Here is a 115343-nt window from a genome sequence, read left to right as displayed (position 1 = left end):
AGGGTGACTGATATAGGTTTTACCGGAATTTTAAGGGTTTCAAATGTGGATTTTTAAGGTTTTCGTAAAAGATGGCAGTTTTTCAGTCAGTATAGTCAACTTAAAAATAGGGAATTTGCAAACGATTGCAAAATAAAAGAAACAACACTTATTTAACCCAATTGTTAAAAAATCCTCCCGACCTTTGCCTCTCAGGAAATCTAAACCAACATGAAACACATTTCCCTGGCGATGCTGATCACGCTATCAACGAATTTCGCTTTTGCACAGGACACTACCCAGCATATTGTTCAAGGACGCACCAACAGCAAAGAGCAGGAAGCCAAACCTTATGTCATCATGATCTCTATCGATGGCTTCAGGTATGATTATGCAGAAAAATACCAGGCAAAGAATTTACTGGAGTTGTCCGGCGAAGGCGTGAAAGCCACTGCCATGCAGCCTTCTTATCCAAGTTTGACCTTTCCTAACCACTATACACTGATCACAGGTTTGTATCCCGCCCATCATGGACTGGTAGACAATTCCTTCTATGACAGGAATCGCAAACAGTCCTATGAAATGAAGAACCGCGACGCCGTGGAAGATGGTACCTGGTACGGCGGAACTCCGCTCTGGGTACTGGCTGAAAAGCAACATATGGTAAGCGCCAGTTATTTCTGGGTAGGTTCGGAAAGTCCTATTCAAAATACACGCCCTACCTACTCATACCGTTACCAGGAAAAGACAGGTATCGACAACCGTATTCAGTCTGTCGTAAACTGGCTGAAATTGCCGGCAGCTCAACGGCCTCACCTGATCACCTTCTACTTCCCTGAAGTAGATCATGCGGGACACAGCTATGGTCCTGAGTCAGAACAGGTAAAACAAAAGGTACAGTTTGTCGATGAAAGCATCGGTAAAATGGTGAAAGCAGTGAGTGCATTGAACCTGCCTGTGAACTACATCATAGTATCAGATCATGGCATGAGTACTGTAGATACAATGAACCTTATACAACTGAAAGATATGGGATTAAAAATGTCGTGGGGTGGTGAGAAAGCAATGTTTTACAGTGATGATACAGCAAAGGTAAACGAAGCATATGCATATTATAAATCTCACGAAGACCACTTCAGGGCTTATAGGAAAAATGAAATGCCTGCAAGATGGCATTATGGAACAGAAGATAAATACAACCGTATCGGTGACATCATAATAGTACCTGATGCGTATTATATTTTCGCGCAGCCTAAACGGGGCGAACAACATATCGGTCATCATGGATTTGATAATAATCTCACGGATATGAATGCCGTATTCATGGCGTGGGGCCCTGCATTTAAAGCGCACCAGCGGATTGGTACATTTGCCAATATACACGTGTATCCGCTGGTAGCTGAAATATTGGGTCTGCAAATCACAGAACCGGTCGATGGCCGGCCCGAAGTATTACAACCGATATTAAAGGGCAGATAAAACTCTTTTTATCACTTCATCCATTGCTTTGTACTCTATCCATCTCGTCACGACCACTAAGTCATGCTCCGGATCTACATAAATGAGGTTGCTCCCATTCCCTACATGTACAAAAGCACTTGCCGGTGCACTGGGCAGCATTTTTTTGTCTGTATTCAGGAACCAGTTCATATAGCCATAACCTGTATTCGCAGTCGTCGGTGTCAATGCCTGTTTTACCCATTGCGCTGACAATAACTGTTGGCCGTTCCAGTTACCCCTATGCAAAGTGAGCAATCCAAATCTAGCCATATCATATGCACTGATAAACATGCCGCCACCCCAGTGACCACCGCCGCTTACTGACTGAACAGGCGCGCCATCCAGCACGATCCAGGAATTACGATAGCCAAACCATCTCCAGGTATTCGAAGCACCAATGGGATCCATGATCTGTGCTTTCAACACCTGTGGCAATGGTTGCCGCCATACACAGGTAGTAGCCAGCGCCAGCGCATTCACCCGTACATCATTGTATTTCCATACACTACCGGGTGTATGTCTCGGTCTTTTCATCCATTCGGTATAGTTACCCTCTGGCCTGTCTGCCCAATCTGGTTTTCCCCAGAGGGTACCTTCCCAGTCACTCGTCTGGCGCAGCATTACATCCCAGGTAAGGGAGCGGTTATGTTCCGTGGCAAAAGGGTATATTAATTCCCCTGATCCATATACTTCGATAGGTGGTACGTATCTGGCCACGGTATCATTCACACTACGGATGAGCCCTTTATCTACAGCTACACCTATGACGGCATTCAGAAAACTCTTGGTTACGCTATGTGTCATGTCCACCCTGTCAGGATCTCCCCAGGTCTTTACGATATATCCTTTGTATACGATGATACCTGTGGGTGCACCTCTTTCAGCAAAAGGTCCGATACCGGCACTGAAAGGTTCTTTGCCAAAGGAAATTGCCTGTGCAAGTTCCATATCTCTGGGTGCTTTGGATTCATTCTGTATTGCATAGGCAATAGCTGAATCGAGTTTAACGGGGTCAAGTCCCATGGTTTTAGGCACCTTTTGTTGCCATTCGCCCCTGGGAGGAAAGTACCCCTGTTTGGATTGAGCGATGCTGTGCCATGAAATGCTAACGAGCAGGAAAAGAAGGATAGGTGATTTCATACTTGCAAGATAAGAAGAATTGAATGGTTGGTGTTAAATTTGCTATACGTATACAGGTTTTTGCTATCTTCAATTACCAATGGAAAAAATAATACAGGAGTTATCGGGGATTGAGGTATCCAGCATGGATCTGGATGCCACCATATCATTCCAACCGTTTATCAATCGTCTCCGTGACAGGATCAGGAACGAGCAAACGGCAAAGAAAGCTTTGTATGAGCAGGTGCTGGCCACCTACGAAGCCTACAGCCTGTCGCAGGAGGAAATTGCATTAACAGATATCGACAAATACGAGGCCCTTCTGGACCTGATGTATGCTTGTCTTTCGCCTGCCATGACGGACGAAAGGGAGCTGGCATGGGCCATGAACATGCCTTTTCAGCCAATTATTTTCTACGGTACCACCCTGTTTTATGAACTGATGCGCAATCGTCGGGATGATCACGATATTTATGTGACTACGAAGAACGCTGACGACTATCATCGTAATCGTCTAAAATCATTATATTCCTTTGTACTGCAGAAGCTGTATAACTTCCAGGCACCTACGCAACTGCCGGATGTACATGCAGGTATCAACTTATCTACAGGTTTGTTGCAGTACTATGCCATGCAGATCAATATGGATTACATTGAAGTCACTGCCAAAGGCCCATTGCCTGAGCTGGATTTCAGTGAACTCTATATGCGTATGAGTGAAGGCGAGGGGTATGACATCCTGCTTGAAATGCTGCCATTGTCTCTCTTCAAAATTAGAGGGGTCTGTATCCTGAATCTCACAGACGTCACCGCTGAAAAAGCCATTGATAACATAGAGCGGATACGCCTGAACCGTACACCTGACAAGGAAGAAGAGAACTACAGGTATGTGATCAAATCACTGAAGACACTGGTTAAAAATAACCAGATTGAGTTTGATCTCTTCCCGTTTGTCAGGGTGAACAATGAACCTGTATACGGCTATGTAAAAGGCGGTACCGGTATCCTTTCCGAAGTATGGGGAGAAGGTCGTGTATCCCCCGAAGTGTTCCGCCGGCAGGCAAAAGGATATTTCTCCAATCCAAATTTCTTCTTCTCCCCTGATATATTTTCAGAAAAACAGCAGCAGCAGGACTACCTGGATCACTTCCGCAAACTGGGTGTGCGCTCACTGGCACTGATGCCGGTATTTCACAATCTTACACCGGTAGGAGTATTGGCAATCCATACCTGGGAAAACGCTTCTTTTGATGAGAAGGTTATTGTATTGCTGCAACCAGCCATGGCAGCCATCGGCCGTTTGTTACAGATCTATATTGATGAGTTCAACTATGAAATAGAAGGCATCATCAAAGAAAAATTTACCTCCATCCATCCAGCCAGCCGTGCAATGGAAGTTCAACGAAGTGGCCTGGCAATACCTGCATGATAAAAAACGCCATTTAGCTGATAAGGAATTCAATATTCACTTTGACAATGTTTATCCATTATATGGTGCGGTAGATATCCGCAACTCTACTATAGAACGGAACAAAGCCATTGTAGCCGACCTGGATACTCACCTGTCATTACTGGGTGGTATCCTGAATACCTTACAGGAACGCTATCCATCTTCCCTGCTGGAAGAGATGATTTACAAGTGCTGCAAGTGGCAGGAAATACTGGGATCAGACCAGCTGTATGCCAATGACGAGGATAAGCTGAATGGTTTCTTAAGAAAAGAAACAACACCATTCCTCTCGCATCTGGCTGTGCGACACCCGGAAAGCAAACCATTGGTAGATGAATACCTGAAAGTGCTGGAAGCTTTTAACAGCAGTACGACCGGTGAGAAATATTCACTGGAAGTATCTATGCAGCAGATCAATGAAGCAGTGAACGAATATTTCGAAATTGAGAAGATCCAGTTACAAAGCCTGTACCCCTGTTACTTTGAAAAGTTCAGAACGGATGGGGTAGAGTACGATGCATATATCGGACAGTCCATTGCACCTCAGCATCCTTTCGATCATTTTCATCTGAAGAATTTACGCCTCTGGCAACTATCCAGTATGGCAGCGATTGCACGCATTACGCGTGCTTTACTACCGAACATGCCTAAGGTGTTACGCACTACCCAACTCATCTTTGTACACAACCACACTATCGATATCAGTTTCAGGGCAGATGAAAGACGCTTTGATGTGGAAGGCGCTTACAACATCCGTTACCAGATGATCAAGAAGCGCATTGACAAAGTGCGCGTCAAGGATACAGAAGAGCGCCTTACCCAACCGGATAAGATCGTGCTGATCTATTTCGATGATAAGGATGTGGATGATTACCTGCCATTTATCGAATATCTACAGGAGAAGGACACCCTTTGCAGGGACCTGGAATACCTGTTGCTGGAAGATCTGCAGGGCTTAAGCGGTCTCAAGGCATTGCGTGTAGGTGTGGTGTACGAATCTTCACTGAACGATTAGTTTCTTCGTTTCTTTAATGCCTTTAGAAGTCAGTCGCACGAGGTACATGCCAGCCTCCAGGTCACTGATGCCCACATTCAGGCGGGTGGTACCTTCCTGCAATCCACCCAGGAAAGATTTCACCAAAGCACCCCGGCTATTGTAAAATTCAATTAATACTTCAGCAGCGGTTTGCAATTCATACTTAATATTGACATTGCCGGATGCGGGATTGGGAAAGACTTTCAGATCGGCGGAGGCTGTTTTCTCTTCCTGTGAGGAGACAGACACGGCGCTCCATGTAAAGGTCGTACCGGTATTGATCTCTTTCGCATTGCAGTTCAGGCTCAGCAGGTTGCTCTCCATAAAAACAAATTCTCCTTTTAAGTTTTGCAATGCAACGGTATTGTTGCTCAGGCCTACCCATTTAAAACGGGAGTTGTGATCAATCATCGTACTGGTACATCGCATTGGACTGGTAGATGTAACATAACGACCGTTACTACCCTGTAGGGCGATGGTGCTGTCGCCGGCATCGACAATTATAAATTGTTCGGAGGCGCTGATGGAGGTATGATCACATTTCATAGGGCCATACCTGTCAGCAGCAGACATGAGCCAGACATCGTTGAGCAGGTAAATAGTGCTGCCTACAGGAGCAGGGGGAATGGTATCCTGTGCTTGTACAGACAGGATAGCCATCAGCAACGATATGCAGCACAGTAAGTAAAGTTTCATGGATAGGTTTTAATATCAATATCAGATATGGAATACGGCTACTACATAACGTAATAAAAAATATTTTATTATAAAACTAATTGTGCATGTAAGCGCTGCAATGTTCCGGACAGGTCCCCACACAGTCCCGGATGTACTTTAGATGATTGAATAATAGTACTTCTTGTCGCAGTTAGCCAGCGAAAACGGGAAGGTTGGTCCAATTTGGCAATCGGTCCCGCGTCACGATTCCCTGCGGCAATCTGTTCAAAGGCAACCAGGTATGCGTTAAGTTCCTCCATATCGATATCCGGCGCCAGGCTCCTGATCTTTTCCTCGTTCAGGGTATAAATGGTTTGCAGATACCGCTGTTGTTTACAATACAGGATCACACCTATATTGAGAAACTCTTCGCGTACCACACTGGGAACTACGCGAATGACAGCATACTCATATAAGTGCTTCTCTTGCATGTTGTGCTTCTTTTACAAATATTTCAGACACGGCGAGGCGTGTAGTTAAGAAATTATAATATACCTGTCTTACATCATCCGGCGATTCGCCGGTAGGCCATACCTGCAACCATACGTCAGGGATCAGGTGCACGATTTCCCTGATCTTTCCAGGTGTCAGTATTGCTTTCAGTTGCGTATCTGCTTCCGCGATCATACTGGCCTGTGGCAGCAGTACATGGTCTTTGACCTGTACAAACGGCTTTTTGGCAGATTCCTCCCAATTATTCCAGGAGTGGTGAAAGTACAGGGACGCGCCATGATCTATCAGCCAAAGCTCTCGGTGCCACATAAGCATATTGGTATTGCGGGGGGTACGGTCTACATTGGTGAGCAGGCAGTCCATCCATACAATACGCGATGCCAGTTCAGGATCTATTTTAGTCACCACCGGATCGTAGGTAACAGCACCTGACAGGTAATGGACACCCAGGTTCAGTCCAACACTTGCCTTCAGGAGGTCCTGTATTTCCTCATCGGGTTCCGTACGGCCAAAGGCACTATCCAGGTTGGCAAACACGATTTCCGGCATTTTCAACCCTAATGTGCGGGCTATTTCTCCTCCTATCAGTTCGGCTATCAGGGCTTTGATACCCTGGCCGGCACCCCGGAATTTCAGTACATACAGGAAACCGTCATCCGCTTCAGCGATGGCGGGTAGGGAGCCGCCTTCCCGAAGCGGCGTGACATATCTTGTTACGCTAACGGTTCTAAGCTCAGGTTGTTGATTCATACCCGCAAGTTAGGTAAAAGAGGTAATAACCTTCATACACTCAGGGAGATAACCCGCCTATAACCCGCCTATAAGCCGCCCATAACCCGTAGATAACCCGCATCTATATAAAGGCGGGTTATCTACGGGTTACCTGCGATTTATATATGGTTTACTCTTATTTCTTACCCCTTTTCGATGTATCTTGCACCATAATTCTGCATTTTTCATTTGACGGATCAATTCACAACATGGATAAGAGAATCGGCGGACGGCAATCAGCTGGCATATGGTTATTTATATACCCATCATTACCCCCGTCTGCAGGTTGCCATTACCTTTATTACCCAGGATAAGGTCGAAACCGAAGAGATCCTGCAGGAGACTTTCCTCCGTATCTGGAAAACAAAAGAGAAGTTATTACTGGTCCGGTCATTTGAAGACTACGCCTTCCGGGTAGCCAAAAACCTCCTGTTTGACCACCTCCGGCGCAAAAAGGTGCACCTGAAAGCCATCGACACCATCTTCCGGCATCAGGACGATGCTACTACCGGTGGCGACCATCAGCTGGTATATAAAGAATACCATGAAATTGCCACCCGAGCCATCGATACCCTCGATCCTCAGAAAAAGGAGATTTTCCTGCTACGCACACAGGAAGGACTCAGTTTTGAAGAAATTGCCGACAAATGCGGGATCGCTGTAGTCACCGTCAAAAAACATTTTTACGCAGCCTTTCATACCCTCAAAAAGCTTCTGAATGAGCATGGTGGCGTATTTACCTTCCTCCTCATCGTCTGGTCCAGGGGGCATTAGCATTTTTTTTTCAAAACAGCGTATACGAATCTTTCACGAGTTCGTCTCTAGTATATGAGCGACGAACAGATCATCCATTTAATTCATAAATACAGGAGCGGTACACTGACCGAAGCGGAGGAGCTGGCTTTTTTTAGCTGGTATGCTGAAGTGGAGGCCGATGCGTTCCATCGTATCCTGCAACAGGCAGGAGAAGTGGATTATGTGCCAGCGTCGCCTGCGTTTCTGTCTTCACTGGAGGAGCGCTTACAAAATAAAGAAGGGGTAGTCAGGAGAATGCCACTCCTGCGCCGCGCTGCTGCTGCAGCGGCCATCATTATACTGGGCGCCTCCGCCTGGTATGTTTTCAAACCACAACGCAGACCTATACCACCAATGGAAGTCGCAACGGTGAATGATGTACAACCCGGTAAAAGCGGTGCCGTGCTCACCCTTGCCAACGGTCAGGTCATAGCCCTGGATAGTACCGGCAATGGGGTGATTGCCAACCAGAATGGAACCACGGTGACATTAAAGAATGGTAGTCTGAGCTACAATGCAGACAAAGCAGCCTCCGTGAGCTACAACATGATCCATACGCCGAATGCCAGACAGTTCAAACTGGTATTGCCGGATGGTACCACTGTATGGCTCAATGCAGGTAGTTCCCTCAAATATCCCACCGCCTTTACAGGTAGTGAGAGAACCGTTACTATTACGGGGGAAGCCTTCTTCGATGTAGCGAAAGATGCAGTACATCCTTTTGTAGTAGAAGTAGCCAATCAAATGATAATACAGGTACTGGGTACACAGTTCAATATCAATGCCTATACCGACGAGCAGCAAATCAAAGCGACCCTGATACAGGGCAGTATCAGGGTGAACAATGGTGCCGCAACGGTTGTATTGCAACCGGGCCAGCAGGCGCAGGTGAACGACGGCATCACCGTGAATAGTCACATAAACACAGTACAGGTAACAGCCTGGAAAGATGGGGTCTTCAACTTTGATGATTTGGGAGTAGAGGCGGTTATGCATCAACTGGCCAGATGGTATGATATCGAGGTGGTTTATGAACAGGGAGTTCCAACCAGCCGATTCTATGGCGAAATAGGTCGTAACCTAAGCCTGGCGCAGGTACTGGAAGGCTTAAAACTGTCAGGGGTACATTTTAGAATTGAAGGTAAACGGTTGATCGTATTACCGTAAGCACCACAACCATGTGAATTGTTTTTCAATATAAGTTCGTCTAAACGAAAAACCGCCCAGAGGTAGGATTCTGAGCGGCTAAGGTCCGGATGCACTGAATAGACAATTATTTAGGGACAACTGAATTTTTCAATCAACCAAACCAAATGCAAGGTATGCAAAAAATTGCTTTTTGTGACCGGGCCGACCGTGTCATGCCTTTTTACCGGCTCTATGGAAGCCGGTTGTCAGCCAAAATCATGTTAGTTATGAAGCTAACCATCGTATTAATGACCATTGCATTCATGGGGGTATATGCAAATGGCCGATCTCAATCAGTGACAATGTCCGGCAATAATATTTCGCTGGAAAAAACATTTTCTACTATTCGTACGCAAACAGGATATCTCGTATTCTGTGACCGTGAATTATTGTCTGAAGCTGCCCCGGTTTCTGTAGCAGCGACTAACATGCCGCTGAACCAGTTCCTGGAACTTATCTTCAAAAATCAATCCCTGCAATACCTGATCCGCGAGCAGACGATCTTCGTGAGTAAGAAGATAAAACTGCCGGGTGTACCTGAAGTGATCAGTACTGTACCTGTAGAAGGTATCGTGCACGAGGCCGGTGGATACCCGCTGGAAGGTGCGACTGTGAAGGTGAAGAACGGCCCCGTGTCCGTAATCACCAATTCAAAAGGGTATTTTGACCTGAATGCGAAAGTGGGTGATGTGCTGGTAATTACTTTCGTAGGGTTTGAGCCACAGGAGATAAAAATCACCAACAGCACAACACTGGATATTGCTTTGAAAAGACAGGTGGTGAATGTAGATGAAGTTACAGTGAGTGTGAGCACCGGCTACCAGACGATTTCCAAAGAAAGAGCGACGGGGTCTTATGGTGTGATCACTGCAAAAGAAATTGCAGCTACACCTACTATTGATATCATGCAAAGACTGGAAGGTAAGGTACCTGGTGTGAAAATAGATGTGAACACCGGTATTGTACAGATCAGAAGTACAAATACTTATTCAACTACTTCAGAGCCATTGGTCGTAATTGACGGGTTCCCCATGATCGCTGTCGGTGATAACCAAAGACTAACCTCCATTGGTAATTCCCAGATGGCCAACAATACTGTGCTGTCTAAGATCAACCCTGAAGATATTGACCAGATCACTTTCCTCAAGGATGCGGTAGCCACTTCTGTATGGGGGGCAAAAGGTGCGAATGGTGTGATCGTGATCACTACTAAACACGGTAAGAAAGGGTTACCTACGTTGAACTTTTCGTCTACCTTTGGTGTGGCGTCTGCGCCTAAATTCTCCAAAATGCACTGGATGAGCACTGCTCAGTATGTAGACCTGGAAAAAGACCTGGTGAACAAGGGATTCATTACCGATGCCAAACAGAGTAGTTACTACAATCCTTTGTATGCTAGCAATCCGAGTGAAGTGCAGGAATGGCTCTTCAAAGTACAGCGTGGCGAAGCGACACAGGCAGAAGCGGATGCTGCCATCGATGAAATTTCTAAACGCAATAATGAAGGACAGATCAGGCAATACCTGCTGCGCAAAGCAATTTCCCAACAGTACAACCTGTCTATTTCCGGTGGTAATGATGTCAATTCTTATTACATCTCCGCTAACCATAACAGGGATAATCCAATTTATAGAAGTAACAATGCTGACAATACTAACCTGACAGCCAACCTCTCCAATAAACTGTGGAACAACAGGGTGACGATCAGCACAGGTTTTAGCTACCAGATTGCTAATACAAAATCGAACCAGGCCGCAGTTGATGCATTGGGTGCTACTACCACCTCTCTTCGTCCTTACGATATGCTGGTAAACAGCGATGGTAGCCTGATACAACGTTCTATTAAATTCCGTCCGGAATTTGCAGACAGTCTGACGAACCTTGGTTATCTTCCCTTTACATATAACGCTATTCAGGAGTTAAACTACAGCAATAACAAGAGTACGTCCAATACTGCCCGTTTCAATTCTGGTATCAATGTTAAGATCATGCCATGGCTGACTGCAGATGTAAGTGGTCAGTATCAGCGTTATAACTATTACCTGAGCACGATCAATGAAATAGATAGCTATGTGGGCCGTATGAATATGAATACTTTCACTACTATATCCTCTACTACGGGCAGACCAGTGTATAGTATTCCTTACGGCGGTACTTATTATATCCAGCAGTCTATGAACAGTGAATATGCACTGCGCGGACAACTGAATTTCAATAAAACCATTCACAGTTATCACCATATTACAGCGCTGGCAGGTTCTGAAATCCGCCAGACGTATACAAAAGGTGATGCGAGTACCCGTTATGGATATGATCAGGATGCCAATACCTTTGGTTCCATCAATCCCACTACCTACTACAATACGATGTATGGGTACACCCAGCAGATTGGTAATAACCTGAGTGCGATCACAGAGCAAAGGAACCGTTACCTGTCTTACTTTGGTAATGTGGCTTACAATTACAAAGCGAAGTATGACCTGTCTGGTAGTGTTCGCTTTGATGATTATACCCTGTTGGGTATTGCTCGTAGCAAACGTGCAAAACCTTTCTGGTCTGTAGGTGGTAAATGGAACATTCAGCAGGAAAACTTTATGCAGTCATATAGCTGGCTGAGTAACCTGAGTGCACGGCTGACTTACGGTACAGGTGGTTCCGTTCCGTTGGCTGGTTATAATAAAGCCATTATTTCCCTTGGTTCAACTGATGATAATACACAGTTGCCAACAGGTACTATCAGCAATCCGGCTAATCAGCAGCTGCAATGGGAAACTACCCGCACCCTGAATGGTGGCCTGGATATCGGCGTGTTCAACAACCGCCTCACAGCCAGCATCGATGTATATCATAAATGGAGCAGTGGTATTGTGGTGTACCAGCCGTACAACTCTACTTATGGATGGTCTTACGTGTACTTCAACTCAGGAAAACTCCAGAGCCATGGTATTGATCTGGGGCTGACTGCCACCTGGATGGATACAAAAGATATGACCATCAGCTCTACAATCAACTTTGCTTACAGCAATAATAGGGTAACAGACAGCCGTTACAGCAACGTCACCGTGAGTTCTCTAGTAGGCGGTGCACAGACGTTGGATGGTTATCCAATCGGAGCTCAGTTTGTATACCGTTCTGCAGGCCTGGATGAAACTGGTCAGACGCAGATCTACGATAAGAATAATAAGATCATCAAAAGTACAGAAGCGATTCCGACCACTTTTGGTAAAGATGATCTGAAATATGTAGGTGTGAAAGCTGCTCCTTACTTCGGTGGATTCCTGAACAACTTCAGGTATAAGAATTTTGACCTGCAGGTACAGATTACTTATTACATGGGTGGTAAGTTTATGAAACCATCAGTGAATGGTTATCCTCAGTACTCTTCTTTCTATGGTGTATTGGGTCGCCAGGAAGATTTTGCAAAGAGATGGCGTGAAGCAGGCGACGAGGCGACTACTATCGTACCGGGTCTCGATAACATTAACTACAATAGCTTCCAGCGTTATCAATTCTCAGATAAGCTGTTAAGAAGTGGCGACAATATCCGTCTGCAGCAGATTTCACTGGGTTATCATTTCCCACAAAGCATGCTGCCTAAGAAGGTGATCAAGAGTCTTTCCATCAGTGGCAATGTGCGTAACCTGGGTATGATCTGGGCAGCGAACAAGGAGAAATATGATCCGCAGTACCTGAATGTCAGCAGCAGTTTTTACAGTGCGCCTCCGGTGACCAGCTATTTGTTTAACATTAATGCATCATTCTAATGAAAAAAGTAATTTTCTATATAGCGGTTGCACTGTTAGCAACAGGTTGCCGCAAATACGTGGAGATCGATCAGATAGGACAGCGGGTGCTGACCTATACCAGTGATTACAGAGCGCTGATGGATAACTCCAGCGAAATGGAGAACTGTTTTGGTCTGGCTACCTATTCCAACGATGATACCCGGTTCCTGGATACGAACAAACAGATCCAGATGACTGATATTTATTACAATGCTTATCAATGGAAATCTCAATACTGGGCAGATGCACAATCTGATGCTGACTGGGATAAAATGTATAAAACCATTTACAACTGTAACCTGACGCTGGAAGGTGTGCTGAACAGTGAAAAAGGTACAGATGCCGATAAAAAGCAGATCTATGCTGAAGCATTGGTACATCGTGCATATACCTTTTGGGTACTTGTAAATCTATATGGTAAACAGTATGACAGTACAACAGCTTCTACTGACCTGGGTATCCCCATGGTTGTATCTACTGATTTGTACGCCAGTTTGAAGAGGGCTTCTGTACAGACTGTATACAACCAGATCCTGAATGACCTGTTGTCATCTTTAGATGCATTGCCATCTTTGCCGGACTACAATACCCGTCCATCCAAAGCAGGTGTATATGCAGTACTGGCAAGGGTATACCTGTGCATAAGACAGTTTGACAAAGCGCGTAGTTATGCAGAACAGGCACTGGCATTGCAGAATGGTTTGCTTGACCTGCGTAATTACCAGACCAGCACTACCAGCTTTCCACAGCGTCTGAAAGATCCAGAAGTGATCTTCTCTAAGGTCAGCAATGGGTATTACGAGGGTATGCAGCTGGATACAGCGTTGCTCACATTGCTGGGTACGAAGGATCTGCGTTATAAACTGTTCGTAAGACCAGGTAGTAATTTCTATCCTACATTTAATGGTTATGGCTACTCCCGTTATATGTATACAAGTGAGTACTATCCGCTCTACCAGGGGCCAAACGTGCCTGAAATGATGCTGATCATAGCCGAAGCAGCAGCCCGCTCAAATGATGCCAGCACTGCTGTGAGTATGATCAACTCCATCCGTGAAAAACGTTTTGCTACTACCGACTACGTCGCTGTAGATGCGACCACCGGTGCAGACGCGATGCAACTCGTGATTGCCGAAAGAAGAAGAGAATTCTTCGGTACAGGTCTCAGATGGTTTGACCAGAAACGCCTGAACAAAGATGCGGCCTACCAGGTAACAGTATCCCGTACTTTTAAAGGTGTCACCACTACATTATTGCCAAACAGCAATCGCTATGTTTTCCCGATTGGCAACAAGTATATCCTGTTAAATCCGGAGATCGAACAAAATCCAGAATAACAAAAACCAACCATAATGAGGTGTTGGGGGAGAGTGTCACAGCTCTCTCCCGTACGCCTTGCAAACAACCCAACAATGAAGTATACATGGATCAGTGCGCTGGCTATGATGCTGGCAGTGCCAGGTGTTGGCTTTAGCCAGACAGATAGCAGCAGGTTACAAAAAAGTGGTGTGCCCGTAGCAGGCGATACGTTGACCATTCATTACAATCCCGCTGGCGGTCCGCTGGCAGGAAAGGAGCATATCCGTGGAATGGTATATACCTTTCGCAACTACAGATGGGGATTGGATGATGTGAACCTGCAGTTGCACAATGGCAGCTATGATGCAAAATATTTAGTGCCGGATAACTGTGCATTGGTAGCATTCAAATTCTATGTAGAACAGGATGGTCAGATCGCCGCTTATGATAACAATAGTGATTATGGTTTTGTAGAAACCACTATTAATAAACAGGGTGTAGCACTGCCTGGTGGTGCACTGGCATGGGGTTTATTCCGTAAACCTTCCTTCGGTCATGCGCCGCAGGGATACTTCGAAAAATTCAATATCAGTGATGAAGCGCTGGAAATGTGGATACGTAAGGAAATTAAATATTACCCTCAGTACATGCCACGTTATTTCGGTGAGTACCTGGCTATGCTGAAAATGAGCCTGGGTGATGAATACAATGAAAAGGTGGAGAGGAACCTCGTTCGCCTGGCAGGTTTACCAGATATCGATGAATCTAACTATTACCAGATCTTTAGCACTTATCAGTTTGAACTGAAAGATACCCACAAAGGGGATTCAGTAAAAGCAATATTATTAGCTAAATACCCACATGGTCGTCAGGCACGTCATCAGGCATATATTGCAGCTTACAATAGTGAGCAGAACGATGCTAAGCTGGGTAAGATGGAAAAATTTTTGAAAGACTTCCCGGTTGCAGAAATGCGCAAAGATTCCGGTGCTGAACAGCAGTACATGTATTACAGCATCTACAGGGAACTGGCAGTTGGCTATGTGGCAACAGGACAATCAGATAAACTGATTGCATTGCTGCCACAAATGGACTTCGCTTCCCTGGTAGAAATTTATCGCTGGAATGTAGAACGTCATTTTATGACGAACAGTATGCCGCTGGATAGTATATATCCTTTAGGAAATGCCATGATGAAAGAGCTGATCAGCAAGGTACATGATGGCTCTTACAATGAAAACCTGCGCTTTACTCCCAATCAGGCAGATGAATTTGCGATGAGTCAGCTGGATAAAAAACTGGCGGTACAGGTACGCATGCTGGACAAAATGGGCCGCTATGCAGAGGCGATGCCTTACCTGCGTATGATCTCTCCAACCTTTATATACACCAATGCAAAACTGAATGATGCACATATCGACATCCTGGAGCATACAGGCAATGCAGCACAGGCAGCGGCAGTACTGGAGACAGGTGTAAGTAATAATGCAGCTACGCAGGGTATGATTGAGAAACTGAAGAAGGAGTATGTAGCAAAGAATGGGAAGGAAGATGGTTTTGATGTTTATATGGAAAGTCTGAAGCCTGCTGCAGATGTAGAGAAGTTAAGAGCTGAAATTAGGTCCCACCTGATCAGTGAAAAATATACTCCATTTAAATTAGAAGATTTAAATGGCAGGACGGTTAGCAGTGCTACAGATTTTAAAGATAAAATAGTAGTGATAGATTTCTGGGCCTTGTGGTGTACGCCTTGTAAATCAGCATTCCCCGGTATGCAGATGGTGGTAGACAAATATGCGAAAGATAAGCATGTCGCATTATATTTTATTGCTACGCAGGCAGCCAATAAAAACTATAAAGAGGAAATCAAGAGCTATATTAGCAAATCAGGTTACCGCTTCAATGTATTGTTGGATGAAATTACAAGCAAAGGTGCACAGAACCAGGTATTCAGATCTATGGTACCGGTGTTCAGGTCATCTGGTATTCCTCGCAAGGTGGTGCTGAAGAATGGTGTGATCCGCTGGACATCAGAAGGATATGGTGGTAGTGCGAGCAAACTGGTGGATGAACTGAGCTATGTAATTGACCTGTTAAAAAATGAGAATTGATGAAAGGGAAATTAATGCTGGTGGCACTGCTGGGAATGCAGGTTGCAGTGGCTCAGAAAAAAATAATTGATACGACTGCATATAAGGAGTGGAAAAGGATCGGTACGCCATCTCTATCCTACGATGGTCAGTGGATGTTGTACCGCTATAGCGAAAATGAGCAGGGCTTGCAATACCTGGTAAATACTTCCACTGGCAAAGCGACCACCTTTAGTAATATGAACAGTCCTGAATTTATAGGCAGGGGGAAGTGGATAAAGTTCACCAGGAATGATTCCACCGTGCTGAGACGCTTGAAAGACGGACATGAAGAATACTGGACCAGGAGTAGCTATTTTATTGGTAATGACAATAGTACGACCTTGAGTTACAGCGCCTCCGGCAAACAGGTAGTCGTAGATATAAATACCGGCGACAGCACTGTACTGAATGGTGCAGGCAGGTGTAGTTTCTATGACGGCGGGGTTGTTTACATCAAGGGAAACCAGTTGCTGGCAGGTCCGTTAAAGGGAAAGCAGGCAGTGTTGTTTACAGGGCCGATTGATGATTTAAACTTTAACATGCGCAGGAAAGAGGGGACGGTCTTATCTGACAAAAAGGTATATTATTTTTCTATAAAAAGTGGAAAGACTTCCTTCGTGTTTGATTACAGGGACATAAAAGCCCCTGCCGGTTATAAAGTAAACGAACAGGCGCCGCCTGTTACCGCGGGAACCAAACAGTTTGTACTTGATGTAATGCGTACAGCGGAACCAGTTATGCGTCCGCAACCACAGAATACCGGTTTTCAACTGGAACTGTGGACATGGAATGAGCCGGTAACACAGCGTTTGCAACGCAAGGGTGTGTACGACAAAAACATGATGAACCAGGCGAAGTTTGTTTATAACATAGATACAAAGACAGTGGTAGAAGTAGCACCTGAAATGTCTGGTCAGCTGGTAACACCCTCCAGCGAAACATTTGAGTATGTGCTTGCATTGGACCCAGCTCCTTATAAGGTGGATATCGATTACCGCTATAATAGCAATGTGGACATTTACCTGGTAAATGTACATACAGGAGAAAAAAGACTGATTGCAAAAGATAGTTATGAAACGCCAGTTTGGAGCCCGAATGGTAAATTTGCTATTTACTATGATACACAGAAAAAGATATGGGAAAAGATTGATCTGAGTACGGGTAATTTTATAAACATCTCTGATCAGATTGGTTTTCCTGTGAATGATGAGGAGTGGGACCAACCGGGTCGTAATCCTGCTTATGGGCTGGCAGGCTACCTGGATGGTGGAAATACGGTGGTGTTTTACGACAGGTATGATATGTGGGCGGTAGACCTGACAGGTCAGCGCAAACCTTATTCACTGACAGGTCAGTATGGCCGTCAGCATAAAGTGATGCTGCGTCTGAACGGAATGGAATATATGGAACAGATGGATCTGAGTAAGCCTTTATTGCTGCGTAGTTTCAATGAAAATACAAAGTCACGGGGAGTGTACAAATTGCAATCTGTGGGGAGAGTAGAAAGCGTAGCAGATAATCCTGGTTTTAATTTGAAGATTGGTTCTATATCAGGTGATGGCCGTTCCTGCATCTTTACAAAGGAAAGTTACCAGGTCAACCCGGATATATGGTATGGTGATATTGATTTTAAGAAAACAAGGCAACTGACTGATTTTAATCCGCAACAGAAAGATTACAAATGGGGGACTGCGAAGGTAGTAAGTTGGAAAACTTTTGATGGCAGGGATGATGAAGGTTTGTTGTACCTGCCGGAAGGTTATGATTCTACAAAAGTTTATCCGATGATTGTAGATTTCTATGAGACACATACGCAGGATCTGCATGAATATATTGTACCTGAGTACAGCACAAGTACGATCAATATTAGTACCTATGTGAGCAATGGGTACCTGGTATTCCGTCCGGATGTACATTACGTCATTGGTAAGCCGGGTGAGAGTGTGTATAATTGTGTGGTGAGTGGGGTGAAATCTCTGATTGATAAAAAAATAGCTGATAAAGATGCAGTAGGTTTACAGGGGCATAGCTTTGGTGGTTATGAAGCTGCTTACCTCGTGACTAGAACGGATGTATTTAAATGTGCGAATATTGGTGCGGGTGTGGTGAATATGACTTACAATTATACGGCGATACGGCAGAATGGTGCGCCATGTCTGTTTAAGTTTGAATCAGAGCAGTATAGAATGGGGAAGAGCCTGTGGGAAGATAAGGAAGGGTATATTAGCAATTCTGCTATTTTTAATGCTGATAAGATTCATACACCATTGATGATCTTTCATAACGATAAAGATGGAGCAGTACCGTTTACACATGGACTGGATCTGTTCCTGAGTATGCGTAGGCTGCAGCGTCCGGCGTGGTTACTGAATTATAAAGGTGGTAATCATACGTTGGAAGATTTGCCGGCACAGAAGGATTTTACTATTCGTATGCAGGGTTTCTTTGATCATTATTTGAAGAAGACGGCTATGCCGAGATGGATGAGTGAGGGGATAAGTGTGGATGAGAGAAATGTAGATCAGAAATATTAAGAGAGGGGAAATGATTGATCTGCCGGAAAAGGAATTATACAGATAAGTGAAAGTTTCATTTTATTATGCGTTTAGATAGGTAAGTGGATAATTCATTTTGATAGCAGATTAATTTTAAATATTTGATTTTGATTTTGGTTGATAAAATGATCCGCCGCTACCTTTCAAGGTAGTGGCTTTTTTTATGTGCGCTCAGCATGTTCATTAACTCTACGGTGCAAGTCCGGAACGAGCGGGGTAGTACGAATCGTTAGCTTAAGGCAAGGCTGTCCATCGCGAGGTGGAATCTGAAGGAAGCCGGCGGCAAACTTCCGACCTTACGAACAGAAACCGTTTCAGGCCAAAGCGGCTGGATAATGCAGCATATTGTGCAGAAGTCCCAAACTACCCGGAAGCTAGCATGGTAAATACGGAAGGTACATGGAAGGAAAGTGAATGAACTTACCCGAGGAGATCTGCCAGCGAATCCCCGCTATGGAGCAGAAGTCATATTAGGTTTCAGGAATCGAGCCGTTGGAAAGAACGGAGGTCTCACGAGCAACTGAAGGACTGAATGTCAGAACAGGGGTTTAAATTTCATGATTTACTATTATGTGTTGAAAGCCGAAACACGTTAGAGAACTCCGGGATTGAGAAGGATGCCGGCAGCAGAATTCCATGTCGGAGGAACTTAGCATAATAAAACAACGGAGATGGAAACCGCAATGCAAGTTTACAATGTATTATCATGTTGGAGGAAATTCTAAGCAGAAGGAATGTTGAGAAAGCGCTTGAACAGGTAGAAGGGAATAAAGGAGCCGGAGGTATCGACGGGATGAAATGGAATGAACTGCGAACCTTTATTACCCTCCACTGGCAAGAATTTCGGCAATCCATTTTAAAAGAGACCTACCGCCCCACAGCGGTAAGATAGGTAGAAATAGAGAAACCCGGAGGAAAGAACTCGCAAAACGCGGACAATCTTTTATTCGGTATGCTGACGATATCAGCATATACGTGAAAAGTGAACGCGGGGAAGCGGGCAATGGAAAGCGTGATCAGTTTTATTGAAAAGCGACTGAAACTAAAAGTCAATCGTGATAAGACAAAAGTGCAACGTTATTCATTATCATCGCTGCTTGGCTTTGGTTTCCATACACCCCGGTGGAAAGTATGGAACATTCGGGTATCGAAGAAAAGCATAAATCGGGTAAAAGAGAAATGCCGTGTGATAACTACCCGAAACAACGGATTGTCAGAAGAAGCACGCATACAGAAATTAAAACTACTGATCAGGGGCTGGATCAATTACATATCCATCGCAGGATCAGTAAAACACCAATTGTTAAGGCTGGATAGTTACGTTCAAAATCGCTTGCGAATTTGCCTTTGGAAACAATGGAAACGACCGGGCAGCCGGTTCAGACAACTTTGTAAGCTGGGAATTGACAAAAAACGGACAGGCTACATGCTTATAGTCATAGAAAGTATGCACGTATGGCACAGGCCTTTGGTGTATTGCGTGCACTTTCTAATAATTATTTTATAACAAAGGGGCACATAGGATTCTACGAAACTTACCAACGAATAACAGGGAGACAAACATCATTGTTCTGACAAACCGCCGTATACGGACCCGTACGTACGGTGGTGTGAGAGGTCGGATAGCCAACTAATGGCTATCCACCTACTCGATTGACTAAAAAATAATTTCAGTAAAAATTAGGTGATAATTTGTTTTATATAGAATTATTGTATGTTTAATTGAAGTAAAGACCAGGATCCGACCCAACATTGATACTGTAGCGTAGAATTTGTTCGGCTAAATTTTTAAAAGTTTGTTTGTCGCCTATACCGTGTCCAACTTACTGAGAGAAGATTTATGGACGTGTTGATTGTCGTGTAACCCTCAAGCCATGAGGCCTGGTATAGAATTTACGTGCATTTTCTGCACTTTTTTTATACAATTTTATGATTATCTCTTTAATTTACCTCCATAAAGTTCTCACAAAATTAAAATTGGAAATACATAACAATGAATTTATAATTAAATAATATAGAAAGCCTCAGACCTTTCGTCTGAGGCTTTCTATCAAAACAAAGGTATATCTGTCATGATGGAGGAATAAAGAGATTTTCAACGAATAGTTGGATAATTCGAAGATTACTTATGTAGTCCCTTTTTTCTTAAATAGGCTAGTAATAAAGCAGGTCTGTCTGTTTGAATAATATTAAAGCCTTTATCCAGCAGCCATTGCCAGCTATCTTTTATATTGCCATCATCAAAAGCCATATCATCGTAATGACCGCCATTCAGGCTAGGCCATAAGGCATTTACCCATAATCTTGATTGTTTGATTTCTTTCAGATGGGATAAAACAGCAGAAGTGTCTCTTTTAAATATCAGTTCAAAAGCGGTAGGTTTTATCTGTGTTATTGCGTCCTGGATGGTGTTGAATGCTTCTGCTTCATCCAGTGATACAATAGACATGTAATATATCTTTTTCAATACAGCAGCGTAATCATCTTTCACTTTAGTTGCCAGTGCATCTCCTTTAAAAATAGCCTGTTCAACAGTGCCTGTTTTTTCAAGTACTGCATAACATTCATTGATATACCTGTAAGATTTATCCAGGTTCACCATTACTTTTCCTTTTGCAGCCAGCATCACTTCTTCCAGTGTAGGAATCCTGTGTTGAGTAGGAACACCGCATCCGTTCCTTAAATACAGTTTCTTCAGGGAGTCCAGTGTAAAATCTCCCACCTTTCCTTTACCGGTAGTGGTTCTGTCTATTTTCTCATCGTGCATAATGATTAGCTGACCATCTGCGGTTTTCTGTACATCTAATTCCACGATATCCACACCCATTGCGATGGCCAGTTTAATAGCTGCAACAGAATTCTCCGGAGCATCGCGCCAGTCTCCTCTATGAGCGGCTACCAGTACTTCTTTCCCTGTTGGGTTCTTAAATTCACTGATAATAGCATTCACTTGTGACTTACCCGACAGTGCGGATAACAATAATAAAAAAGTAAGTAGTTGTTTCATATGATTAATTATAACCTTCATTTTGTTTCACTGTAGGATCTGTGTTTATTTGTCCCTGTGGCACCGGCATTAAAAGATTATGTGCGTCAATCGTGGTCAGTATGCCATTATCACTAAACCATTTATTTATTACTGTTATGGCAGTACCTGTGCGTACCAGATCGAACCAGCGTTGCCCTTCTCCTACCAGTTCAAGTCTTCTTTCCAGGTCTATGGCGCTCCTTACATCGACCTGCGTGAGAGCATTGGTGGCAGTAAGGCCCGCCCTTGTTCTGATGGAGTCCAGATAAGAAATAGCGGCGGCGGTTTTCTCCAGTTCATTCTCTGTTTCTGCCAGCATCAGCAATACATCGGCATAGCGTAATACAACCACATCACTGCCTCCATCTGTAATAACAGTCACTGGCAAAGAAAGTTTTTTACAATAAGGTACTCCTGAAGCAGTAACATCAATATATGTTCCTTTTCTTTTATCAGTAGCGGTATATAGATTGTATAAACTTTTTGTTGGCAGATTGTGTCCTTTTGCTCCTGACTGAGTACCGGAAGGGCTAAACTGCTGAAACATCGTACTTCCTTCGGTATTTCCATTTATCCCCGATGCAAACTGCACTGCAAATATAATCTCTGCATTGTTTTCATTACTGATACTGAAAACATCTGCCGGATTTGTTATCAGGTGGTGTTTACCTGAGTTAACGACTGCCATCAGCACTGTTTCCGCATTGGTATATTCTTTCAGTGTCAGGTATACTTTCCCCAGTAATGACTGTGCAGCCGTTTTGATTACTTTCCCTGGCTGTGTGGAAGAAACCGGCAGTTCATCAATTGCTTCTGTAAGATCTTTTTTTATCTGAATATATACATCTGCTGCCGGAGTGCGACCCTGTCCGAAATATACATTAGGATCTGTTGTTTCTTTCAGTGCTAAAGGTACATTTCCATATAATCTTACCAGGTTAAAATACAGCAATGCACGAATGAACTTCATTTCTCCTTTACGGGCTTCTTTAGTAGCAGGTATTGCATATGGAATATTATCAATACGGTTCAGTACTACATTAGCCTTCTGGATAGCCTTGTAAGAGTCCTGCCAGGCAGCCGTAATAATAGCATTGGAAGGGATCAGGGTAAACTGGTCCAATTGTCCGTAAATACCATCATCATTGGCAGGTACTTCATCAAAAGTATTATCAGAAGGGATCTCTGTAAGCGCAGGCATATACAGGCCATATAACCCGTTGAACTGTAAGTTGGCATATACTGCATTCACATACTCCTCTACCTCTGTTTCGGTACTTAGAAAACTTCCTGACTCTTTGTCAGTAGAAGGGTTCTGAAATAATTCCTTCGTACAGGAACTGCATAAGAACAATAATATGATAAAGCTGATCTTCTTCATGATAAGTAATTAAAAGGTGACGTTAAAGCCTGCGATGAATGATTTTGCTACAGGATAATTGGCCATTGACAATCCATTAGTTAATACATTGTCTGTAGACGTTGCATCCGGATTGTAGCCTCTGAAATCGGTAATAGTGAATAGATTGTTGGCGGTAACATATACTCTTACAGCAGACATTTTTACCCTGTAAGTCCATGCTGCCGGCAGGTTATATGCCAGCTGAATATTGCGCAGTCGCAGATAATCTGCTTTCTTAAAGAACATATTGGATGCGCGTGTCAACTTCCTGTTGCTGGATAAATTACCAAGATTAGGCTGGGCTAAGAATCCGTTAGGATTATCAACAGGATGATAACGGTTATCATAATAATATTTACTAGGTACAGAAAATCCTTCTCCTGCTTCATCAAACAAAGATATCTGCCTGTCATATATCTTTCTACCCTGAACTCCCTGAAAAGCAACACTCAATTCAAGTCCCTTATAAGAGAAATTATTTGAGAACCCATAGGTGAATTTAGGATTGTAGGTACCAAACCCCATACGGTCATTTGTATCAATCTTACCATCATGATTAATATCTTCCACTTTATAGTCTCCTGTAAGTGTGCCTGTCATGTGAGGGGTGTTATCGATATCTGCCTGTGTCTTATATACGCCCGTTACTTTATATCCATATAATTCAGCTATTGGTCCACCTACTCTTGTAAGGAAATTACTTTCAGCGCCTGAAATAATCTGTTGCTGACCTGGCGCCAATGCCATTACTTCATTCCTGTTAGTAGCAAGGTTTCCGCTAAAGCTCCATTTTACCGGTCCCAGGCCTATCTCTGTGCCAGATAACTCCACTTCAAAACCTGAGTTTTTAACCTTCCCAAGGTTTTGTATAGAGTTACTGAAGCCGGAAGCATCTGGAACGGGTACATTCAGCAGCAGATCTTTTGTAATAGCACTATAATAGTCTGCTGTAATATTAAAATGATTCCATAAGCGCAGATCAATACCCAGGTTGGTGGATGTCTTTGTTTCCCAGGATAGATTAGGATTGGGAGTAGTTGTGGCTGCAAACCCAGCTCCGAGTGTATTACCGTATACGTAATTAGAAGAGTTTACAAGTGCTTTTGAGCTGTATGATCCTATCTGATTATTACCGGATTGCCCATATGTAGCACGCAGTTTGGTAAAGGTCAGTACATTTGATTGCGGGAAAAATCGTTCCTTACTCAATATCCAGCCTGCTGTTACAGAGGGGAAATTTCCCCATTTTCTGTCATCACCAAAACGGGAAGAGCCATCCCTTCTTATTGTGGCAGATAAAAGGTATTTATCTTGGTAAGCATACTGTGCGCGGGCCAGGTAGGAAATCTGTATCCATGTATAACGGGTTGCGACTGCCGTAAATGCACTAGCACCTCCTATGTTAGTAATATTATTATCTGCAATACCTGAACCTGTTACAATGGTAGTTGATCCTGTTTCTTTCTGGAAAGTATAACCTGCCAGTACATCCAGGTTATGAGATCCCCAGCCTTTTGAATAATTCAGTGTATTTTCCCAGAGGTAATTCACATTCATGTTTCTTGTCTCTATCGCACTTGCTGGTTTAGGTGCAGCACCTCTGTATTGTCCTATATCGGAGGGATTATAAAAGTCGAACAGATTACTGACAACATCTGCACCCACCATTGTTTTTAGTTTAAGCCCATCCAGTAATTTATATGAAAGATATCCATTACCAAATGTTCTGAAAAAATCTCTCTTATTCTTAATCTTTGTAGCCAGTGCTACTGCATTTTCTCCCAATGCACCATCTTCAGGTGTATTGGCGATAATCTGTTTACTAATAGCTAATGATCCGTCTGCATTACGCGGACTGAAAAACGGATACATAATGTAGATATCAGCTATCGGATCATTAGACCAGTTAGTGTTATTATCAAAGTAATTTTGTGAATTACAGGAAGGATTGATGCTTACCCCCATATCAAAACGGTCAGATAATTTAGTATCCAGTTTGATGGTACCACTATAGCGTTTTAATCCGTTACTGATTACAATTCCCTGCTGATTTAAATAATTACCCGCCACATAATAATTTGTCTTTGAAGATCCACCGGAGATAGCCAGGTTGTAACTGCTCATCTGCGCATCTCTGAATACCTCATCCTGCCAGTTAGTATTAGTAAGCCCTGGTTGTTTTGCCAGGTAGGGATCCAGGTAATTCAGGCGTAGTTCACGCAAACTACCACCTTTTGCAATACGTGTAGCCCTGTCGTCGTTAATGCTTCTGTTAGCCGGGTTTTTTGACACATATCCCCAGTCTCTTGCCTCTGTAAAAAAGGTAGCCGCTTCATAAGCATCTGCATATTTAACACGATCTGCTCTTTGCTGTGTACCGGCATATACATCCAGTGATACTTTAAACTGATCTGCTTTTCCTTTTTTTGTTGTTACTAAGATCACGCCGTTAGCGGCCCTGGAACCATAGATGGCAGCGGAAGCAGGATCTTTCAGGATATCTACTGATTCAATATCCTGTGGATTGATGGAATTAAAAGAAGATCCTTCTGATAATGGAAATCCATCTACTACTATTAACGGACTTCTTCCTGCCGTTAATGTACCTATACCACGGATTACTATCTGGGGATCTGTACCTGGTTGTGCGGATGCATCATTGATAACTACACCAGCCGCCTTACCTGCCAGTTGCTGCGCAAAGCTACTCCCGTTATATCTACTGAGTTCTTTCGACTTCACCTGAGAGATAGCGCCGGTTACTCTAGCCCTTGATTGTTGCCCGTAACCAATCACCACTACATCTCCCAATGCTTTTGTAGCAATACTCATTCTTACCAGTAAGGAGTTATTATCACTGTCATTGATCAGATAAGCATTGGAAATATATTTTGCATACCCAACAGCAGTGAAAATAAAATCGTATTTACTACCTACTGTTAAATGATCAAATGTATAAATTCCTTTCTCATTGGTCATAGTAGCTTTGATATCCTTACTGCCGGTTTCATTCATCTGAACAGTAACGCCAGGCATACTCTCTCCTTTTTCATTCACCACCATTCCCTTGATCCTGGCAGTTTGCTGTGCCTGTACGCTAAGACTCATTAATAATAGACAAAGTGTTATAAAATGTCGAAAAAACCTGTGATGTTGCATTTTTTTCTTTTATAATTTTGACAATAGGTATTCTGTTCCGCCCATGAAGCGGTTACAGTATGCTTATAAATCCGGATTTACTGTGGTTTGCTGATGATTATTTTCCTTCCCTCTTTACTGAATGTAAGATCATTCATATTGCATATGGCTGCTAATACCACCTGCAGGGAGTCTGACTTTTCAAATTTTCCTGTGAATGACAATCCTTCTATTGCTGTAGTATCTAAATCAAACTGTACATGATAATAGCTGCCCAGTTGAGCAAATACCTCCTGCAACTTCGATTTATTAAATGACATGATAATGATATGCTCTCTTGCATGTACGTCTTTGGGCAGTATCGTATTATCAACATGAAATTGTTTCAGTACCGTGTTAACAACGAATTCCTGTCCTGGTGTTAAATACATTTCTTTCATTACAAGATCACTGCCCCTTGCAGCCTTTACAACTACCTTTCCTTCCAGTAGCTTTACTAACAGTTTATCCGGCTGTGAAGTACTTACAGAAAAAATTGTTCCTAAAGCTGTAGTAGTAAATCCTTTCGCGGTAACACTGAAAGGACGTTTATTATCTTTTGCTACTTTAAACAACGCAGTTCCCTCTAACAATATATTACGTTCCAGGCTATCAAATAATGGATAATAGCGAATTGTACTGCCTGGTTGTAACTGCACTTCAGTACCATCTGATAGTGAGAGTGCCTCCATATGTCTGCCGGTATTACTGTACTTCAATAATTGCGCTACAGATGCTGTCTGCTTCACGGGCAAATGAGTATCCCTATTTACATAAAAGAATCCCCATCCTGCTATAATAATCATCGCCGCGGCTGCCCAACGGCTCCACATAGTTATAATGCCTACCTTCTTAGGGACTATCAGGTGCTCACGTATTCCCTGTAATACTCTTTCTCCTGCCGGCTCACTTAGCAGTTCTTCATGATTGTCGGTATATGCCTGCTCCATATATTCTTTCCACGCAGTTTCATCACTGTTCATATACTCGAACAATTGTTTTTTTTCTACGGCGGTAAGCTTACCTGCCCAGAATCTTTCTATTAGATGTTGGATATCTTCCATTCAATAGTAAATACTCCCGGAGAGGATAAAAGGGGATGATTCTAATGTTACCAGATTGTTAACTCAGTAATTTTCGAGGAAAATAATCAGCAGGGATAAGGAAGTAAGACTTCTGGCGGTAGTATATTCGTCCTGTACATAACTTTTAATAAAACGTGTGGACTGTTTCAGGTAGTCTTTTACAGATGGCACTGAGATACCTACTATTTCTGCTACTTCTTCATAGGGCCTGCCTTCCAGGCGGCATAAACGAAATACTTCTTTCTTACGGGCGGGTAAATGGTTGATGGCATCTTCTACTATAGAAAGCTGTATATTGTAAAGCTCATCATCATCCTGTTCCTCCTGCGGAAGGTTTTCAGGATATTCATCCAGTATTATAGCCGATTTTAATTGCTGTTTAAGATAAGTAGCTGCCTTATTATAACTCACCACAAAAAGCCATCCACCTGCAGATTTATCCTGATGAATCTTTTCCCGGTTCTGCCAAAGAGCCAGGAATACTTCCTGTAAGATATCTTCTGCTGCTGCCGGCTGCTTTATCATCTTATATATATTCGCATATACAGCCTGCTTGTACTGATGATACAATATCTCAAAAGCAGCAAAACTTCCGCTGGCAAGATCATGGAGTAAAGATATTTCTGTTTTGGCCCCATCCATATACTGCAAAAGTACAGATTGGAATATGGGCTGTAAGTTATGAAATTGTAAATTTATATTATTCGGGACTTCCCTTATTTCACCATCTGTAAGCTAACGCTCTACGATTTTGAAAAAAAGGTGGAGGTGAAGTATGTGGTTAGCAAGTATTGATGATTGGCATAATCTTTTAAGGGTAAAAGTCATGCCTTCTTCAGTAATATCATATATGAACTATGACCCTGAAGCGCATCGCCTGAGGGTTCACTTTTTATCGGGAGCGGTATATGATTATATGGATGTGCCAGAAGACGTATATATGCAAATAAAGTCAGCGAAATCCAAAGGGATCTTTCTCAATAAAAAGATAAAGGGGAAATATTCATTTAATAAAATAAATTAAGGGAAGGCAGCCATAAGGAGCCTTCCCTTTTTCATATGCTTGCCATTAACCGATCAGTTTCTTTGCCTCAGCGACCACATTCTCCACAGAGAATCCCAGTTCCTTCAGTACTTCTTCTCCCGGTCCGGATTCACCAAAGCGATTGATGCCTAACACCTTTCCTTCAGTACCCACGTATTTATCCCATCCAAAAGGCGTGAGGGCTTCGATAGATATTCTTTTTACTATTTTTTTAGGCAGTACGCTTTCTTTGTAAGCGGCATCCTGTTCTTCGAACAGTTCCCATGAAGGCATGCTTACAACTCTGCTGCTTACACCTTCTTTACTGAGTTGTTCCTGTGCAGCCAGTGCCAGTGATACTTCAGAGCCGGTAGCGATCAAAATTAATTGTAATTCCTCACCATTATCCTGCAGTACATAAGCACCTTTCTTCACATTTTCGGCAGAAGGGAATTTTGACTGATCCAATACCGGTAATTTCTGACGGCTTAAGATCAGCGCAACAGGGCCTTCTTTTCTTTCCAGTGCCAGTCGCCATGCCTGTACAGTTTCATTGGCGTCTGCGGGACGAATGGTTACGAGATTGGGCACCACACGCAGCGCAGCTACCTGTTCGATAGGCTGGTGGGTAGGACCATCTTCACCAAGACCAACGCTATCGTGGGTGAAAACATAAACGACAGGCGCTTTAGTGAGGGCAGCTAAACGAATGGAGCCTTTCATATAATCGGAGAAGGTGAGGAAGGTACCGCCATAAACGCGCACACCTTTGTGTGCCGCCATCCCGTTCAGGATAGATCCCATGCCATGTTCACGAACACCAAACCAGATGTTTGTTTCCTCATAATGATCAGGCTGGAAACTCAGTTTTGAATCCAAAGGCATGTCATTGGAAGAGGCAAGGTCAGCACTACCGCCAAAAATGTAAGGAATGACCTTTTTTAAGGCCAACAGTGCCTTACCATGAGCCTGGCGGGTAGCAAGTGCGCCGTCTTTTTCTGTGAACACAGGCAGGCTATTTTGCCATCCTTCCGGTAATTCATCATGGGAGCTTAATTCCAGTTCTTTTCCTTCGGCAGGGAAAGCGGCTTTATATGCATCAAATTGCTTGTTCCATTCCTGTTGGAATTTTGCGCCTTCTTTGGTGCGGAGCAGCATGTGCTCTTTTACTTCGGCAGGCACATAGAATTGTTTGTCTGGGTCTGCGCCATAGAACTCTTTCGTCTTGCGCACATTTTCTTCGCCCATGGCGCTACCATGTACTTTATTGGAATCTGCCAGCGGACTACCATAACCAATGATAGTACGTACTGCGATAATAGATGGTTTGTCAGTGACCTGTTGTGCTTTCTTCACAGCAGCTTCGATGGCATTCAGGTCATTTCCATCTTCAACGATTTGCACATGCCAGTCGTATGCTTCATATCTTTTCAGTACATCTTCGGTGAAGGCGAGGCTGGTGGGACCATCCAGGGAGATCTTGTTATCATCATACAGACATATGAGTTTACCTAATTTCAGGTGGCCTGCCAGAGAGGAAGCTTCAGAAGCCACCCCTTCCATCATATCGCCATCGCTGGCGATTACGTAGGTAAAGTGATCGATTATTTTATGATCAGGCCGGTTATACTTAGCGGCGAGGTGTGCTTCGGCCATTGCAATCCCGATGGCATTGCCCAATCCTTGTCCTAATGGGCCTGTGGTCACTTCAATACCTGGGGTAAGCATGCTTTCAGGGTGACCGGGTGTTTTAGAACCAATCTGTCTGAAATGCTTCAGGTCATCGAGCGAAAGGTCATAGCCGGTGAGGTGAAGCATGCTGTATAATAAAGCAGAACCATGTCCTGCAGAGAGTACAAATCTATCCCTGTTAAACCATTTCGGGTCACTGGAATTGTAACGCATGATACGGTTAAAAATTACATATGCCATAGGTGCGGCACCTAATGGCAGGCCGGGGTGGCCGGAATTTGCTTTTTGTACGGCATCGATAGATAAAAAGCGAATGGTATTAACAGAAAGAGCGTCTATAGAAGTAGACTTTACTGTTGCTGAAGTGTCAGTCATAATATTAATTAATTGTGAGTGAGAGTATGTTTAGTTTATCTACAGGTTGGTAAAAAAGGGCGTCATTATTTTTCAAATACGACGGCATCTGCTTTGGCGCCCAGTTCTTCCAGTGCGGCACTGATGTCTTTTACCATCTGGTCAGGACCACATACATAAAAGTGTTTATTGAAATCTTTGATCTGTTCTTTTAAGTAGCTGGCGTCTATCTTCCTGTTGTCAAAGCCATCTTTCTTTTCTTTCGTCAGGGTGTGGCGGACGTTTTTTCCAAGGATCTGGTTTAGCTCTGATTCATAAATGATATCAGCGGCTGTTTTGTTCGAAAAGAAAAGATAATTATCGGTTATTTTTTGGTCCTTGTACAATTGTCGCAGGATGGCGATGAAAGGTGTGATACCAGCGCCACCGGCGATAAAGTAACCGGGACCTTTGTAGGAGATAGCGCCCCATACATCGTGAATGTTAATTGTGTCTCCTGGTTTTAGCTCATGCAGGCGTTTGGTGACACCATCATGATCCGGATATCCCTTAATAGTAAATTCCAGGTAGGGAGCTTCGTTCAGTGCAGTGAAGGTGAACGGTCGGCGTTCTTCTTCCCAGCCGGGGATAGAGAGGGAGATCTCAGTAGCTTGTCCCGGGACGAAGTTGTATCCTGTGGGCTTTTCCAGTCTAAAGTATTTTACATCGTGTGTGACATCGTGGATTTCGATGATCTTAACGGCATGTGATTCCATAATTCCTGTTTGGAGAATTGGCAGCATATAGAATGCCACAAATTCATTAACAATAGATTATACAAGAAATTGGTTGGAAATTACAACAAATGGGTTCTTTCGAACTGATCAGTCAGGTTTTTTGTTAAATTACTGAAAATTTCTGAAGTGAAGAATACCCTATAATAGTATATGATATAATGAAATCCAGAGAATTTTTAGTACATTACTCTACATTCTTTTTATATGTCATACGAACCTCAAATAACGCATCACAATCCTGCTGTTACAGATGATCGTCAGGGTACCGGTGGTATATCCCGCGAGGCAGTGCAGCCTTTTCAGCTAAAAGAAAATAATACTGGTTTACCCGATAACCTGAAGTCAGGGGTGGAAAATCTATCTGGTATTTCTATGGATGATGTGAATGTTCATTATAATTCTTCTGAACCGGCACAGTTACAGGCCCATGCTTATGCACAGGGGACTGATATTCATATTGCTCCCGGGCAGGAAAGGCATTTGCCACATGAGGCGTGGCATGTAGTGCAGCAGAAGCAGGGGAGGGTGGAGGCTACCATGCAGATGAAGGCTGGGGTACCTGTGAATGATGATGCGGGTTTGGAGGAAGAGGCGGATAGGATGGGGGATGAGGCTATGCAGTTTAAGTTGGAAGAGGAAGCGGATAAGGCGATGCAATTTAAATTGGACGAGGAGAAGGAATAAATGCACCAACAATATTTATTGGTGCATTTAGGAAGAATATGGTAATGGTTTATGCTTTCAGCTTCTGTACAATAATCTGGTACTTCGCTACTTTCTTTCCGGGCATAATATGTGCCTCACAACTCTTCATCGTAACCTTCACCTGAAAGGTATCATCACCAAACGTCAGCATCGGCGTACTACTTCCCGGCTTCAATTCCAGTGTCTGTGCATTGTGATCATTTTTATCCACTGTTATTGAAATAGCACCTGTCTGCTCATTGATACTATTTATCTTCACTGCAATCCCTTCAATGATCTCACTTGTATTACCCAGTGCAGTATATCTATCCAGGTCATACACAATTTCATAATTCTTTTCAGCAGTAGGTAATGACGTAGGCGGATGGATCATGCGTTCCTGGGCATATTTCTCCGCATTCAGTTTGATATTTGCAAACCTGTTGAGTTGTAATTGCCTGGTCGAAACACTGTCTCTCAACTGTTCCTGTTGTACCTGTAGTTTTACGATCTTATCATTATTCCCTTCTGACTTCGTTTTGGCGAGGGTATTGATCTTTACTTCCAGGTCCTGCTGCACCTGTTTAAAGCTATCTACCTTGATAGACGCTACCGCAACAGAATCTTTGTACTTGCCGATAGAATCAGTGATCAACTGGATCTTGCCCTGAAAATAACGTCTCAGAGAATCCCATCGCTGTTGCATATCAGCATCGGTAGTGGCGATAGACAGTACTTCGAACATCTCGGCAATCTTGTCGTATTTACCGAGAGAGTCGGAGGTATACAGGTTATTGTATTGGGTGATATAGGAGTTCAGGTATTCATTCTCCGTTTGGCGGGAAGAGATCTTTAGCTCATAGCCTTTATAAATACAGGTGGTAATAATGCCGGCTACCCCAATGATGAAGGTGCCCAGGAAAAATTTCCAGAAGTCGTAGCGGAACTCTTTAATTTTGATAATAGCCTCCTCAGATAGAGGTGCGCTGTTCTCTTTAGTTGTTAGCATAGGGATATTAAATAGGATGCAAAGGTACAGATATTAGATATTATTTCTATTTGTGAGAGTGACTTCTGGTAAACAAGTGGACGTTTCCGGCAGTCGACTAAATGAAAAAAGGGCATATCGTATTATCGATACACCCTTTATTTTTGAGCGGAAGACCGGGCTCGAACCGGCCACCCCGACCTTGGCAAGGTCGTGCTCTACCAAATGAGCTACTTCCGCGTTTGTATTATACCACCGGCTTTTTCCGTTGGGACGGCAAAGATATATAATTAATTTTATAAAAAACAAATTTCGTATAAAAATGTCATCAATAAAAGGCCGGGTTGATAAAGTAGAAGAGAATATTTTCCGAGACATCCAGCTGATCTACACGGGCATAATAATATAAAGATAAAAAAACAGAAAGGCACCGACAATCGTCGATGCCTTTTGATGTGGACCTGATTCAAACCATAATCAATTCGTTTTTATCTCCCCGCCTTTGAGTGTAATCACTCCCTCATACTGCTCTCCATTTTTTATTACGATTGCATTTACATGATGGATCTCTTTGTCTATATCATACTTCCCATTCCTTGAAGCGAGACTAATTTTAGTCACTCCCTTTTCCTCTTTCGCCTGAAAAGTTAACTGACAATATTCTCCTTTCTTAAAACCCCAGCCTTCACCAGCATCCCAGTACAATTCTCCCTTCGCCTTGCCTGTACCATCCAGAGAAATAAACAATGTCAGTTCCTCTAATGAATTATCATTTGTATGCTGTATTGCTTTTCCTACTGGAAGAATGCACCCCCCTTTGATCAGTAATCTTGCCTGATGCGCATCCTGACTATCTCCGTCAATCAATTGCAATTGTTCCCATTTACCTTTTGGCAATGCAGGGTTCTGTGCAAATGAAGGGATGACCAGCAGATCTTCACCTAACAGGAATGCCTGTTCTTCTGCTCTCAACCTTGCATCTGCCGGATCATCAAAGAAGACAGGCTGCATAATGGGTAACCCTGTCTGATGTGCCTTGTAAAACAACGTATAGAGATAAGGTAATAACCGATACCTGCGTTCCAGTGCAATGCGGGATGTCTTTTCGATATCCGGTCCAAACGCCCATGGTTCTTTGTTATTCGTTCCTTCGCAGGCATGGCCTCTTGCAAATGGCAACAGCGCACCAAATCCAATCCAGTCTGCCCATAATTCTTTAGATGTATTTTCCAGGAAACCTCCGATATCCGGTCCGCTGAAAGGCTGTCCTGACAAGCCCAATGTAATTGACATAGGAACTGATACTTTCATAAACCGTGCATCTGCCAGGTTATCACCCGTCCAGGTAGCAGCAAAGCGCTGTCCTCCCAGTAAATTTGCACGGGTGAGTATGAAAGGTCTTTTATCCGGATTGGCTGCCATCACACCTTCGCGGGTAGCCTGTACCATCAGTCTGCCATAAGCATTGTGATATAACAGGTGTGGACCTGCGGGTAATGTACCACCCCCACGATGCGGCGTGTTGTATGGCATGGTACCCAGGTTCCCATCCATTACAGCGGGTTCGTTCATATCATTCCAGATACCATCTATACCATTGGCCATGAAGTTGCGGTACAACCCGGACCACCACTGCCGTGTACGAGGAATCGTGAAATCAGGGAAGGCACAATCACCTGGCCATACTTTGCCATGATATTCTTTTCCGGTGCTATCTTTCACCCATACATCCTGCGCTGTACCAGACTGGTATACGGAATAAGCAGGATCAGCTTTCACACCGGGATCTATCATAAAGATGGAATGAAAGTTCTATGCATGCAGATCGGCATTGAGCTGTTTCGGATCCGGGAAATTCTTTTTATTAAAAGTAAAGATCCGGAAGCCTTCCATATAATCAATATCCATCCAGATCGCATCACAAGGAATTTGTTTGAGCCGGAAGGTATCGGCAATCTCTCTTACCCGTTGTTCCGTGAGGTAAGAGAACCTGCATTGCTGATAGCCCAATGCCCATCTTGGCGGCATTTCCATGGTGCCTGTTAATTCTGCCAATCCTTTCACTACTTCCTGCGGAGAGGAGCGATCGATCACAAATACCCGGAAGCGTGTACCGCCTTCTGTATTAAAAGATACCTTGTCTGATTGGGTGGTCAGTGTAGATTTCCACTGACTTTCAAAGAGCACGCCGAATGCAGAACCGTCTTTTCTTACACCAATTACCCATGGGTGTGTCTGGTACAGTCGCTTGCCACTATCCGTACCATATGCACCATTGTCGGTATTCCAGAGTTTGATTGTCTGACCGTTTCTCAGCAGCGGTCCTGTTACTTCTCCACCACCATATAAACTGATTTCTTCATCTAGTTTAACACTTGCACCTGTTCCATTAAATTCAGGTACTACTTTCCAGTTAGCAGGCACCTTACCTTTTATCGCCGGCTCACGTTGCAGCATTAATGAAGGTGTTTTCGATGGATCAAAGCCTTCCGGAATAAATTCAGCAATAGAATTGCCCACCAGACCTGACTGTCGGATAGGGATCTTTTGCGCATTTACCGCACCCCAGCACATGACACCCAGGAAGAACAGGAAACATTTTGAAACTTGAATCATCTATTGTATTGTTTATTAATAATCATTCATAGCCGGGATTCTGCACCAGTTGTGGATTGGCTCCCATAATATCTTTTCCGATAGGGAAGATGGCCGTATGATTGTCAGCATCAGGTTGTTTGTCCCACCAGGTGCCGGTGTTAAATACGCCCCAGCGAACCAGGTCTGTACGACGACGGTTTTCTCCCAGGAATTCACGACCCCATTCATCCAGCATCTCCTGATCGGTTAGCTGACTACCATCGGTTTTATACAGACTTGTAGAACCTTCAGGATAGTTACGTTTGCGAACGGCATTCAGTAACACGGCAGCACTAGCCTTATCTCCAGCCCTGTATTTGCATTCAGCAAGTGAATAATAGATTTCTGACAAACGTACTTCTGCATAGGCGGATGTAATACGGTTGGCATCAGGTGTAGGATACATCGGATATTTCAACATAAATATGCCTGAATTATGATCCGCATGATTCATGTTGGATTCTTTGTCAGCAATGACTGTACCTGGTTTTGCATCGAGGAACCAACCTACCTGGTCGCGGATAAATAAAGGGTAAGATCCTTTGTTACCACGAACCGTATCTGGCACTGTTGCACCATTCACAGAACGTTCGAAAGGCAGGTAACCGAAGAGGAACATACCTTCACGGGTGCTGTTGCCCAGGTTCTTGTACAATTTAAGCCGATAATCGTCAGGGTAGTGTTGGAATTTTACAAATGGTTTTCCCAGTGCAAATGGATATTCCACACTGTCTACATCTCTGCCAGGTTGTAATGCAAATCTTGGATTTGACTGACCAAAATCAGTAAACTTACAATACAAAGGAGCTGCATCGTATGTGAGACTCCAAAAGTACATACCGCCATCGTATTGCCAGTGGGTACGTGATAGTGTACAGGGGAAACCGTAAATAGTTTCTGAATTGACCGTGCTGTTTGTATAATCAAACGGCGCATCCCAACGGGTATCCAGTGCATAGGCACCATATTTACCATCAATGATATCCTGTGCTACGGTGGCGCAATCAGTATACCTATCTGTGTTGATATATGCCTGTGCATTCAGGTAGAGGCGTACCAGCAATGCTGCTGCTCCTGCCTGTGTCCAGCGGCCAATACCGTTGCTGCCTAAGTCTGCTCTTTTAGGCAGATCAGGGATGGCAGCTTTTAATTCGGACTCGATGTAAGCGAAGGTTTCGGCTGGTGTGGATTGTTTATTGCCGGTAGTGGTATGTTTTACATCGGTGATGATTTCAATGTTGCGATAGAAATCAAATGCACGCAGGTAAAACCAGGCTCTCAGTGTTCTGAGTTCTGCTTTGAAATCTGCTAGTTCGGTAGCAGTGATATTGAGTTTAGCAGGGTCAGTTATACTTTCCATATCCTGCAGGGAGTTGGTGGCCAATACGATACCCTGGTAAAATGCAGTCCAGGCACCACTTGTAAAGCCATCCTGTGTAGTCCATGTATGGTAGTGCATACGTTGGTAGTAGTTACCATCCTGCCAGTCACCCTGACGGTTGTATGTTCCTATTTCGTCGGAAGCGTTTTCGCCGGCGGCATAGATATCATTTCCCTGAATGCTCCAATACGCATGTTCAAATGGACGAAGAAAATCTCTGATCACATCATCTCTTCTTGTGAGGAACTGGCCAGCGTCAACTTTGTCGTATACTGTTTCATCCAGTTTTGTACAGCTGCCAAAGATCAGTAATGTGGTCAGTGCAGCTTTCACTATATAGTTATTTTTCATGATTGTCTTTTTTAGAAGGTTACCTGTAAGCCGCCCAGGAACTGGATTGTAGCCGGATAGAAATTTAAATTACCTTGTACCCCGGGTGTTAAGCCGTTCACAGGATACAGGTCAGGGTCACCACCTTTGAAGCTGGTGAAAGTATGCAGGTTGCTGGCAGCTGCATACACCCTGAAGGCTTGCATGAATTTGGATTTGACAGCATGGCTGTAGCCCAGTGTCACATTATCAATCTTAACAAATGAACCTGATTCGAGGAAGTAATCGGAGGCCAGTGATAATGTAGATGAACTGGTCAGCTTCGCATATTTACTACCCGGATCGTAGGCAGAGCGCAATGTATTGGCATCTGTTTGTGTAGCAGGCGTACCGATGTAGAATGCCTGCATGTTGAAGATCTTATAGCCAAAGTTGCCACGGAAGAAGATGTTCAGGTCCCAGTTTTTATAGGTGAATACATTGCCAAGTGAACCGGTAAATTTAGGCAGACCATTACCTACAAATTGTTTGTCATCTGCATTGGCATTGTTGGCGGTGACGATAGTACCATCTTTTTTATAGACCAGCAATGCACCATTTTCATCTACACCTGCTGATCTTAACATATAGAATTCACCGATGCGGTGGCCTTCCTGTACACGCTGAATTGTACCTGGGCTACCGGGAGCTGGTAATCCTGCCAGATCGAGGTAAGGAGAGCCCTGATACACCTTGTTGGAGAAGGAAACGAACTTGTTATTATTAAGGGCGGTGGTGAAGGAGATATTATAATTGAAGTCACTTTTCCGGATGACCTGTGCATTCAATTGTACTTCCAGACCGGAGTTCTTCATAGTACCCACATTGGTGAATGTTTGTGACTGAGAGTTCGGTGGCAGTGGTACGTTATAATATCCTAACAGATCTTTGTTGGTACGTACATAGTAGTTGAGTGAACCGGATAAGCGGCTATTGAAGATATCGAAGTCGATGCCTGCGTTAAAGTTGATCGCTTTTTCCCAACTCAGGTCGGGGTTCACATTCTGTGAAGGGCCATATACCTGGTAGGTAACACCATTGAAGGTGAAGTATCCATAACCACCATAGAGCAGCAGGGAAAGGTAGTTACCGAAATCCTGGTTGCCGGTGATGCCGTAGTCAGCTCTCAGTTTCAGGTCGTTCAGCCAGCTGATCTTATCTTTCATGAAGTTCTCGTCAGAGATTCGCCATGCAAGGGATACGGCAGGGAAGTTCCCCCATTTATTGTCAGTACCGAACTTGGATGAACCTTCGTGACGAATGCTGGCAGTGAGGATGTACTTATTATCAAAGTCATAGTTGATCCTGCCAAAGAATGCTGCAAGCCGGGAATCGTTTTGCGTAGAGGACACAGCGCTCTGACCATTGCCTTTGTCGCCACCATTCCAGGTACCGGAACCCAGGTTGTTCCATTCAAAAGTATCGAATGGAAAATCGTAGTTGTTGGCACTGAATTGCTGGTAATTAAAATAACTATAGGAATAGCCACCCAGTAATTTGAAATGGTGTTGGTGATAGTTCAGGCCATAATTGATGGTCCATTCAATGTTCTGCTGATCGTTGTCCACCTGCTCCTGTGAGGCATAGTTTGTTTTAGTCGTTTGTCCTGTATGCACGATGGTGGTCATGGTAGACGGACGGAAATAAAGGTTCTTATAAGAGGATTTAATATTGGAGATGGTCGCTGTTGAATACAGGTTCTTCAGGATGTTCACTCTTACAGAACCGCTCATATCCAGTTCTTTTATCTCAGCCTGACTTTTGATCAACCGGGCATTTTCAACAGGGTTGTTGGAGAAGAAACCGGTGTTGAGATAATGATAGCCGGTACTATCGTACACGGGTTGAGTTGGATTGAGCGTTATCGCATTATTAAAGTTGGATTGATCGGCGTTGCTGGTTTTCATATAACGGGGCGCCACATTGAGCGCCACGGTATAGACATTACTCTTTGAGGTATGGTTCACATTCAGACGTGCGCCATATTCCTTTTTATAGGCACGAAGGTCAATACCGGTGGCATTCCGGTAGTCGGCAGAGGCAAAGTAGTTATCATTTGCGGTACCGCCTGAGATCTGCAGGGTATGCTTCTGGCCGTAGGTAGGATTGCGGGTCACTGCTTTCATCCAGTCAGTATTGGCGCCGTAGTCGATACCCATGGTTGGGGTGGCATTAACGCGGTATTGCCGGAACTCGCTGGCAGTGAGCACGCGGGGAGCCATGGTGATTTTGTCCAGGCTCACGTAGCCATTGTACACCAGTTTTGAATCGCCTGTGCCCTTTTTGGTAGTGATGATGATCACGCCGTTGCTACCCCGGGTGCCATAGATGGCAGATGCTGCACCGCCTTTAAGCACGTCGATAGATTCGATATCATTCTGATTAATGTTATCGATATTACCGCCGGGCACTCCATTGATGACATACAGTGGCCCCAGGCCTGCGCTTCGGGAAGAAACGCCCCGTAGCTGGATGTTGGGAGAGGAGTTTGGATCGGCGGTGGCAGTGTTGGTGATGGTCAATCCCGCTACTTTTCCCTGGAGGGACATGAGCGGGTTATTGCCTGCTACGGCTTTTAGTTCGTTCGCGCTCACGTGGGTGATGGCACTTGAAACTTCCTTTCTGTTCAATGTACCGTAGCCGACGCTGACCACTTCGACACCTTTTAGTTCCTGGACATTTTGGACCAGTTTTACCAGCAGTGTGTTTTGGTTGGAGAGCCGGACAGTTTGCGTGAGGTAGTCAATGGAAGAAAAAGTGAGTGCCTGGTCAGCTGTATTAATGTTTAATACAAATGAGCCATTGCCGTCGGTGGTGGTGCCTGCTTTAGATCCTACCACCCGGATCGTTACGCCTGGCAACGGATCGTTGGTTGTAGAATCAATGACTTTGCCGGTGATCGTCCTGTTTTGACCAAAGGATGTGTATCCAAGCAGAATAAAGATTAGACAAAAAAAATTTTTTAGCATAACGGAGTGCTTAATAGTAGAACGTGGATAAATTTTTTAACATCGCTGCAGCGGATCAAAATAAATCACTAATTAAGCGACTTGTATTGACGGGGGAGATGGTGGGTGAAAAATCTAATTACTTATTATTGATAATCAGTGTGTTGATAGCATTTTGGGGGCAAAAAATCTAAGAGGTTTCAGGACAAAAAATGTACTTTTAAGGTACTTACATATGAACAGAATAACATTTATAGCCGTTTTTGTACTGGCATTTTTTCAGGGGTATGCACAGCATATTGATGCAGATAGTTTGGTGGAGGTGCTGAAATCAGAGTTGAAAAAAGAAAACAATTTTGACCTGACGAGGATCAATCGGATAGGTAATTTGCGGTCTTCATTGCTTCATGCGGACAGCAATAATTTTACGCTGCAATATGATCTTTGTTCAAAAATATATGAGGAATATTCTTCTTTTAAATTTGATTCTGCATATGTGTATGTAAAGAAGATGGTGAACCTGGCAGAGCAGTTTCATCAAAAGGATCAGTTGATTGAGAGTGAGATCAGGTTGGGGTATACTTTATATTTTTCCGGATTTTATAAGGAAGCGTTTGACGTAATCAGAAAAATAGATACGAGCAGGTTTACACAGGCGCAGTGGAGTGATTACCTGACTATGCGGGCGAGGTTGAATCAAAGCATTGCGGATTATGACAATGATCCTTTTTTTTCCAGGGGATATTATGACCAGTCGGATCTGGATTTTAGAAAGGCGCAGGTGATTACGCCTGTGAATGATTTTGAAAAAACGGTTGACCTGGCTTTTTTGCCGGATTCATTGAGGCATAAAAGTCTGACCCCGGACTATTTCTTCCATTTGATCATGGCGCAGCGGTTGTCACCCCATCGTATAGCAATGGTGGCTACGCGCATAGCGGCTGCATATAAGGGGAAGGATAAGGTACTTTTTTTAGCGTTGGCGGCGATTGGGGATGTACGGTCTTCAACAAAGGAGACGTTGGCGATATTTCTGCTGGCGCAGGAGTTATATCATATGAACCATACAAATGACGCTTATATATTTATGCAGGCAGCGGCGCGCAATGCCAATTTTTATGGGGCGAAAAACCGGGCCGTGCAGATAGAATCATTGTTGCCGTTGGTGGCGGGGAAGATGATAGATGAGAAACAACATCAGCGGGATAAGTTGTTAATTGGCTTTTTGACATTTTTGATTGTGGCGGTAGTGTTGTTTTTCCTGTTATTTATTTACAGGAAGCAACTATTGCAGATAAAGGCCAGCGAGCTGATGATCAAGGAGAAGAATGCACAGTTAGAGCATGTAAATGAACAGTTGTGGGAGTCGTCGAAGATAAAGGAGGAATTGATCGGGTTGTTTTTTAAGACCTGTTCTTCTTATATAGAAACGTTGGAGAAGATAAAGCAGCATACTTTGCATAATATAAAGCTGAAGAAGTATAATGATGTGAACGATCTGATGAAGGGGATTCATATCAATGAAGAGAAGGAGAGTTTGTATAATATGCTGGATAGTGTTTTTTTGACGATGTTCCCGAACTTTATTGCATCCTTTAATGCGTTGCTGAAAACAGAGGACCAGATCTGGCCGAAGTCTGGCGAAACGCTGAATGCGACGTTGCGCATATTTGCATTGATGCGGTTGGGGATTATTGAGCATGAGGCGATTGCGAAGATCCTGGATTATAGTGTAAGTACTGTGTATACTTATAAGACCCGGATCAAGTCGCGGGCGTTGGTACCTGCGACTGATTTTGAGCAAAAGATTATGGAGATTAAGTTTATTAAATAACCTTGTTGGGTAGCAGACACATTTGCATTGTCGAAAAATGGTTGAATAATGAACAGCTTCTTAAAAAAAGATGTTTCATTAAAATTTACCTTTAATGCTCAAATAAATAAATTTCTGGCTTTACCTGTGTTGATATTTATCATATCAATTTTTTTATTTGAGTGTTTAGCTGGAAATTCGCGATTATGGAACAAGGGAATGGCTATTCTTCGATAAAGCTGACTAAAGAGCAGACTGCTATTATTCAATCAAGGGGCAGTGTCCGGATCAATGCCATTGCGGGATCCGGCAAGACTACGACTATCGTAGAGTATGCCGCGTCGAGGCCCGGCAATCCGTCCATATTATATCTAGCGTTTAATAAATCAGTCAGGTTGGAGGCGACACGTAAGTTTGAAGCAAAAGGGCTTTCAAATGTACGGGTAGAGACTGCGCATTCATTGGCGTATAAGCAAATCGTATTTGCACATAAATATAAGGTAAGAGGGCAGGGGTATAAGAATGGAGAGATTGTGGATATGTTGCGATTGAAGGGGAATGGAGAAAAGCACAATGAATATGTGATAGCGACGCATATCAATAAATTCCTTTCTTACTATTGTAACAGCAGTACGGTAAAGATCGTGGAGCTCAACTACCTGGAAACGTTGACAGATAAGGAAGCGGTAGCGTTTGTGACAAAGTTTTATAGCACTATTGAAAATGGAACGCGGGCGATTTTAAATAAAATGAATACGGGGGAGATAGAGATCACCCATGATTTTTATTTGAAAAAGTTCCAGTTGGTCAATCCAGTTTTATATTACGACTATATACTTTTTGATGAAGCACAGGATGCTTCCGGGGTGATGCTGGATGTGATCCTGAAGCAGGAAGCGACAAAGGTGATAGTAGGGGATGTACACCAGCAAATTTATGGATGGCGGCATGCGGTGAACTCATTGGAGAAGGCTCATTACGATTTACTGCGGTTATCAACGAGTTTCCGGTATGTGCAGGATGTGGCTAATCTGGCATCTGAGATACTCTTTTGGAAGAATCACATGGCCGAAACGCAAAAGGTATCCATCTTTGGGCGGCCAAAGCCTGTGAAGCTGGGGAACCTGAAGGCTACGATCGCAAGAACGAACCTTGGGTTGTTGCTGAACGCGATAGATTTTATTACAGATAACCCTAAGGTGAAGCATATTTATTTCGAGGGGAATATCAATTCATATACCTATGCAGATGATGGTACATCTTTGTATGATGTATTGAACCTGCAGAATGGGAATTTAGACAAGGTGAATGATAAGGTGGTGAAGTCAATGCGGAACCTGGATGAGCTGGAAGAATATATAGAAAAAACGGAGGATGTGCAGCTGGCGACGATGGTAGAGATTGTGAAGGAATATGGGAATGAGATCTTTGCGATCATGAAGAAGTTGAAAGCGTTGCATGTAGGGGATGAGCATCGACATAAGGCAGAGATGATCTTTTCAACGGTGCACAGGGCGAAAGGGATGGAGTATGATACGGTGTACCTGGTGAATGATTTTATTGCGGAGGAGAAGCTGAAGGAATTGAATAAAAAGGAAGAGGCTGATGTGGATCGGTTGATGGAGGAGGTGAACCTTTTATACGTTGCGGTTACAAGGACCAAGGGGCAGTTGAATATTCCTGAGACGCTGGTGCCTGCGGGTTTTCCAGCCTCGCCGTATATTAATGTTTTGAAGGTGAAGGCAGAAGGGAATCCTTATAATAATGTCAGGACTTCTTCACTGAGAAGAATTAATAAGCATACGTCTACGCCCGAAAAGAATATTATTAAGAAGAGAGCAGCGTTAAAAGAGGCGGCGAAGCCATGGTCGGCAAGGCAGGATGAGGAGTTAAAGATCATGTTTGAGAAGGGGATGCCGGTGAGCAGGCTGACGGTGTATTTTGACAGGACGAAGGGAGCGATTTTGGAGCGGTTGAAGCAATTGGGATATTATTTGGATTAGATATTTTGTTGGAGAAGTTAGGTTGACTTCTCCGTTTAATTTGTTTATTTTCAAAAGCGCGTTTTGATGCACGCTATTGTGATGCCTCAATTTTTTACTTTGCTAATACAGGCTTACCACCATTTTCAGGATAATAAATTTTCTGTGATTCACTCGCCTTTGGGCCAAGCCATATATATTTCTGTTCATTGTACTCGCGGGTAGCTGTTTCATCCATCACCACAGTATCCATGTCAATAGTAAGCACAGAAAACGGGTCATAGGTGCCGATATCTACAGGTCCGAGGCTATCTATAGTTGTTCTGCCAAATAATTCCACCCATCCTTCACGACCCAGCAATGTTAATTGACCATCATGATTAATATCCTGCAATTTCATAGGGGTTTCAAATGCTTTATCGAAAACCATTTTGAAGTGTGCACCTTTACCATAGATGATATTGAAATCTTCTCTTCCTGCTCCATAGATATATCCAAATAGCAATATTGCAAACTGGTTGTTGTCTTTATAAACAAAGACAAGGGGAGAATTGACGGCATTCTGGTTTTCATTCAGGAACGATGAGTCTATGATATCCCAGGCGCCATCAGTTTCAAAAGTTTTTACGTCTCCACCATTTAATGCGATTTCAATCTGTTGAAATGTGCCGGGATCCAGGGGAGGGCCAGATATCGTGATGGTATCCATTTTACCATCATTATTAAGATCGGTAGTGATGACCTCATGGAATTTTTTTGGGGATTGTTCTTCAGTGATAGCATTTTCAAATGGGTGGGTGCTATCATTGCGTATTTCTTTCCGCTGTGGAGCTGATTGACATCCGCCGATGATGATCAGGGATAAAAGGAGATAATATAGTTTCATAGCGTGGCAAATATACATTTATAGGCTAATTTTTAATTGGAGGTCTTCCGGGTCATCCAAAACTGGTTAATTGAATAGTAGTTCTAATTTGCATAAACTAATCTTTTTTTCATTGCAGCCATAAGCTTATTATCTTCCTTATGTGTTACTTCTATTCTGGCAACAAGCAAAGGTATCGCTTCCCTAATAAATTTAGCAACAAGATTTTTCCATTTATCATTGCTTATCAATGTGCCGATTTCTTTAATAATTAGTAATTGAAGATATAAACCAATTTCTGTTGCCTGGATCAGTATATTCTTAGCGCTATATTGATAATATGTCTCATCAATACTACGGTAATATTCTGATGTTGTAAAATTAGAATATGCGAAGTTACTTAAATATTTATCGAGGAAGTTATGGATTATTTTATCTTCCGGATAGGGTGATAATTTAACCAGATCAATTAGTTCTATGGGTTTATTGTTGGGCGTTTTAAATAAGGAAAGCACTTGTTTCGGATCCTTATTAAGGTACGCCATTGTAAGATAGTTCCGATAAATAGTATACAGTAATACCATGGCGTCTTCAGTGGTTCCTTTATTTACCAGGGCAGAAAATGCAACGAAGCTTTTACAACATTTTGTGAAGGAGAAGAATTGGTAATCGTGCAGATATTGATCGGTAGTGAGGTGTTTGGTAATTGCTTTAATACTTCCAAACATATCAACTGTTTGTTTATACAAGGCAATATAGATGTTGATGTATTCTTTCAAAGAATAGAAAAGACCACCGGTAGTTATTTGAATGCGAAGCTCATTTTCATCTCCTGATTTTAATTGATCCAGTGAAGAATGCACCCTGATAACATTCGGGTTATTTTCATCGAATATCTTCTTATATAATTTTAGGGCGGACTGGAGTCTTTGCTTCGCTTGTTTAAATTTTCCTTCCTGTATGAAGTAATGGGCAGCTAACTCATCTAATTGGGGGCTTTCATTCGTTATATGCTGTGCTCTTTCAAGATTAGCTCTTCCTTTATCAAATTGATGTAATTCAAATTGAGTCGAGGATAAATTAATTAATAAATCCGGATGAGGATTTTCCGGACAGGCTTTAATGCTGTTAATAAATGCTTGTTGGGCCAGTCTGAATTTGTTTTTTGCCTTCAGTATTATTCCTATTGTATAATAGGAATATGATACAAGAGATGGGGGCATCTTTGAATGGATGAATTTGTTTCCTTCTTTCCAATACAATTGTGCTTTTTGATAGTTTCCTAAATGATAGTAGGCATTAGCCAGGTGAGTATATGCCTGGGCTAATGAGTCAGTATCATTGTTTTCTTTTAAAGTTTTTATAGCCTGTTTGGTCTGGGCAATTGTTGCTTTAAAGTCATCATTATCAATATCGGGTAATTGGAATCTGGATGTCAATTTGGTGGATATTAAGGATGTTACGAATGAAATTCGGTGGTGGAAATGAAGGTATCATTTTTCGGATGAAAAATTTATTCTTTAGTAAGGTTAGGAGTCATAATAGTTTGTGTCTTAGCATATTTTAATTCGTGGAATGATTTTCAGGAAATTATTAAAATTTCCGGCCATGCTTACATTGGAATCTTACATAAAATTAGTGGAGCAGGCATTATTTATGTTAAAAAGTTTGCAACCATAAATATATATGCTACGTATATATGTTAAAAGAATGATATGAAAGGGTGCAAACTATTTTCCCTATTACTCCTTTTTTCACTTGTGCTGAGTTCCTTTGTGCCACAAAAGGAAATTACCTGGACTGCCATTGGCGATTCCTTTACTTATTTAAATGACCATCTGGAAGAAAGTCAGAACCGGGTTGAAAAAGGATGGATAACGAGAACAACAGAACTGGTGCCAGGCCTGACGTATATCAACAAAGGGCAAAATTATCTGACAAGCGTTGAAATTGCCTATAAGATTGATGATTTGGATCTGAAGCCATCAGATGTTTATACTGTATTCCTGGGTACTAATGACTGGTGGTTGGGTGTAAAAACAGGTACATTGGACGATTATACTAACAACACCGGGATTGCTACTCTAAATGGGGCTTTCAGGGTGATTATTGACAAATTGCGTAGCCTTAACCCGAAAGCACATATTATACTGATGACACCTATGCAGCGTGGCGATTTTGTTTACATTCTCAATCATAATTTCAGTAGCTGGGGGTCTTATAAAGACCAGGAGGGACAGAGTCTGGAATCATTTGTTAATGCGGTGAAAGCAATTGGTAAGAAAGAAAACCTGGAGGTAGTGGATCTTTATAGTGAACCCAGGTTGGGGATAGCACAGGCTGTGAAGTTTAAATATCTTAGGGATCCTTTAACGCGCGAGTACAAAGAGTATCCTTATCCTGATTATATTAAAATACCATTTACTGTGGGAGATATATATCCTTATCCTAAAGAAGCAATAGATGTTACTTATGATGGGATACATCCTTCTGATAAAGGAGGGGCTATTATGGCCGAGATATTAGCGAAGGTGATAAATGGGTTTCAGTTTTAAATAGTAAAGGCCGGTTTATAATTAAATGGGCTGGTTTATTTTTAATTACTCCCGGATGAAATAGGAAGGCTATGGTTGCTATTGAATGTAATGTGGTTTTCCAATAACAAAAAAGGCACCGCGAGAGCGATGCCTTTTCAAAATCTTGAAGCGCCAGCTTCATCTGTACCCGGGATGGGAGTTGAACCCACACTCCCATTGCTGGGAACGGGATTTTAAGTCCCGCGTGTCTACCGATTCCACCACCCGGGTGGCCCTAAACAAAAAATCCAAATTGCACTGCAATTTGGAAGTTTGTCAGTGAGCGGAAGACCGGGCTCGAACCGGCCACCCCGACCTTGGCAAGGTCGTGCTCTACCAAATGAGCTACTTCCGCTTGTATTAAGAACTTATTTCCCTCAGAAACAACCCGTTGTTTTTTCGTTGGGATTGCAAAGATAGGATTTGTTTTATAAAAACAAAAAAATCTTATCCTTATTTTTTGGAATTTGTAGACCACCACTCGAAAACCAAGCCCAGCAAAGCTTTAAAGTAAATAAAAAAGACTGCGATACCACAGCCTTTTCTAAAAATCTTTAAAATTTATATCTGTACCTGACCACACCCACCTGCACTTTCTGCCTGCCATACACATCCTGCGATTCTAACAGATCCATCTCATTGTACGTATTTCTGTATATGATATAATCGCCGGACGTAACATTCACTGTTGTCGTCGCCCCAATCCTGTTCTTCGCATCGTAGTCAAATACATAATCCGGTAACATCTTCTGTTTGGAAGGGTAGTAGCGGTAAATATCCGTCAGTAAACCCTGGTCATTGTACTTGTAATAGATCTTGCCTTTGTTCGTTTCCTGCTCTTCTACTATGTGCCCTGCACTATCCAGCACAAACTTAACCGTAGTAGAGTCCTCCAGCTTTTCCCCACGGAAATGGATCATTCTGGTAGGTCTGTTCAGAGAATCGTACACATACCGTCTTGTTTCTGATACGGAGTACTTATTCTTAGGATCCTCGGTTTTGACGTAAATTTCCTTAATATTATGGGAAGAGTCGTACTTGTCGTACGTATAAATGGTCGTAGTAATGACATTACGGGTACTATCCACAATCTTCGTCAGCTGACCGTGGGTATTAAAGTACGTCCGCATGATGGAACGGCCTGTAGCGATGGAAGCGGTCACCGTCATCAGCTGACGGTAGTTGTCTAGGAAATCCCGCTCACTCTTAAAGTCGTAATCAGTCTTCCGTCCCTCAGCATCGAGACTTACTACTACCTGAGATTGTACTTTGGCCTTTTTGAAATTAGCCTGGTTGGCCTCCGTCTGTTTGGTATTGAGGATATCCAGGTAATAATACTGGGCCCTGGCCCCTGTGTAAAGTCCCAGAAATATGGCTATTGTAAATAAAGTTTTCCTCGTGTACATATTAAATGCAAAAATAATGATTTAGGGGATGTTATGGATGAAGGATTTGTAAATTATTGAAATCCAGTCCCAACCCAATTTTGTTTTCCCCTAAAACGTAAAACAGATTAAAAAAATTATATTTATAGGACTAACACTTTTACCAATTGAAAACTCAACCTATCAGGGCAGAAAAAAACTGCCTTAATTGCGGCACCGAAGTTCCGGAGCGCTACTGTACTCATTGTGGTCAGGAAAATACCGTTCCCCACGAAACTTTCGGCCACCTGTTCAACCACTTCTTCGCCGATGTAATCCATTATGATTCAAAAACATTAATCACCCTCAAGTACCTCCTGTTCCGGCCAGGATTCCTCACCCAGGAATATACCGCCGGCAAAAGGGTCCGGTATGTAAATCCGATTAAGTTCTACATCTTTACGTCCTTCGTCTTTTTCTTCAGTTATTTCGCCTTCACGCATAAAGATGAAAAAGGTGACACCCAAGGGGTGGTAGTCACCGAAAGCTACAACCTGAATGACGATGACAAAACTGATAGCATTGCCAATGCCTGGACCGGAAAATTGGAGAAGTACAAAGATGAAAAAGACTACTTAGCTGCCCAAAAAGCCCTGCCTGAAGGTCAACGGGATGGGTTTTTTACAAAACAGGCTGTCCGCCAGTATTTTAAACAGAAAGAACGAAAGGAAAAAGGAGAGGAGGGCATCAACGAACGATTCCAGCATAACTATCCCAAAATGATGTTCGTCTTACTCCCGCTATTTGCCCTTTACCTCAAATGGTTTTACCGCCGCAATAAGAAATATTTCTATGCCGACCATGCAATTTTTTCCCTGCACTTCCATACGTTCTTTTTTATCTTCTACCTTTTCACCACCATATTGGATTGGCTCTTTAGTGTAGATTTTATATCTGTTTTTGGACTCATCGTCGTCTTTATCTACCTAATGTTGTCCTTAAAGAAAATTTATGGCGGTAAGTCATTCTGGAAAGCCTTATTACTGGTGTTGTTATATAGTTTCACCCTCCTGCTGGTGTTCACCGGGTTTTCAATATTGCTTACATTTTTGACGTAAATTAGGGGATGCAACCAGAATTTATAATCATACACCAGCAAGTAGCGCCATATGTTGCGCACATCCAATTGAACCGCCCCAAAGAACTGAATGCCCTCAATCTGCAATTAATGACAGAGCTGAAGGAAGCATTAAAATCACTGGACGCAGACGAGAGTGTACGCGTGATCGTGATCAGCGGAAATGAAAAAGCTTTTGCGGCAGGCGCTGATATTAAACAGATGGCAGGGAAAACTGCCATGGATATGTATAATATCGATCAGTTCAGCACCTGGGATACAATAAAGAAAACAAAGAAGCCGTTGATTGCAGCAGTAAGCGGTTTTGCATTAGGCGGTGGCTGTGAACTCGTTATGCTTTGCGATATGATCATAGCCAGTGAAACCGCCCGATTCGGACAACCTGAAATTAAGATCGGCGTGATGCCCGGAGCAGGAGGAACCCAACGCCTTACAAGGGCCGTGGGTAAAGCCCTTGCTATGGAAATGGTACTGACGGGAAAATTTATTACCGCAATAGAAGCATTAAATGCAGGACTAATTAACCGTATCGTTCCGGTTGAATTATATTTGCAGGAAGCAATCCAGTTAGCGACCGAAATTGCAGCACTGAGTCCACTCGCTGTACGCATGGCGAAAGAATCTGTACTGAAAGCTTTCGATAGCTCGCTGGAAGAAGGCTTACATTTTGAAAGGAAGAACTTCTACCTGCTGTTTGCCTCCGATGATCAGAAAGAAGGCATGCAGGCTTTTGTAGAAAAACGAGTACCTGTATTTAAAGGAAAATGATAGCGGCTATAGAAAGGCCGCGAACAATGAAATCATGACATTTACCAAACATGTAACAGCCATCATCGTGATGGCTGCATGCATCTTCGGGTGCAAAGAACCCTCAATGAATAATGTAAGGGAGAAGAAAGACAACATTGAAGCGCCAGCGACAGACACAATGATAACCATTAACGACGCGATTGAACCCGTGAAAGTGACCTCCTGGAAGCATTTTGAACAGTACGACGGTAAGTATATTACGGAAACGGATATACTGCAACATGAACCGCTCAAATCGCGGCTTAAAACTTTGTTAGGGAATGATAACAATACGCTGCGCGAACGTTTTGACGTCGCACCTCCTATTGAAGTGGAAAATGATGTGCTATATAACCAGGGCTGTCGTAAACACTATTGCGGGGCTGATGAAGCCGCGATTGCAATCGATATGAAATCTGATGTCGTGTACGCTGGTGTAGCGGTAAATGGGATTGTAAAGCTGTATAGTGAGGAGCGGGATCCGAGATTTCCGGAGAAACTACTAAAGTGGAAAGAGAAATTCGGTAATTGAGTCAGGTGATAACATTCATAAAAGAGGGAGTTCTCTAACCAGAATAAGACCTTTTTCAGGAAATAAAGAAGGAAATGAAACTCCCGGGAAACGCATAAAATGGAACCTGGCCCCATCAGGTATCCGAATTAAAAGAGGGTGTATCACAAATTAGATACACCCTCTTTTTATAATTGTAAAAAACAAAGAATTAATTAAACTTCTTCTTCAACTCCGCCAGCTTAGCCTGGAAATCATTCAAAGGTGCTGGTGCTGCCTTCTTATTATTGTTATTATTATCCGGTCTACGCTGCTGCTCCCTATTCCTTGGTTGCTGCTGCTGCGCAGGCTCATTCGTCTTCATTGACAAGGATATACGCTTACGGGATGGATCTACCTCCAACACTGTCACCGTTACTTTCTGGTTCAACTTCACTGCCTCATTCGGGTTGCTGATATACTTATTGCTCAGATGAGAAATATGCACCAGGCCATCCTGTTTCACCCCTACATCCACAAACGCACCGAAGTTCGTAATATTCGTCACCACACCTGGCAATGTCATTCCTACTCTCAGATCTTCCATACTCTTGATACCTTCTGCATATTCAAAGATCGCTATCTCATCGCGTGGGTCACGACTTGGCTTATCCAACTCCTTCAGGATGTCTTCCAAAGTAAGCAGACCTACTTCTTCACTCACATACTCTTTAGGATTGATCTGCTTACGCAGATCTTCTTTCGCTATCAGATCCTGTACGGTACAATTCTGTTTGGAAGCCATGCTCTCTATCAGTTTATAACGCTCAGGGTGTACTGCTGAATTATCCAGTGGATTATCGCCATTCTCAATACGAAGGAAGCCCGCACACTGTTCGAACGCCTTTTCACCCAAACGGGTTACTTTCTTTAGCTGTAAGCGATTGCTGAATGCACCATTCTCCTTACGGTATTTTACAATATTCTCCGCCAGGCTTGGTCCTAAACCAGATACATACGCCAGCAGGTGTTTGGAAGCTGTATTCAGGTTCACACCTACATTGTTCACACAACTTACCACTACTCTGTCCAGGCTCTGTTTCAACTGGGACTGATTCACATCGTGCTGGTACTGCCCCACACCAATCGCTTTTGGATCAATCTTCACCAGCTCTGCCAGTGGATCAATCAGTCTGCGGCCAATAGATACTGCACCACGTACGGTTACATCAAATTCAGGGAACTCCTCACGCGCTACTTCAGATGCAGAATACACAGAAGCACCACTTTCATTCACCATGAATACATTGATCTTTTTACCAAAATCAATCTTCTTCACAAATTCTTCTGTCTCTCTACCAGCAGTACCATTACCAACTGCGATAGCAGAAGTGTCATAACGATCAGCCCATTTTTTCAGCAGGGCTTCTGCGTCATCACGTTTATAGTTCTTTTCCAATGGGTAAATTACATCGTTGTCCAGCATATTACCCTGGTTGTCAAGCGCTACCACTTTACAACCGGTTCTATAACCCGGGTCAATGGCAATCACGGCTTTAGGACCCAGTGGTGCAGCAAGCAACAGCTGACGCAGGTTCTCTGCGAACACCTCGATTGCTTCCTGGTCCGCTCTGTCTTTGGCCAGTGCACGGAATTCATTCTCCAGGGAAGGACGCAGCAGACGCTTGTAAGAATCTGTGATCGCCTTGCCTACCTGCTCTGCAGCAGCATTGCGGGTGGTAATGAATTGTTTCTCCATGATCTCAATCGCATCTTCCTCGTTTGGCGCAATGGTGCCATAGAGGAACCCTTCAGCCTCTCCACGCAGAATAGCCAGTACACGGTGAGAAGGTATTTTGCTGAAATCTTCGTTGAAATCGAAGTAATCCTTGTATTTATTGCCTTCCTCTTCTTTGCCTTCGATCACTTTGGAGGTTAAAACAGATGTATGGTTGAAAAGCTTACGCATTTTGTCACGCAGCTCAGCATTTTCGTTAATCCACTCAGCCATGATATCGCGGGCACCTTTCAGGGCTTCATCCGTAGAGGCTACCTGCTCGTTAAGGAACTGTTCTGCAAGGGATTGTGGTACACCTTCCTGTTGTTCAAACAGCATTTTAGCCAGTGGTTCAAGACCTTTTTCAATCGCCACAGTAGCCCTGGTCTTACGTTTAGGTTTGTATGGCAGATAAATATCTTCCAGTTCTGTCAGTACCCAGGTATTTTCCAGTTTGTCCTGCAGCTCAGGGGTCATTTTCTCCTGGTCTGTAATGGTTTTGATAATGAACGCACGACGTTCATCAATTTCCTTGTAACGTTTCTGCAGGTCTTCAATACGGCCTATCTGCACCTCATCAAGGCTGCCTGTCACTTCCTTACGGTAGCGACTGATAAAGGGTACCGTAGACCCTTCTGCCAGCAAATTCATGGTATTCTCAGCTGAACGGGCTGGAATGCCCAATTCAGACGAAATAAGTGCAATGTGTTTGGTATTCATGAAACGAAAATTAGTCTTTTTACGGTGATTAAACCGGCCGACAAATGTAAAGAAAATGCCTTTGTCATCAACAAAAAGAAATTAACATATGATGGCCGGCCGGATATCTTCAAATTTCGGCCCGAAATTAGCAGCGGACACATATTCCTTATATTTGACAAATGGAAAATAACGCGGCCTTCGAACGGCTACTCAGTATTATGGATGATCTCAGGGAAAAATGCCCCTGGGATAGAAAACAAACCATCCACACCCTGCGTCAGCAATCTATTGAAGAATTATATGAACTGGCAGACGCTATCACCACTTCCGACTGGAAAGCCATTAAGGAAGAACTGGGCGACCTGCTGCTCCATATCGTTTTTTATGCCAAAATAGGAGCCGAACAAGGGCAGTTTACCATGACAGACGTGATCAACGGCATCTGTGAAAAACTCATCTTCCGCCATCCGCACATCTATGGCGATGTCAAAGCCGAAGATGAGGAAGCCGTTAAACAAAACTGGGAAAAACTGAAACTGAAAGAAGGTAAAACCTCTGTACTCAGTGGTGTACCTGTATCCCTACCCGCGCTGGTAAAGGCAATGCGCCTGCAATCCAAGGCCAAAACTGTCGGTTTTGAGTGGGATACTACAGAGCAGGTATGGGATAAAGTGAAAGAAGAAGTACAGGAACTAGAAGAAGTAGTGGCTACGGGCAATCAAGACGAAATTGAAGGGGAATTCGGGGATGTACTCTTTTCCCTGGTCAACTATTCACGTTTTCTGAAGATTGATGCAGAAAATGCACTGGAACGTACCAACAAAAAATTTATCAGCCGCTTCCAATATATTGAAATGAAAGCGGCCGAAAAAGGCAAATCTTTGGATGAAATGACGCTGGGTGAAATGGATGAACTCTGGAACGAAGCAAAAAAATGCTAGACATTAAAGAAATACGACTTTTCTTCATCCGACACGGATACCTACTGATCGTAGCAGCCTGGCTGTTTACCTTTTCCTTCCTGTTCAGTAACTACTGGTCCTACTATTCCTCCCCCATGGGAGTGAAGCGTAGCCTGGAAAAAAGTATCTCCCAGCGGGAAGCGTCTTTTGAAAAAATAATCAAAGATCAGTTTCTGCTCAACCATCTTTTTTCACGCAATTACAATGAGAAGGAAATAAAAAGCCTGGATACAAAGGACTTTTATGTTTTTGCCTACGATAGCAGTGAGGCCGGCCGCTGGCTGGTATTCTGGAGCACCAATATGGTAACACCGGAGGAATGGCAGGTGCCGCTGGTGGATGGAAACCGTTTTGTAAAATTAAAGAACGGATATTATGAAGTGCTGTGCCGACGGGTGTTTAGTCCGGAGGCTGGGCATGAACGCTTTATGGTCGGTGTGATACCGGTCATGATGGAGTATAGTATTACGAACAATTACCTGGTCGATCACTTTTATGATAAACCTGCGCTGGGACGGGAATACAATATCAACCTCAAAGCCCCCGGCATACCCGTACTCAATGGCAAAGGGCTGATCCTTTTTTACCTGCACTACGACAGAACATTGGATACCAAGCCTCCTAACCTACTGAGTGTCATACTCAGAGTAATGGGTTGTTTCTGTGTATTGATCTTCATCAACCTCTTTGCCGCGACGCTGGCAAGACAAAAGAGCGCCCTGAATGGGTTTCTGTTCCTGCTGGCTGTCATTGTCGTATTCAGGTTATTGAGTTACCTGTACCCGTTTCCTTTCAACCTGCGAACACTCAATATCTTCACGCCTTTGATCTATGCAAAGGACGAGATCTTCCGATCGCTGGGCGACCTGTTGCTGAACGTATCGCTGACGTTTTGGTTGTTGCTGTTTTTCAGGCAGCATGTAAAATCCATCAAAGCGCCTCCGGTGAAGAATGCATGGCAGCAAAGAGGGGTGATCATTCTGAGTAGTTACATCATGTACGTGGTCGGACAGTTTTTGTCTGAGCTCATTCAGAGCCTGGTGATCGACTCCCGCATTTCTTTTGATGTGGCGAACCCATTCAGTCTGAATGAATACAGCATCATCGGTGCGATCATATTAGGGTTCATCGCGTTTAGCTTCCTCTTCTTTTCACAGATTGTGAATTCACTGCTCAATGAGTTGACCAGTTTCAGGCATCGTACCAAGTATGTATTCCTGGCGATAGTCGGCGTAGTGTGGCTGGTGTTCAGGATCCATAATCCGGAGATACATTATTCCATTGCTTTGGTGATATGGCTGATCATCTATGTGATCCTGCTGGATGCACTGGCATTTAAATTTGAGAATAGCCTGGCGACAGTGCCGTTTTTGTTCTGGTTGTTTTTGCTGACAATCACAACCTCTGCGGTGCTGGTGTATTACAACGATCAGAAGGAGCTGAGTCTGCGTGAAAGAATGGCGATAGAATTGTCGAAACAAAAGGACCCTTATCTGGAAATGTTGCTCACTGATGTAACAAAGCAGATGGAGCAGGATGAACTATTGCAATACTTTTTTCAACAGGCGAATGGGGGGAATATGCCGAGGAGTACCCTGGAGAATGAGTTGAAGCAAAAATATTTCAAAGGATACCTGGGTCGATTTAAGGTAGACATCTATGCCTTTGATGAGAACGGGATGCCGATTTATGGTGGCGACACCAGTTCTTTCTATTCACTGAGCAGGAAGATGCTGGTGGAATCAGAACTGATCGGGAACGATCTCTATTATAATGAAAGAGGATTCAATGATTATAGCTATATAGGTCAGAAAGATTTTTATCGCAATGGGGAGAAGGCAGGCTACCTGGTATATGAGCTGACACCAGCGGTGGTCAATTCACAACGATTGTATCCTGAATTGCTGGTGGATGGAGAAATCTATGACCCTGAAAAAGAGTCTAATGCGACCTATTCTTATGCGATTTATGACAAGGGGCAACTGGTAAATAATAACAATGATTACTCGTTTCCGGTCAAGTTGTACGATTCGGATATGCCTACAGATGAAGTGACGGTGAAGAAGGTGAATGGGTATTCGCTGATGTACTACAAAGCATCGAAAGACAAGGTAGTGATTGTGGCAAAAGAGATCCGGAGCTTTATAGAATTTATCACGCTCTTTGCGTACATGTTCTGCCTGTTCCTGTTGATCATTGCTATTTACAGGGTGCTGGATCTGTTGGTGAAAGCAAGGATGCGGATTGGCAACCTTAAATCACTGGTCAATATTAATATCAGGAGAAAGGTAACCGGGACCATTATTTTCATTGTGGTATTTGCATTTGTGATCCTGGGTCTGACCACGGTATTGTTCTTCATTGATCGTTCTGAAAGAGAGAATAAGGAACGTCTGAGCCATACGATCAATGAGGTGACGCATGAAGTGGAGAAGGTATTTGCAAATCAACGCATGTTTGATGACCTGGAGGATCTGTATGATCCGATATTCCAGGCCAGTTTGTCAGAATCTATAGGTGAGATTGCAGATGAGCGGGCGTTGGATATAAACATTTATGACAGGGATGGAAATTTGCAGGTAACAACGCAGCCACTGATTACAGAGAAAGGGTTGTTGTCGAGAAAAATAAATCCGGATGCGTATATGCAACTGGGGCGTCAGCAAAAGATCCAGTGGATACAGAAGGAGAAGATCGGTTCGATGGGGTACTTATCAGGCTATGCACCGTTGCGTAATAATGGAGAGATCTTCGCTTATCTGAATGTACCGTATTTTGCAACGCAAACGGAATTGAACCAGCAGATCTCCAACTTCTTAGTGGCGCTCATCAATTTCAATGCGTTTATATTCTTAATAGCAGGGTTATTAGCATTATTAATTACCAACTCTATTACAAAGTCATTCTCCTTAGTAACAGAGCGCTTGCGCCATGTGAGCTTAGGGCAGCAGAATGATGAGATAGAATGGGAAAAGGATGATGAGATCGGGGCTGTGGTAAAAGAATACAATAAGATGGTGAGAAAGCTCGAGGTGAGTGCGGCCAGATTGGCAAAGAGTGAGCGTGAAGGGGCGTGGAGAGAAATGGCGAGACAGGTGGCGCATGAGATCAAGAACCCGCTCACGCCTATGAAACTGAGTATTCAGTATCTGCAAAGAGCGATAGATAATGATGCTCCAAATGTAAAACAGCTGTCTACGAATGTAGCGCGTACGTTGGTAGAGCAGATAGAGCATCTGGCGAATATCGCATCAGATTTCTCTGCATTTGCAAGGATAGGGGAGGCGAATAGTGAGGTGTTGATGCTGAATGAGGTATTACATTCTCTGAAAGAGTTGTACCAAAGCCACGAACATAGTACAATTCAGTTCAATCATCCGGGGCATGCGTTTTATGTATTTGCAGATAAGACACAGATGAACCGGTTGTTTACCAATCTCCTGCAGAATGCGATACAGGCTATACCGGAAGAAAGAGAGGGGATCATCACCATCAATATGGAGGAGGAGGATCCGGGTTGGGTAGTGGTGAGTGTATCGGATAATGGGGATGGTATTCCGCCTGAGGTTCAGTCAAAAATATTTGTACCGAACTTTACAACAAAGAATTCAGGGACTGGTTTAGGGTTAGCGATGTGTAAGAATATAGTGGAGCAGGCGAGGGGAGAGATCTGGTTTGAGACACAGTTAACGGTCGGTACTACATTTTATGTAAAGTTGCCACTGTCGGCAAATCCTGTATAAAGAAACAAGGTCGGGCATTATGTCCGACCTTGTTTTTATACAACGTAAAAAAATACCAGCCTTGCGACTGGTATCAATAATTTTTAGTTCTAATAGGATGTAAATTATTTCACAAAGCTCTCCCGGATCTTCTCCAGCAGTTTCGTTTCGATCATTTGTTGAGCCAGCACAATCATATTCTTAAAGGCAGTATCTTTCGATATACCATGACCTATGATCACCGGCTTAGATACGCCTAATACAGGTGTACCGCCATAGCTCTGGAAGTTAAACCGGTCCATGTACTCATCATTAATATTCCGCTGTACTGCTATATCGTGCAGTGATTCAGCCATCTTGAGTACAACATTCCCCGTAAAACCTTCACATACAATGACATCAGCCTTGCCAGTCAGTACATCACGACCTTCCACATTGCCAATGAAATTTAAACCAGGGTGTTCTTTCAGCAAAGGATAAGTGGCTTGTGCCAGCAAATTACCTTTACCTTCCTCTTCTCCGATATTCAGCAGACCTACAGTAGGGTTACTTACATTCAGGATATGTTTGGAATAGAGAGACCCAAGTATTGCAAATTGGAGCAGGTTTTCTGCTTTACAATCGGCATTGATACCAACGTCGAGTAACAGCCCGATAGAGCCGTCCAATCTTGGCACTGGTGTAGATATCGTTGGTCGCTGAACCCCCTCAATCGCTTTGATGGAATAGAATGTTCCAACCATCATAGCGCCCGTATTTCCAGCACTGATGAAGGCATCAATCTTCCCGCTCTGTAACAGGTGAAACCCAATACTGATAGAAGAATGTTGCTTTTCCTTCAGCGCCTTGGTAGGATGTTCATTCATCCCAATAACCTGGGATGAATGAACAACTGAATATTTTGATTGGTCCAACTGTGCTTCAGATAATAAGGGAGCCAGGGCTGCCTCATCACCAATCAGCACCAGATGTGCATCTGCTGCAACAGTATCTAAAAATAATTTTACTCCTTTTACTGCTTCGACGGGGGCATAATCACCGCCCATCATATCTAGCCCGATTCTCATGAACGTTTAAATTTGTCTTTGCTCGGGGTAAAAATAGTAAAATTATTTAGCGCTGCTTTGTTTTTCCAATACAACTTTTCCTCTGTAGTACAGTTTATTCTCTACCCAGTGAGCACGATGTCTCAGGTGCACTTCACCAGTTGCGCTATCTGTGCTTAAAGTATCCGCAAAGGCCTTGTAATGCGTCCTTCTCTTAGCTGATCTTTGCTGAGAATGTCTGCGTTTCGGATTTGGCATCGTATTTAGTTTTTAATTGTCCTAGTTTAATGTTTCAATAAGTATCTTTTCCCTTAAGATCCCGGCTTAATTGCTCCGGAATTTGTCCAGGTCTTTCCAAATTGGATTGTCCTGAGCGTCAGATTGTTTGTTCATCTGGTCCAGCATTTCCAATACTTTCGGATCACATGTGCTTTTGCCATCCACATCCGGGTGTATCTTCTGCATAGGAATGCTCAGGTTGATGAATTCGTAAATCCATTCACCGACATTCAGGTGCGATTCCGTTCTCGAAATATAAGATACTTCCGGATCCTCATCACCTTCAATCTCCTCAGGATTCTCCACCATCTTCACCACCTGGGTAAAATCATCCCATAGCTGAAGATTAAATGGTTGCCCACAACGGTCACAAATTACGCTAACTGATCCGCCAATTTCAAACTTTAACAGGAAAAAATCGCTTTTCTTGTCCAAGGTCAGCTTTACTGTTGCTTTACAGTCGCTGAAATCCTGCGGTCCGTAGTTTTCAAAAAAACTATCCGTAACTTGGTATTCAAATGTATGCTCTCCGGGTTTGAGCCCCACAAAGGCAATTTCAAATTGACGGAGTTGTTTCATAATAAAATCCTCACTTTTAGAGGGATGCAAAGGTAACCAAATATTTGCAAATGCAAAAATTTCCTACATTCGCTTTTTCACATCTGCCTGAATTATAGGTTTGTACAGCTAGATTAGTGAAAACCAATTAATTAATTATTATATTCGTGCTGTATAAAATCAGCATCACTGTACACTTTCCATTCATAACCAATGGCCCGGATCAAAGGTACGAGAAAACATCCCATTACCCGAAGCATTTCGCCGCCGGACATATTTTCACTGCCAATCAGCGTCTATTTCCAGCACACCAATGCCGGTATCCTACTCCTCGATGCGGAGCAGCACCTCGTGTGGGTAAACGCTGTATTTCAACAATATACAGGAAAAGATATTGACCTGCTGCCTGGTTTGCCCTTTGCTACCATCGTCCGGCACCTGGCCAGGGGGGCCCGGAATCCTGAAGCCTTTCTGGCCACCGTAGAAGACCTGGTAAAACAGAAAAATCCCTACTTTGGACAGGAACTCCTTTTTTCCGACAGCCGCATTTTCGAACTGAACTATACGCCGCTCTGGCACAACGGGGTCTTTAATGGCAGCATGTGGAAGGTAACTGACATTTCACGCCGGCAACTACAGCAGGCAACCCTGGAGCAGGCCCGGCAGCAGGCTGAAGAGGCCCGGGGTGCACAAAAAGAATTTCTGGCCAGCATGAGCCACGAAATTCGTACCCCCCTCAATGTCATTATCGGTATGACCCACCTGCTGGAAGAAACGAACCTCGACGGCCGTCAGCAGGACTATATCAATATATTAAAACATAGTTCCAATATCCTCCTGGGACTGATTTCCGATATTCTTGATATCTCCAAGATCGAAGCAGGGGAGTTTCAGGTCAATCAGCGGGAGTTTAACCTCACCGACCTGGTACATTCTCTCCGGCACACTTTTGAGCTCAAACTGGGTCAGCGTCCTGTAAAAATTTCTGCGACTATCGATACCCTTATCCAGAATCGGCTGGTCGGAGACGATACGCTTTTGAACCAAATCCTGATGAACCTGTTAGGTAATGCAGAAAAATTTACGCCGGAAGGGGAGATTGCCATCCGCGTGACCCCGGAAAGCTGGCAGGACGACAAAGTGTGGGTACGCTTTCGTATATGTGATACGGGTATCGGCATCAGTAAAGACAAACTGGAACTGATCTTTAAAAATTATAAACAGGCAGAACAGGAAATCAAGGAAAAATATGGCGGCACCGGTCTGGGACTCGCCATTTCCAAACAACTGATTGAACTACAGGGCGGTACCATCAGTGTGGAAGAAGTACCGGGCTACAATACCTGTTTTTCGTTCAACCTGCCCTTTATCGATACCCGGAAGTCGGCCGTCACCACACCCAGAGCTGGATCGCGCCATAAACAGGCCAGTTTTTCAGGATCAAGTGTACTTGTGATTGAGGACAATGCGATGAACCTTCATTACATTAACTGCCTGCTGGAAAAATATAACGTGCAGCACCAGCTGGCCACCAATGGCCCGGATGCACTTTATTTTTTGAATTCAAGACAGTATGACCTGGTCCTGATCGATATCCGGATTCCCGGACTCAACGGCCTGGAGCTGGCTGGCCTGATCCGTGAAGATGAAGATAAACCGAACGTAGCTACTCCACTGGTAGCCACTACTGCCCTCGCCATGGAAAGTACTTTTACCCAGGCAAGGCAGGCCGGTATCACCGATATACTAACGAAACCGTATACCCCCGATCAATTGTTACAGGTGTTGAATAAATACCTGAATGAAGACGAAACTGAACTTATAATGGAAGAAACAAACAACATGTCTGGTTTTGAGTTCCACAAGGACCTGGATGTAAAGTACCTCAATACCCTGTATGAGAACAATATTTCGTACGCGGCGGATCTCTTTGAAATATTTTTGAAAACGATCAGGGAAGAACTGGTGAAGATTCAGGCTTTAGTAAATGCACGGGATTGGGAACTCCTGAAATTTCAGGTGCACAAACTGAAACCCAATTTCTCTATGGTGGGACTTACATGGATTAGTGCCCGTATGCAGAACCTGGAAAATACATTGAATGCAAATACAGTGCTGCCTCCTGAAGAGGTAGATGCGCTGTTTGCCAATATTTCGGAAGAAGTGGAAAAATTCTATCCAATTATTGAGGCAGAGTACGATAGAATGAAGATCTACCAGTAATCAGAATTCGTCAAGAATTTCTTTCACATTATTATAATAGCTACCTCCGAATAAGAGCAGGTGCACCATGAGCGGATATAACTGGCACACACCAATTCTGGACTGCCATCCTTCAGCCAGCGGATACATGGATTGATAGCTGAAGTAAAAGCGGGTATCAAAACCACCAAACAGTCTGGTCATAGCCAGGTCCATTTCCCTGTTTCCATAATATACCGCAGGGTCGTACACACATGCCTTGCCATCTTTGCCCACCATGAAGTTACCTGACCAGAGGTCACCATGCAGTAATGCTGGCTTTTCGTCGGGAAACATAGCTGGCAGCTGCTTCCACAGGTGCTCCATCTGTACTACCATTGCCTTGTCCATCACCTGCTGGTCATAGGCCGCCCTGGTAAGTGGTTGTAACCTGTTAAAGGCGTAGAACACCGGCCAGCTGCTATAAGGCGTATTGTATTGCTTGAGGGTACCGATGTAATTGGTCTCCTGAAATCCGTAGTATGTCTGCGTCTGGCGATGTACTCTTGACAGGCTTGCACCGAAGTTTTCCCAGAAGTCAGGCGTCACGCCGCCTTTTTCCATAAACTCAGTGACCAGGAAACCTTTGTCACCCACGGTACCTGTGGCCAGAGGCCTGGGTACGGATATGGCATTGGTATTACGGAGTATATTGAGTCCGTTCAGTTCCCGCAGGAACATGTCAGGATAGATATGCGCATCGTTCATTTTCAGAAACAACGTTCCGTCAGATGTGGAGAGCTTATATGTTTCGTTAATATCTCCACCGGATATTTTTTCTGCGCAATTAATGTGTATTTTCACTCCTGACTGGCAGGAAAGCGCTGTCGTAAGTTCGTCCAATAAGATCTCATCTGTCATTTTACGCGCTGATTAGTATGGATACAAATACAAAGATAAGGCACATAGGAGTACGTATTTTGGTAACAATATTGTGCATCATTATTTTGAAGGGACTGTTCATATTCAGCCATCATTTTGAAGGGTGGTATTTTCATAGGTTCTACTTTTGGATAAGTAACTTATTAAGGGCGGCATTGGGATCCATACCCTTTAGTGTTGGCGACGTAATTTATGCTGCCTGGGTTATAACAGGTAGCATTTATTTGTTAAAATTATGTTATAAACTGATCAAAACCCAATGGAAGGAAAGTTTTTTATACTTTCTGAAGGGAATAAGTGCTGTTTCGACATTATATCTTGCCTTCCTGGTGTTGTGGGGATTTAACTATGACCGTTACTCGCTGGAAAAAGATATGCAACTGGAAGTAAATGAGTACGGTACGGAGCAATTGTATAAACTGGCAGATACCCTGTTGCAACAGGTAAATGCGAACAGGATAGAAATGGGTGATACACTTTACGCCACACGCCCGGGGGCGGACAGTGCACAGCTCTTTCAGCGGGCAGTGGTCGCCTATGATCAGGCGGCAAAGCAGTGGCCGGTGCTGAAATATACGCATCCCTGTCTCAAGACTTCCCTGTATGGTACCTGGATGAATTATATGAATGTAGGGGGCTACCTCAATCCCTTTACCGGCGAAGCACAGGTAAATGCTACTACGCCGGGTTTTATGCACCCGTTTACGATTTGTCATGAAGTGGCACATCAATTGGGATATGGGGCGGAAGAAGAGGCTAATTTTGTCGGTTACCTCGTAGCAGGTCATGCAAAGGATGTCCGGTTCAGATACGCTGCTAATTTCGAGATGTTTATGTACAGTATCAGGCAGTTGCGCTGGCAGGATACCACCATGGCGAAGAATTTGTGGCAGAAAGCCGTACCCGGTGTGCATGAAGATTACCATCAGTTAAAGAATTTCTATCGCAGATATAGCAGCCCGGTAGATGATTATACTTCTATGATTTATGATCAGTACCTGAAGGCGAATAAACAGGAAAAAGGAATACGTAGTTATAGTGAAGTAGTGGGATGGCTGGTAGCCTACTTCCACATTCACTGATTAAAAGCAGCATACGATGAATCAGGAACAACAACGCCTTCAGATAAAAGGCTGGAAGAAATGGGGATCTTATGTGAGTGACAGACAATGGGGAACTGTACGCGAAGATTATAGCGGTAGCGGCAGTTCATGGGATTATACAACGCATGATATGGCGAGAAGTAAAGCGTGGAGATGGGGGGAGGAAGGAATTGGGGGAATTTGCGATGAAAGACAGCTTTTGTGTTTTTCACTGGCTTTCTGGAATAAGAAAGACCCTATTCTGAAAGAACGCTTCTTCGGACTGAACAATGCTGAAGGGAATCATGGGGAGGATGTAAAGGAACTCTATTACTACCTGGATGCAACACCCACACACTCCTATATGAAAATGCTGTATAAATATGTACAGCAGGAATATCCTTACCAACAACTGGTACAGGAGAATGCCCGGAGGAGCAAGGCGGAAGAGGAGTATGAGCTGATTGATACCGGGCTTTTTAATGAAGATAAATACTTTGACATCTTCATAGAATATGCAAAGGAGGATATGGATGATGTGCTTGTCAAAATCACGATTCATAACAGAAGTAATGAGGATGCACCTTTAACAGTATTGCCTACTGTATGGTTCCGGAATACATGGGTGTGGGGGCGCAGACCTTATAAACCTGCTTTGTGGCAGGAGGATGCTACTACTATTCGGTTCGATCATGAGAAATTACAGGTACAGTACCTGTACCAGGAAGGAGGGCAGGAGATGCTGTTTTGTGAAAATGAATCCAACAATAAAAGATTGTATAATATAGATTCCATCACACCTTATGCAAAGGATGGGATCAATGATTATATCCTGCATGGTGCATCTTCTGTAAATCCTGATAAAAAGGGTACGAAGGCTGCGGTGCATTATGATATTTCTGTGCCGGCACATGGTTCTCATACTATTAAATTAAGATTAACGGATAAGGCCAAGGAACAACCTTTTGCAGGTTTTGATGATCTCTTTGCTGCGAAGATTGCAGATGCAAATGCATACTATGAAGAATTGCAGGCAGAGATTAAAGATGAAGATGAAAAGCTGATACAGCGTCAGGCATTAGCAGGTATGCTGTGGAATAAACAGTTCTACTACTACAAAGTACAGCGCTGGCTGGAAGGCGATCCTTCACAACCGGCACCGCCTCCGGAACGCTGGAATGGCCGCAATAAAGAATGGAAACATCTTGTGAATGAAGATATCATTTCCGTACCTGATAAATGGGAGTTTCCCTGGTATGCGGCGTGGGATCTGGCTTTCCATTGTGTGACCCTGGCGATGGTGGATCCGGATTTTGCAAAGCAACAATTATTGTTGTTGACAGAGGAGTGGTACATGCATCCTTCAGGAGAGTTTCCTGCATATGAGTGGGCGTTTGGAGATGTGAATCCACCTGTACATGCAGGCGCGGTATACCGTGTGTTTAAGCAGGATGCGGCATTAAAGGGGGAGAAGGATTATCATTTTCTCGAAGCATTGTTTCATAAATTACTGATCAATTTCACATGGTGGGTGAACAGGAAAGATAGTAATGGGAGTAACATTTTTGAAGGTGGCTTCCTGGGATTAGATAATATAGGTGCGTTTGACAGAAGTCTGCCATTGCCGAATGGTATTCGTGAAGAGCAGGCAGATGCAACCAGTTGGATGGCGACGTATGCCTTGAATATGTTGCACATTTCATTAGAATTGTGTAATCATAATAAGGTCTACAATGGTATGGCGACGAAGTTCTTTGAGCACTTTATGTACATAGCTGGTGCAATGGCGAGTATGGGTACGGGGAATAGTGGGTTGTGGGATGACGAAGATGAGTTCTTTTATGATCAGTTACGGGCGCCGGATAATCGTATTGTGAAGTTGAAGTTCAGAAGTATGGTAGGATTGATTCCTCTTTGTGCGGTGGAAGTTATTTCAAAAGAAGCGTTGGCAAATAACCCTGTTTTTGCGGAACGCATGTCCTGGTTTTTACGACACAGGCCAGACCTGGCACAGCTGGTATCAAGGTGGTATGAGGAGGGGAAGGAGAATAAACATTTGCTGAGTTTATTGCGTGGGCATCGTATGAAGCGGTTGTTGTACAGGATGCTGGATGAAACGGAGTTTCTGAGCGAGTATGGAATAAGGTCATTGTCTAAAAAATATGAGGCGGATCCTTATCGGCTGTATGAAAATGGAACAGAATTAATCGTAAAATATGTACCGGGAGAAAGTGATACGATCACTTATGGAGGTAATTCTAACTGGCGGGGCCCTGTGTGGATACAGATGAATTTCTTGCTGATAGAGAGTTTGCGTAAGTTTCACTATTTCTATACAGATGATTTCAGGATAGAATATCCGACATCTTCCGGTTGTTATTATTCATTGAAGGAAGTGGGTACCTTGCTGGCGGATCGGTTATTAAAGATATTCAGGAAGGATGAACATGGTCGCAGGCCGGTGTTTGGGAATAATGAGAAATTGCAGAGCGATCCGCATTTTGCTGATTTGATACAATTTCATGAATATTTTCATGGAGATAGCGGGAAAGGGTTGGGTGCTGCGCATCAGACGGGTTGGACCGGGTTGGTGGCGAACCTGATCAGGATGAAGCATACGAATCCGTGATAAATGCGGAAGGGATTATTTTTGCCTCTGGCAAAAAATAATCCCTTCCGCGCAAAAAAAGGCGTTTACCGAAGGTAAACGCCTTTTTTTTGCTAATTCATCAACAGCACATTCACACTTCGCTGCAATATATTAAAGGCAATCTCCGCCATTAAATTCTCTTTATCCAACGTCGGATTCACTTCCGTTATCTCAAAACAACATATCTTTCTATGCTGCATAAACTTCGCTATCAGATCTTCTACCTCCCTCTCTCGTAGCCCATTCGTCACCGGTGTACCGGTTCCTTTCGAAATAGAACTATCCAAACTATCCACATCAAACGACACGTATATATACTCGCAATCACTCAAATACCTAAACACCGCTCTCGCCACCTGCTCCGCACCCTTTCTCCTCACTTCATTGGTAGTAATCACCTTCATCCCATACTGCTTTATCAACGCCTCTTCCTCCTTCTCATAGTCACGTAATGAAATAAACACAATATCCTCCGGCAATACTTTCGGCGCAATCCCGCCAATATTTTTAAGTGCCTCCCACTGTTTCACCGTATTATCATCCAGATCATGCACCTTACAATCCAGGTTATCTTCTGCAATTGAAATTGCCACCGGCATCCCATGCATATTCCCTGAAGGCGTAGTATACGGCGTATGTAAATCCGCATGCGCGTCAATCCAGATCGCTCCTATCTTCGCCTTCGGCCTCGCCATCTTCAACCCTGCAATGGTAGCTCCCGCCGTACTATGATCTCCTGATAAAACAACCGGAAACCAATTCGCCTTCACTGTTTCACACACACTCTTACTGATCCTTTCATACAAAGTCAGGGTACCTTTAATCCTTTTTGCATAAGGGGATTCTATCGGTTCAAAGAGCAGCTTATTTTCTGTCTCAATTGTTTCAGTAGGGAAATGCACAAAAAAGTTGCTCATGAAGTCCAGCGCAGCTATCTTGATCGCTTCCACACCCAGGCTGGCGCCACGTGTTCCCGCGCCAATCTCTGATTTCACCTCAATGATCTTAATATTTTTCATAAAAGGATGTTATTCCTGTTTAGCAAGCTAATGGTTTTTAAATGAACGGGCAGCCGGTTAAACTGTGGAGGTATATACATACCCGCGTGAAAACATATAATAATTCCAATAAGGGACAGCTATCTTCAAATAATCTTTAATATTTTCATGATAAAAATGGATAAAGACTAAATGTGGAATTCAGAAGTATAAAAACAATAAATTCGTTTATATCAATAACTCCAACAAAACGTAAATTCCATGGACTTTCAACTCACTGAAGAGCACCTGATGATTCAAAAGGCAGCCCGGGACTTCGCACAAAATGAACTTTTACCCGGCGTCATAGAAAGAGATGAGAAACAAATATACCCCGCAGCGCAGATCAAAAAACTGGGAGAGTTGGGATTTCTCGGAATGATGGTAGATCCAAAATATGGAGGTGCCGGCCTGGACACGATCTCCTATGTGCTGGCTATGGAGGAGATCTCCAAAATAGATGCTTCCACCTCTGTATGTATGAGCGTAAATAATTCATTAGTTTGCTGGGGCCTGGAGCAGTATGGTACCGAGGAACAGAAACAGCAGTACCTGGTACCCCTTGCCACAGGTGAAATCACCGGTGCATTTTTGCTCAGCGAGCCTGAAGCCGGCTCCGATGCCACCTCACAGCGCACCACTGCCGAAGATAAGGGCGATTTTTACCTCCTCAATGGTACGAAAAACTGGATCACGAATGGTAGCAGTGCAAGTGTGTACCTTGTAATCGCTCAGACCCACCCTGACAAGAACAGCAAAGGCATCAATGCCCTGATCGTAGAAAAGAACAGTCCCGGTGTCACAGTAGGGGCCAAGGAAAATAAAATGGGGATCAGGGGTAGTGATACCCACAGCATTATGTTCCAGGACGTAAAAGTACCTAAGCAGAACAGGATAGGAGAAGATGGATTCGGTTTTAAGTTCGCCATGAAAACACTGGCGGGTGGCCGTATCGGCATTGCTTCCCAGGCATTGGGTATCGCTTCCGGCGCTTACGAATTAGCAGTCAACTACTCCAAACAACGCAAGGCTTTCGGTAAAGAAATCAGTCAACATCAGGCCATCCAGTTTAAACTGGCGGATATGGCTACCCGTATAGAAGCATCGCGGTTGCTATGTTTCAGGGCAGCCTGGGAGAAAGATCAACATAAAGATTATACCCTCAGTGGCTCGATGGCGAAAGTGTTTGCCTCGGAAACAGCGATGTGGGTTACGACAGAGGCAGTGCAGGTTCATGGTGGATATGGCTATGTGAAAGAGTACCATGTAGAGCGCCTGATGAGGGATGCCAAGATCACACAGATCTATGAAGGTACCAGTGAGGTGCAGCGGATCGTGATCGGGCGCAGTATACTCGGCTAAAACCCAATTTTATGTCTAATAAACAAGATTCCTCCAACGATTTCACCCATTTCCTGATAATAACAGTGCTCGCGATTGTTATTTCCATTCCTTTTATTTTTATCGCACCTTCAGCAGCAGCAGTGGCATTTATGATTGCATTGGTATCGCTGAATAATGCTATCGGTAATAAAAAAGGTAAAGGAGGGAAGGAAGACGGCGATATCGATGGAGGAACCTTTATAGATAATACAGTACCTGACAATAGCGGACCCGATTTCAGTGGATTGGATGATTCCACACCGTCATTGGATAATACTGGTATGACGAGTCATCATAGTCATGCCAGCCGTACTGACTAAGCCCCCCGCAAGGTAAGACCCAAAAAGAATTCCCTCTTGCCACCACAGGCCACAATTACTACCTTTGCGGCATGTCAGTAAATTTACCCGCTTATAACAAGATCATCGGCGAACTGGCCCCTCATAAGGCTAAACTCGTCGCGGTTTCCAAAGTAAAACCAGCCTCCGACATACAGGCGCTGTATGATGCCGGTCAGCGTATTTTTGGCGAAAACTACGTACAGGAGTTGCAGGAAAAACACCCTGTACTTCCAAACGATATTGAATGGCATTTCATCGGCCACCTCCAATCGAACAAGGTAAAATACATCGCTCCCTTCGTTTCCATGATCCACGCAGTTGATAGCCTGCGCCTGCTGGAAGAAATCAATAAACAGGCAGCTAAAAGTAATCGTACCATCCGTTGCCTCCTTCAGGTGCACATCGCCGAAGAAGAGACCAAATTCGGCCTGGACGAAAACGAACTCACCGACCTCCTCACGCAATGGAAAGCGCAGGCAGATAAATTCAAAAATATCCTGATTGCCGGCTTTATGGGCATGGCTACCAACACCGATAACCCCGATCAGGTAAGAGCTGAATTCAGGCACTTAAAAGACCTGCAAACACAGCTTAAAGCTACCTTTGCACCAGAAGGGGAGGCGCTCACCGAACTTTCCATCGGCATGTCCGGCGATTACACCATCGCGCTCGAAGAAGGAAGTACCATGGTCCGTATCGGCAGCATGCTTTTTGGCGCGCGGTATTAATTCCCTATCTTTACCCCACAAAACTAATAGACTATACTCATGCTTAAGCATTGTTGGTTACTGGCGTTACTGCCAGCATTTATGTTCGGTAAAAGCCTGGAAAAAGGGAACCTGCCTGCCGGCACCTGGAAAGGTAGCCTGCATCGTGCAGATGGCGCAGATATCGTGTTTAACTTTGAAGTGAAGGACAGTGCGCATAAGAAAGTGATCTATATCCTCAATGCGAAGGATCGCATGCTCGTAGACGATGTGAAACTGAAAGGCGATTCTGTATTCATCAAAATGCCGTTCTTCGATTCCGAATTCAAAGCTGCCATCAGGAATGGCGGTCTGGAAGGGGTATGGGTGCGTCATCTGCCTGCCGGAGAGGTGACGATTCCTTTTACTGCTGCATACAATGTGAAAGAACGCTTTCATGCACAAGCACCTCCTACACTCAATATAACCGGTCGCTATGCTACCTGGTTCTTTAACGCAAATAAACCAGATTCTTCTTACGCTGTTGGTGAATTTAAACAAACCGGCAGCAAGGTAACAGGTACCTTCCTCACGTCTACAGGCGACTACCGTTTCCTGGAAGGTATTGTAGACGGGGATAGTCTGAAACTCTCTACTTTCGATGGTTCCCATGCTTACTACTTTACTGCATTGGTAAAAGACGGTTATCTTGAAAATGGCACCTTCTATGCCGGCATTGGTGCCGGTAAAGAACAATGGGTAGCCCGCAAAGATGATAAAGCTGCATTGCCTGATGAACGTTCTCTGGCCACTACCAAACCGGGGAATAACCGCCTCGATTTTACCTTCCCTGATATGAATGGTAAAAAAGTAAGCATCAATGATAAGCGTTTTACAGGCAAAGTAGTGGTGATCACTTTGATGGGTAGCTGGTGTCCAAACTGTATGGATGAAACCGGTTTCTTAAGTACCTGGTACAAGGAAAATAAAGCCCGTGGGGTAGAAGTAATTGGTCTTTCTTATGAAAGAACGACTGATTTTGCAACATCTCAGAAAGCCCTTGCAGGATTCCTGAAAAGATTCGATGTGACTTATCCAGTATTGATCACAGGTGTAACACCGGGAGATCCGCAAAAAGCAGAAAAGACATTGCCACAGTTGACGGGAATCAAAGGGTTCCCGACGACTATTTTTATAGATAAAAAAGGAAATGTGAAGGAAGTGCATACTGGTTTTTCCGGGCCTGGTACGGGAGAGCACTATGAGGCGTTTAAGAAGGAATTCAATGCACTCATTAATTCATTATTAGTGGAATAAAAAAGTTCACTGGCTATAAATAACGCTTATTTTTCATGAAATAAGGTTTACCTGCCATAAAATAGAGAGGTCCTGCTCACTCAGCAGGACCTCTCTATTTTATTCGCGTGGCCATCCGTTTATGTGCTTTTAGGAAAGCGCCTCTTTCTTAAACTTTGTATAAGATTGATTGCTTTCATCTATAATCTTCAGTACACGTTCCTTCACATCATCTTTCAAGCCTGTCGTTTCGTTTTCGAAGATATATTTCAGCTCTGACAAACCATCCGCACCTTTTCCAACTATACGTCTGAAACGATTATTCACATCATGAGCCGACCTTCTGATTCTTTTCCTTGTTTCTTCACCACTATCTGGTGCTGTCAATATTCCGATTGCAACTCCTGCTGCCAATCCTGCTAATGCGCCGTATATTAACTTCATTGTGCTCATAAAAATAGTTTAAAAGGTTAAACAAAATGCATGTATTGTGTGCCAAATATCAGGCCAGACACGGCCTGTTGAATGTGAAAATAATGTGAAACCCTGCACTATAGTGCCGTAATTTCTCCTGTTTCCACATAGTTTTTAAATCTCAGAATATCTTTCCTGATCATGTTTTCAAACGCAGGATTCAGTATCCACGCCAGTCCTGTGCCTACGTAGCCCGCTGGTGGACGATAGGTGATGATCACTTCCATTTCGGTACCGCCACCGACCGCATCATTAAATGTGATCTTGCCCGCAGTTACCAGGTCTGACCCCGGAGCAGAGCGCCATCCGATCATATCACCAGGTTCATCTTTAATTATCTCTGCATCCCACTCTATGGTACCTAGTTTGCCAGGGCCGGTAGCTACCCAGTGTGAATGATGACTGTCTTTTTCTGTTACTACCGCAAGATGACGCATAAAATGCGGTAGGTTTTCTACAGCACGCCAGAAACTGTACACTTCAAAACGGGGCTTGTCTACAATGAATTTCGTACGAATGTTGATCGCACTATTGTGTTTATCAGACGAGCTTCTGCCTGCTGCTGCGGAAATAGGGCAATTTCCTGAAATACCTCTGTATAAGAGATAACCACCGGTAATCAGTCTTAGCAAACTACGAATGGGGTGTTTGTTTACCTGACTAATAGCGCTGGTAGTCATCAGCGCACCGCCTACAATAGAAGCGATCCGACCGGGTTTACTTACATTCAGTATATTGGAGTGTTCATATAAGGCTGTGGCTCTGGGTTCGCCATGACCATTCAAAGGATGATTATACTTACTCATAAATAACACATTTACAATTGGTAATACTAAAATGTTGCTAAAGGTTCAAGTAGTTGATAATCAGTAATTATTAAGAATTTTAATTGAGTATTGAAATTCACAGACTGCTAGTCTTTGTAATCAGCGGCCAGTTGTTGATAGATGTCATTTCCCCAATGAGGGGCTAAGGCATTATCCGGTTTAAATGCCGCAAATCGCTGGCCAGCTTCTGCAACCAGTGGGGCCGCTTTCTTTTTGCCACCACCAAAGAAGGCAGGCGTGTGGTACACCACTAGTGCTTTTAGCAGGTAAGCACGTGGATTTGTGCTATCAGCAGCAATCGCTTTGTCAGAATATTCCTTGCTATCAGATCCCAGTGTCACACCTCTGGTAGGACTTGCATTGATCCTTGCAGACAACCAGTAAGCCATTAATGTGAGTGCTTCTGTATTTGTTGGCTGCATATCCAAGGCTTTTTTAACATATGACTCAGCTTTATCAGTCAATGGTTCAGCTTGTCCTCTTGGGGCCTGAAAACTGGATTGGGTATATGCCCAGCCTGTATAATATTGTAATAGGAATTCGTTGGGATCTGCTTTGACCAAAGCCTCAAGCGCATCAATATTATTTTGCCATGTACCAAAGGTTTTTGCCGTATCCAATTGGGACAATACTTTTTGCAGGCGTTGTTGCCAGGAATCCTGGGCGAAAGAAAAATGGCATATGAGGACAAGGATGAGTGTAAACAGTATTTTCATGCGAATACATTTTATGAGTCTTGCCCCAATAACATGCCAACCCACTATGAAATATTGTCAACATGACATATCTTAATACTTCTAAAATCAAAAACAGAGTTATGAAAAAACTGTTGACTGTTGGCTGCCTGCTGTTGTCCCTCGCCTGCTCGGCCCAGCAAAAAACTAAAAAAGGATGGATGCAGCTTTTTAATGGGAAAGATCTGAAAAACTGGGATATTAAAATCAGGGGTCATAAACTGAATGATAATTTCGGCAATACTTTCCGCGTAGAAAACGGTATTCTTCAAGTGCGCTATGACCAATATAAAGAATGGGGCGAGTTGTATGGACACATGTTTTACAGGAAGAATTTTTCTGCATACCTGTTGATTGCAGAGTATAGATTTGTGGGTGAACAGGTGAAGGGTGGACCAGCCTGGGCACTTCGTAATAATGGGCTGATGCTGCATGGGCAAAGCGCTGCCAGCATGGGTTTGAACCAGGATTTTCCTATTTCTCTGGAAAACCAGTTGTTAGGTGGTAATGGTAAAGACCCCCGTTCTACCGCGAATTTATGTACGCCGGGTACCAATGTTGTGATCAATGGAAAGTTTATTACAGAGCATTGTATTACCAGTACATCTAAAACATATGATGGAGAGCAATGGGTAAGAGTAGGTGCGTTGGTGTTAGGTGACTCTGTGATCAAACACATTGTATTTAACGATACGGTAATTGTATACAATAAGCCACAGGTAGGTGGTGGAAATGTGACAGGTGCTGATCCTGCGCTGTTGAAAGAAGGACGTTTACTGACGGAAGGTACGATCTCTATACAGAGTGAAAGTGCGCCGACTGATTTTAGAAAAATAGAGGTATTTGATCTTTCTCCTTATATGAAAGATCCTAAAAAACTGGATGCGATCATCCATCAGTTACAGGAAGAAACGAGGACAAAATAATTAAAATGGGGTATCATCCTTCAATGAAACTCCTGAGAATCTCATAAATGGAATCTGGCTTCATCAGGTATCCGAATGAAATGAGCGTGTATCAAATTGAAGTGTCTAACTTTTTAGCAGCACTTTAACTTTTGATACACGCTCTTTCTTTTTATCGTATTGCGACTACCGGTGTTTTGAAAGTAGTATCCGGTGTCTCAACATGAATAGCTCCATGAGGTGGTCCTGGTGGTTTGGGTGGTCTTGGTGGCCGTCCATGACGTGGCGGCACACAACTCGCGCCCAACAATATTATCCCCAACAACAATGGCATGAATCTGTGTTTCATATTGTAGACAATTTAGTTCTACGATTAAAAAATCAAATTACATGCCTGAAAAATACCTATCTTTGCGCCCAATAAAAAAACAATTCAAACCTTGCGCCATGTAATCTCACAGGCATATTAACCACTGCTCCCGCCACCTGCACCCTTGCAGGCATGGCCTGTGAATCTTTTGTCTAATCCAAACCCTGAACAACATGGCTATTTCAGAAAAATATGGCCGTACCTACCATTTTCCGTTCTCACCGGGTACCACCAGTGATGATCGTATCCAGCATGATTACTGGCAATACATCAGCACTATACCCACACTTATACATACGGAAAAACTGGACGGTGAAAATAATTGTCTTTCCAGGCATGGTGTATTTGCGCGCTCACATGTAGCGCCCACTACATCGCCCTGGACAGAGAGTCTGCGACGTTACTGGCAGATAATAAAAAACGACCTGGGTGATCTGGAAGTTTTCCTGGAAAATGTATATGCGATTCACTCTATCGCATACAGCAATCTCGATTATCATTTTTATGTATTTGCAGTCAGAGAAAACGGGCAATGGCTCAGTTGGGAAGAAACCTGCTTTTATGCAGCTATGCTGGATCTGCCGGTAGTACCAGTCATAAAAACACTAACTACACCTGCGTCCCAACAATCATTCGAAAGTGAATTACTCGATATTGTCAAAGGTCCTGGCGCCTTTGCCGCACACGATGCATTCACCGGTGCACCCGCCACCATGGAAGGCGTGGTCACAAGAGATGCAGGTAGTTACCGCGTATCTTCATTTGCTGAACACGTATTTAAATATGTAAGAAAAGGGCACGTAAAAACAGATGTGCACTGGACGCGCAACTGGCGTCGTGCCCGATTAAATTTTGAAGGAGGTCAACATGTGGACTATCAGTGAAAATAAATCATGGAATTATCTTGAACAACAGTATGAATGGGTAAAACGAATGCATGATACACCGCAGGATGCACGGCATCATGCAGAAGGGAATGTGGCGATACATACGCAAATGGTGATAAATGCATTGATCAGTTTACCAGCATATCAGGCACTTGATGTACAAACACAGGAAATTATGTGGGCGACTGCATTGCTGCATGATGTAGAGAAAGCAGGAACTACGGAAATATTGCCTGATGGTTCGGTAGTGTCTCCCGGTCATGCGCGCAAAGGAGAAATGACGACGCGGCAGATTTTGTATAAAGAAATACCTACGCCATTTGCGATCAGGGAACAGATTGCAAAACTGGTGCGTTTCCATGGATTGCCTTTGTGGGTGTTTGAAAAATCGGATCCTGCAAAAGCTTTGATCATCGCAGCTTTGCAGGTAGATGTGCGCTTGCTGGCGTTGTTTGCAAAGGCGGATGTATTGGGTAGAATTTGTCCGGACCAGGAGGACTTATTGTATAAAATAGAATGCTTTGAAGAGTTGTGTAAAGAGCAACAGTGCTGGGGGCAGGCGCCTTATTTTTCAAATGCACATGCAAGGATGAATTATTTGCAAAAAGCAGATACAGATCGTAGCTATGTACCTTTTGAAAAACCTAAAACAAAGGTGGTGATCATGAGTGGTTTGCCAGGTGCGGGGAAGGATACTTACGTACAGAAACATTACAAAAACTGGCCGGTGGTTTCACTGGATGCTATCAGGATAAGTATGAAGATTGCACCGACGGATAAATCTGGTAATGGGCGGGTGATTCAGGAGGCAAAAGAACAAGCCAGGGTATACCTGAGAAACCAGCAGGGTTTTGTGTGGAATGCTACGAATATTACACAATCAATGAGGGAACAATTAATTTCATTGTGTATACAATATGCGGCGGAGATAATCGTCATATATGTTGAAGTCCCGTTTAAAGCATTGTTTAAACAGAATAGTGCGCGGGAGGCTATCGTGCCGGCTGGGGTTATGCAACGGTTGGTACATAAGCTGGAGGTACCGGATATTACAGAGGCGCATGAAGTAGTGTATGCAGTGAGTTCATGAAGCCGGAAGCAGGCCACGGGATCGTATATGCTTTTGGCTCATAAAGCTGGGAGCAGGCCACAGAGTGGTGTATACGGTAAGTTCGTGAAGCTGGAAGTAAGCCCACCGGATCAGCTAAATAGCCGGGAAATCGCTTTCCTGTACAAGTGTTATAATATTGCTAAAATGTAGTGTACTATCACTTAGGAAAGCGCCTTCCCAACTTCCCAGAATCATTTAATCCGTAAATTGCAAGCAACCCGGCCATTTTGCTATCAACCTTTTGGCCAAGGCACAGACATGAAGAAAAGTTTAATGATTATTAGCACGGCTATGCTGTTATCCCTTTTTTGTTATGCCCAGAATGACTGGAAACTAAAAGACAATAAGGACGGGATTAAGATCTACACGAAGACAGTCGAAAACTCCAACTTAAAAGCCATCCGGGTTAAAGTTGCAGTAGAAGCTACCCTTAGTCAGTTAGTATCTATCATTCTCGATATTTCATCGGCAAAAGATTGGGTGTACAGTACGAAATCAGCTTCCTTACTTAAACAGGTAAGTCCAGCTGAACTATTTTACTACTCTGAAGTAGCATTGCCATGGCCGATTACGAATCGTGATTTTGTAGCGCACCTGATTGCTACGCAGGATGCGAAGACAAGAGTGGTGACCATCGATGGCCCTGTGGTGCACAATTATGTGCCTGAGAAAAAAGATATTATAAGAGTTAGTAATTCCTATGGGAAGTGGGTACTAACCCCGCTTCAGAATAATATGGTGTATATTGACTATACACTGGAAACCGACCCGGGAGGTTCTATTCCTGTCTGGTTGGTAAATCTCTTCGCTACCAAAGGGCCAATGGAAACTTTCAAAAAGCTGAAAGTGCAGTTGGCCAAACCTGCTTACCGGAATATTCATTTGTCATTTATTAAGGAATAGGAAGGCGATACGCCCACTATTAAAGGATAACTCCACGTTAAGTCCACCCTGGAAAGGGTGCGTCTTAGCCCTTGTCATGCTGCTAACATATCGCCAGAAGTTCATCATAAGCAGAAAAATCCATCTTAAATCTACTTCAGGTCCATCTTATGTCCATCCGGGGTCCATCCTGGTAAGGGTGAGCCTTCGATATAACTATACTACCAACATATCACCAATAGGGCACCAATAGGTCACTAAAAGGGCACCTCAATATCCCCCGGATAATGAAGTGCCCTTATAATATACTTATAATACCCTTTTAGCACTAAAACTTCACTATAGCCAGACTATCCTCCGCCTATCCTTAACCATTTGTACTTCCCAATTTCAATTTCTATATTGCATAATCGTCAAAAGGTCTCAACGCTAAAATTTCACATTCTTTATTCTTTTGGCGCAATTTTATTGTAACGTTATGGTACTTAGATCGAAAAATCATGCTAGCCGGTCTTTGACAGGCTTCCTTTGCCTTTGTGGTATGGGAACAGCTTTTGTCAATCCAGCATTCGCGCAATCCGGCAGTCTGCCACTACAGGACTTATCCTCTTTTCATGACCCAGGTCCCAGCTGGAGCATCGTCAATGACGCTGCCGCCGCTTTAGATAAACCTCATGAACTGAGCTTTTCCCCAGGTACCGGTGTACTCCTGAACCTCCCGGACAAAAAACACCCGGGTCAGGACCTCTTTTCCAACGCTGAATATGGAGATGTAGACCTGGAACTGGACTATATGATGGCTCCCGGCTCCAACTCAGGCGTATATCTCGAAGGGAGGTACGAGATCCAGCTCCTCGATAGCTGGAGCAAAACCAACCCTACAGCCGGCGATAACGGCGGTATTTATGAGCGATGGGAAGACAGCCGTCCCTCGGGACTACAGGGTTACGAAGGTCATGCACCCCGCTACAATGTAAGCCGTGCACCAGGCCTCTGGCAACACCTGAAAGTTTCCTTCCAGGCGCCCCGCTTCGACGCCAATGGGAAAAAGATTGCCAATGCACGTATGCTCCTCATTACCCTGAATGGTGCAGTTATTCATGAAGATGTAGAACTCCTTGGTGCTACCCGTGGCGCGATGGAAGGTGGTGCAGAAAGTGCTACCGGTCCACTTCGCCTGCAGGGTGATCATGGTGCCGTCGCTTTCAGGAACATCAGCATCAAAAAAAGAGATGCGGCCAATGAACCACAGGTGGTCAACAACCGTCGTGACAATGTAGATCCTATCTATGTAGACGCCCCTGTAAACACCGTTCTTCGCAGCTTTATGGACGTGCCTAACCTCCGCATTGTTCATGCGGTAAACGTAGGTAGCCCTGAACAGGTACACTACACTTATGATATGGACAGAGGCCTGCTGGCACAGGTATGGCGAGGTGGTTTCCTCGACGCTACCCCTATGTGGCATGACAGAGGCAATGGTACTTCCCGCCCACGTGGCACTGTGCAAACTTTAGGCACCCCTTCCTTTACCCTGGCCAAACTCGCCAACGCGCAGGCGACCTGGCTAACTGATACTACCGGCACCGGTTATCGCCCAAAGGGTTATGTTCTTGATGACAAAGACCGCCCAACCTTCAAATACCTGATCTATGGCACTGCTGTAACGGATGAAGTGCGTGTACTCTCAGAAGGCCATGGTGTACATCGCGAAATAACCGTGGCAAATCCTGTAGATGGACTGTATGCAAAGATTGTAGCAGGTAGCAAAATAGAACCTGTTTCAAAAGATCTGTACATCGTAGATGGCAAAGCTTATTACCTGCAACTGGAAGATACCGGCAATGAAAAGCCGATCATCCGTGATGCCGCCGGAGGAAAAGAAATGATCATTCCTATCCACGGTAAACTGAGCTATGCCATTCTTTTCTAATCGTTCCTTAATCTTTTGAATCCTGCACATGAAAAACATATTAAAAAAGGCGGTGCTCTGCGGCATGATGCTGGCCGTAACCTCGATGGCCACACGGGCACAGGAAACGCCGAAAGAAGAAGACTACTTTAAGATCTTAAAAATGAAAGCCCCCGAAGGGATCCTGCTCGAAGTAGGTGGGCTTTGTGTATTGCCAAATGGCGACCTGGGTGTATCGACCCGCAGAGGTGATATTTGGGTGGTACATGGACCTGATAGCCGTAACCCTTACTGGACAAAATTTGCCAGCGGGCTGCACGAGATCCTGGGCCTCGTATACAAAGACGGGGCGTTGTACTGCGCACAGCGCGGGGAACTCACTAAACTGATGGATACCAATATGGACGGTAAGGCAGATGTATACGAAACTGTATATGCATGGCCGCTATCCGGTCATTATCATGAATATAGCTTTGGTCCTAAATTAGCGCCTGACGGATCTTTTTTTGTATCCGGCAACGTTGCTTTTGGAGATGAAGAATGGTGGAGAGGGGAGAGCCGTGTTCCATGGAGAGGTTGGATGATGCACATTTTTGAAGATGGACATATGGAGCCTTATGCTACTGGTTTCCGGTCTCCCTGCGGGTTGGGTATGATCAATGGGGAATTGTTTTATTCTGAGAACCAGGGTGACTGGGTAGGTTCCGGTGGTGTATGGCAGGTGAAGAAAGGTGCTTTTATCGGTCACCCTGCGGGTTTACGCTGGTCACAGGAACCGAATTCTCCTGTGAAGGTTACAGAGAAACAATTCTTTTCACTGGTAGATGGTCGTCGTACTAAAAATGCAGAAGGTCGTTATATCAAACCAGAAAATGTGGTGAATGAAAAGTTCGTGACACTGATGGATGTAAAGAAAGAAATTCCTGATCTGCAATTGCCGGCGGTGATCCTGCCACATGGTATACAGGGTATTTCCAACTCTGAGATAGTACAGATCCCTGAAGGTAGCTTTGGACCATTTGCAGGTCAGTTGCTGGTAGGTGATCAGGGACAGAGTAAGATCATGCGTGTGGTGATGGAGAAAGTAGATGGTGAATACCAGGGTGTGTCTTTTGACTTCCGCCAGGGATTTCAGTCAGGTGTATTGAGAATGGCATGGGCTAAAGATGGCAATACTTTGTTTGTAGGCGAAACCAACCGTGGTTGGGGTTCTGCCGGTGAGGCGAATGAAGGTTTGCAAAGACTGGTGTGGAATGAAAAGATGCCGTTTGAAATGAAGACGATCAAGGCAATGCCGGATGGTTTTGAGATTGAATTCACTTTGCCGGTAGATAAAAAATCTGCGGAAGATGTAGCGTCATATCATGTAGAGAACTTCACTTATAAGTATCATGCGGTGTATGGTAGTCCGATGGTGAATATTGGGCAGTGTCCTGTAAAAGGCGTGAAGGTGTCAGAGGATGGACTGAAAGCAAGGATTATTGTGGATAGTCTGCGGCTGGATTATGTACATAATATCGTGCTGGAAGGTGTGAGAGAGAAAGAGCATTTTTATTCACTGATTCATAATAATGGGTATTACACATTGCATCATATTCCACAGGGAGCTAAGTTGGCAATGAGTCAGGTGAGTACTTACAATTCAGAGAAGGTGAAAAAGGCGGCGGTTACAGCGGGAAAGGCTGGTACATCGGCCACTGCAAAAGGAACTACCGGTACTGCCGGAAAAGCTGGTGCGGGTGGAACATCTGTCACAGGAACAGCTGGAACTGGCAATGCTGCAACGGCTGCTGCCGGGAAGAAAATCCCTTCATTTGAAGAAGTAAAACCTTTGCTCGCCAAATACACTTGTCTTGCCTGTCACAATCCTGACAAGCGCCAGGTAGGTCCGGCTTATAAAGAAATTGCAAAGAGAAAATACACGAGTGATCAGATCTTAAAACTGATTGCGAATCCAAAGCCACAGAACTGGCCGGAATATGCGACAGAAATGCCGCCGATGCCACAGGTGCCGAAGGTAGATGCGCTGAAGATAGCGGCGTGGATTAATTCGTTGAAATAATTTCGAAGCGTAAGGTCTGCACTGCTTTTAAACCAGCCGCAGGCTTTGCCCTTAAGTAAAAAAGCTTTTGCCGCAAGGCAAAAGCTTTTTTACTTGATATTTAAAATAAGTTTAGAACTGATTCTTCCACATCATACTCTCCACTGGTTTTACAGTACGTCCATTATACTTTGCATTCCCCTTCTTATTATAGAAAGTCTCTACATCTCCTTCCACTACAAAATAAATCAACTGCCCTATCGGCATGCCGGCATATATCCTCACCGGCTGTGCACAGCTAATTTCCAGCGTCCATGTATTACAAAAACCTACATCACCTTTACCAGCCGTAGCATGAATATCGATCCCCAAACGTCCTGTACTTGACTTCCCTTCCAGAAAAGGCACATGGGCATGCGTTTCCGTATACTCCTCTGTTACACCCAGGTACAGTGTGCCCGGCTGTAGTACGAAGCCTTCCGGCCCTATTTCAAAATGTTCAATTTCGTTGTGCGAGCGGGCATCCAGTACACGGTCTTTATAAGTAGCCAGATACTTGCCCAGATGTACGTCGTAAGAGTTAGTGCCGAGATACTTCCGGTCGTAAGGTGAAATGACGATAGTGCCTTTCTCAATTTCCTCCAATATCCTTTTGTCTGACAGGATCATAGATCGGGTAAGTTGTTTTTGGTTATTATGTATTAATTTGGCAAGATATGCCATTAATACGTACGATACAAATATCTCCCGGCAGCCGGCTGGGGGTTTGGCAGATCGGAGAGGACGAAACCTTCTTCAGGAAAAGGGTGAACATATCCCCGGCCATACATCATCCGCACAAACGACTGCAGCATTTTGCCGGTCGTTACATGTTGACGGAGCTATTTCCTGGCTTTCCTTTGGATAGTATCCAGATCACGGAAAGCAGAAAACCTATATTATTGTGTAATAGTTTACACTTTTCTATCTCTCATTGCGGCGATTTTATAGCCGCCATTGTGAGCCAGGATGGTGCGGTAGGTGTAGATATTGAGAGTATGAACGATAAAATTGAGAAAGTCTCCCATAAGTTCCTGTCACCAAAGGAGCGGGAATTTATCGATCCGGCCAATTCTCTTGCGCACAAGACCATTTGTTGGAGTGCCAAGGAGGCCGTGTTCAAATGGTATGGCCTGGGGAAGGTTGATTTTAAGGAAAATATGCAGTTAGAGCCATTCCCATACCAACCATATGGGTTTATGCACTGTAATTTTAACAAAGCAGATAAAAAAGCCAGACTATCTTTGCAATACATAATTGCGGACGGCCTGTGCCTATCCTGGACCATTTAATGCATTCACTATTTAAATATACACTGCTTGAAAATCTTTTTATTAGGTTTTATGGGTGCCGGAAAGTCCTATTGGGGTAAACAGCTGGCTGAGCATCTTGAGTTACCATTCTATGACCTGGACGATGTAATTGTAGAATCAGAAGAAATGTCCATCAGTGATATCTTTGCCAACAAAGGAGAGGATTATTTCCGTGCAAAGGAAAGTTTCTGGCTGCGGGAGCTGTCAGAAGGGGAGCATTTCGTGATTTCCTGTGGAGGGGGAGTACCCTGTTTCCAGGATAATATGGATGTGATGAATGAAAGAGGTACCACTATCTGGTTGAACCCGGAACTGTCCCTGATTGTAGACCGCCTGAAGCGTAAGAAGTCAAAACGCCCGCTGATAGCGGATTTGCCGGATGACGAGATCATGGCATTCGTAGAGAAAAAACTGGCCGAAAGGCAGCCTTTTTATCAACAGGCACAAATTACAATAGCAGAATCTGACAACGTAACATTAGATACATTTACCAAAAGATTGAACAATAATGCATAAGGGCTTTTTAATCTGGGCATCCGTATTTGGCATATTAGGGGTAATAATGGGTGCTTTCGGAGCACATAAGTTATATGACCTGGCTAAGGTTTACGACCTGGCTGATCCTGAAAAACCATTTACGACGCTTTTGGAGAGGGCTTATAAGACAGGGGTGACTTACCAGTTCTACCACGCTTTGGCTTTAATAGCTGTGGCACTGCTATATGTTTATATACCAGGTTCCCTTACACAATGGGCCGGACGCTGCTTCATCACCGGAGTGATCCTGTTTTCGGGTTCCCTTTACCTGATTACATTTGTGAAATTCGCAAAAATAGATTTTCCTTCAATTATTGGTATTCTGACGCCGATCGGAGGAGTATTCTTCATCGCAGGATGGGTTTGCCTGTTGCTGGCGGTCGTTAAGAAATAAACGAACTTATGCTTAGATATGTGGTTTTGACCTGCCTGGGTTTATGCCTGGGAGGATTTGTATTTGCACAATCCGGTCCTGACATTAGCGGGAAATGGTATGGTATTCTGAAAACCCCGCAGGGGCAGAAGCAAAGATTAGTACTTACTTTCGACAAAGTTGATGGTGAGTGGGAAGGCCAGATGGTGAATCCGGATGAAGAGGATGCACCTGTAGACATGGATACCGTGGCCGTGACAAACGATAGTCTGAAGTTTTCCATTCCTCGTATTGGTGTGGTATTTATGGGTGCATGGACGAACCGTAATACCTACAATGGTTTCTTCTACCAGGTGAACAACAGGGTGAGCATTTACTTTTCCCGCAAGGAAGTGAAGGAAGATGATTTGCCGGCAGAGCGTCCGCAGACGCCAAAGCCACCGTTTGCATACGATACTGAGGACGTTAAATTTGTCAATAAAATTGATAAAGTGCTGCTGGGCGGTACGCTGACAAAACCGGGTAACAAAGCACAGGAGCCATATAAAGTGATCATACTCATTCCGGGTGCTGGTCATCCGGATAGGGATAATGAAATTTTTGGCCATCGTCCGTTTGCAGTGATAGCGGATTATTTAGTAAGAAAAGGAATTGCTACGTTACGGTTTGATCAGCGTGGTATAGGAAGTAGCACACGGAATTATGACTCTGCCAGTATCGGCAATTTAGCCAATGATGTGCAGGCTGCCCTTGATTACTTGAGAAGCCGAAAGGATATTGATTCTGTTGGAATTGGATTGTTAGGGTATGGAGAAGGTGGTGCCGTGGCTGAAATGGTGGCGGCAAATGATAAGATGATCGCTTATCTGATGCTCATGGCTGCGCCAGGGGTAGATGGGCAAACACAGTACCTGAACAGGATGATGACGACGGCAGCTTCCTATGGTGATTCGAAAGATCGTATCAGAGATTATAAAGGATATTATCAGCCTTACCTGAAGGTGTTGGTGAATCAGAAGGATACGCTTTCCCGGAAGACGATTGCTTATAACTACTTAGGTTTGGTGTACAACCGTTTTGGAGATAGTACAAATCTAGCTGGAAAACAGCAGTTTGTACGCGAAGTGTATATGGCAGATACCCGGCCACGGGCGCTGTCATTACTAAAATTTGACCCCGCGCCTTACCTGGCAAAGATCAAATGCCCGGTGCTGGCTATGAATGGAGGCAAGGATGTGGAGACAGAAGCCACCAGTAATTTGCAGGGCATCCAGGCAGGGTTGAAGGCAGGTGGAAATGAGATGCTGACCATGCGGAATTTTGTGGGATTGAATCATTTATTCCAGCAGTGTACTACGTGCAGGATAGAGGAATATGGTACGCTGGATGAGACGATCAATCCGATGGTGATGGAAATGATGGCGAAGTGGGTATGGTTGCTGTATGGAGAATAATGATTGAAAATATTTATGGAAAAGGTTTTGCTGAGAGGCAAAACCTTTTTTTATGGCAATTCATGCCGCCTGACGGCGAAGCCAAATTAAAAAAATAAGGTAACTTCCCTGTGCCGCAGGTTAATACCATCGCCATTTTCAGGTATATATGAAAATTAATTCTTAATATATCAACCTGTGGCCTTAATTTTGGAGCGCAATAGAATATGTCTAAGAACAAACTGAAAACTGAAAAACCAGAAAGCAAAAAGGCTCCTCGTGCTAATGACCCCAACGTATTGAAGCAGGAAAAAGAAGCAGAGGTAAAAGTAAAGGAGCTGGTAAAAGACGAGCGCACCCACAAAGTTCTGGGTGTGATATGTCTTTTATTGTCCCTCTACTGTTTTCTTGCATTCACCTCGTACCTCTTCACATGGCAGGATGACCAGGACAAAGTATTCCGCTATAGCGCGAACATTCTCCTGATGGATAATGAAGCGGTAAAAGTAGAAAATCTACTGGGTCGTTTGGGTGCATTTGTTTCCCATTGGTTTTTTTACAAAGGGTTTGGCGTCGCTTCCTATCTTTTTTGCTACCTGTTCTTTATTCTCGGTGTCAACTTCATCGTGGGCCGCCGGGTATTCAGGGTATGGCGCAATGTTAAGTATATCCTCTTTGGTTTATTGTTCATCAGCACCACGGCTGCATTTGTAGCAGGTCTCGCTGCTGCAGATTTTGCATGGGGTGGGGCTATGGGTGACAGCGTGAGCAAATGGATCTCTGGTTTCCTGGGTACGGCTGGTGCAGCTTTACTGTTGATGGTAGCTGGTCTGGCCTGGTGTATCTGGAAGTACAACCTGGATTTCAAGTGGGTATTGCGCAACCCAAAACCACCTAAGCCACAGTTGGCCGGAATGCCCGAAGGCGTGGATGAAGATGTGGAAGTACCTGTGACAAAAGAGCAAAAGCGTAAGAATGGCCTGAAGGAAAGAGGTAGTGTCATTATCGCACCTGCGATGGAAGAACCGGAGATGGAAGACATGCAGCTGGTAGAAAAAAGCATGCCGCTGACAGTGAAGCCTCCGGTAGTAGAAGAACCCGTAGAAGAAGAAATAGAAGAGGAGGAATTAGAAGAGGAAGATGCGGGCCCATTGTTGTATATCGAAGAAACGATAGAGCAAACCAATGCCCGCAATAAAAAGAACAACGCACCTTTAGATGTAGCGTGGGAAGTGAAGCCTAGTAAAGACGAACCAGATGAAGTGCTGGCAGAAGCCACTGGTACAGTGGGCGAAGCTGCTCAGCTGGATCCATACGATCCTTCGCTTGATCTTCGCGATTACAAACATCCGTCACTTGAGCTGCTTGATAACCACAATACAGAAAAGGTTGTGCAGGATGCTACAGAACTGGACAGAAACAAAGACCAGATCATCAGCACTCTTAAGAACTATGATATTTCCATCCAGAAGATCAGTGCGACTGTAGGGCCGACAGTTACCCTGTACGAAATAGTACCGGCAGCCGGTGTACGCATCTCCCGTATCAAGAACCTGGAAGATGATATTGCCCTGAGTTTGTCTGCATTGGGCATCCGTATAATTGCGCCAATTCCGGGTAAGGGTACTATCGGTATAGAAGTGCCGAATGTGAAAAAGAGTATGGTGTCGCTGCGTAACCTGCTGGCATCTGAAAAGTTCCAGCAGAGCAATATGGACCTGCCGATCGCTATCGGTAAGAAGATCGACAACGAAAACTTCATTGCTGATCTGGCCAAAATGCCCCACTTGCTGATGGCGGGTGCTACCGGCCAGGGTAAATCGGTGGGTATTAATACCTTGCTGGTTTCACTTTTGTATAAGAAGCATCCTTCTCAGCTGAAGTTTATCCTGGTAGACCCGAAGAAGGTGGAGCTCTCCCTTTATAAACTGATAGAGAAGCATTTTCTTGCCAAGTTGCCGGGCGAAGAGGATGCTATTATCACCGATACTAAAAAGGTAATTCATACCCTGAATGCCTTGTGTATAGAAATGGACCTGCGTTATGACCTGCTGAAAGAAGCAGGTACCCGTAACATCCGTGAGTATAATAATAAATTCGTACAGCGCAGGCTGAACCCGCAAAGGGGACATCGCTATCTGCCATTTGTGGTACTGGTGATTGATGAGTTTGCGGATCTGATTATGACAGCGGGTAAAGAAGTGGAAATGCCGATAGCGCGTCTGGCTCAGTTAGCCCGTGCGGTGGGTATTCACCTGATTATTGCTACCCAGCGCCCATCAGTGAACATTATCACAGGTACGATTAAGGCGAACTTCCCGGCTCGTATTGCTTTTAAGGTTTCGAGTAAGATTGACTCCCGTACAATTCTTGATATTGGTGGTGCAGAGCAGTTGATAGGTCAGGGGGATATGCTGGTGTCGTTAGGCGGGGACCTGGTGCGGTTGCAATGTGCATTTGTCGATACTCCTGAAGTAGAAAGAGTGGCGGAGTTTATTGGGAAGCAACGATCTTATCCGGAGGCGTATCTTTTGCCGGAATATGTGGATGAGAAGGATATGGATGGGAAGGAAGTAAATTTGCAGGACAGGGATCCGTTGTTTGAAGAAGCTGCCAGGGTGATCGTGCAAAACCAGCAGGGATCGACGTCTCTGTTGCAGCGCAGGATGAAACTGGGTTATAATAGAGCAGGCAGACTGATGGATCAGCTGGAAGCTGCTGGTATTGTGGGGCCTAATCTGGGGAGTAAAGCGAGGGAGGTGAATGTGAAGACGGAGACAGATCTGGAAATGATATTGAATGATTTGGGTGGGGGATTTTAATTGTATTTCCGCCTTTTTGGCACAATCTTAACAATCCGGGAACGTCCCGGCATAACATTTGTTTTTACTACTACAACAATAAAAAAACTTACCGTAATGAGGAAAATTTTATTCATGAGCATGTTGGCAGGGAGTGTAGCAATGAGCGGCATGGCTCAGACAAAAACAGGTAGCCTGGGTGCGAATGACCCGAAAGCAAAGGTGATCCTGGATAATGTTAGCAAGAAGTTTTCAACTTTCAAGACTGTTGTAGCTAACTTCGTATTGAAAGTAGAAGGTGGCAACAACAGCGTGACAGACTCCAAGAAAGGAACTGTATATGTAAAAGGCAGCAAGTATAAAGTAAACCTGGAAGGCCAGGAGATCATTAGCGATAACAAGACTAGCTGGACTTACCAGAAAGATGCTAATGAAGTGACAATCAATAACGTAGATCAGGGTAGCACACAGCTCACACCTGCTAAGTTGTTTACTAACTTCTACGATAAGGATTATCTGTACCGTTTGGATGCAGAAACTACAGAGAAGGGTAAGGTTTATCAGAATATTGAGATGACGCCTACAGACAAGTCTAAGAATGTTTTTAAGGTAATTGTGTCAATTGACAAGAAAAACCAGAACATTTCGAGGATGAAAATGTTTGAGAAGAATGGAAATCGTTATACATACGAGATTACAAATTTCACACCTAATACCAACCTGACTGATGCTACATTCAGCTTTGATGCTAAGAAGTATCCAGGGGTAGAGGTAGTGGATTTGCGATAAAATATTGATGGATCTTCGATTAAGAAGAAAGAAAAGCCTGGCTATTTTTGGCCGGGCTTTTATATTTATGGATATTTTATTTTATATGTAAGAGGAAGCCTGTTTACAAGCATACTAGCAATTGCACATTTTTTTACTACCTTTGGCAAGTTTTAATTAAAATTAAGCATTATGGCATACGACGTAATCGTAATTGGTAGTGGCCCCGGTGGATATGTGGCTGCTATCCGTGCTTCTCAGCTGGGATTTAAGACGGCAATCGTTGAAAGGGAGAACCTGGGCGGTATTTGCTTGAACTGGGGTTGTATCCCTACTAAGGCATTGTTAAAATCTGCACAGGTATTGGAATATATACAGCATGCCAAGGCCTATGGAATCAATGCAGGAGAAAGCAGCGCTGATTTTGATGCTGTTATCAAGCGCAGCCGTGGTGTTGCCGATAAGATGAGCAAGGGTGTGCAGTTCCTGATGAAGAAAAACAAAATTGATGTTCTGCTGGGTACCGGTAAGCTGAAAGCTAAAGGCCAGGTAGAAGTTACAGATAAGGACGGTAAAACTGCAGTACACGACGCTAAGTACATTGTACTGGCTACAGGTGCGCGTGCCCGTGAACTGCCTAACCTGAAAATTGATGGTAAGAAGGTAATCGGATACCGTGAGGCAATGGTGCTGCCTAAACAGCCTAAATCCATGATCGTAGTAGGTTCCGGCGCTATCGGCGTTGAGTTTGCTTATTTCTACGCTACCCTGGGTACTAAGGTGACTATCGTTGAATTCATGCCGCGCATCGTTCCGGTAGAAGACGAGGATATCTCTAAAGAACTGGAAAAGATCTACAAGAAGAAAGGTATCGAGATCATGACCAATGCATCTGTTGAAGCTGTAGAAGCAAACGGTGATGGCGTGAAAGCGAAAGTGAAAACTGCAACTGGTGAGATCAGCCTGGAAGCAGATGTTGTACTGAGTGCTGTTGGTATTCAGGCTAACATCGAGAACCTGGGTCTGGAAGCACTGGGTATCAAGACCGACAAGGGTCGTGTACTGGTAGACAAATATTATCAGACAAATGTACCGGGCATTTACGCTATTGGTGACATGGTTCCTGGTCAGGCATTGGCGCACGTAGCTTCTAAGGAAGGTATCGTTTGTATCGAAGCGATCGGTTATAATGAGAAGAAGTATGCTCACAAACCTGAGCCTATTGATTATATGAACATTCCTGGTTGTACTTATTGCGCACCAGAAATTGCTTCTGTAGGTTATACTGAGAAAGCAGCGAAAGAAGCTGGTTACGAAGTGAAAGTTGGTAAGTTCCCATTCTCTGCGTCAGGTAAGGCGACTGCCGCTGGTGCGCCTGAAGGGTTTATCAAGGTGATCTTTGATGCAAAGTATGGTGAGTGGCTGGGTACGCATATGATCGGTGCAAATGTTACTGAGATTATTGCGCAGACAGTGACTGCACGTAAGCTGGAGACTACTTATCAGGAGGTGCTGGATTCAATTCATCCACATCCGACTATGAGTGAGTCAGTGAAGGATGCGATTGAGGTGGCTTATGGTGAGGCGATACATTTGTAATAGAAAGTATTAGCGCTATATTTAGGGTCCCGGAGTTTACCTCCGGGACTTTTGTTTTTTAGGGAGTTGTTTTTTAGTGGCGGGTGGTATGAGGTGATTATACCATCCGGATACTTAAAGTTTTACCAGCTTGGTGGAAAATACTTTTTTCCCCTCATCATATAATACGCAGGTATAGATACCCGGCTGTAATTGTTCGACGGATACCGTTTCCAGCAGGCTGGAAAGGGTCTTGGTCAGAATCAGTCTTCCACTCATATCAAACAGCTGCAGCTGCATATTGCTCATGCTTTTGTTAACTACATTCACCAGGTTGGTAGCAGGGTTTGGAAATACCAGGTGGTCATGCTGCTTCAACTGGTATACAGCTACCGGGTCTGAGTAAATATCTGTACCGTTATCTGTGACGAGTCTGACCCTGTAATAGAGTAATCCTTCAGGTGCATTTTCATCTTCAAATGTATAACTGGTAGAAGTGGTAACTGTGCTGGTACCAATAGGTACATAATCATTGCCGGAGAGCCGTTGCCAATACAGTTCACTGATATGCCAGGTAGTGCCCAGTGTTAATACGAGCGATATATTTTTATCCGTTGTTTCATTTGCCAGTAAGCTTTTAAAATAACAACCTGTACCCTGTAACTGGTAATTGGTGGCGTAGCTTTTCAAGCCAGACCAGCCTTCTGTGTGCAATGGACTTACTGCATAATAGGCTGAATTACCTGAAGCGGTCAATGTCAAAAAAGTATCCACTGTTTGTGTGTAAGGCAGGAGATAGGTGGTGCCCATATTATAGAGTTGATAAGCACCGGCATTTTGTAATGTATTCCAGAAGATCATGGCACTGTCTTCGCAGTCATAACCTGTTTGTAAGGTAAGGCGGGGGGACAGATAAAAGGTATCACTGATAAAGGAGGTATCTGTGGTGGTGTATTTTAATAAAGCAGTACTGAAAGTATCAGGAATGGTCCAGTAATACAGACCGGTCGCGGTATTCAATTGTGTTGCGATGGATTGCCAGGTTGCGCCTTTATCATAGCTGCATGAAATATCTCCTTTACCCGTTACATTCGAATGCCATCGTAATGGAAAGGGGACAGGGTTTCCTGCTACTATTACCTCTTTAGCACCCGGATTTTGCCATTCAAAGTTGTTTTTAGGTATATAGCCATAAGCAATATAAAAAGCCTGATTTGGAACGTTTAAATGATGCGTAGCCACCTGTACCTGATACGTGCCTGCAGTAGGGTTATCGATAGTGACCTGTTCTACATTGTTCAGACTATCACGGGAACGATGTGGTGCAGCAGATAATGAATCTGATACAGGTGCTGAAGACAATACCCAGGGAAGATAATTACTATTACCTGTATTTACGGTTAAGTCCAGGTCATTCACCAATGCACTGGCGGCATTTGCTTCGGCAGGGGGATCATTCCAGCAGAGGGTGACTTTTAACTCCTGTATACCTGCGGGTACCTGTATAGAGAAAGTGCCATTATCAGTGCCTTTTAAAAAGTGATTTTCTGCTAATGTCTGTACCGCATGTAATGCATGTAAACTTCCAAATCCATTGCTATAGTTAATACCATTGCCGGCTGCACTATTGATCAATATCGCTTTGATCAGTGCTGCCGAAGGCATGGTATGATACACCTGTTTATACGCCTGTTGTAATAAAGCTGCTGTACCGCTGCACAATGCTGCTGATCCTGAAGAACCATCTATTCCAAATGCCACTAACTCAGGTTTGATACGTCCATCATATGCAGGACCTTTTGAACTGATAGATGGCACATGCAATGAATCGTCAGTAGCGCCCACTACTAATACATTCTTTGCCTGTTTGAATGTGCCTGTCAGATTTGCAAACCCGGTCATGTTTTGATAAATGCCTGTAGAATCTGCATCTGTACCTATATTGCCTGAAGAGAATACATGCAGCACAGTATCTGTATTATACACCTGCTCATCAAATGCTACAGCTTCTGCACCATAGTAATTTTCTATACCCGTACCATAAGAATGATTCTGAATAGAGACATGATATGCACGCATATAACTGCTATCCTCAGGCAGTAAACTATAATTATAATCAGCAGGGCATAACAATGCCTGCGGTGCAGCCCCCATGCCTTTTTCACCGGTATTGCCTGCACCTGCTATCATCGTCGCCATAATAGTAGCATGCGAAGAAAAGTTTAGTGAGGCATTTTCATTATATAAAAATCTTCCTACTAAATCAAGATCAGTTGTATCGAATAAATCTTCTTTTAATGATATTGTGATGTCACTTCCTTTTATCGCAGGATAAGCCTGTTGTACAGTATTGATCGCATTCGCAGAGATATCTGCTGAATTAATTCTTTGTTCCGGAGATGCTTTGCGTTGTACATCGGCAAAAGAAATAAAAGGTTGTGCTATAAAGGAAGACCAGTCTTTTGTGTAAATAGAAACAGTGTAAGATTGCCCATAGTGGTGTAGAATGCGGCAATATGCAGGTGGGGCTGATGATGTCACAATTAAACTGATACTGTCGTTCAGTAAATTAAAATGGTCTCTCAGTGAGCTGGTGGTGTCTTCCAATGAACTGATATTGTCTCTCAATAAATGTATACTGTCTCTCAGTGACAATATACGAAGCAAATTCGTACTTGCTTTCCAGTTATCATTTGCATTATACGTATACACCACCTTCTTCTGCAAACTACTATCGAAATTTGTCTTCTTTAGTATAAAATGCAATTGGCTCAATGATTTTACTACACCATAATCATGCAGTGATTTACCGGGATATTCACGGAACTTTACGAGGTAGTAATCTGTATATTTACGCGACTGAGATCCCGCAACGTCGCTGCTGGCGTATCGTGCAGCTACCTGGTCAGATAACTCCTGTGCGCCTGCTGATAATGATTGGCATACTAATAAGTGTAACAATACAAGGGTTGCTCTCATAAAGATTTTGGGTTGACAGGTTGCTCTTTGCTTCAAATAAAACTAATGTAATTCATTCATAACTTTGATTAGCAAGGAAAGAAAATTTTTTTTTGGTTTCGTGGAAAGTTGTAATATTGGACCCGAGCAACTAAAATCTAAACGTCGAGGCAATTGATACCAGAGATGAAGTATACAGCCATATACTGGCGTTAACCAAAGGAATCAAATACTCATTGAAAACCCGGAGAGGACGCGGATCTTGCCATACCGTTTCTTTCACCCACATCACTTTATGAGCACTAAAAATATGTATCAACAGTAACAATTTAAACTTGATGATGCACGTAATGTGCAGCAACTGTAAACACGAGCAATTATCTGTCGTTAGCTGTATTTACTGATGATAAATACGTCCATTTCTCATCAGCGAATCAGCTAATAATATCTTCATTTTCCTGAAACCCAAACCAAATCTAAATGTATGCGTAAACATTCATTCAACGCCTTATTGTGTCTGGCAGCAGGCATCGCTGTAGCAACTGTGTCCTGTAAAAAAGATAACGTAAGCAGCACCAAGCCTGATGCTATCCCCACTGAAACCCTCGCCAAAATCGAAGCACTGGGCTTCAGCTCCGCTGATGTACACAAGTTCGGCGATGATTACATAGTGGAAGGTGATATCCGCCTGACTGAAGCAGATCTGAACAGTAAATATACTGGTCCAGTACTGCGTGTAGCAAGTTCAGAGCAATATCGCACTACTAACCTGGTAACAGGTACTCCACGCACGATTACTATAAAAGTTGCCAGCAGCCTGGGTAGCGCTTATGTAGCCGGTACAGATACCGCTATTGCACGTTACAACGCTCTTGGCCTGGCCATTACTTTTTCCCGCATTACCAGTGGTACTGCCAACATTACTATCTCTGGTTTCAACCAGGGTCCAAGCGGTGGTTATATCACCCTGGGTTCTTCTGGTTTCCCAACCAGCAGCGGTAATCCTTACAGCTCTATCCTGATGAACACTAACTCACAGGCATATGGCAGCAATCCAAATGTACTGTATGTAGGTTCTGTAATTCAGCATGAAATCGGTCACTGTGTTGGTTTCCGTCATACTGATTACTTCGATCGTTCTTACAGCTGTGGTGGTTCTGCTACCAACGAAGGAGCTTCTTCTGTAGGTGCTATCTGGATTCCAGGTACTCCAACCGGTGCAGATGCAAATTCATGGATGCTGTCCTGCTCTAATGGTGGCAACCGTACTTTCAATGCGAACGATGTTATCGCATTAAACTACTTGTATTAATTAGTAAGAAAGATATTCTTATTAGCTGATGCATGAGCAAAGCAGCCGGTAGCGATTTGCTGCCGGCTCATTTTTATTTACCCCAACTATTATTGTATGCGTAAACTTATATTCCTGTACTTTCTCATTATTGTAACCTCCTGTAAAAAAGAAGTAACTGTTCGACAAACAGCTATCCCAACAGCTGTTCTACAGAAAATTGCAGCATTAGGATTTAATGCTGCAGATGTACAAAGATTTCAGGGAGATTACCTTGTAGAAGGTGACATCCGTCTTTCTGAAGCTGATTTAAATAAACCTGCTATCGGACCTTATCTGCGAATTGCAGGCACAGAACAATATCGTACCAGCAACCTTGTAACAGGCACGCCACGCACGATTACTATAAAAGTAGCCAGCAGTCTGGGTAGTGCATTTGTAGCAGGGACGGATACTGCCATCGCGCGTTTTAACAGTCTGGGTATATCGCTGACTTTTGTACGTATTACAACAGGTACTGCAGATATTACGATTTCTGGTTTTAACCAGGGGCCAAGTGGAGGATCGATAACATATGCTTCTTCCGGTTTTCCTTCCAGTAGTGGGAACCCTTATCCTACTATTCTTTTAAATACCAATTCTGCTGCATTTGGCAGTAATCCGAATGTATTGTTTGTGGCTTCTGTTATTCAGCATGAAATTGGGCACTGCATTGGTTTTCGTCATAGTGATTGCCTGGATCGTTCTTTTAGCTGTGGAGGAACGCCTGTCAATGAGGGATCTGGGGGGGTAGGTGTCATCCTGATACCTGGTACACCGAGTGCACCTGATGCCAATAGCTGGATGCTGGCCTGCAATAATGTGGGGAATCGTACTTTCAATGCGAATGATAGGATTGCACTGAACTATCTGTATTAAAATCATGAAGAGATAACAAAAGAGGAGGATGTATCTTACTTTCAGATACGCCCTCCTCTTTTGTTTATTTCATTGGTTATTCTGCTTTACATTCATACACTACAGAACTGCACCTGTCTACATCCTTCAATCCTTTGCGCCAGGAGATGAAACCATTCCAGAAGCCTTTGAATAAGCCATTCCCACCTGTTTTATACTTTTCACTCAGCAGACTCACATAGAAACCATCGAACACCATCGGATGCTTTTTCACTACCCTGATCTTATGTTGCTTCAGGAGTACTTCCATAGCCGTAGGAGAGAAGTGATACAGGTGACGTGGCACATCGTACGCAGCCCAGTATTCACCATAGTGCTCCGCATCGGGAGAGGTGTAGTTGGGAACAGCAATGAGGAGTGCGCCTTCCGGTTTTAATAAGGTGCGGATCCGGCGGATATAGTCATGTAAGGTATGTACGTGTTCCAGTACATGCCACATGGTGATAGCATCAAACTGTCCGGCAGGCAGAGAATAGAGATCTTCTGAAGCACGAGGTTCGATGTTGTATAATGTCTTTGCGTTCTGACGGGCCGTTTCGTCTGGTTCAAGACCGGTGATCTGCCAGCCGCCCTGTTGCATGAAGTGAAGGAAGGAACCTGTTCCACAACCGATGTCGAGGATGGAACCTTGTTTGAGACCAGTTGCTGCTTTTACCCAGTTTTGTTTACTACGCAGGGTGATTTTCCTCACGCTGTGGTATAAACGGTTGATGAGGCCCTGACGGGTTTCAGAGTGGGAGATGTATTCCTGCGATTGATAATAGCGGCCAATGTTGGCGCTATCAGGAACGTTTTGTGTGAAGCGTACGCTACAATGTCCGCAATGGTTAATGTCGAAGGTTTCCTTTGAAACGGTGTAATCTTTGGCTGTCAGTACTTTATGTGAAGTTGCGGCTCCACATACCGGACAGGTGTTATGGTAGATAAAAGACATGGCCAAAAATAATGAAAATCATAACGAAAAAATCGCTTATGTCTTCGGCACAAGCGATTTTTTCGTAGCAGGTGGCATGGCCTGCGGCCGGCTAAACAGGTAGGAACTATTTATATTCACCGAATACCTTCCTGAATGTATCGGCTATTTCACCGAGGGTACACAAAGTTTCCACAGCTTCCACGACGATAGGCATTACATTTTCTTCCGTATGGGCGGCGGCTTCCAGCCTTTGCAAAATCGCCTGTACTGCTTCATTATCCCTCCTGCTTTTTAGCGATTGCAGCCTTTCCGTTTGCACCTGCCTGATACTATCATCTATCCTGAATATTTCTGGCGTTCCTTCATCCTTTGCCGTAAATTTATTCACACCTACTATGATCTTCTCACCTCTCTCTATTTCCTGCTGATATAAGTAGGCACTTCTTGCTATTTCATCCTGTACAAAACCTTGTTCTATCGCACTCACCGCGCCACCCATCGCATCTATACGATGTATCAGTTCCCAGGCCTTTGCCTCCACCTCATTTGTGAGTGCTTCTACATAATAACTTCCGGCAAGGGGATCAACTGTATCTGCAATTCCACTTTCATAACCTACTATCTGCTGGGTACGCAAGGCTATCCGTGCCGCTTCTTCTGTAGGCAGGGATAGCGCTTCATCATAGCCATTGGTATGCAGTGATTGTGTACCACCTAAAGTCGCCGCCATGGTTTGCACGGCGACACGCACTATATTATTATGAGGTTGTTGTGCTGTCAATGTACTTCCACCTGTCTGTGTATGAAAACGTAGCATCTGTGCCTTTGGATCTGTAGCCCCCAGTTCCCTTGTCATATGGGCCCACATTCTACGGGCCGCCCTGAACTTGGCCACTTCTTCAAAGAGATGGTTATGTGCATTGAAAAAGAATGACAATCGCCGTGCAAATACATTGATGGCTAACCCTTTTTCAATCGCCGCCTTTAGATAGGCTTTGCCGTTAGCCAGTGTAAAAGCCAGTTCCTGTACTGCATTTGCACCTGCTTCCCGGATATGGTATCCGGAAATAGAGATCGTATTCCATTTAGGGACTTCTGTACTACAATATGCAAAGATGTCAGTAATCAGGCGCATAGAGGGTTTGGGCGGATAAATATAGGTGCCTCTCGCCGCATATTCTTTGAGAATATCATTCTGAATAGTGCCTGATATTTTATGCAGGTCTGCACCCTGTTTTTTGGCAAGGGCGATATATAGCGCGAGTAGTATAAATCCTGTTGCATTGATGGTCATACTCGTGGAAATATCTTCCAGTTTGATACCGGCAAAGAGTCTTTCCATATCTTCCAGTGAATCGATCGCCACACCCACTTTACCTACTTCCCCCTCCGACATGGCATGATCTGAATCATACCCGATCTGGGTAGGCAGGTCAAAGGCTACACTCAGCCCCATTACCCCCTGGCTAAGCAGGTAATGATAGCGCTGGTTTGAGGCTTCTGCAGTACTAAAACCCGCATACTGCCGCATGGTCCATAGTTTATCGCGATACATGGAGGCATGTACACCTCTGGTAAATGGGAATTGTCCGGGCAACTCATCCATGGGTACCGGTTGGGTATAAACTGGTTCAATGACAATACCGGCATCTGTTTTGATGATATTTTCCATTTTGTGTACGTTCGTGGAATAATGTTGTATGATAGACAATGTTACATAATTATTACCGTATTGCTGCGAAGGCCAAAATATTGATAATTTGCAGGACCATTCCTGAAAGATTTACCGGATAAGCTATGTTTATTTACGCACTATTACTATTGACTTTTATTTTGGCCCTGTTCAGCATCTTTTTTACATACACTGCTGCAGCAGCCCTATTCCGCCACAACTGGTCACGTCTGCTAGCCGGGTTGTCGTTGGGTGTATTTATTTATCTCTATGGCACCTGGGTGTACCTTACGATCGAAGCCAAGTATGGGTTTGGCATCTGTTTGCTACTGGCCCTGATCATTGGGACCCTGCGCCGGAAAAAGGGGCAGCGGGCGTCAAAAACCTGGCAGATAGTATTTAATTTATTCTTTACTGCTGGTTTGACGTTGTTGAGTATTCTATATTTCACCGGTACCACCGGCAAACCTGAAACCATTGAACTGGCTTTCCCTATGAAAACCGGGCGGTATTTTGTGCTGCAGGGCGGGAAGGGATTGCCCACTAACCTGTTTCACTACAGTTTGCGGGGAGCGATTTATGCCATGGATATTGTAAAACTGAAATCCGATGGCAGGCGTGCGAATCAAATCTTCAGCAGAAAGCTGGCGGATTATGAAATATTTGGTGATACCTTATATAGTCCCTGCGATGGACGGGTATTAAAAGCTTACGGAAACAACCCGGATAATATCCCTCCTGATATGAGCCGGGGACCAAACAATACCAACCAGGTCATCATCGAAACCACTAATAGTTACATCTTTTTAGGGCATATGAAGGAGGGGAGTGTGATTGTGCACGATGGCGATGTGATTAAAAAAGGGCAACCCTTGGGTTGTGTGGGGAATTCAGGGTTTAGTACTGAACCGCACCTGCATATTCAGGCACATAAGAAAATACCTGGACAGCCATGGTACCAGGGACCACCCTTATATATACATTTCAATGGAAAAGGATATTTACTGTATGAGGTGATCCGGCCCAAAAGAGTGATGATGGTAAAAAAATAACACGAAAACGGAAGTCTCAAAAATACAATCAGGGTCTGAGAATCGCATAACGATTAAAAGTTTCTGAAAGATACCGGAATAAAACATTCAGGAAAGCGGGAATTCACCATCAGGCATGAAACCCATTTTCATGAAAAACATTCATGAAAGAAGTAATTCTCCAACTGAGAATGAAAACCATTTTCAAAGAAAACCCTCATGAACCGAATTCACAAACGACTATGAAAATGGTGGTACCTTCGACAAAAGTACTACCATGGAACAATCACATATCAGTTTTGAACAGGTTGTGAGTCGTGGCTGTGGCCTCGATGTTCACCAGGAGAATGTAGTAGCTACCATCAGGGGTGATAATTTGCAGGAACAAACCCGCACTTTTAGCACCTTCACAAGTTCACTTAAGGACCTGGTAGCCTGGTTGGAAGAATCGGGCATTACACATGTCGCAATGGAGAGCACGGGTGTTTACTGGAAGCCTGTTTTTAATATACTAGAACCTCACTTTGAACTTATTTTGGTCAATGCCCGGCATATTAAATATGTGCCGGGTCATAAGACTGATCGTAATGACAGTGCCTGGATTGCAAAATTATTGCTAAGCGGGCTACTAAAAGGAAGTTTTATTCCACCCCAATACACTCGTGAATTACGGGAATTGTACCGATACAAACGTAAAGTAATAGGCCAACGCTCCAGTGAATATAACCGATTACAGAACATTTTAGAGACTGCCAATATCAAATTGAGCAGCGTTGTCAGTGATGTGTTCGGCATAAGCGGCTGGTCAATGATCTCTGCTATTATTGATGGAGAACAGGATCCCATGATATTGGCCAATCTGGCCAAAGGTAGGCTCAAAATCAAGAAGCAAGAACTTATTCTTGCTTTAGAAGGTAATCTTAATGAGCATCACCGTTTTATGCTCAACCTGTCTAAAGCTGCTATCTTACAGCTAAATGAACTGCTTTGTCAGGTAGATAACCGTATTGATCAGTACTTAAGAAAATGGGAAGAAGAAGTAAAATTACTTCAGACTATTCCCGGAGTACAAAAACAAACAGCTACAGCCATCTTAGCCGAAATAGGTACAGATATGCATGCCTTCCCAAATCAGCATCATTTAGCCAGTTGGTGTGGCTTATGTCCGGGTAATAATGAAAGTGCCGGAAAAAAAAAAGTGAACGTATCAATCATGGCAACAGTTCTCTTAAAACAGCACTGGTGGAGGCGGCCTGGGCCGCTGTACATACAAAGGAATCTTATCTGAAAAGAAGATATTACTCTTTAAGTGTGCGAAGAGGTAAAAAACGTGCTCTTATCGCCATTGCACACAAAATCCTCATTGCCACTTATTTTATACTCAAAAATAGAGTGCCATATATGGAACCGGATAATCAGGAGTGGCTTAAAAAAAGAAAGCAGGCGCAGATAAATAATTATCTCAGGCGCCTGCGCGAGCTTGAGGCATTACCCCCATCTCAATAAGATTACTAAGTTACAAAAATCGACCTCTTATTGGTGCTTTTTAAGCCTGTAAAGAAAACTGATTTAAGACTCTAAGTACAAACGATTGTTGCTATAAGCACGAAATGAAAATTTTAAGCATATAGAGTCATATCAAAATTATGACACAGACTAACTATTTTCAATGAAAAGGGGGTGTATCATACTATTGATACACCCCCTTTTCGATTTTCAGGACGTTTAGTATCCTCTTTTGTTAGAATAACTTGCGGGCTTCGGCATTCACGATCTGCGCGGTCATTTCGGCAGGGGATGATTCAGCTTGCAGGAATACTTCCAGAATATGTTTATTAAGATCCATCGCGGTGGCTTCGGCCGGGAGCTGACTGGCTACCTGGTTGATGATCGTGATGGTTTGTTCTTTCAGTGTTTTTACGGCTTCCCAGGCGATTGCAGAGACGTAGATCTGCTGGGTGACGTTGTGGTCGAATTCAGCTTTGATGGTGTGGATCAGGCCCACCTGCATGTCTGTAGCACCAAGGCCGGGTTGATATACACGGCTGATCAGGTTCTGCAGGTTGATGCGGTCTACCAGCAAGGCCATTCTTTCATAGGCTTGTAATTGGAGGGGGAGGACTGCCGGGTCGCTGCTACGTTTTTCAGAAACAGGTGCGGTGGTGACAGGTGTAGCCTCCTTGTCTTTCGGTTTTAGGAACATATCCTTCAAGGTCATATATAGAATAGTTAGAATGCCAAGTCCAAGTACGATAAAGAGGGCTTGTTGAGATGTCATACCCATGTATAATAATTGTTTGCAACTGCAAATATATAAATAATAATGTGCAGATGTAGTGGCGAAAAAAAAGCTTTTGCCAAATCGGCAAAAGCTTTTTCTATGGAAAATGAATTATTCAGGCCAGTTTTTCCAGACCAGCTTTCAATCGCTTCATCCCTTCCTGGAGCTTCTCCATAGAAGCGGCATAGGAAATACGAATGGCATTTGGCTGCTGGAAGGCAGAACCTGTTACAAATGTTACGTTTGCTTTGTGCAGCAGGTACATACACAGATCATCAGCATTGTTCACGTCTACACCGTCGTAAGACTTGCCAAAGAAGCTGCTTACATCCGGGAACATGTAGAAGGCGCCATCAGGGTTAATCAGTTTCAAACCAGGCATCTGGCTCATTTGTTCAAATACAAATGCTCTTCTTTTGGTGAACTCTGCCAGCATTTCATCAGCAGAATCTTTCGGACCATTCAGTGCTGCCACTGCTGCCTTTTGTGTGATAGAGCAGGTTGCAGAAGTGAACTGGCTTTGCATATTTTCCGCCGCCTTTGCTACTGCTGCAGGTGCAGCCAGGTAGCCCAAACGCCATCCCGTCATCGCAAAGCCTTTACTCAGACCATTGATGATGATGGTGCGTTCTTTCATTCCTTCGAACTGTGCTATGCTTTCGTGTTTACCTACATAGTTGATGTATTCATAGATCTCATCAGCCATTACATAGATACCAGGATACCTGGCAAATACATCGGCCAGTGCTTTCAGTTCTTCTTTACTATATACAGATCCGGTAGGATTGCAGGGAGAAGAGAACATGAACAACTTTGTTTTTGGCGTAATAGCCGCTTCCAGTTGTGCAGGGGTGATCTTGAATTTATTTTCAATACTGCAAGGTACGAACACAACCGTACCCTGGCAGAGTTTTACTAATTCTGAATAAGTGACCCAATATGGGGTAGGGATAATGACCTCATCACCGGGGTTGATTATACTCAGCACTGCGTTGGCAATACTTTGCTTGGCACCTGTTGATACTACAATCTGTTCCGGCAGATATTCCAGATTGTTATCGCGTTTCAGTTTCTTCACTACTGCCGCTCGCAGATCTGCAATACCAGCTACGGGTGTGTAATGTGTAAAGCCTTCATCGATGGCTTTTTTTGCTGCCTCCCTGATGTGGGCTGGCGTGTCAAAGTCAGGTTCGCCAATACTCAGATCCACAATGTCTATGCCCTGTGCTTTCAACTCGCGGCTCAACTTCGCCATCTTGATCGTTTGTGGCTCAGAGATCCTTGACAGCCTTTCTGCTAATTCCAAATGCTTCATAACAAAAATGTTTAGTAGGTGCGCGACCAGCAACAAACCTACAATAATTTTGTAACTGATAGTGGAAGAAATCTGTGATCGTAGTTAGGAGGAGCGGAAATACTTAACGTTTTAGCAGCTTCACTACGGCCTTGTCTCTGCCTTTTTGCGCCCTTAAATAATATATACCAGCAGGTAAGGTTGAAAAGTCAGCAGGCCATTCATAGTAATAATAATCTGTAGCAGGGGTAAAGTTCGTTGTCCTGATCCTGCGGCCGTTATTGTCAAACAGCGCCAGTTCCACCTTTTGACCAGCATTAGCATGTACAAATGTTTTGATCTCATTGGTAAAGGGATTGGGGATTGCTTTTAGCCAGCTGTGCTGAAACTGTGCAGTGTCATTCGATAAAGTGCTGGCTAGTAAGGTATTGTAAGCTATCTGGTAGTTGGGTATACCATATCCCATATCATTGTCTGGAGAGCCATACTGGCTGCTACTGGCCCTGACAGCATTGATCACTTCCTGGTTCGTACTGTTAGGGAATGCCTGCCATAAGCATGCGGTGAGACCCGCTATGACTGGTGTAGCAAAGGATGTACCATCGCCTAGAGTAAGTATGCCGTCTGGTCGGACGATCTGGCTATTTTTGCCAACTGATACCACATCTGGTTTGATACGGCCATCGGCGGTGGGGCCACGGCCGCTGAAGTCAGCCAGATCACCTTCTGAACTGACTGCGCCTACAGTCAGAATATTATCTGCATCAGCGGGTGTCAATATATAATGCCAGTCATTCGCACCTTCATTGCCTGCGGCAATGACGACGATCATTCCCTTTGCAGCAGCCAAAGCAGCTGCACGGGCAATGATGGTCGTCTTTCCATCCAGATCTGCATAAGTGTGATTATAAACAGGATCGTCAAATGTATTGTAACCAAGAGAGGAGGAGATGAGATCAGCTCCCATACTGTCTGCATATTCAGCCGCAGCCACCCAGTTATTTTCTTCAATAGGTTTTTCCCAGTCTGTTTCTTCTGTACGGAGCAGGATGTAACCTGCTTCTGGTGCGGATCCGATCATCTCATCGGGGAGGTTGGCTGCCAGGATGGAGAGGACCTCCGTTCCATGTTCGCCATAGTCGTATACGTTAGCAGCGGCATTGACAAAATCCCAGGTGCTGATGATATTGGTACTGGTAAAAGCACGGTTTACATTCACAGAAGGGAAACCATTGTCAATAACGGCAATGATCATGTTCTGTCCTTTATAATTGTTGTCATGCAGGGTGATGGCATTGTGTAGTTCCATTTGCCAATGAGCGCCACCGTATGTACCGGTACCTGACTGTTTCGTGCTTTTGCCGTAGGCAGTAACGGCCTTTTGTAGCGCGGATTTACGACCTTCGGTGCTGGTTTTTGCTACAAAGGAGAAGGATTGAATTTTGCTCAGGGCGGCGGTATCAGCAGTCTGAATGATGACCTGATTGAACCAGCGGGAAGTATATAATATATTTACATTTCCGGCAGCAGCAATGCTGTCGCGGTAAGTTTGAGTTACCGGCAGGTCTGTACTGTCTATGGAAAGGTGTTGTTTTGTTCTGCGTGCAATTGCTTTGGCAGTAAGGAATTGGGAGGGTTGATCGAGCGACCATGTAGTGTTGGCTTTATCGCGCAACTGGATAATATAGCGTGGAGTCTGGGCCTTAATAAAGGAATGAGATAGCAGGAATAGTATCAGGATAGTGAGCCTCATGGGGGCTAAGATATAGTAAAAAAACCGCTTCTGCCAATGACAGAAGCGGGTAAATTCTATTAATAATAGTTCTTGATATATCCAACATAAGGAGCCAGTGTACCACTGGAGACATTGGCATCTCCTGTGAGGAAGATGGTGTATACACTACCTGTAGTCAGTTGGGTAGAAGAAGAATTATTAGTTGCTACAATTGTTTCCGTACCTGCTTTCTTGATGGTGATGGAAGTCGCAGTGGATACGGTGGTCAGTGCCTTGAACACAGAACTTGGTCTGGACAGGGAGAATGTTCTGTTGCTGTCTATTTTAGTTGTGTTCAGGTATACGTCCACCGCACCGATGTTAGGTGATAAGTTCCAGAAGCGGATATTCAGGTTGCTGTTGTTCGCACCTTCGAAATCGTCTTCGATCGGATAGAATACAGGTGAGGTAGAATCACCGAATGCTACCAGGGTATAGTAGGTCAGCGAATCGTAGTTGGCAGCGCTGGTAGACACCACGGTAGTGCTGGTTGCATATCTTTTCAGGTCGAACAGGTGGTAGCCACCGTAGGCCTGGTAGTTGTAACCTGCAAATCCTGTGGAGATGCTGTCCTTAACTTTGGTAGAGTTGTCATAGAAGTCCAGTTTTGCAGCACTTGTGATACCATTGATCACAACGAAAGCAGCGACTGGTCTTGAAGGAGTTGTGTTTTCAGTTTTCAAACATGCGGTAAACCCTGTTACCATTGTTAAAAGGGCCGCTACTGCCCATAAACGTTTACTTGTTGCCATTTCACTCACTTGTTTAATATAGAATTAGAACTTGGTTTTTTTCAAAAGATTTTATTGGAATAGTCAATTTTGAACAGGGACAGGTCGGGACGATATATCCGCGGCCGTTGGCGCTCATAATTATATATAAGCTCACCTAAGGCCTGCATAAACGGTTCGCCTATCTGTTTGAACTGGTAATTTTCGTCGGAAAGGATTCCAGTGTTGTCATTTACATAAACGGTTGTAGATAACATAAATTCAATCTGGTGGGCAAAGTCCGCTATATAGGCCACGTCTGTTAATGTACCATATGCCCATCCAGGTTTATTAAAGCTGCGTACATTACCACTGATATTGTTGTTTTTCTCTGCACCAAACAACAGAAACTTCACGTAATTATGATGAAACGCTGCCGAATCAAAAGTTGGTTGCTCCGATTCTTCCGGCTGTGCTGACATGCAGTGGTATAAAAATCCATAATCGTCATCATTTAAACGGAAACGTTGTGATTTTGTTACAAGGTCAGGAAAAATAATACTTTTTAAAATACCGTGCAGGTCTGCCAGGCAGATCCTGTTTTTCTCCGAGGCATCCATTGGGGTTTCAACCAGTTCATTTTGTTCATTATAGTATGCCTTTCCCACCAGGTCATATCTGGGGGAGAAGGTGAGGGAGCTGTATAGACCAGGTTGCTGGTAGATGACCTTTCTGCCCCTGCGAAAAGTAATGGGGTTGGTGTACCGGTTTTTTTCGGGGGAAATACCGGTGACTCCCAGCCTGTGTCTGATCTGTGCCCAGGGGTACCCTTTGGCCCAGAGGCTTTTATTAAAGGCTTCCTGACCGATAAATTCATAGAGCCGGTTGAAGGCATCGTTGTCACTGACTATCAATATCTTCTTTATATAATTACCGATGGAGGGGAATCCGGAAGGGGAGGAGGCATCTGTGAGGACGGCCGGGGTAGCGCCGGGCATACTTCCGGTGATCATGGGGGTATGACGGTCCAGTCCCCTGATAGAAAGGTCATTCAGTTTTTCCAGGGCAAGGGCAGTGGCGGCCAGTTTTATGGTAGAGGCGGGGTAGAAATAGGTATTTTTGTCCAGATTATAGCTAAAATCAGTGCAATGAGGGTAATTGTGCCCATCCCGGTCGATCCTCGTATAGATCAGCTGGAGCCGGTATCTTTCGGGGTCGGCAAATACAGGTCCAAGGCGGGTTGCCTGTGATTTTAGCAGGGAATCTAAAAAAGAGTCTTGGGGAAGGTAATTGGAGGTTTGCATATTTTTATTAGTATTGCAGCCTGCAAAGTATAGTATCAACCAGATAGAAAAGCATTGGCACACACTTAGAGAAGACTAAATAAGGGCAAAAAACTCCGGTTTAAGAGTTGAAAACCAATATTTTCCACCTTTTTCCTTTTCTGAGTTTCTCCGGCTTTAATATATCAATTTAAATTCTATCTTTGCAACTCTTAAAATTTTTTTATAAACCCGAAACAATATGCAACTTAAAGGACTGGTTAGATTTTTTGCCGGTGCATTGATCCTTATCTCTGTGTATTACTTGTCTTTCACGTTTCTGGTCCGCAGCTACGAGAGCAAGGTAGACCTGCAAGCCAAAAACGACGTCTTAAAGACGAACAAAAGTGCTGTGGAGAAGTATCCAAACAGTAAAGAGCAACAGGCTTTTTATCAGGATACACTGACTGATCTGATAAAAGTAAGGAGACAAAGGATACTGGATAGCACCAGCAATCAACAGATCGCGGGTTTTCCCTGGTACATAACCTATACTAAAGCCAAGGAAAGAGAGCTGAACCTTGGGCTTGACCTCCAGGGGGGTATGAACGTAGTGCTCGATGTGAGCGTGGAAGATGTGATTCGTTCGCTGAGCGGTCACTCGACTGATGCAGCTTTTAACCAGGCGCTGAGGAATGCAGCTGAAGCAAAAAAGACCAGCCAGTCGGATTTTGTAACATTGTTCGGGCAGGAATACCAGAAGGTAGCTCCTAACGGTCGTCTGGCAACCATTTTTGCCAACGCTTACCAGAAAGACATCAATTTCAACAGCTCTAACGCGGACGTTCTGAAAGTGATCCGTAGCGAAGCAGGAGCTGCCATTAAAAATACTTACCTCGTACTGCAAAAACGTATTGACAAGTTTGGGGTAGCTTCTCCAAACATCAGCCTGGACGAAAGCAAAGGTATTATCTCCGTAGAACTGGCTGGGGTAGACAACCCTGATCGTGTAAGGAAATACCTGCAGGCAAGTGCGAACCTGGAGTTCCGCGAAGTTTACAGAAACGACGCAGATTTCTTTAACAACGTACTGGTGAAGATGAACGAAGCATTGAAAAATGTTTCCACCCCTCAACCAGCCACTGCTGATACTGCTGCTGCTGCTACAGTAGATACTGTAAAAGCTGGCAAAGCTGCTGCTGATACTTCTAAAGAAGGTAGCCTTGCTTCCTTCATGAATGATTCTGCAAAGGATAAGAACGGTAAAGTTGACTCTGCCAAGCTGATGGCGAACGCAGAAAAGGAATTCATGAAGTCTAACCCACTGTTTGGTATTCTGCATCCGAACGTTACACAGGAAGGTCCATATCCTAGTGCTACTATCGGTAGAATCCTCCCTTCTGACACTGCTACCTTCAAAGCTTACCTGACATTGCCTGCGGTGAGAGCCGTAATGCCTAAAGACCTGGTATTTGCTTTTGGTCCTGAAAATAAAACAGATCGCCATGGTGTGATCGAAGTATTTGGTCTGAAAATCAATCCGGCTAACCCAGCTCCACGTGTAAGCGGTGAAAGAGTTGTAGATGCTAAACAGGATTTCGACCAGAATGGTAATGCTGAGATCAGCATGACTATGGATAACGTAGGTGCGAGAGAATGGAAAAAGCTGACCGGCGAACTGGCTCCTAAAGGTGGCGCAGAAGACGATCGCAGCAACCTGAACTATGTAGCGGTGGTACTGGATAGCATCGTTTACACAGCTCCTTCTATTATTAATGAAATTCCTGGAGGTCACTCCCAGATCACTGGTAGCTTTACCGTTGAAGAGGCGAAAGACCTTGCAAATATCCTGAAATCAGGTAAAATGCCTGCTCCGGCTAAAATCGTTCAGGAGCAGATTGTCGGACCAACCCTGGGTGCTGAATCTATCGCAGCTGGTGCTAAATCCTTCATCATTTCCTTCATCGTGATCTTCGTACTGATGCTGGTATATTATAATACTGCTGGTTTCGTTGCAAACATCGCGCTGATACTGAACCTGCTGTTCACCTTCGGTATTCTTGCTTCGCTCGGTGCGACGCTAACGATGCCTGGTATAGCCGGTCTGGTACTGACTGTAGGTATGGCCGTAGATACGAACGTAATCATCTTTGAACGTATTAAGGACGAACTGATGCATGGCAGAAATTACCAGCAGGCGGTGGAACATGGTTACAAGCGTTCTTATGCGCCTATACTGGATGGTCACATCACCTCCCTGCTCACTGCGATTATCCTGTTCTACTTCGGTCTAGGTCCTGTACTGGGCTTTGCTACCACTCAGATCATCGGTCTGTTACTGTCCCTGTTCTGTGGTATCATGATCTCCCGTATCGTAACTGATTACTATACCAACAAGAAACGTCACTTCGAATATTTCACTCCTATTTCCAGGAAGATCTTCAAGCATGCAGCTTTTGACTTCGTAGGTAAGAGAAAGTATGCTTATGTGATCTCTGGTATCATGATCCTGCTGGGTGCCTCTTCCTTCATTCACGGTTTCCGTCACGGTGTTGACTTTGATGGTGGTCGTAGTTTCACTGTTCGTTTCGAACAGCCTATGAAGACAGAAGAAGTACGTGACGTACTGGAAAAAGAATTTGGTACAGAGCCGTATGTGAAAACTATCGGTAACACTAACCAGCTGAACATTACTACCAACTATAAGATCAACGAACAGAGTCCTGAAGTTGATAAGGAAGTAACTGAGAAACTGTACAATGGTCTGAAGAAATTCTACGATAATAATGTGACTTATGAAGTATTCTCTTCACCCCGTTACATCGTAGCTTCCCAGACAGTATCACCAACCATCTCTGATGACCTGCGTGCAGGTGCGGTGAAAGCGACGATCCTGTCACTGATAGTGATCTTCCTGTACATCCTGTTACGATTCAACAAATGGCAGTATTCTATCGGTACCCTCTTCTCCCTGTTGCATGACGTGATGGTAACACTGGCGGTATTCTCTTATTGCCATGATCTCGTACCGTTCCCACTGGAAGTTGACCAGCACTTCATTGCGGCAATACTAACGGTGATAGGTTTCTCCATGAACGATACCGTGATCGTATTTGACCGTATCCGTGAGTACTTCCGCGGTGGTCAGATGAAGGGTCAGTCAAGAGACACCATCATCAACAAGGCGATCAACGATACACTGAGCCGTACAGTAATGACGTCTCTGACAGTATTCCTGACCATCCTGATTCTCTTCATCTTTGGTGGTGAGGTAACCCGTGGTTTCGCATTTGCGATGCTGATTGGTGTAATAACCGGTACTTACTCATCTATTTTCGTAGCTGCACCGGTTCTGGTGGACTTCGACAAAAAGAATGAGCTGGCTAATGAAAGCGAAGCAATTCCTGTAAAAGATGCAGATAAGAAAGGCTTAGCTGGCGCAGCTGTTAAGAAATAGTGTTCAATTAAATGTTTGATATACAAGAGCCCTTCGGTGTAACCGAGGGGCTTTTTATTTGGGGGATAACAAGCTTTGCTTACCTATCGGGGTATAGATAAAAGCAATTTTGCTCTTTTGGGGGACTATATTATTTTGCATATAAATAGTTTACTTATGGCAATAACAACAGCAAAAAATACCTGGGTAAAGTGGATCAGGAGGGTAGGAATCTGGGGTTTCCTGTTCTTTTTGGTAAAGGGATTGGTGTGGCTGGCGTTGGCGTATTGGATTGTGAAGTAGGAGTAGATTTAAATTTGGATATAGTAATTTCTCTAAAAGAAAAACGGTTTTGTCGTCAGACAAAACCGTTTAGAAATTCTTTATTCCTTAGTGAGTAATTTGAGTAGTTTATCATCCTCACTGCCATCATCGGCCATTATCCCAAAATCTCCTTTATACGTCCACACCGTCCAGGAGAGCGTGTTTTTATCCAGCGCCTTTTTCATATCCTTGTACCAACGTATTCTGTCTTTTCTGGGTGTAAGACTTGTACAGCCCCATTCTCCACAAATAATCGGCACCTTAAACTTCTTTGCAACTCTCGCTACGATTGCTATCTGATCTGCTATAATATCTTCATTATAATCCTGCGTACTACCTGCCAGCAGGTTCCTGATAGTGGCCGGTTGCTGGTTCAGCTCTTTGGCAGTGATCGTTGCACCGGGATAATGAACCGGTCCGCTGTAATCCTGTTGTCTGCTGCCACTATAACGGTAATGGGTAAAGTAAACGGGTTCGTAATAGTGGAAGTTGAGGATAATGTGATTGTCTCCTTCAGGTAATTTCAGTTGTGAAAACGTACTGTAACTGCCATTCTGGTTACTACTTACTACTATTACTCTTTTAGGATCAATTTCACGGATGGCTTTGATAGCTTTTGCCAGCAGGTCATTCCATTCTGCAGCACTATCTGCAGCCGGGTTACTGAGTAACTCATATGCTACCAGATTTGTTGGATATTTTTTCAGCTCCAGCGCCAGTTCTTTCCAGATGTCAATGAAGCGATCCTGCTCATCATCATTGCTCCACAAGCGGTGTCCCTTCAGTGTATTCAGGTCAATAATCACACGCAGCTTGTTTGCTTTACACCAGCCTATGGCAGCATGTATATACTTAAAAGCATCTGTATATTTCTCATTCTTATAATTCCACAGTTCACCTTCATCAATAGGTATACGTAGGTGATCAAATCCTTTTTGTGCGAGTAAGACCACATCCTGCTCACCAAAAAAATCAACCTGTGCTGTACCGTTACGGCCGTTGGATTCTGATAGCCAGTAACCAATATTTACCCCTTTCTGAATATTAAAGCCTTCAGGGAATTTCGGAGGCGCCCCTTGCTGGGCACGAACCGTGAATGAAGTGGCAAAGAATGCCACCATAAGCATGATAATTGACCTGGAGTTATTTAACATACCACAAATTTCGAAAATAATTTTATTAACTGAACAAAAATGCCACATCATCTTCCGTCAGTTTTTTCACAAAGCCGGTATCTTCACTGATCAGATCATCTGCAATCATCTTTTTCCGTTGCTGTAATGCAAGGATCTTTTCTTCCACGCTGTCTTTACAGATCATCTTGTAGGCAAATACTTTGTTCTGCTGCCCGATACGGTGAGTACGGTCTATGGCCTGTTGCTCAGCGGCCGGGTTCCACCATGGATCTACCAGGTATACATAGTCTGCGGCCGTCAGCGTCAAACCTACACCACCTGCTTTGAGGCTGATGAGGAATACCCGCATTTCCTCTTCCTGCTGGAATTGGTTCACCAGTTGTTGGCGATTTTCTGCTTTTGTGCTGCCATCCAGATAGAGGAATTTCAGCCCTTCCTGCTCCATAGCTTTCGCTATGAGCTGCAGCATGCCGGTGAACTGTGAGAAGACCAGTACCTTGTGCGCACCGGTGTTTTCACTGATTTCGCGCATCAGCTCATCCAGTTTAACAGAATGGGTGATATGCGATTCAGATTCCACCAGCTGAGGTGCATTACATACCTGTCGCAGACGGGTCAGACCTTCCAGTACATAAATCGTGCTAGCTGCGATTCCCTGTTCCTGAATGCGGTTTAACACCTTCTCTTTGTACAGATCGCGGATGCGATTGTATGCCTGTCGTTGCTCATCGCCCATTTCACACCACATAATGATCTCAGTCTTGTCCGGCAGGTCCTGGGCTATCTGTTCTTTTGTACGTCTTAAAAGGAATGGGTAGATGAGGCGGCGTAACTGACCTGCTTTTCCGGCATCTGCATATTTGTCAATAGGCATGGCAAATTCAGTGCGGAAGAATGCCTGGTTGCCCAACAATCCAGGGTTGGCAAAGTTCATTTGCGCATAGAGGTCCATGGTATTGTTTTGGATAGGCGTACCGCTCAGGATAAGGCGGTTGCGCGATTGTAGTACCTGCAGAGCCTTTGTGGTCTGTGAAGCAGGGTTTTTGATCACCTGGCTTTCATCGAGCACAATATATCCGAAAACGTGACTGGCAAAGATATTCTGGTCACTACGTACGGTGCCATAGCTGGTAATAATTAAATCATAACCAGCGGGATCGTAATGCCGGTTTCCGCCATGGTAGATGGCGTATTTTAATTCAGGTGCGAATTTCTTCAGCTCACTTTCCCAGTTATAAATGAGGGAAGTGGGGCATACGACCAGGTGGGTTTCACCGGGGTATTTATTAGAGAGGTGTTGTAAAAAAGTGATGGTCTGTAAGGTCTTACCCAAACCCATATCATCTGCGAGGCAGCCGCCCCAGCGCATGGCATCGAGGAGGCACATCCACTGAAAACCCGCCAGCTGGTAATTTCGCAGTTGTGCCTGAATAGCCGTTGGTACAGGAAAATCTGTACCTGGCTGGGCCTGCAGCCGTTGTAACCGTTGCAGGGTATCTTCTGAATGATTGCCTTGCAGCATCTCCTGTGCGATAGTAAAATGCAGGCGGGAGAGTTTCAGCTTATCTTTCTGTACCTGTCCCAGTTTCCAGAGCAGGTCATATTTATGCAGCCATTCTTCGGGGATCACACCGATGGTACCATCTTTCAGTAACAGGTGTGGTTGCTTGTGCACCAAAGCTTTCTGCAGGTCTACCAATGCAACGGGGATATCGCCGTAGTGGATTTTGATTTCAAGATCAAAGGCATCTTTATCATCGCCGCACCAGTGAATATCCATCACAGGTACGTTGGTATTGTACCTGAAATGTTGCAGTTGATCCATGCCATATACGCCGATGTTCCGGTCGGTGAGTTTACGATAGCATTTTACAAACCACTGGTTTTTTTCTGCATCAGCAAAGGACAGGTAGAAATAACCGTTGCGCTGTTGTGCAAAGCGGGCATGCAAGGAGCGGATGAAGGTAATGATCTCTTTTTCTTCATCCAGGTGTCTTTTGATCTCGAATTGTGTATCGCCTTCCGTGCGAAGTACGACTTTGTCGGGTGAATCGTCGATGGTGAATTGCCCGTACTGCCATTGCGGCGTGAGTACGAGAAAAGATTTATTCAGTTCACTGAGCCATATGTTGCAGGAGGGGGTGACATCGATCACTTCCTTCTCCAGCAGAATACTTTTATTGACAGGGAATAATTCGCTGAGGGGTTCAACTACCTGTTGGATGAAAGCGCCTTCCTGGCCGGGTATGGCATCGATGTAGCCACCGGAGAATTTTGCCAGGGCATTGGCACTGGCAGGCGGTAATATAAAGAGCTCTCCGCGGCTACGCAGTAAGAAACCATAGTGCTCAAAGCCGGAGAGAGGGAAAGGCTGATTGTTGATATTGACGAATGCCACCATGCGGATAACGCCATCATCGACCTGCACCAGTTCAAAGGAGAGGGAAGGTGTATAGTTATTGACGGTAGCGGGCCGGGTATGTTTCATCAGCATGCTGTCGTCTGTGATCATGGTATACCACGGTAGTACAGGAGTGAGGGGGCGCAGTTGCTGTAAGGTATTGTAGAGGTATTGCTGCATGCCTTCCTGTACATACTGCTGTAAGGTCAGTTCTCTCACGGGGGCCTCTCTGAATTTATCTTTCAGTTGCAGTTCCTTATACAGCATGGCTTCCTGTGTACATGGTTGCAGCAGGTGTTGAACGCCGGCGGGCAGGGTATTAAATATCGACAGGGATTTTTTATCATGCAGGGGCATTCGCTGACAGGTACGGCCACCGGCATTTTCTTTCAATAAACCGGCGTTGATCTTAATAGGTTCCGGGTAATTACTCTGCAGTTCCAGCAGCAGAACGGGTGTAGCTTTGGATGAATTGACGGTTTTCCCCATGCAGATATTTTAAGGTGATTGATTAGGCGCCTGCCAGTTCCAGCAATTTAGCATGGAGGGCGAGTACCTGAGGTATGACCATCTGTTGTTCATCATTGTGAATGACATAGTCACACAATTTCATTTTGATGGGTTCTTCGATTTGTTTGTACATACGTGCCAGCACATCCTCGCGGGAGACGTTGTCACGCTTCATGACCCTGAGAATGCGCAGGGTCTGAGGGGCGGTCACGCCAATGATCCTGTCCAGGTAGGCGAAGGAACCGGATTCGAACAGGAGGGCAGCTTCCTTAATGATATAAGGGGCTTGCTGTTTGTCGGCCCATTCTTCGCTATGCCGGATGGTGGCGGGATGTACGAGGGAATTGAGCAGTTCCAGTTTGTCTTTATCATTAAAGACAATTTTGCCCAGGGCAGCGCGTTGCAGCTGGCCGTTTTCGT

The 115343-nt window shown here is 44.0% G+C and carries 87 protein-coding genes, 3 tRNA genes and 2 pseudogenes (1 of these 92 cut by a window edge); 48 read left to right on the top strand and 44 right to left on the bottom strand.

Features of this window, described 5'->3' with window-relative positions; translation table 11 throughout:
* The first annotated feature begins 210 nt into the window (after nt 1-210).
* Nucleotides 211-1458: an ectonucleotide pyrophosphatase/phosphodiesterase gene (locus SIO70_RS27995; RefSeq protein ID WP_320576436.1), complete on the top strand. Its 1248-nt coding sequence runs from the start codon at nt 211-213 to the stop codon at nt 1456-1458.
* Here the strand turns inward: SIO70_RS27995 and SIO70_RS27990 are convergent.
* Entirely contained in the window at nt 1444-2619 is a 1176-nt protein-coding gene (locus tag SIO70_RS27990) for a serine hydrolase (protein ID WP_320576434.1), read from the bottom strand. The two genes, SIO70_RS27995 and SIO70_RS27990, sit on opposite strands and share 15 nt — an antisense overlap.
* 79 nt (nt 2620-2698) lie before the next feature.
* On the opposite strand from SIO70_RS27990, the gene SIO70_RS27985 reads away from it, so the two are divergent.
* Together SIO70_RS27985 and SIO70_RS27980 are read left to right on the top strand one after the other, a co-directional pair.
* Nucleotides 2699-4027: a GAF domain-containing protein gene (locus tag SIO70_RS27985; protein ID WP_320576432.1), complete on the top strand. Its 1329-nt coding sequence runs from the start codon at nt 2699-2701 to the stop codon at nt 4025-4027.
* Nucleotides 3984-5063: a hypothetical protein gene (locus SIO70_RS27980; protein WP_320576430.1), complete on the top strand. Its 1080-nt coding sequence runs from the start codon at nt 3984-3986 to the stop codon at nt 5061-5063. Before SIO70_RS27985 ends, SIO70_RS27980 begins: the two co-directional genes overlap by 44 nt.
* Here SIO70_RS27980 and SIO70_RS27975 read toward each other — a convergent pair.
* From SIO70_RS27975 to SIO70_RS27965, 3 genes are all read right to left on the bottom strand, one after another.
* Entirely contained in the window at nt 5049-5780 is a 732-nt protein-coding gene (locus SIO70_RS27975; RefSeq protein ID WP_320576428.1) for a T9SS type A sorting domain-containing protein, read from the bottom strand. The genes SIO70_RS27980 and SIO70_RS27975 overlap by 15 nt on opposite strands.
* A gap of 68 nt (nt 5781-5848) precedes the next feature.
* On the bottom strand, nt 5849-6232 hold the full coding sequence (locus SIO70_RS27970; protein ID WP_320576427.1) for a DUF3037 domain-containing protein: 384 nt from the start codon (nt 6230-6232) through the stop codon (nt 5849-5851).
* Nucleotides 6210-7004, bottom strand: coding sequence for a HipA family kinase (locus SIO70_RS27965; protein ID WP_320576425.1), 795 nt, complete (start codon nt 7002-7004; stop codon nt 6210-6212). The genes SIO70_RS27970 and SIO70_RS27965 overlap by 23 nt, the downstream gene beginning before the upstream one ends.
* 210 nt (nt 7005-7214) lie before the next feature.
* Here SIO70_RS27965 and SIO70_RS27960 point away from each other — a divergent pair, with 210 nt between their 5' ends.
* The 8 genes from SIO70_RS27960 to SIO70_RS33555 all read left to right on the top strand — a co-directional run bounded on the left by SIO70_RS27960 (nt 7215) and on the right by SIO70_RS33555 (nt 20286).
* A complete protein-coding gene (locus SIO70_RS27960; RefSeq protein ID WP_320576423.1) occupies nt 7215-7799 on the top strand; it encodes an RNA polymerase sigma factor in 585 nt (194 codons plus the stop codon).
* 54 nt (nt 7800-7853) lie between these two features.
* Entirely contained in the window at nt 7854-8987 is a 1134-nt protein-coding gene (locus SIO70_RS27955) for a FecR family protein (RefSeq protein ID WP_320576421.1), read from the top strand.
* A 248-nt stretch (nt 8988-9235) separates the two neighbouring features.
* Nucleotides 9236-12772, top strand: coding sequence for a SusC/RagA family TonB-linked outer membrane protein (locus SIO70_RS27950; protein WP_320576420.1), 3537 nt, complete (start codon nt 9236-9238; stop codon nt 12770-12772).
* Complete coding sequence (locus SIO70_RS27945) at nt 12772-14130, top strand: RagB/SusD family nutrient uptake outer membrane protein (protein ID WP_320576418.1); 1359 nt, start codon at nt 12772-12774, stop codon at nt 14128-14130. The genes SIO70_RS27950 and SIO70_RS27945 overlap by 1 nt, the downstream gene beginning before the upstream one ends.
* Before the next feature lie 75 nt (nt 14131-14205).
* Nucleotides 14206-16203, top strand: a complete 1998-nt coding sequence (locus SIO70_RS27940) for a TlpA disulfide reductase family protein (RefSeq protein ID WP_320576417.1) — start codon at nt 14206-14208, stop codon at nt 16201-16203.
* Nucleotides 16203-18758, top strand: coding sequence for a S9 family peptidase (locus SIO70_RS27935; RefSeq protein ID WP_320576414.1), 2556 nt, complete (start codon nt 16203-16205; stop codon nt 18756-18758). Before SIO70_RS27940 ends, SIO70_RS27935 begins: the two co-directional genes overlap by 1 nt.
* 727 nt (nt 18759-19485) lie before the next feature.
* Nucleotides 19486-19671 carry a hypothetical protein gene (locus SIO70_RS27930; RefSeq protein ID WP_320576412.1) on the top strand — a complete coding sequence of 62 codons (186 nt, stop codon included), beginning with the start codon at nt 19486-19488 and terminating at the stop codon, nt 19669-19671.
* Nucleotides 19672-19782: 111 nt separating this feature from the next.
* Nucleotides 19783-20286, top strand: a complete 504-nt coding sequence (locus SIO70_RS33555) for a group II intron maturase-specific domain-containing protein (RefSeq protein WP_414017944.1) — start codon at nt 19783-19785, stop codon at nt 20284-20286.
* Nucleotides 20287-20901: 615 nt separating this feature from the next.
* Here SIO70_RS33555 and SIO70_RS27925 read toward each other — a convergent pair.
* The 5 genes from SIO70_RS27925 to SIO70_RS27905 form a co-directional block, all read right to left on the bottom strand.
* Nucleotides 20902-21786, bottom strand: coding sequence for a glycerophosphodiester phosphodiesterase family protein (locus SIO70_RS27925; RefSeq protein ID WP_320576410.1), 885 nt, complete (start codon nt 21784-21786; stop codon nt 20902-20904).
* Between the two features lie 4 nt (nt 21787-21790).
* Nucleotides 21791-23188: a RagB/SusD family nutrient uptake outer membrane protein gene (locus tag SIO70_RS27920; RefSeq protein WP_320576409.1), complete on the bottom strand. Its 1398-nt coding sequence runs from the start codon at nt 23186-23188 to the stop codon at nt 21791-21793.
* A gap of 9 nt (nt 23189-23197) precedes the next feature.
* A complete protein-coding gene (locus SIO70_RS27915; protein ID WP_320576407.1) occupies nt 23198-26317 on the bottom strand; it encodes a TonB-dependent receptor in 3120 nt (1039 codons plus the stop codon).
* A gap of 128 nt (nt 26318-26445) precedes the next feature.
* Entirely contained in the window at nt 26446-27450 is a 1005-nt protein-coding gene (locus SIO70_RS27910) for a FecR family protein (protein WP_320576405.1), read from the bottom strand.
* Between the two features lie 63 nt (nt 27451-27513).
* On the bottom strand, nt 27514-28113 hold the full coding sequence (locus SIO70_RS27905) for an RNA polymerase sigma factor (protein WP_320576403.1): 600 nt from the start codon (nt 28111-28113) through the stop codon (nt 27514-27516).
* Between the two features lie 133 nt (nt 28114-28246).
* Here SIO70_RS27905 and SIO70_RS27900 point away from each other — a divergent pair, with 133 nt between their 5' ends.
* On the top strand, nt 28247-28495 hold the full coding sequence (locus SIO70_RS27900) for a KTSC domain-containing protein (protein WP_320576401.1): 249 nt from the start codon (nt 28247-28249) through the stop codon (nt 28493-28495).
* Between the two features lie 45 nt (nt 28496-28540).
* Here the strand turns inward: SIO70_RS27900 and tkt are convergent, their stop codons facing one another.
* Entirely contained in the window at nt 28541-30562 is a 2022-nt protein-coding gene (gene tkt / locus SIO70_RS27895; protein ID WP_320576399.1) for a transketolase, read from the bottom strand.
* A gap of 65 nt (nt 30563-30627) precedes the next feature.
* Nucleotides 30628-31296 carry an FAD-binding oxidoreductase gene (locus tag SIO70_RS27890; RefSeq protein ID WP_320576398.1) on the bottom strand — a complete coding sequence of 223 codons (669 nt, stop codon included), beginning with the start codon at nt 31294-31296 and terminating at the stop codon, nt 30628-30630.
* Between the two features lie 225 nt (nt 31297-31521).
* On the opposite strand from SIO70_RS27890, the gene SIO70_RS27885 reads away from it, so the two are divergent.
* Nucleotides 31522-32001 (top strand): DUF4157 domain-containing protein, encoded by a 480-nt coding sequence (locus tag SIO70_RS27885; protein WP_320576396.1) that lies wholly within the window; start codon nt 31522-31524, stop codon nt 31999-32001.
* Nucleotides 32002-32050: 49 nt separating this feature from the next.
* Here the strand turns inward: SIO70_RS27885 and SIO70_RS27880 are convergent, their stop codons facing one another.
* The 6 genes and pseudogenes from SIO70_RS27880 to SIO70_RS27855 all read right to left on the bottom strand — a co-directional run bounded on the left by SIO70_RS27880 (nt 32051) and on the right by SIO70_RS27855 (nt 40345).
* Nucleotides 32051-33010 carry a hypothetical protein gene (locus SIO70_RS27880; RefSeq protein ID WP_320576393.1) on the bottom strand — a complete coding sequence of 320 codons (960 nt, stop codon included), beginning with the start codon at nt 33008-33010 and terminating at the stop codon, nt 32051-32053.
* A gap of 146 nt (nt 33011-33156) precedes the next feature.
* Nucleotides 33157-33229 (bottom strand) — tRNA-Gly (locus tag SIO70_RS27875).
* A gap of 237 nt (nt 33230-33466) precedes the next feature.
* Entirely contained in the window at nt 33467-34000 is a 534-nt protein-coding gene (locus tag SIO70_RS33550; RefSeq protein ID WP_414017943.1) for a DUF5110 domain-containing protein, read from the bottom strand.
* A 93-nt stretch (nt 34001-34093) separates the two neighbouring features.
* Nucleotides 34094-35446, bottom strand: a pseudogene (locus SIO70_RS27865) (TIM-barrel domain-containing protein); the annotation flags it as partial.
* 181 nt (nt 35447-35627) lie between these two features.
* Entirely contained in the window at nt 35628-37358 is a 1731-nt protein-coding gene (locus tag SIO70_RS27860; protein ID WP_320576391.1) for a RagB/SusD family nutrient uptake outer membrane protein, read from the bottom strand.
* A gap of 11 nt (nt 37359-37369) precedes the next feature.
* Nucleotides 37370-40345 carry a SusC/RagA family TonB-linked outer membrane protein gene (locus SIO70_RS27855; protein ID WP_320576389.1) on the bottom strand — a complete coding sequence of 992 codons (2976 nt, stop codon included), beginning with the start codon at nt 40343-40345 and terminating at the stop codon, nt 37370-37372.
* Between the two features lie 214 nt (nt 40346-40559).
* Between SIO70_RS27855 and SIO70_RS27850 the strand changes: the two genes are divergently transcribed.
* Both SIO70_RS27850 and SIO70_RS27845 read left to right on the top strand, forming a co-directional pair.
* The gene (locus tag SIO70_RS27850; RefSeq protein ID WP_320576387.1) at nt 40560-42158 is read left to right on the top strand and encodes a DUF6377 domain-containing protein; all 1599 of its coding nucleotides are present in this window, start codon (nt 40560-40562) and stop codon (nt 42156-42158) included.
* Between the two features lie 185 nt (nt 42159-42343).
* Nucleotides 42344-44140: a 3'-5' exonuclease gene (locus SIO70_RS27845; protein ID WP_320576384.1), complete on the top strand. Its 1797-nt coding sequence runs from the start codon at nt 42344-42346 to the stop codon at nt 44138-44140.
* A 94-nt stretch (nt 44141-44234) separates the two neighbouring features.
* Here SIO70_RS27845 and SIO70_RS27840 read toward each other — a convergent pair whose 3' ends face one another.
* Both SIO70_RS27840 and SIO70_RS27835 read right to left on the bottom strand, forming a co-directional pair.
* On the bottom strand, nt 44235-45005 hold the full coding sequence (locus SIO70_RS27840) for a hypothetical protein (RefSeq protein WP_320576382.1): 771 nt from the start codon (nt 45003-45005) through the stop codon (nt 44235-44237).
* A gap of 83 nt (nt 45006-45088) precedes the next feature.
* Nucleotides 45089-46423 (bottom strand): hypothetical protein, encoded by a 1335-nt coding sequence (locus tag SIO70_RS27835; protein ID WP_320576380.1) that lies wholly within the window; start codon nt 46421-46423, stop codon nt 45089-45091.
* Nucleotides 46424-46699: 276 nt separating this feature from the next.
* On the opposite strand from SIO70_RS27835, the gene SIO70_RS27830 reads away from it, so the two are divergent.
* Nucleotides 46700-47539, top strand: a complete 840-nt coding sequence (locus tag SIO70_RS27830; RefSeq protein ID WP_320576378.1) for an SGNH/GDSL hydrolase family protein — start codon at nt 46700-46702, stop codon at nt 47537-47539.
* 166 nt (nt 47540-47705) lie between these two features.
* Here the strand turns inward: SIO70_RS27830 and SIO70_RS27825 are convergent.
* From SIO70_RS27825 to SIO70_RS27815, 3 genes are all read right to left on the bottom strand, one after another.
* Nucleotides 47706-47791: transfer RNA gene (locus SIO70_RS27825), tRNA-Leu, on the bottom strand.
* A 51-nt stretch (nt 47792-47842) separates the two neighbouring features.
* Nucleotides 47843-47915 (bottom strand) — tRNA-Gly (locus SIO70_RS27820).
* A gap of 199 nt (nt 47916-48114) precedes the next feature.
* On the bottom strand, nt 48115-48966 hold the full coding sequence (locus tag SIO70_RS27815) for a hypothetical protein (RefSeq protein WP_320576376.1): 852 nt from the start codon (nt 48964-48966) through the stop codon (nt 48115-48117).
* Nucleotides 48967-49112: 146 nt separating this feature from the next.
* Between SIO70_RS27815 and SIO70_RS27810 the strand changes: the two genes are divergently transcribed.
* Genes SIO70_RS27810 through SIO70_RS27800 form a run of 3 tightly spaced genes read left to right on the top strand, consistent with a single transcriptional unit; the run spans nt 49113 to nt 51383 of the window.
* Nucleotides 49113-50042 (top strand): DUF3667 domain-containing protein, encoded by a 930-nt coding sequence (locus SIO70_RS27810; protein WP_320576374.1) that lies wholly within the window; start codon nt 49113-49115, stop codon nt 50040-50042.
* Nucleotides 50043-50050: 8 nt separating this feature from the next.
* Nucleotides 50051-50830, top strand: coding sequence for an enoyl-CoA hydratase-related protein (locus tag SIO70_RS27805; RefSeq protein ID WP_320576373.1), 780 nt, complete (start codon nt 50051-50053; stop codon nt 50828-50830).
* Between the two features lie 34 nt (nt 50831-50864).
* A complete protein-coding gene (locus tag SIO70_RS27800; protein WP_320576371.1) occupies nt 50865-51383 on the top strand; it encodes a hypothetical protein in 519 nt (172 codons plus the stop codon).
* A 190-nt stretch (nt 51384-51573) separates the two neighbouring features.
* Here the strand turns inward: SIO70_RS27800 and SIO70_RS27795 are convergent, their stop codons facing one another.
* Complete coding sequence (locus SIO70_RS27795) at nt 51574-53838, bottom strand: Tex family protein (RefSeq protein ID WP_320576369.1); 2265 nt, start codon at nt 53836-53838, stop codon at nt 51574-51576.
* Between the two features lie 161 nt (nt 53839-53999).
* Between SIO70_RS27795 and mazG the strand changes: the two genes are divergently transcribed.
* Nucleotides 54000-54761: a nucleoside triphosphate pyrophosphohydrolase gene (gene mazG, locus SIO70_RS27790; protein WP_320576367.1), complete on the top strand. Its 762-nt coding sequence runs from the start codon at nt 54000-54002 to the stop codon at nt 54759-54761.
* Nucleotides 54755-58525, top strand: coding sequence for a HAMP domain-containing sensor histidine kinase (locus SIO70_RS27785; RefSeq protein ID WP_320576365.1), 3771 nt, complete (start codon nt 54755-54757; stop codon nt 58523-58525). Before mazG ends, SIO70_RS27785 begins: the two co-directional genes overlap by 7 nt.
* A gap of 104 nt (nt 58526-58629) precedes the next feature.
* Here the strand turns inward: SIO70_RS27785 and plsX are convergent, their stop codons facing one another.
* The 3 genes from plsX to SIO70_RS27770 all read right to left on the bottom strand — a co-directional run bounded on the left by plsX (nt 58630) and on the right by SIO70_RS27770 (nt 60408).
* Entirely contained in the window at nt 58630-59571 is a 942-nt protein-coding gene (gene plsX / locus SIO70_RS27780) for a phosphate acyltransferase PlsX (RefSeq protein WP_320576362.1), read from the bottom strand.
* Nucleotides 59572-59613: 42 nt separating this feature from the next.
* Nucleotides 59614-59808: a 50S ribosomal protein L32 gene (gene rpmF, locus SIO70_RS27775; RefSeq protein ID WP_072356725.1), complete on the bottom strand. Its 195-nt coding sequence runs from the start codon at nt 59806-59808 to the stop codon at nt 59614-59616.
* 66 nt (nt 59809-59874) lie between these two features.
* Nucleotides 59875-60408 (bottom strand): DUF177 domain-containing protein, encoded by a 534-nt coding sequence (locus SIO70_RS27770; RefSeq protein ID WP_320576359.1) that lies wholly within the window; start codon nt 60406-60408, stop codon nt 59875-59877.
* Nucleotides 60409-60600: 192 nt separating this feature from the next.
* Here SIO70_RS27770 and SIO70_RS27765 point away from each other — a divergent pair, with 192 nt between their 5' ends.
* Complete coding sequence (locus SIO70_RS27765; protein WP_320576358.1) at nt 60601-62610, top strand: ATP-binding protein; 2010 nt, start codon at nt 60601-60603, stop codon at nt 62608-62610.
* Here SIO70_RS27765 and SIO70_RS27760 read toward each other — a convergent pair whose 3' ends face one another.
* Nucleotides 62611-63489 carry a fructosamine kinase family protein gene (locus SIO70_RS27760; RefSeq protein WP_320576357.1) on the bottom strand — a complete coding sequence of 293 codons (879 nt, stop codon included), beginning with the start codon at nt 63487-63489 and terminating at the stop codon, nt 62611-62613. It abuts the gene before it with no gap.
* Between the two features lie 17 nt (nt 63490-63506).
* On the opposite strand from SIO70_RS27760, the gene SIO70_RS27755 reads away from it, so the two are divergent.
* Nucleotides 63507-64592: a DUF3810 domain-containing protein gene (locus tag SIO70_RS27755; protein ID WP_320576356.1), complete on the top strand. Its 1086-nt coding sequence runs from the start codon at nt 63507-63509 to the stop codon at nt 64590-64592.
* A gap of 16 nt (nt 64593-64608) precedes the next feature.
* Nucleotides 64609-67221 carry an MGH1-like glycoside hydrolase domain-containing protein gene (locus SIO70_RS27750; RefSeq protein WP_320576354.1) on the top strand — a complete coding sequence of 871 codons (2613 nt, stop codon included), beginning with the start codon at nt 64609-64611 and terminating at the stop codon, nt 67219-67221.
* 92 nt (nt 67222-67313) lie between these two features.
* Here the strand turns inward: SIO70_RS27750 and SIO70_RS27745 are convergent, their stop codons facing one another.
* Nucleotides 67314-68261, bottom strand: coding sequence for an arginase (locus SIO70_RS27745; protein WP_320576352.1), 948 nt, complete (start codon nt 68259-68261; stop codon nt 67314-67316).
* Nucleotides 68262-68501: 240 nt separating this feature from the next.
* On the opposite strand from SIO70_RS27745, the gene SIO70_RS27740 reads away from it, so the two are divergent.
* From SIO70_RS27740 to SIO70_RS27725, 4 genes are all read left to right on the top strand, one after another.
* Nucleotides 68502-69641: an acyl-CoA dehydrogenase gene (locus tag SIO70_RS27740; RefSeq protein ID WP_320576350.1), complete on the top strand. Its 1140-nt coding sequence runs from the start codon at nt 68502-68504 to the stop codon at nt 69639-69641.
* 11 nt (nt 69642-69652) lie between these two features.
* On the top strand, nt 69653-69982 hold the full coding sequence (locus SIO70_RS27735; RefSeq protein ID WP_320576348.1) for a hypothetical protein: 330 nt from the start codon (nt 69653-69655) through the stop codon (nt 69980-69982).
* Nucleotides 69983-70053: 71 nt separating this feature from the next.
* On the top strand, nt 70054-70731 hold the full coding sequence (locus tag SIO70_RS27730; protein ID WP_320576345.1) for a YggS family pyridoxal phosphate-dependent enzyme: 678 nt from the start codon (nt 70054-70056) through the stop codon (nt 70729-70731).
* 39 nt (nt 70732-70770) lie between these two features.
* Nucleotides 70771-72006, top strand: coding sequence for a TlpA disulfide reductase family protein (locus tag SIO70_RS27725; RefSeq protein ID WP_320576344.1), 1236 nt, complete (start codon nt 70771-70773; stop codon nt 72004-72006).
* Between the two features lie 129 nt (nt 72007-72135).
* Here the strand turns inward: SIO70_RS27725 and SIO70_RS27720 are convergent, their stop codons facing one another.
* From SIO70_RS27720 to SIO70_RS27710, 3 genes are all read right to left on the bottom strand, one after another.
* Nucleotides 72136-72438 (bottom strand): YtxH domain-containing protein, encoded by a 303-nt coding sequence (locus SIO70_RS27720; RefSeq protein WP_320576342.1) that lies wholly within the window; start codon nt 72436-72438, stop codon nt 72136-72138.
* A gap of 98 nt (nt 72439-72536) precedes the next feature.
* Nucleotides 72537-73265 carry an SRPBCC family protein gene (locus SIO70_RS27715; protein WP_320576340.1) on the bottom strand — a complete coding sequence of 243 codons (729 nt, stop codon included), beginning with the start codon at nt 73263-73265 and terminating at the stop codon, nt 72537-72539.
* 107 nt (nt 73266-73372) lie between these two features.
* Nucleotides 73373-74002 carry a hypothetical protein gene (locus SIO70_RS27710; RefSeq protein WP_320576338.1) on the bottom strand — a complete coding sequence of 210 codons (630 nt, stop codon included), beginning with the start codon at nt 74000-74002 and terminating at the stop codon, nt 73373-73375.
* Nucleotides 74003-74103: 101 nt separating this feature from the next.
* Here SIO70_RS27710 and SIO70_RS27705 point away from each other — a divergent pair, with 101 nt between their 5' ends.
* Nucleotides 74104-74946, top strand: a complete 843-nt coding sequence (locus SIO70_RS27705; RefSeq protein ID WP_320576337.1) for a DUF1080 domain-containing protein — start codon at nt 74104-74106, stop codon at nt 74944-74946.
* A 151-nt stretch (nt 74947-75097) separates the two neighbouring features.
* Here the strand turns inward: SIO70_RS27705 and SIO70_RS27700 are convergent, their stop codons facing one another.
* Nucleotides 75098-75274, bottom strand: coding sequence for a hypothetical protein (locus tag SIO70_RS27700; RefSeq protein WP_320576335.1), 177 nt, complete (start codon nt 75272-75274; stop codon nt 75098-75100).
* Between the two features lie 194 nt (nt 75275-75468).
* Here SIO70_RS27700 and SIO70_RS27695 point away from each other — a divergent pair, with 194 nt between their 5' ends.
* The 5 genes from SIO70_RS27695 to SIO70_RS27675 all read left to right on the top strand — a co-directional run bounded on the left by SIO70_RS27695 (nt 75469) and on the right by SIO70_RS27675 (nt 82149).
* Nucleotides 75469-76179, top strand: a complete 711-nt coding sequence (locus SIO70_RS27695) for an RNA ligase family protein (RefSeq protein WP_320576333.1) — start codon at nt 75469-75471, stop codon at nt 76177-76179.
* Nucleotides 76163-77272, top strand: a complete 1110-nt coding sequence (locus SIO70_RS27690; protein ID WP_320576331.1) for an AAA family ATPase — start codon at nt 76163-76165, stop codon at nt 77270-77272. The genes SIO70_RS27695 and SIO70_RS27690 overlap by 17 nt, the downstream gene beginning before the upstream one ends.
* A 279-nt stretch (nt 77273-77551) precedes the next feature.
* Complete coding sequence (locus SIO70_RS27685; RefSeq protein WP_320576329.1) at nt 77552-78196, top strand: START domain-containing protein; 645 nt, start codon at nt 77552-77554, stop codon at nt 78194-78196.
* Nucleotides 78197-78716: 520 nt separating this feature from the next.
* Nucleotides 78717-80108, top strand: coding sequence for a DUF1080 domain-containing protein (locus SIO70_RS27680; RefSeq protein ID WP_320576326.1), 1392 nt, complete (start codon nt 78717-78719; stop codon nt 80106-80108).
* A gap of 28 nt (nt 80109-80136) precedes the next feature.
* A complete protein-coding gene (locus SIO70_RS27675) occupies nt 80137-82149 on the top strand; it encodes a hypothetical protein (protein ID WP_320576324.1) in 2013 nt (670 codons plus the stop codon).
* Between the two features lie 111 nt (nt 82150-82260).
* Here SIO70_RS27675 and dcd read toward each other — a convergent pair whose 3' ends face one another.
* Nucleotides 82261-82797 carry a dCTP deaminase gene (gene dcd, locus SIO70_RS27670; RefSeq protein ID WP_320576322.1) on the bottom strand — a complete coding sequence of 179 codons (537 nt, stop codon included), beginning with the start codon at nt 82795-82797 and terminating at the stop codon, nt 82261-82263.
* A 47-nt stretch (nt 82798-82844) separates the two neighbouring features.
* On the opposite strand from dcd, the gene SIO70_RS27665 reads away from it, so the two are divergent.
* The 7 genes from SIO70_RS27665 (at nt 82845) to lpdA (ending at nt 90991) form a co-directional block, all read left to right on the top strand.
* Entirely contained in the window at nt 82845-83459 is a 615-nt protein-coding gene (locus SIO70_RS27665) for a 4'-phosphopantetheinyl transferase family protein (RefSeq protein ID WP_320576320.1), read from the top strand.
* Between the two features lie 27 nt (nt 83460-83486).
* The gene (locus SIO70_RS27660; RefSeq protein ID WP_320576318.1) at nt 83487-83996 is read left to right on the top strand and encodes a shikimate kinase; all 510 of its coding nucleotides are present in this window, start codon (nt 83487-83489) and stop codon (nt 83994-83996) included.
* A complete protein-coding gene (locus SIO70_RS27655) occupies nt 83989-84411 on the top strand; it encodes a DUF423 domain-containing protein (protein WP_320576317.1) in 423 nt (140 codons plus the stop codon). The genes SIO70_RS27660 and SIO70_RS27655 overlap by 8 nt, the downstream gene beginning before the upstream one ends.
* Before the next feature lie 8 nt (nt 84412-84419).
* Nucleotides 84420-85844, top strand: coding sequence for an alpha/beta hydrolase (locus SIO70_RS27650; protein ID WP_320576315.1), 1425 nt, complete (start codon nt 84420-84422; stop codon nt 85842-85844).
* Between the two features lie 206 nt (nt 85845-86050).
* A complete protein-coding gene (locus SIO70_RS27645; RefSeq protein WP_320576313.1) occupies nt 86051-88645 on the top strand; it encodes a DNA translocase FtsK in 2595 nt (864 codons plus the stop codon).
* A 96-nt stretch (nt 88646-88741) separates the two neighbouring features.
* Nucleotides 88742-89413 (top strand): LolA family protein, encoded by a 672-nt coding sequence (locus tag SIO70_RS27640; protein WP_179091384.1) that lies wholly within the window; start codon nt 88742-88744, stop codon nt 89411-89413.
* Nucleotides 89414-89584: 171 nt separating this feature from the next.
* Entirely contained in the window at nt 89585-90991 is a 1407-nt protein-coding gene (lpdA, locus tag SIO70_RS27635; RefSeq protein WP_320576311.1) for a dihydrolipoyl dehydrogenase, read from the top strand.
* A gap of 114 nt (nt 90992-91105) precedes the next feature.
* On the opposite strand, the gene SIO70_RS27630 is transcribed toward lpdA, so the two are convergent.
* A complete protein-coding gene (locus tag SIO70_RS27630; RefSeq protein ID WP_320576309.1) occupies nt 91106-93949 on the bottom strand; it encodes a S8 family peptidase in 2844 nt (947 codons plus the stop codon).
* Between the two features lie 463 nt (nt 93950-94412).
* On the opposite strand from SIO70_RS27630, the gene SIO70_RS27625 reads away from it, so the two are divergent.
* Nucleotides 94413-95240 (top strand): M57 family metalloprotease, encoded by an 828-nt coding sequence (locus SIO70_RS27625; protein ID WP_320576307.1) that lies wholly within the window; start codon nt 94413-94415, stop codon nt 95238-95240.
* 96 nt (nt 95241-95336) lie between these two features.
* Nucleotides 95337-96137 carry a M57 family metalloprotease gene (locus SIO70_RS27620; protein WP_320576306.1) on the top strand — a complete coding sequence of 267 codons (801 nt, stop codon included), beginning with the start codon at nt 95337-95339 and terminating at the stop codon, nt 96135-96137.
* Nucleotides 96138-96213: 76 nt separating this feature from the next.
* Here SIO70_RS27620 and SIO70_RS27615 read toward each other — a convergent pair whose 3' ends face one another.
* Together SIO70_RS27615 and SIO70_RS27610 are read right to left on the bottom strand one after the other, a co-directional pair.
* Complete coding sequence (locus SIO70_RS27615) at nt 96214-97110, bottom strand: class I SAM-dependent methyltransferase (RefSeq protein ID WP_320576304.1); 897 nt, start codon at nt 97108-97110, stop codon at nt 96214-96216.
* 106 nt (nt 97111-97216) lie between these two features.
* Nucleotides 97217-98764, bottom strand: coding sequence for a methylmalonyl-CoA mutase (locus tag SIO70_RS27610; RefSeq protein WP_320582075.1), 1548 nt, complete (start codon nt 98762-98764; stop codon nt 97217-97219).
* Between the two features lie 125 nt (nt 98765-98889).
* Between SIO70_RS27610 and SIO70_RS27605 the strand changes: the two genes are divergently transcribed.
* Both SIO70_RS27605 and SIO70_RS27600 read left to right on the top strand, forming a co-directional pair.
* A complete protein-coding gene (locus SIO70_RS27605) occupies nt 98890-99816 on the top strand; it encodes a M23 family metallopeptidase (protein ID WP_320576302.1) in 927 nt (308 codons plus the stop codon).
* A 256-nt stretch (nt 99817-100072) separates the two neighbouring features.
* Nucleotides 100073-101301, top strand: a pseudogene (locus tag SIO70_RS27600) (IS110 family transposase).
* A gap of 235 nt (nt 101302-101536) precedes the next feature.
* On the opposite strand, the gene SIO70_RS27595 reads toward SIO70_RS27600, so the two are convergent.
* From SIO70_RS27595 to SIO70_RS27575, 5 genes are all read right to left on the bottom strand, one after another.
* Nucleotides 101537-102013, bottom strand: a complete 477-nt coding sequence (locus SIO70_RS27595; RefSeq protein WP_320576297.1) for a hypothetical protein — start codon at nt 102011-102013, stop codon at nt 101537-101539.
* 178 nt (nt 102014-102191) lie between these two features.
* Entirely contained in the window at nt 102192-103391 is a 1200-nt protein-coding gene (locus tag SIO70_RS27590) for a pyridoxal phosphate-dependent aminotransferase (protein ID WP_320576296.1), read from the bottom strand.
* A gap of 103 nt (nt 103392-103494) precedes the next feature.
* The gene (locus tag SIO70_RS27585) at nt 103495-105123 is read right to left on the bottom strand and encodes a S8 family peptidase (protein WP_320576294.1); all 1629 of its coding nucleotides are present in this window, start codon (nt 105121-105123) and stop codon (nt 103495-103497) included.
* A 59-nt stretch (nt 105124-105182) separates the two neighbouring features.
* Nucleotides 105183-105896: a DUF4397 domain-containing protein gene (locus SIO70_RS27580; protein ID WP_320576292.1), complete on the bottom strand. Its 714-nt coding sequence runs from the start codon at nt 105894-105896 to the stop codon at nt 105183-105185.
* Nucleotides 105897-105937: 41 nt separating this feature from the next.
* On the bottom strand, nt 105938-107158 hold the full coding sequence (locus SIO70_RS27575; protein WP_320576290.1) for a serine hydrolase: 1221 nt from the start codon (nt 107156-107158) through the stop codon (nt 105938-105940).
* A 220-nt stretch (nt 107159-107378) separates the two neighbouring features.
* On the opposite strand from SIO70_RS27575, the gene secDF reads away from it, so the two are divergent.
* Nucleotides 107379-110573, top strand: coding sequence for a protein translocase subunit SecDF (secDF, locus tag SIO70_RS27570; protein ID WP_320576288.1), 3195 nt, complete (start codon nt 107379-107381; stop codon nt 110571-110573).
* 156 nt (nt 110574-110729) lie between these two features.
* Nucleotides 110730-110855 carry an alanyl-tRNA synthetase gene (locus tag SIO70_RS27565; protein WP_320576286.1) on the top strand — a complete coding sequence of 42 codons (126 nt, stop codon included), beginning with the start codon at nt 110730-110732 and terminating at the stop codon, nt 110853-110855.
* 80 nt (nt 110856-110935) lie between these two features.
* On the opposite strand, the gene SIO70_RS27560 is transcribed toward SIO70_RS27565, so the two are convergent.
* Together SIO70_RS27560 and SIO70_RS33545 are read right to left on the bottom strand one after the other, a co-directional pair.
* On the bottom strand, nt 110936-111997 hold the full coding sequence (locus SIO70_RS27560; RefSeq protein ID WP_320576285.1) for a glycoside hydrolase family 5 protein: 1062 nt from the start codon (nt 111995-111997) through the stop codon (nt 110936-110938).
* Nucleotides 111998-112055: 58 nt separating this feature from the next.
* Nucleotides 112056-113381, bottom strand: a complete 1326-nt coding sequence (locus SIO70_RS33545) for a DEAD/DEAH box helicase (protein ID WP_414017942.1) — start codon at nt 113379-113381, stop codon at nt 112056-112058.
* Nucleotides 113382-113520: 139 nt separating this feature from the next.
* Here SIO70_RS33545 and SIO70_RS33540 point away from each other — a divergent pair, with 139 nt between their 5' ends.
* The gene (locus SIO70_RS33540; protein WP_414017941.1) at nt 113521-113733 is read left to right on the top strand and encodes an SWIM zinc finger family protein; all 213 of its coding nucleotides are present in this window, start codon (nt 113521-113523) and stop codon (nt 113731-113733) included.
* Nucleotides 113734-114924: 1191 nt separating this feature from the next.
* Here the strand turns inward: SIO70_RS33540 and coaE are convergent.
* On the bottom strand, nt 114925-115343 hold the 3' portion of the coding sequence (gene coaE / locus SIO70_RS27550; RefSeq protein WP_320576283.1) for a dephospho-CoA kinase. It continues 175 nt past the right edge of the window; the window shows 419 of its 594 coding nt (coding positions 176-594); its start codon lies off the right edge, out of view; its stop codon occupies nt 114925-114927.

It is taken from the genome of Chitinophaga sancti (assembly GCF_034087045.1).
GTDB lineage: Bacteria > Bacteroidota > Bacteroidia > Chitinophagales > Chitinophagaceae > Chitinophaga > Chitinophaga sancti_B.
Note: the sequence above shows the minus strand (reverse complement) of the source record. Positions and strands in the feature narration are given on the sequence as shown.

Bases quoted from the DNA above. Each gene is read 5' to 3' on its own strand.
- SIO70_RS27630 (WP_320576309.1), bottom strand. From the start codon at position 93,949: ATGAGAGCAACCCTTGTATTGTTACACTTATTAGTATGCCAATCATTA.
- SIO70_RS27925 (WP_320576410.1), bottom strand. From the start codon at position 21,786: ATGAAACAACTACTTACTTTTTTATTATTGTTATCCGCACTGTCGGGT.
- SIO70_RS27580 (WP_320576292.1), bottom strand. From the start codon at position 105,896: ATGGCAACAAGTAAACGTTTATGGGCAGTAGCGGCCCTTTTAACAATG.
- SIO70_RS27905 (WP_320576403.1), bottom strand. From the start codon at position 28,113: ATGGATGGGGCCAAAACAGAAATATCTTTACTCCATGATCTTGCCAGC.
- SIO70_RS27665 (WP_320576320.1), top strand. From the start codon at position 82,845: ATGCCATTAATACGTACGATACAAATATCTCCCGGCAGCCGGCTGGGG.
- SIO70_RS27815 (WP_320576376.1), bottom strand. From the start codon at position 48,966: ATGTACACGAGGAAAACTTTATTTACAATAGCCATATTTCTGGGACTT.
- SIO70_RS27755 (WP_320576356.1), top strand. From the start codon at position 63,507: ATGGATACAAATACAAAGATAAGGCACATAGGAGTACGTATTTTGGTA.
- SIO70_RS27970 (WP_320576427.1), bottom strand. From the start codon at position 6,232: ATGCAAGAGAAGCACTTATATGAGTATGCTGTCATTCGCGTAGTTCCC.
- SIO70_RS27950 (WP_320576420.1), top strand. From the start codon at position 9,236: ATGAAGCTAACCATCGTATTAATGACCATTGCATTCATGGGGGTATAT.
- SIO70_RS27985 (WP_320576432.1), top strand. From the start codon at position 2,699: ATGGAAAAAATAATACAGGAGTTATCGGGGATTGAGGTATCCAGCATG.
- SIO70_RS27625 (WP_320576307.1), top strand. From the start codon at position 94,413: ATGCGTAAACATTCATTCAACGCCTTATTGTGTCTGGCAGCAGGCATC.
- SIO70_RS27685 (WP_320576329.1), top strand. From the start codon at position 77,552: ATGAAGAAAAGTTTAATGATTATTAGCACGGCTATGCTGTTATCCCTT.
- SIO70_RS27585 (WP_320576294.1), bottom strand. From the start codon at position 105,123: ATGAGGCTCACTATCCTGATACTATTCCTGCTATCTCATTCCTTTATT.
- SIO70_RS27645 (WP_320576313.1), top strand. From the start codon at position 86,051: ATGTCTAAGAACAAACTGAAAACTGAAAAACCAGAAAGCAAAAAGGCT.
- SIO70_RS27730 (WP_320576345.1), top strand. From the start codon at position 70,054: ATGTCAGTAAATTTACCCGCTTATAACAAGATCATCGGCGAACTGGCC.
- SIO70_RS27680 (WP_320576326.1), top strand. From the start codon at position 78,717: ATGGGAACAGCTTTTGTCAATCCAGCATTCGCGCAATCCGGCAGTCTG.
- SIO70_RS27830 (WP_320576378.1), top strand. From the start codon at position 46,700: ATGAAAGGGTGCAAACTATTTTCCCTATTACTCCTTTTTTCACTTGTG.
- SIO70_RS33555 (WP_414017944.1), top strand. From the start codon at position 19,783: ATGGAAAGCGTGATCAGTTTTATTGAAAAGCGACTGAAACTAAAAGTC.
- SIO70_RS27955 (WP_320576421.1), top strand. From the start codon at position 7,854: ATGAGCGACGAACAGATCATCCATTTAATTCATAAATACAGGAGCGGT.
- SIO70_RS27745 (WP_320576352.1), bottom strand. From the start codon at position 68,261: ATGAAAAATATTAAGATCATTGAGGTGAAATCAGAGATTGGCGCGGGA.
- SIO70_RS27910 (WP_320576405.1), bottom strand. From the start codon at position 27,450: ATGGAAGATATCCAACATCTAATAGAAAGATTCTGGGCAGGTAAGCTT.
- SIO70_RS27560 (WP_320576285.1), bottom strand. From the start codon at position 111,997: ATGGTGGCATTCTTTGCCACTTCATTCACGGTTCGTGCCCAGCAAGGG.
- SIO70_RS27615 (WP_320576304.1), bottom strand. From the start codon at position 97,110: ATGTCTTTTATCTACCATAACACCTGTCCGGTATGTGGAGCCGCAACT.
- SIO70_RS27740 (WP_320576350.1), top strand. From the start codon at position 68,502: ATGGACTTTCAACTCACTGAAGAGCACCTGATGATTCAAAAGGCAGCC.
- dcd (WP_320576322.1), bottom strand. From the start codon at position 82,797: ATGATCCTGTCAGACAAAAGGATATTGGAGGAAATTGAGAAAGGCACT.
- SIO70_RS27575 (WP_320576290.1), bottom strand. From the start codon at position 107,158: ATGCAAACCTCCAATTACCTTCCCCAAGACTCTTTTTTAGATTCCCTG.
- lpdA (WP_320576311.1), top strand. From the start codon at position 89,585: ATGGCATACGACGTAATCGTAATTGGTAGTGGCCCCGGTGGATATGTG.
- SIO70_RS27945 (WP_320576418.1), top strand. From the start codon at position 12,772: ATGAAAAAAGTAATTTTCTATATAGCGGTTGCACTGTTAGCAACAGGT.
- SIO70_RS27785 (WP_320576365.1), top strand. From the start codon at position 54,755: ATGCTAGACATTAAAGAAATACGACTTTTCTTCATCCGACACGGATAC.
- SIO70_RS27750 (WP_320576354.1), top strand. From the start codon at position 64,609: ATGAATCAGGAACAACAACGCCTTCAGATAAAAGGCTGGAAGAAATGG.
- SIO70_RS27595 (WP_320576297.1), bottom strand. From the start codon at position 102,013: ATGACCTTGAAGGATATGTTCCTAAAACCGAAAGACAAGGAGGCTACA.
- SIO70_RS27995 (WP_320576436.1), top strand. From the start codon at position 211: ATGAAACACATTTCCCTGGCGATGCTGATCACGCTATCAACGAATTTC.
- SIO70_RS27610 (WP_320582075.1), bottom strand. From the start codon at position 98,764: ATGGAAAATATCATCAAAACAGATGCCGGTATTGTCATTGAACCAGTT.
- SIO70_RS27915 (WP_320576407.1), bottom strand. From the start codon at position 26,317: ATGAGTCTTAGCGTACAGGCACAGCAAACTGCCAGGATCAAGGGAATG.
- mazG (WP_320576367.1), top strand. From the start codon at position 54,000: ATGGAAAATAACGCGGCCTTCGAACGGCTACTCAGTATTATGGATGAT.
- SIO70_RS27765 (WP_320576358.1), top strand. From the start codon at position 60,601: ATGGCCCGGATCAAAGGTACGAGAAAACATCCCATTACCCGAAGCATT.
- SIO70_RS27770 (WP_320576359.1), bottom strand. From the start codon at position 60,408: ATGAAACAACTCCGTCAATTTGAAATTGCCTTTGTGGGGCTCAAACCC.
- SIO70_RS27990 (WP_320576434.1), bottom strand. From the start codon at position 2,619: ATGAAATCACCTATCCTTCTTTTCCTGCTCGTTAGCATTTCATGGCAC.
- SIO70_RS27720 (WP_320576342.1), bottom strand. From the start codon at position 72,438: ATGAGCACAATGAAGTTAATATACGGCGCATTAGCAGGATTGGCAGCA.
- plsX (WP_320576362.1), bottom strand. From the start codon at position 59,571: ATGAGAATCGGGCTAGATATGATGGGCGGTGATTATGCCCCCGTCGAA.
- tkt (WP_320576399.1), bottom strand. From the start codon at position 30,562: ATGACTGACACTTCAGCAACAGTAAAGTCTACTTCTATAGACGCTCTT.
- SIO70_RS27855 (WP_320576389.1), bottom strand. From the start codon at position 40,345: ATGCTAAAAAATTTTTTTTGTCTAATCTTTATTCTGCTTGGATACACA.
- SIO70_RS27840 (WP_320576382.1), bottom strand. From the start codon at position 45,005: ATGAAACTATATTATCTCCTTTTATCCCTGATCATCATCGGCGGATGT.
- SIO70_RS27565 (WP_320576286.1), top strand. From the start codon at position 110,730: ATGGCAATAACAACAGCAAAAAATACCTGGGTAAAGTGGATCAGGAGG.
- SIO70_RS27795 (WP_320576369.1), bottom strand. From the start codon at position 53,838: ATGAATACCAAACACATTGCACTTATTTCGTCTGAATTGGGCATTCCA.
- SIO70_RS27805 (WP_320576373.1), top strand. From the start codon at position 50,051: ATGCAACCAGAATTTATAATCATACACCAGCAAGTAGCGCCATATGTT.
- secDF (WP_320576288.1), top strand. From the start codon at position 107,379: ATGCAACTTAAAGGACTGGTTAGATTTTTTGCCGGTGCATTGATCCTT.
- SIO70_RS27605 (WP_320576302.1), top strand. From the start codon at position 98,890: ATGTTTATTTACGCACTATTACTATTGACTTTTATTTTGGCCCTGTTC.
- SIO70_RS27650 (WP_320576315.1), top strand. From the start codon at position 84,420: ATGCTTAGATATGTGGTTTTGACCTGCCTGGGTTTATGCCTGGGAGGA.
- SIO70_RS27725 (WP_320576344.1), top strand. From the start codon at position 70,771: ATGCTTAAGCATTGTTGGTTACTGGCGTTACTGCCAGCATTTATGTTC.
- SIO70_RS27715 (WP_320576340.1), bottom strand. From the start codon at position 73,265: ATGAGTAAGTATAATCATCCTTTGAATGGTCATGGCGAACCCAGAGCC.
- SIO70_RS27620 (WP_320576306.1), top strand. From the start codon at position 95,337: ATGCGTAAACTTATATTCCTGTACTTTCTCATTATTGTAACCTCCTGT.
- SIO70_RS27860 (WP_320576391.1), bottom strand. From the start codon at position 37,358: ATGAAAAATAACTATATAGTGAAAGCTGCACTGACCACATTACTGATC.
- SIO70_RS27690 (WP_320576331.1), top strand. From the start codon at position 76,163: ATGTGGACTATCAGTGAAAATAAATCATGGAATTATCTTGAACAACAG.
- SIO70_RS27975 (WP_320576428.1), bottom strand. From the start codon at position 5,780: ATGAAACTTTACTTACTGTGCTGCATATCGTTGCTGATGGCTATCCTG.
- SIO70_RS27710 (WP_320576338.1), bottom strand. From the start codon at position 74,002: ATGAAAATACTGTTTACACTCATCCTTGTCCTCATATGCCATTTTTCT.
- SIO70_RS27760 (WP_320576357.1), bottom strand. From the start codon at position 63,489: ATGACAGATGAGATCTTATTGGACGAACTTACGACAGCGCTTTCCTGC.
- SIO70_RS27590 (WP_320576296.1), bottom strand. From the start codon at position 103,391: ATGAAGCATTTGGAATTAGCAGAAAGGCTGTCAAGGATCTCTGAGCCA.
- SIO70_RS27700 (WP_320576335.1), bottom strand. From the start codon at position 75,274: ATGAAACACAGATTCATGCCATTGTTGTTGGGGATAATATTGTTGGGC.
- SIO70_RS27880 (WP_320576393.1), bottom strand. From the start codon at position 33,010: ATGCTAACAACTAAAGAGAACAGCGCACCTCTATCTGAGGAGGCTATT.
- SIO70_RS27920 (WP_320576409.1), bottom strand. From the start codon at position 23,188: ATGAAGAAGATCAGCTTTATCATATTATTGTTCTTATGCAGTTCCTGT.
- rpmF (WP_072356725.1), bottom strand. From the start codon at position 59,808: ATGCCAAATCCGAAACGCAGACATTCTCAGCAAAGATCAGCTAAGAGA.
- SIO70_RS27845 (WP_320576384.1), top strand. From the start codon at position 42,344: ATGGAACAAGGGAATGGCTATTCTTCGATAAAGCTGACTAAAGAGCAG.
- SIO70_RS27935 (WP_320576414.1), top strand. From the start codon at position 16,203: ATGAAAGGGAAATTAATGCTGGTGGCACTGCTGGGAATGCAGGTTGCA.
- SIO70_RS27900 (WP_320576401.1), top strand. From the start codon at position 28,247: ATGTGGTTAGCAAGTATTGATGATTGGCATAATCTTTTAAGGGTAAAA.
- SIO70_RS27930 (WP_320576412.1), top strand. From the start codon at position 19,486: ATGTTGGAGGAAATTCTAAGCAGAAGGAATGTTGAGAAAGCGCTTGAA.
- SIO70_RS27705 (WP_320576337.1), top strand. From the start codon at position 74,104: ATGAAAAAACTGTTGACTGTTGGCTGCCTGCTGTTGTCCCTCGCCTGC.
- SIO70_RS27655 (WP_320576317.1), top strand. From the start codon at position 83,989: ATGCATAAGGGCTTTTTAATCTGGGCATCCGTATTTGGCATATTAGGG.
- SIO70_RS33545 (WP_414017942.1), bottom strand. From the start codon at position 113,381: ATGCGCTGGGGCGGCTGCCTCGCAGATGATATGGGTTTGGGTAAGACC.
- SIO70_RS33550 (WP_414017943.1), bottom strand. From the start codon at position 34,000: ATGCAGCCTGTCTTCTTTGATGATCCGGCAGATGCAAGGTTGAGAGCA.
- SIO70_RS27940 (WP_320576417.1), top strand. From the start codon at position 14,206: ATGAAGTATACATGGATCAGTGCGCTGGCTATGATGCTGGCAGTGCCA.
- SIO70_RS27800 (WP_320576371.1), top strand. From the start codon at position 50,865: ATGACATTTACCAAACATGTAACAGCCATCATCGTGATGGCTGCATGC.
- SIO70_RS27675 (WP_320576324.1), top strand. From the start codon at position 80,137: ATGAAAAACATATTAAAAAAGGCGGTGCTCTGCGGCATGATGCTGGCC.
- SIO70_RS27850 (WP_320576387.1), top strand. From the start codon at position 40,560: ATGAACAGAATAACATTTATAGCCGTTTTTGTACTGGCATTTTTTCAG.
- SIO70_RS27735 (WP_320576348.1), top strand. From the start codon at position 69,653: ATGTCTAATAAACAAGATTCCTCCAACGATTTCACCCATTTCCTGATA.
- SIO70_RS27695 (WP_320576333.1), top strand. From the start codon at position 75,469: ATGGCTATTTCAGAAAAATATGGCCGTACCTACCATTTTCCGTTCTCA.
- SIO70_RS27640 (WP_179091384.1), top strand. From the start codon at position 88,742: ATGAGGAAAATTTTATTCATGAGCATGTTGGCAGGGAGTGTAGCAATG.
- SIO70_RS27890 (WP_320576398.1), bottom strand. From the start codon at position 31,296: ATGGAATCACATGCCGTTAAGATCATCGAAATCCACGATGTCACACAC.
- SIO70_RS27965 (WP_320576425.1), bottom strand. From the start codon at position 7,004: ATGAATCAACAACCTGAGCTTAGAACCGTTAGCGTAACAAGATATGTC.
- SIO70_RS27885 (WP_320576396.1), top strand. From the start codon at position 31,522: ATGTCATACGAACCTCAAATAACGCATCACAATCCTGCTGTTACAGAT.